The following is a 115,343-nucleotide window of genomic DNA, read 5'->3' as shown; positions in this document are numbered from 1 at the left end:
CAGCGCGCCCGGGTGGGTGATCGCGTCCGCCGTTGGCGCCGCGGTCGTGCTGGTGCTCGGCCTCGTCATCTGGGGGGTGTTCGACCGCGATCCGCCGGATCGCGCCGGGGAGGCACCGGCTGCCGCACCCGCCAACACGGGCACGGACCCCGGCGCCAAGAGAACTGCGGGACCGGCCGGCCCGACGACAGCGGCACCCAGTGGCCCTCGATTCCTTCACTCTGTCGACGGGATCGCCGGTCTCTTCGAGCAGATGCGCGGAAAGTTCGGCGACACCAAGGGCTATGAACTGTCGGTGTACACCGACTACGCGGAACTGATCCGCCTGGATACCGACGACGATCGGTTCGAGGCGCGCTACCGCTATGAAGCCGGCGAATGGGAAGGCCCTGGCACCAGTGCTAATTCCGGAGCCGACACCGTCGACTTGAGCGCTTTCGACGCGGCGGCGGTCCTCGGCGTCATCCGTGGCGTTCCCGAGACCATGGACCTCAAGCCGATGAACATCATCAAGACCTACTTCACCGTCGAGCCCGCCGATGACCCGTCAGCACCTCAGGCGCTGACGGTGCACATCATCGTCTCCACGAGCTTCGGCACAGGATTGATCGACCTCGACGGCGCCGGCAACGTGAAGAAGGTCAAGCAGCCCGTCTGACGGAAGTTTGGACCTACGATCATCGACGTGGCCGCACGGCGTACCCCACGGTTGCGGGCGAGGGATACCGACCGAAACGACACCTGCCAAACCCTCGACAGTGCACTCGCCGAGGGGCAACTCACGATGGAGGAGCACCGGCACCGGATCTCTCTTGCCACCAAGGCGGGCACGCTTGGCGAACTCCAAGGCTTGATCACCGACCTGCAGCCGGCGACCAGGCCGACAACACCGCGACGGACGTCCGGGAGGCGAAAGGGCTGGCTGCTTGTCGCGGCCGGGGTGCTCGCGGTAGTCGCTGTTGCTGTCGTGGTCGTGGTCAACAAGTCGGACCCAGAGCCTCCGAAGCCGAGCGTCGCCGCGCCGGCGGTCCCGGCCGCACCGGCCGTGCCGAGAAAGCCGGTTGAACCAAGTGCCGCGCCCGACGGCGTGGAGCCGACCGTGTTGAACATGCCGAAGCAGTTGCAGACGTTGGGCGGGATGACGGGGCTGCTCGATCAGACGCGCGCGCGTTTCGGCGACACGACGGGCATCGAACTCGCGATCTTTTCCGACCGCGCCATGCTTTTCCGCCCCGATCCCAACGACGAGCAGTCGAAATTGCTCTACATCTTCGAGAGCGGTTGGGGGGATCCGACTCGCAAGCCGAGGGACGCCGAAGACATGCCGGCCGACCTGGGCGCCTTCGACGTGAAGAAGGTCGTCGAGGTCCTCCGTGGCGCGCCGGAGATGGTGGGTATCACGCCGGCCAACGTGTCAGAGGTCGTCTTGGACATCGACCAGGTGCCGGATCCCGCCGGCGTCCCTGCACTGGAGCTGCTGGTGCAGGTGGCTGCCAAGTCCGGCGCCGACGGATACATCTATCTCGACAGCGCGGGCAACACCAAGCGCGTCGAGTACCCCAACTGACCTCTACGATCGTCGTCGTGGCGAACCGGCAGACGGCAGGAACGCGGGCCAAGGACAGCGACCGCAACGACAGCTGCAAGATCCTCGACAGCGCACTGGCCGACGGGCAGCTGTCGATGGAAGAGCACCGGACGCGAGTGGCGCTGGCGACGCAGGCCGAGACGCTCGGCGACCTACAGTCATTGATCTCCGACCTGCAGACCGCCAACGCGCCGGTCCAACTCCCGGACCTCAAGCGGCGACCCAAGATTCGCGCCGGCGCCGGTTGGGGTATCCGCCTGGCCACGGCCGTCGTGCTCGTCGCACTCGGTATCGGTATCGGTTGGGGTCTATACGGCAACACCACCTCGCCGCTCAGCTTCACCTCCGACCCGGGCGCCAAGTCCGACGGCATCCCGGGGAAGGTCCTGACCCCGCCGAAGCAGCTTCAGTCCCTCGGGGGTCTCAACGGCCTGTTTGAGCAGATGCGCCAGCGGTTCGGCGACACCATGGGCTACGACATGGTGATCTATCCGGAGTACGCGGTCCTGTACCGGCCCGACCCCAGCGACGAGCGCCGAAAGCTGAGCTACACGTATCGCGGAGGATTCGACGATCCGACGACGTCGGCCAAAAGCGAGGACGACCGCCTGGTCGACCTGGCCGCCTTCGATGTCAAGACCGCGGTCGGCATTCTGCGTGGCGCCCCCGAGACCGTCGGGCTCAACGCCGCCGACGTGAAGAAGGAAAACACCTACCTGACCATCGACCCGGCCAAGGATCCGACGAGTCCAGGCGAGCTCACGCTGCGCGCGAACGTGTCGTCGACTGACTTCGGCAGCGGTTCTGTCACCTTCGCAGGCGACGGCACGCTGAAGCGCGTCGACAGCGTCCCCTGACCCCAGGCGTTCGTTCTGGGGTCGCCTCCACGTTCGCGCTGGGTCACCCGTTGTTGGCAGCGAATATATCGGCGCGATACTATTGCCAGACGTGTTGCACCGCCGCAACGGCAAGCAATGTTTCGTCAGGGAGGTGATTCGATTGCTGGAGCTCGCCATCCTGGGACTTCTGCTCGAATCGCCCATGCACGGCTACGAGCTGCGCAAACGTCTGACGGGTCTGCTCGGCGCTTTTCGGGCGTTCTCCTACGGCTCCCTGTATCCCGCGCTACGGCGTATGCAGGCCGACGGGCTGATCGTCGAGGACGCCGCACCGGAGGGCGTCCCGAAGATGCGACGGGCACGGCGTGTGTACCGCCTCAGTGAGGCAGGCATCCAGCGCTTCACCGAGCTGGTCGCCGACACCGGACCGCAAAACTTTTCCGACGACGGATTCGGCGTTCACCTTGCCTTCTTCAACCGCACCCCCGCCGAGGCACGGATGCGGATCTTGGAGGGGCGCCGTCGTCAGGTGGAGGAACGCCGGGAGGGCCTGCGCGAAGCAGTGGCGCGGGCCAGCAGCTCGATCGACCGCTACACCCGGCAGCTGCATCAGCTCGGGTTGGAGTCCAGCGAGCGCGAAGTGAAATGGCTCAACGAACTGATTGCGGCAGAACGGACCGCGCAGCAACGGGCTGAACAGCCGTAAGTACTACCGGGTTAGTAGGAGAGGGAGAAAGTCGTTATGACTGGAAATACGGATGTGCGCGTCGCAATTGTCGGCGTGGGTAACTGCGCGTCATCGCTGGTGCAGGGCGTGCAGTACTACAAGGACGCCGACGAGAACGCCACCGTTCCCGGCCTGATGCATGTACGGCTCGGCCCGTATCACGTGCGCGACGTGAAGTTCGTCGCCGCGTTCGACGTCGATGCCAAGAAGGTCGGCTTCGACCTCTCCGAAGCCATCTTCGCGTCGGAGAACAACACCATCAAGATCGCCGACGTGCCGCCCACCAATGTGGTCGTGCAGCGCGGTCCGACCCTCGACGGCATCGGCAAGTACTACGCCGACACCATCGAGGTGTCCGACACCGAGCCGGCCGACGTCGTGAAGATCCTCAAGGACAACGAGGTCGACGTGCTGGTGTCCTACCTGCCCGTCGGCTCGGAAGAGGCCGACAAGTTCTATGCGCAGTGCGCCATCGATGCAGGTGTGGCGTTCGTCAACGCGCTGCCCGTCTTCATCGCCTCCGACCCGGTGTGGGCGAAGAAGTTCGAAGACGCCGGCGTTCCGATCGTCGGCGACGACATCAAGAGCCAGGTCGGCGCGACGATCACCCACCGCGTGATGGCCAAGCTGTTCGAGGACCGCGGCGTACAGCTGGACCGCACGATGCAGCTCAACGTCGGCGGCAACATGGACTTCCTCAACATGCTCGAGCGCGAGCGCCTCGAGTCGAAGAAGATCTCCAAGACCCAGGCCGTCACCTCCAACTTGCAGCGCGAGTTCAAGACGAAGGACGTGCACATCGGCCCGTCCGATCACGTCGGGTGGCTCGACGACCGCAAGTGGGCCTACGTGCGGCTCGAGGGGCGCGCGTTCGGTGACGTGCCGCTGAACCTGGAGTACAAGCTCGAGGTGTGGGACTCGCCGAACTCGGCCGGCGTCATCATCGACGCGGTGCGCGCCGCGAAGATCGCCAAGGACCGCGGCATCGGCGGCCCCGTCGAGGCGGCCTCGGCCTACCTCATGAAGAGCCCCCCGAAGCAGCTGCCCGACGACGTTGCGCGCGCGCAGCTCGAGGATTTCATCGAGGGCTGATTCTTTCCGAACTGGCGGGCAGATCGCAGGTTTACAGACCACGCGCGATCTGTCCGCCTTTTCGTTTTGTAGGGTGCCCTAATGACCGACATCAGCGCTGATGACGAGCTCGCCGCCCTGTCCGAGTTCACGTTCCTGCGGGAGAACGCCAAACAAGCGGGCGCGACGGGTCCGCTGCCGACCGTCGAGCGGATCAACTCGGCGGCTGTCAGCGCGTTGAAGTTCGGCGATGCCCCGCCGCGCGTGGTCTTTCTGCACGGCGGCGGTCAGAACGCCCACACCTTCGACACCGTGATCATCGGGCTCGGCGAGCCCGCCCTGTCGATCGATCTGCCGGGCCACGGACGCTCGGCGTGGCGGGAGGACGGTGACTACGGACCCAAGCTCAACGCCACCGCAATCGAGCCCGTAGTACGCGCGTTCGCTCCGGACGCCGCCCTCGTCGTCGGTATGTCACTCGGCGGGCTGACGGCACTGCGACTCGCGGTGACCGCCCCCGACCTGGTCCGCAAGCTGGTGCTCGTGGACGTGACACCGTCGGCGCCCGAACGGCACACCGAGATGACCAAGGCCCAGATGGGCACCGTGGCGCTGGTTCAAGGCGAGAAGACGTTTCCCAGTTTCGACGCCATGTTGGAGGTCACCGTGGCCGCGGCGCCACACCGTGACCGAGAGTCGTTGCGGCGTGGCGTTTTTCACAACGCCAAGCGCCTCGATGACGGTACTTGGACGTGGCGTTACGACTCGTTCCGCAAGGGCGACGGGTTTGAGGGCCTGTGGGACGACGTCCCCAACCTCACCACACCCACGACGTTGGTGCGGGGCGCGAAGTCGTTCTTCGTCAACGACGACGATGCGGCCGAATTCGCGCGTATCGCACCGGGATTCCAGACGGTCCACGTGGTCGACGACTCCGGACACTCCGTACAGAGCGACCAGCCGCTCAAACTCATTGAGATCCTGCGCGGGGTGCTCGACTAAGCGACCGTCGGGCCCGAACCATCGCCGCCCGCAGCGTAATCGGCTCACCCTGCCTGTCGGCGGTGCGTCGCCGAACGTCGTCGTCGAGGACCGCGATCTCCCAGTCCTTATCGAGCACCGCGACCAGGTCGTCGGTGGTGAAGAACACCGCACCTGGCATCGGGCCACCGACGGCGCCGGCATTCGCCGGATGGTGCCCGACCACCAGCAGCGTGCCGCCCGGCCGCACCGCCGCCGCTAATCGTTCGAATAGCTTGTCCCGCTGCGCGATTCCGTGCAAGTAGTGCGTCGACACCAGGTCGAAACTGCCCGGCGGCGGGGTCCAGTCACTCAGGTCTGCCTGCCGCCAGTCGATGCGGTGAGCCACCTCGGCTCCGACCCGCTCCGCGCGGACCCGCCCGTTCTGTAGCGCGCTGTCCACGAAATCCACGGCGGTGACGTGCCACCCGTGTTCGGCGAGCCAGATTGCGTCGGCCCCTTCACCGCATCCTGCGTCCAGCGCCCGGCCCACCGGCAGCGTCGCCACGCTCTCGATCAGCGTCCGGTTCGGCTGCGCCGCGTGGTCACCCAGGCGGGCCGCCTGCCAGCGCCTCTCCCAGAAGTCCTTGTCGAGCGCGTCCTCGGTCATGATTCCACTGTGCCGCCGACCCGATGGCGTGACAAAGGTTCTTGCTGAACCGGCAACCTGAAGCAGCGTTTGATTTCCGTTCACCTAATGCTTGCCGACTGCTACACCTGTTGTCGTAGGTTTTCGCGCGTCTGGCCACAGCCCCGGCCGGCAGCTCACACCGGAGGAACCGCCATGGCCCTCGTGCCCCTCAATCTGCTGGTCACCCACGACGGCAAGTCCAAGCGTCAGCACATCACCTGCGTCTACAAATGCGGTGACGCGTGTTCCAAGCCCGTCCGCAACACCAGCGACAACGAGTACTTCGGCGATGTCGTCAAGGCGATGTCCCGACGATCGGTGCTGCAGGCCGGCGGGATCGCCGTGCTCGCGGTCGGCGCCGGATCGGCACTGGCAGCCTGCGGAACCGACGAACAGCCCCAGGGAGGTCAAGCCACCCCGACGTCGTCGGCCGCCCCCGCCGAGACCCCGCCCGGCATGAAGTTCACCTCGGTCGCGCCCAACAGCGAGGACGTCGTGGTCATCCCCGACGGATACGAGCAAGGCGTCGTAATCAGCTGGGGCGACCCAGTGCTGCCGAACGCGCCGAAGTTCGACGTCGCCAATCAGAGCGGTGCCGCCCAGCGCGGTCAGTTCGGCTTCAACAACGACTTCGCGGGTCTGCTGCCCATCCCAGGGCAGCAGAATCGCTTCCTGCTCGTGACGAACTTCGAGTACGTCGATCCGATTTTCATGTTCCCCGGCTACGACAAGGAGAACCCGACCCGCGAGCAGTTCGATGTCGAAATCGCCGCCATCGGCATGGGCGTCGTCGAGGTCGAGCGCACACCGCAGGGCCTCAAGCCGGTGATGGGCCGCTACAACCGGCGCATTACCGCGGATACCCCGATGACACTTACCGGCCCCGGCGCGGGCACCGACTTCGTCAAGACCGCCACCGACCCCGAGGGGCGCACCGTCGCGGGCACCTTCGCCAACTGCGCGGGCGGCGTAACCCCCTGGGGCACAGTGCTTTCTGGAGAAGAAAATTTCCAGGACTACTTCGGCGCCGCCGAGGGCTCACCGGCGCCTGCGCCAGTTGATGCCGACCGCCTGGACCGCTACGGCGTCTCCCTCGAGCCGAGTGCCCTGCGGTGGGAGACGTTCGACCCTCGCTTCGATCTCGCCACGACTCCCAACGAGCCGAACCGGTTCGGCTACATCGTCGAGCTCAATCCGTGGGATCCGAACTCGATGCCGGTCAAGCATTCGGCGATGGGGCGGTTCAAGCACGAGGGCGCCAACATCTACGTCACCGGCGACGGCACGGTGGTCGCGTACTCCGGCGACGACGAGCGCTTCGACTACATGTACAAGTTCGTCTCGAGCAAGAAGATGCAGCCCGGCCAGGATCCTGCGGCGATCGCGCACAACATGACGTTGCTCGACGAGGGCACGCTGTACGTCGCCAAGCTGTCCAGCGACATCCCCGCCGACCAGATCGATGGCTCGGGCAAGCTGCCGTCGAAGGGTTCGTTCGCCGGCACCGGCACCTGGCTTCCGCTGCTGCGGTCCGGTCCGAATGGGCAGGCCGAGTCTCTGGTCGACGGGGTCACCGCACAGGAGGCGGCGGTGTTCACCCGGCTGGCCGCCGACAAGGCCGGCGCCACCAAGATGGACCGGCCCGAGGACTTCGAGGCCAACCCCAAGACCGGCAAGGTCTACGTCGCGCTGACCAACAACAACGAGCGTGGCGCACCCGGCGAGGCAGCGCCCGATGCGCCGAACCCGCGCAACGACAACAAGAGCGGACAGGTCCTCGAGATCACCGACAACCACGCGGGCACCGATTTCACCTGGGATCTGCTGCTGGTGTGCGGCGACCCGGCTGCGGCCGACACCTACTTCGGTGGGTTCGACAAGACGAAGGTCAGCCCGATCTCCTGTCCGGACAACCTCGCGTTCGACAGCCACGGCAACCTGTGGATCTCGACCGACGGCAATGCGCTGGACTCCAACGACGGGTTGTTCGCCGTCGCGCTGGAGGGTGCCAACCGCGGCGAGACCAAGCAGTTCCTCACCGTGCCGCTCGGGGCGGAGACGTGCGGCCCGATCATCACCGACGACCTTGTCACGGTGAGCGTGCAGCATCCCGGTGAAAACGACGACAACAGCATCGACAATCCGCTGTCGCGCTGGCCCGAGGGCGGTAACGGCACAGCCCGGCCGTCTGTGGTCGCGGTGTGGCGTAGCGCCGGGAATATCGGAACCTGATCGCGGTTACACCTACACCGTGAGCTCATCAATACGCATCGGCGTTCAACTGCAACCCCAGCACTCCCCGAACTATGGCCACATCCGCGATGCGGTGCGGCGTTGTGAAGACATCGGTATCGACGTCGCGTTCAACTGGGATCACTTCTTCCCGCTGTACGGCGACCCCGATGGTGCGCACTACGAATGCTGGACGATGCTCGGGGCGTGGGCCGAGCAGACGACACGGCTGGAAATCGGTGCGCTGGTTACGTGTAACTCGTATCGCAACCCCGAGCTGCTGGCCGATATGGCCCGCACTGTCGACAACATCAGCGACGGCCGGCTGATTCTGGGTATCGGTTCGGGCTGGAAGCAAAAAGACTACGACGAATACGGCTACGAGTTCGGCACCGCGGGCAGCCGACTCGATGACCTCGCCGAGGCGATGCCGCGGATCAAGGCAAGGCTCGCCAAACTCAATCCCGCACCGACGCGGGACATCCCGATCCTGATCGGCGGAGGCGGCGAAAAGAAGACCCTGCGCTTGGTCGCCCAGTACGGCGACATCTGGCACAGCTTCGCCGACAGCTCCGAATACCCCCGCAAGGCAGAGGTTCTCGACGGTCACTGCGCCGAGGTGGGACGAAATCCGAATGAAGTTGAAAGATCTGCAGGTGTTTCCGGGGACGACGAGGACTCGCTGCTGAAGGAGGCCGACGCGTTGGCCGGCCTCGGAGTGACCCTGCTGACGGTCGGGGTCAACGGGCCCGACTACGATCTGACGCGAGCCAAAGCTTTGTGCCGTTGGCGAGACCGTCGCACCGGCTAATTACTGAAGCTGCATAACGGCTCCGGGTCGGGTGTGTGCCGTGAGAGGCTGGTACTGCCATGCCCAAGAAGTACGGGGTTAAAGAAAAAGACCTCGTGGTCGCCCACGTGGTCAACTTGATTCTGACCGGCAAGCTGCGGTCAGGAGATCGTGTCGACCGCAACGAGATCGCCCACGAGCTTGGGCTCTCGCGGGTACCGATTCAAGAGGCGGTTGTGCAGCTCGAGCACGACGGCATATTGACGACCCAGTACCACCGCGGCGCCTTCGTGGCGAGGTTCGATGAATCGTTCGTCCGCGAGCACCACGAGGTCTACGGGATGGTCAGCGGCATCGCGTCGGCGCGCGCTGCCGAAGTCCGCAATCCGGCACATCTGCACCAACTCGAAACACTGTTGGCCACAATGCGTGCCAACGTCGATTCGCGCGCCTTTCAGGAAGCGGCCTGGCAGTTCCGCCTGCTGATCAACGAGGAGTACTCGGGCCCACGCCTACTCGCCGTGATCCGCGCGTCTCAGTCGTTCTTGCCGCGGGCATTCTGGCCGGCGTTCCAGGACAACCATCGAGATCTGCTGCAGTTCCTCGAGGCGGACTTCGATGCCATCCGCCGCGGCGACACCGCGGCCGCGCGTGCCGCCAACGCGGGGCGGGCCGACGTCATGGCACAGATCGTGCTTGCCGAACTGGTTCGTCGCGGCGTTCTCCCCGCTCCCGGCGGGGCGCGCGTTGAGTTCTGATTGAGCTGAAGGCAGTGTGTCCGCGCGGTAGGTGGATACCTTGCAGGGATGAGGCTTTGTAGGACATTCTCCGCGGCGCTCATCGCATTGCTGGTCGGCTGCCTGGTGATGGCCACCCCTGCCGCGGCTCAAGTCGACCAATGCGCGCCGCCAGGTATCCAGAGCGCCAGCGCGCTGCCGACCAACCTGGCGACCGCGGCCAAAGGTCCCGATGAGGACCGGTATACCACCGCGACCGTGCAACCGCTGGACTCCATCGACGTCAACGCGCTGGGGCTGAGCGTGCCGGGCACACTGACCGTCGGCACGTTGTCGGACGCACCACCGAGCATCTGCATCAACTCCGCGGGTCAGTTCACCGGATTCGACAACGAGCTGCTGCGGGCGATCGCCGAAAAGCTCGGTCTGAAAATCAATTTCGTCGGCACCGAGTTCTCCGGTCTGCTGGCGCAGGTGGCGTCCCGCCGTTTCGACGTCGGTTCGTCGTCGATCACCACGACAGACGCGCGACGCCGAACCGTCGGATTCACCAACGGTTATGACTTCGGCTACTTTTCGCTCATTGTGCCGACGGGGTCGCCGATCACGGGGTTCGACAAGCTTGCGGCCGGCCAGCGAATCGGCGTGGTGCAGGGCACCGTTCAGGAGGCGTACGTCGTCGACACGCTTGGCTTGGATCCCGTGAAGTTCCCGGACTACAACACGGTCTACGCCAGCCTGAAAACGCGGCAGATCGATGCCTGGGTCGCGCCGTCGCAACAGGCGTCGGGCACAGTGCAACCCGGTGATCCCGCCGAGATCATCGAAAACACCTTCAGCTTGGACAATTTCGTCGCGTGGGCCGTCGCGAACGACAACCCGCCGCTCATCGACGCGCTGAACTCCGGACTGGACGCGATCATTGCCGACGGTACGTGGTCGCGGCTGTACACGGACTGGGTACCGCGCGCGCTGCCGCCCGGATGGAAGCCTGGTTCGAAGGCCGCGCCGGTGCCACAGCTGCCCGACTTCGATGCGATCGCGGCCGAAAATCAGTCCACGCCTTCAGGTGCCGCTCCGCCGAAGTCGACCCTGTCGCAGTTGGCTGCCGCGTTCGGCAACTGGGAGTTGTACAAACAAGCCATCCCTGATCTGTTCAAGACGGGCCTTCCGAACACGCTGATTCTGACGATCAGCGCGGCGGTGATCGGTCTGACACTCGGCATGGCGCTGGCGGTGGCGGGCATCTCACGGCATCGCTGGCTGCGTTGGCCCGCGCGGGTCTACACCGACATCTTCCGCGGACTGCCCGAAGTGGTCATCATCCTGCTGATCGGGCTCGGTCTGGGCCCGGTGGTCGGCGGGCTCACCGGGAACAACCCGTATCCGCTCGGGATCGCCGCCCTCGGGTTGATGGCCGCCGCGTACGTGGGCGAGATCTTCCGGTCGGGTATCCAGAGCGTCGAGCCGGGACAGCTGGAAGCGTCGCGCGCGCTGGGCTTCTCGTATCCGTCATCGATGCGGCTCGTGGTGGTCCCGCAGGGTATCCGCAGGGTGTTGCCGGCCTTGATGAACCAATTCATCTCGCTTTTGAAGGCGTCGTCGCTGGTGTACTTCCTCGGGCTGGTCGCCACTCAGCGCGAGCTGTTCCAGGTCGGCCGCGACCTCAACGCGCAGACCGGCAACCTGTCACCGCTGGTTGCCGCCGGCATCTTCTACCTGTTGCTCACGATTCCGTTGACGCACCTGGTCAATTACATCGATGGCCGATTGCGCCGCGGCAACAAACCGACCGAGGAAGACCCGCTTCAGCTCTCGAACTCGCAGGAGATGATCTGATGACCAGTGCCGCTGAGCCGGTCTCGTTGAGCGCCAACGATATTCACTTGTCGTTCGGCCCGAACGCGGTGCTGCGCGGCGTGGACATCGACGTCCCCGCGGGCACCACCACAGCGGTCATCGGACCATCGGGGTCGGGGAAGTCGACGCTGTTGCGGACGCTGAACCGGTTGTACGAACCCGACCGCGGCGACATCCTGCTCGACGGACGCTCGGTGCTGACCGACAATCCGGACCAATTGCGGCAGCGCATCGGCATGGTCTTCCAGCACTTCAACCTGTTCCCGCACCGCAGTGTGCTGGACAACGTCACGCTGGCGCCGCGCAAGCTCAAGCGGCTCGACGCCGATCAGGCACGCGAACTCGGCCTGGCCCAACTGGACCGCGTCGGGCTGCGGCACAAGGCCGCGGTGCGCCCGTCGACATTGTCGGGCGGCCAGCAGCAGCGGGTGGCGATCGCGAGGGCACTGGCCATGGCACCCGAGGTGATGTTCTTCGACGAAGCCACCTCGGCCCTGGACCCCGAACTGGTGAAAGGCGTCCTGGCGCTCATCGCCGAGCTCGGTGCCGACGGGATGACGATGGTTGTCGTCACCCACGAGATGGGCTTCGCCCGGTCAGCCGCCGACGCCGTGGTGTTCATGGACTACGGGAAGGTCGTCGAGTCGGGTTCGCCCGACCAGGTGTTCGGCGCAGCCGAGACGGACCGGCTGAGGCGCTTTCTTTCGCAAGTTCTCTGAGCTTTTACGTGCCCGTCACACAACTTGGCAGGCTCAGACAGGTTAGACTGCCGAAATTATGGTGGAGACCGAACCGCAGGTCGCTGAGCTGGCCGGAGAGCTGCAGCGCGTCCTCTCCCGGGTGTTCTCCGTGCTTCGCCGAAGCGACCCCAGCCGGGATGCGGCGACCGGCGATCTGACCCTCGCCCAGTTGTCGATTCTGCTGACCCTGCTGGAGCAGGGGCCGATCAGGATGACCGAGCTGGCCGCGCACGAGCGGGTGCGCACGCCCACGACGACCGTCGCGATCCGCCGACTGGAAAAGCTCGGGCTGGTGAAGCGCTCCCGCGATCCCTCCGACCTGCGGGCAGTACTGGTCGACATCACGCCCGAGGGCCTGGCCCAGCATCAGGAAGCGCTGGCCAATCGGCGGGCATTCCTGGCCACGCTGCTCGAAAAGCTCGGACCCGAAGACCTCGAGACGCTGAGCAAGGCTCTGGTGCCGCTCGAGCGGATTTCCGAATAGCGTTTCAGCCCAACCAGTCCAGTACCGCCGCGGCGGTCCATGACTGCTGCATGCTGCCCAGTGGTTCACCGGTGAACGGTTCGTAATACTCGGCGAAGGTGCCGTCGCTGACCTGCCGAAGGCCTTCGCGCCGAAGGATCAGCGACCGCTCAGCCCAGCCGCGGCGCGCGAAGCACCACGAGAACAACCACGTCGTCACCGGCCACACCGGGCCGCGCCAGTATTCGCGCGAGCGGAAGTCGCGCGACACCGGCGACGTCGTCGGGATCAACGCGAATTTCAGGTCTGGATGCCCACAGAACCGCGGCCCCTCCAGCAGCCGCAGCAGCGCACGCTCCTTGTCGTGCGGCAGCCCGCCGCACAGCAGAGGCGCGAACTGCGCAACCGTCTCGGTGGCCACCCACTTCTCGGCTCGCACGTCGTAATCCCTTGCAGCGCCGTTGCGTTCGTCGGCGGTCTCGACGACGCCCTGGCGGAATCGCTCGGCCCAGCCGTAAAGGTCCCGTACATCGGCATGCGGACGCTTGTAGTCCTCGCCGATCTCAGCCAGCACGTCGCACGCCACGGCGAGGATCGCCGATACGAACACGTCCTCGACGGCGAAGCTCATCACCTTGGGCAGGAGCTCGTCGTCATAGCGCGCCGACTTCATCTCTTCGAGCAGCCACAGATAGCGGTCGTATTCGATATCCGACGGCCGCTGGCTGGCGTCGGTGACGATCGCGTTGTCCGCACGCTGGTATTCGGGCAACTGGCCGGGAACGACGTTGGCGTACGCGCTGTCCCACCGCGGCGAGTTGTCCATGCCGGACTCCCAGCCGTGGTACAGCGTGACCCGGCCTCGCGTCCTGGGGTCGCGGGCTTCGGCGAGCCAACGGTGCCACCGAACGAGGTCATCCCACCGGCGATCGAGAAACGCCTCGGCGACCGCGCGGGTCGACCGGCCGCGGCTGCGGGCGTGATCGAGGATTCGCTGCACCGCGATCGCGTGCACCGGCGGTTGAGTGATCCCCGACGTGTGCCGGTTGCGCGGGGCGCTGACCGCGAGCGCCGACGTCGCCCACCGCGCGGGCCCCGGGAAGTATCCGTCGACACCGTTGGCGAAGACGATGTGCGGAATCATGCCGTTCGCCCACTGCGCCGACAGCAGGGTGTCTAGCTCGACGACGGCGCGTTCGACACTCAGCGGGGCCAGCCCGATCGCCACAAAGGCGGCGTCCCAGCTCCACATATGCGGATACAGCAGCGGCGCCGCGGTGGTCATTGTGCCCAGGTCGTTGCCACGCAACAGGTACGCAGCGCGGGCCGCGAGTTGCGTCGGGGCGAAGCTGGAATCGTGGGCCATCGCCTCAATGATGCGACGACTGGGCACGAGTTGCAGGTCGGTAGGGTGACTTCGTGTCGAATGTCGCCGCCGAGGCGGCTCGGATGCCGACGGCCATGATCACTGGCGCCTCTCGCGGGCTCGGTGCGGCCATTGCCAGGGCGCTCGCGCCCACCCACACGCTTTTCCTCGCGGGGCGCCCCTCGGCAGAACTCGATGCGGTCGCCACGGAGTTCGGCGCCACCACGTGGCCGGTGGATTTCGGCGATCTCGACGCGATCGAGGTGGCCGTCGAACCGATCGTCGAGCTGGATGTGCTCATCCACAACGCCGGTGTCGCCTATCCGGCCACCGTCCCCGATTCGACCGTCGATGAGTGGCGATCCACCATGACCGTGAATGTCGTTGGCCCGGTGGCGCTTACGCTGCCGCTGCTGCCCGCGCTACGCGCCGCCCGCGGTCACGTCGTCTTCGTGAACTCCGGCGCGGGCATCAACGCCTCGCCCGGCCTGGCGTCCTACACGGCGAGCAAGTTCGCGCTACGCGGTTTCGCCGACTCCCTGCGCAACGACGAGCCGTCGCTGCGGGTGACCTCGGTACACCCGGGCCGGATTGCCACCGAGATGCAGGAGGAGCTCAACGCGTACGAGGGCCGCGAGTACGACTCGTCGAACTACCTGAGCCCCGAGATTGTCGCGAAAGTCATAGCCGACGCGGTCAACGCGCCCCCCGAGGCCCATATCCACGAGGTCATCGTCCGCCCCCGTTGACGGTGATTTGTGGAGCGGCCGCCGCGGTGAGCGCGGCTCAGACTCCACAAATCACTCCTAGGCGACGATGTTGACTAGGCGACCCGCCACCACGATCACCTTCTTCGGCGCGGCTCCGTTGAGGAACTCCTGCACCTTGGCATCGGCCAGCGCCGCGGCCTCCAGCGCATCCGCATCGGCGTCGGCGGGCACCGTGATGCGCCCGCGCACCTTGCCGTTGACCTGTACCGGCAATTCGACGGTGTCCTCGACGAGGTACTGCGGGTCGGCAACCGGGAACGGCCCGTGGGCCAGCGAGGTTTCGTGGCCCAGACGCCGCCACAGCTCCTCGGCCAGGTGCGGCGCCAACGGCGCGACCATCAGCACCAGCGGTTCCAGCGCCGCCCGGGCCGTAACCCCCTGCTTGGTCAGGTGGTTGGTGTACTCGATCAGCTTGGCTGCGGCGGTGTTATTGCGCAGGTTCCGGTAGTCGTCCGTCACCCCGGCGATCGTGCGATGCAAGATACGGAGGGTGTCGTCGTCCAGCGCCTCGTGGGCACCCGACCGCTCCGCGCCGGTCTGCTCGTCGACCACCAACCGCCAGACCCGCTGCAAAAAGCGGTACGCGCCGACGACATCCTTTGTCGCCCAGGGCCGCGAAGCGTCCAGCGGGCCCATCGACATCTCGTAGACCCGCAGCGTGTCCGCGCCGTAGTCGTCGCAGATCTCGTCGGGCGACACCGAGTTCTTCAGGCTCTTGCCGATCTTGCCGAACTCCTGGAACACCTCGATCTCGCCGTCCGGCCCGGACCAGTAGAACTTGCCCTGCCGCTCAACGACTTCCGCGGCCGGCACATAGGCACCGCGGGCGTCGGTATACGCGAACGCCTGGATGTACCCCTGGTTCACCAGGCGGCGGAACGGCTCCCGTGAACTGACGTGGCCGAGGTCGAACAGCACCTTGTGCCAGAACCGCACGTACAGCAGATGCAGCACCGCGTGCTCGACGCCGCCGACATACAGGTCGACGCCTCCGGGGTCGCCTGCGCCGTGCTCGGCAGGCCGCGGCCCCATCCAATAGGCCTCGTTTTCCTTGGCGCACAACTCTTCTTTGTTGTACGGGTCGGTGTAGCGCAGCTCGTACCAGGAGCTGCCCGCCCACTGTGGCATCACGTTGGTGTCGCGGGTATAGGGCTTCAGGCCGTCGCCGAGATCCAGTTCGACGTTCACCCAATCGGTCGCAGTACCCAGTGGCGGCGACGGCTCGCTGTCGGCATCGTCGGGATCGAACTGCACCGGCGCGTAGTTCTCGATATCGGGCAGCTCGACGGGCAGCGCCGATTCGGGCAACGGATGCGCCCGGCCGTCGGCGTCATAGACGATCGGGAACGGCTCACCCCAATACCGCTGCCGTGCGAACAACCAGTCGCGGAGCTTGTACTCGACGCGGGTCTGCCCGCGCCCTTCTGCGACCAGCCGGTTGGTGATCGCTTCCTTCGCCGATACGACCGACAGGCCGTTGAGATAGTCCGAGTTGACCAGTTCACCGTCACCGGAGTACGCCTCCTGCGAAATATCTCCGCCGGCAATCACTTCCGTGATCGGCAGACCGAAGGCGGTGGCGAACTCCCAGTCGCGCTGATCGTGGCCGGGCACCGCCATGATCGCCCCGGTGCCGTATCCCAGCAGCACGTAGTCCGCGATGAACACCGGAATTTGTCGGCCGTTGGCCGGATTCGCCGCATACGCGCCGAGGAACACACCGGTCTTGGTCTTGTTCTCCTGACGTTCGAGATCGGACTTGGCCGCGACGGTGGCGCGGTACGCGGCGACGGCCTCCGCGGGCGTCGCCCCTTCGAAGGTCCAGCGTGGGTCGACGTCATCGGCCCACTGGCCGGCCACCAGCGCGTCGACCAGCTCGTGCTCGGGCGCCAGCACCATGTAGGTCGCGCCGAACAACGTGTCGGGTCTGGTGGTGAACACCTCGATGTCACCGGCCTCGGTGGCGAACTGAACCGCGGCTCCCGTGGACCGACCGATCCAGTTGCGCTGCATGGTCTTGACCTTGTCGGGCCAGTCCAGCGTCTCGAGATCGTCGAGCAGCCGATCGGAGTATGCGGTGATACGCATCATCCACTGCCGCAACCGTTTCCGGAACACCGGGAAGTTGCCCCGATCGCTACGCCCATCGGAGGTGACCTCTTCGTTGGCCAGCACCGTGCCCAAACCCGGGCACCAGTTCACCATCGAGTCGGCCCGGTAGACCAGCCGATAAGAGTCGATGACGTCGGCGCGCTCGTCGGCGCTCAACTCCGACCAACTCCGGCCGTCATCTAACGTCCTACTGCCCGAATCGAACTCGGCGATCAGCTCAGCGACTGGGCGCGCCTTGTCCGCCGTCGGATCGAACCAGGCGTTGTAGATCTGCAGGAAGATCCACTGCGTCCACTTGTAGAAGTCGACATCGGTCGTCGAGAAGCTGCGTCTCGCGTCATGTCCCAACCCCAATCTGCCCAGCTGGCGACGGAAGTTGACGATGTTGGCCTCGGTTCGGGTGCGTGGATGCGTTCCGGTCTGTATCGCGTATTGCTCAGCCGGCAGGCCGAACGCATCGAAACCCAACGCGTGCAACACGTTACGGCCGGCCATCCGGTAGTACCGCGCGTAGACGTCAGTGGCGATGTACCCAAGCGGATGCCCGACATGCAGCCCCTCCCCCGACGGGTACGGAAACATGTCCTGGACGAACATCTTGTCGGCGGGCAACTCGCCGCCGTCGGGCTCCGCCAGCGAGCCGACCGGATTGGGCACGTTGAACGTCCCGGCATCCGCCCACCGTTGCTGCCAGGCACGCTCGATCTGCCCAGCGAGCTCCGCGGTATAGCGGTGCTGCGGGGCGTCAGTGCCGGCGTCGGGCGAGTCAGTCACGTGAACAGGGTATAAGCCCGCCAATCGTGGTCTCGCCGGCCACGGGTTGGTCTCGGTTACATCACCGGTCGGTCAGAGCTTGATTCCAGGTCGATTCCAGCCCTGGTGACCGTCGCTTCGCCCTGGATACAGTCGGCGCCTGACCACATGGCTGACGAGCCCGACAGCGAGAGGACCGACGTCGATGAACGAAAACGCCCGACGCTGGAGGACTCCGGCCACCAGTGTTGCTGCGGCTACCGTCGGCGTCTTCTTCTTCGCGGGCGCGCCCGCGTCGGCGCAGCCACTGCAGCCGGTCGTCCCACAGCCCGGTCCGGCCGTGGTCGCGCAGACCGCCGCGACACCCAACGCCGCGCTCACCCCCGCGGTCCCGAACGCCGCGCTGGCCGTGACACCCAATGCCGCGCTCGCCCCGTCGGCGCAGGCTCCCAGTGCCGCGGCAGCCCCCGCCATGACCAACCCCGCCTTGTCCCCCGCAGCACCCGTCGCGTCGGCCGCTGCCCCGGGTGGCCTCTCGACGCCGCAGCCCGGCGTACCGGCGGCGGTACCGATCACTCCCGCACCGGCGGGCACACTGGCCGACTTCTTCCAGTCCAAGGGTGTGGCGATGGAGCCCCAGGTCAGCCAGGGGTTCCAGGCGCTCAACATCGTGCTGCCGATGCCGAGAGGCTGGGCGCATGTACCCGATCCCAACGTTTCCGACGCCTTCGCCGTGATCGCCGACCGCGTGGGCGGCAACGGTCTGTACTCCTCGAACGCCCAGGTCGTGGTGTACAAGCTGGTCGGCGAGTTCGATCCACGGGAGGCCATCAGTCACGGATTCGTCGACAGCCAGCAGATGCCCGCCTGGCGTTCGACCAACGGATCGATGGCCGAGATCGGCGGTATGCCGACATCGACCATCGAGGGCACGTACCGCGAGAACGCCATGACGCTGGACACCTCGCGCCGGCACATCATCGCGACCGCGGGTCCGGACAAGTACCTCGTGTCACTGTCGGTGACCACCAGCGTGGACCAGGTCGTCGCGGCGGCCGACGCCACCGATGCGATCGTGCGCGGGTTCAAGGTCAGCGTTCCCGGGGCCACCCCGCCCGCCGCACCCGCTGCACCCGCCGCGGCAACACCAGGCCAGCCGACCGCTCCTGCCCCGGTCGCGCCGGCGCCGGCGCCGCCCGCCATTGGACCAACCGGATAAAAGGGCTTGTTCCCCCGGGCGAAGCCTGGCGCCCGGGGGGACGCCCAACAGGACCAAGTAGCGGTCGCCTCAGTATTGTGTGGCCCATGTTCCTCGTCGCGGTGCTGTGCTTCTGTGCCGCGGTCGTGCTCGCGGGCCTCGGCGTATGGCTGCTGGGGGTTCCCGCGGCGGGTGATCCCACGCGCCAAGTTCTTCGTGGGGTAGCCCCCACACAGCTCGCCGCCGCGGCGATGCTCGCGTCCGCGGGCACCGTGGCGCTGTCCAGCCGCCCGGACACCGCGCTCGTCGTGGTCATCGTGTGCGTGATCGGCGCCGTGAGCACCGTGGCGGCCGGCTGCTGGCAGGCGGCAAAAGTTCTCGCGACCCGGCAAGCCGTCGCAGCGGCGTCGAGCGCCGACGGTTGCGCCGGTTCCTGCGCGTCGTGCACGCTGTCCTGCAGCTGAACGCCTGGCGCGCAGCGCCTTTCAGTTGCGGCTGATATCGATCGGGTGAGTCGCAAGCATCGACAGCGGCAGCGGTTGACGGCGAAGCACCCGCGCCCACAGATCCATCTTGGGCTCGGAGAGCACATCAGATGGCAACGCGGACAGCACAATCCAGTCGTCGCGCTCGATCTCGCCTTCGAGCTGGCCGATGGTCCACCCCGAGTAGCCCGCGAAGATCCGCACCCCTTCGACCACCGGCGCAATCGAGTCGGGGTCGGCATCGAGGTCGACCATCGCCATGCGGCCCTGCACATGGCGCAGCCCGGGCAGGCCCGCCGGGTCGATACCGACACGCAGCGTCGCGAGACACAGTGCGGCGTCTCGTTTGACAGGACCCCCGATGAACATGGTCTTCGGTTTGGTGGCCAGCTTCGCCCATTGCGGAAGCACGTTGTAGACCGCGGTCTCGCTGGGGCGGTTCAGCACCACGCCGAGCGTGCCGCCGTCATTGTGCTCGACGATGTAGATGACGCTGCGCCGGAACGTCGGCTCCAGGAGATCGGTGTTGGCGAGCAACAGGGTTCCCGCGCGGACTCGGTGTTTAGCAGGCGCTACGAAGTCCTCCGGGTCCTCTGAGTACGCCATCTCACCATCATCGCATCAGCAACCAGCGAACGTGGCGAACAAAGCCGGTCCGGCGGGATATTTGTACTGTGGGTCGGGGGGTGCCGATCACCGCGTACCGACCGCCCCCGCGAGACAACGGGACAGGACTTTCTGTGGCTGACGCGCGTGCGCTGATCGCCTTGTGGCGCTCGGTCCGCGCCCTTCCCGAATTCCGGCGGCTGCTCGAGCTGCGGCTGGTCAGCCAGTTCGGTGACGGCCTGTTCGCCGCGGGCCTGGCCGGCGGGCTGCTGTTCAGCACCGAACGCGCCGCGACGCCGTGGGAGTTCGCCCTTTCGTTTGCCGTGCTGTACCTGCCGTATTCACTGCTGGGTCCGTTCGCCGGCGCCCTGCTGGACCGCTGGGACCGCCGCCTCGTGCTCGTCGGGGCCAACTTCGGACGTCTGCTGATGGTGCTGGCCGTCGCCACGCTCCTGGTGAACAGCGCGGACAACAGCTGGATCCTGGTCGCCGCGCTGATCGTCAACGGGTTCACGCGTTTCGTCTCCTCGGGTCTGTCGGCGGCACTGCCGCACGTCGTGCCGAGAGACCAGGTCGTGTCGATGAACTCGATCGCCACGGCAGCGGGTGGTGCGGCGGCGTTCCTCGGCGCCATCTTCATGCTCATCCCGCGCTGGCTGTTCGGGGCAAACGACGTCGGCGCCGCGACGATCATCTTGATCGTCGCGATCCCGGTGGCGCTGGCGCTCTGGCTGTCGTGGCGCTTTCCCCCGCACCTGCTCGGTCCCGACGACAGTAAGCGCGCGATCCACGGATCGATCGTCTACGCGGTGGCCACCGGTTGGGTGCACGGCGCCCGCACCGTCTGGGCGGTGCCGACGGTGAGCGCGACGCTGGCCGGTCTCGCCGCGCATCGGATGGTCATCGGAATCAACAGCCTGCTGGTGTTCGTGCTCGTCCGACACACCGATGCGCCTGACGTCACCGGTCTCGGGGCCACCGCGCTGTTCTTCGCAGTTGTCGCCATTGGACAGTTCCTGGCCAATGCGGTGATGCCAGTCGCTGTCGGCCGATGGGGCCGGTACGCCACCGCCAACGGTTCGCTCGCACTGGCGGCCGTCATCCAGCTCGCCGGAATCGGCCTGCAGTTGCCGGTCCTGCTGGTGTGCGGCTTCTGCCTCGGGCTACTGGGCCAGGTGGTCAAGCTGTGTGCCGACAGCGCGATGCAGCTGGACGTCGACGATGCGCTGCGCGGCCACGTGTTCACGGTCCAGGACGCGCTGTTCTGGATCGCGTTCATCATCGCCGTGACGGCCGCAGCCGCGGTGATCCCTCCGGGCGGTCATCAACCAGGCCTGGCGCTCGCCGGTGTCGGCGTCTACCTCCTCGGACTGGCCGCACACGCCGCGCTCGGACGTCGGAGCCGACGCCAGGGCTAAGGTGACCGGCATGGCTGGTGCCGAGCCTATGGTTGCCGATCTGCGCGCCGAGAGCGACGAGCTCGACGCGCTCGTGTCTGACCTTCCCGACGCGCGCTGGGCCGAGTCCACACCCGCGCCGGGGTGGACGATCGCCCATCAGATCGCGCACTTGTTGTGGACCGATCGCGTCGCGCTGACGGCCGTCACCGACGAAGCGGCATTCGCTGCCGTTCTCGAAGAAGCCTCGAAGGACCCGTCGGGGTTCGTCGACGCGGGCGCCGAGGAGCTGGCGTTGACGCCGCCCGCGGAACTGCTCGCTGACTGGCGACGCACCCGCGGCCGTCTGCACGACGAGCTGCTGATGGTCGCCGACGGCCGCAAGCTGCCGTGGTTCGGGCCGCCGATGAGCGCCCCGTCGATGGCCACCGCACGGCTGATGGAGACTTGGGCCCACGGCCTCGACGTCGCCGACGCTCTCGGTGTCGACCGGCCCGCCACCGCGCGGCTGAAGTCGATCGCCCACATCGGGGTGCGCACCCGCGATTTCGCATTCGCCGTCAATAGCCTTGCGCCACCGGCAGATCCGTTCTTCGTAACGTTGCGCGCACCTGATGGGTCGACGTGGTCGTGGGGCCCCGAGGATGCGGCGCAGCGGGTCACCGGCTCGGCGCAGGATTTCTGCATGCTCGTCACGCAGCGCCGGTCACGGTCGGCTCTCGACATCACGGCCACCGGCGAGGACGCCGAGCGCTGGCTCGGCATCGCGCAGGCGTTTGCGGGACCGCCCGGGCCGGGCCGGGCCTGATCAGAGGTCGTCGGCCCCGTCGGCCTTCCCGTCGGCGTCGCCGTCGCTCAGCTTGATGTCCCACCGGCCGTCACCATCGGAGTCGACGTAGGCCTGCTCGGCGCTCACCGCGCGGTCGGCCAACCCATCGCCGTCGGAGTCCAGCAGCTTGTCGTCGACCTGACCGTCCGCATCGACGTCGACCACCACTCCCCCGGTGTGCTCGAGACCGTCGAGCCCGAACCACCGCAACAATCCCGCCCGGTCCAGGCTCACCGCCCAGGTGCCCGTGCCGTCGTCGGTGAAGTACGCGGCCCCAGCGTCTGGGCTGGCCACATGGTCACGCACCAGGTGGTCGGCGACCCCGTCGGCATCCAGGTCCGCCATCGCGTCGTCGAGCAGACCGTCACGGTCGAAGTCCAGACCGACGGCTTCGAACGCACCGTCGCCGTTCAGGTCGATATCGGGCGCAGCGGTCCACATGGTGGCCGATCCGTCGCCGTCGCCGAGGCAGTACTCCATACCGATCAGACGGTGCGGTCGCCTCGCGCGTTCCACCACTTGGTGAGTTCCTCGACGGCTTCCTCGTGCGACAGCGGGCCGCGGTCCAGCCGCAACTCCTTGAGGTACCGCCACGCCTCGCCGACCTGTGGTCCGGCCGGGATGTCGAGTAGCCGCATGATCTCGTTGCCGTCCAGATCGGGCCGCACCCGCGCCAAATCCTCTTTCTCAGCCAGCTCCGCGATGCGCGCCTCGAGATCGTCGTAGGCCGCCTGGAGTCGCGCCGCGCGCCGCTTGTTGCGCGTCGTGCAGTCGGCGCGGACCAGCTTGTGCAGCCGCGGCAGCAGCGGACCGGCATCGGTGACGTAGCGCCGCACGGCCGAATCGCTCCACCGGCCGGTCCCCTGGCCATCGGCGTACCCGTGGAACCGCAGGTGCAGGTACACCAGCTGGGAGACGTCGTCGATCATCTGCTTGGAGTACTTCAGCGCCCGCATCCGCTTGCGCGCCATCTTCGCGCCGACCACCTCGTGGTGGTGGAAGCTCACACCGCCGTCTGGTTCGTGCTTGCGGGTCGACGGCTTGCCGATGTCGTGCAGCAGCGCGGCCCAGCGCAGCACCAGATCCGCGCCGCTGTCTTCCAGGTCGATCGCCTGGCGCAACACCGTCAGCGAATGCCAGTAGACGTCCTTGTGCTGATGGTGTTCGTCGATCGCCATCCGCATGCCGCCGACCTCGGGCAGCACGACGTCGCCGAGACCGGTCTGCACGATCAGGTCGATGCCGGCGACCGGGTCCGCACCGAGCAACAGCTTGTCCAGTTCGGCGGCGACACGTTCGGCGGATATGCGTTGCAATTGGGGCGCCATCTCGATGAGCGCCTCCACCACTCGAGATGCGACGGTGAAGCCCAACTGCGAGACGAACCGTGCCGCGCGCAGCATCCGCAGCGGATCGTCGCCGAATGAGATCTCCGGTGCGGCCGGCGTGTCGAGGGTCTTGGCCCGCACCGCGGCCAATCCCCCCAGCGGATCGTGGAACTCACCCGGGCCGTCGGCGGTGATCCGCACGGCCATCGCGTTCGCGGTGAAATCGCGGCGCACCAGATCGTCCTCGAGCCGGTCGCCGAAGCGCACCTCCGGATTGCGCGACACCTGGTCATAAGTGTCGGCGCGGAACGTGGTGATCTCCAGGCGATCGTCGCCCTTGCCGACGCCGATGGTCCCGAACTCGATGCCGGTGTCCCACAGCGAATCGGCCCACCCGCGCAGCATCGCCTGCATCTGCTCGGGGCGCGCATCGGTGGTGAAGTCGAGGTCGTTGCCCAACCTCCCCAGCAAGGCGTCACGGACACTGCCGCCGACGAGGAACAGTTCGTGACCCGCCTCAGCGAACACGCGGCCCAGATCGCGCAGAACGTCACCGTGCCGGTTCAGCGCAACCTGCGCCCCGGCAAGCAGTTCAGAATCAGCACCCGATCCGGCCACGTTCGGACACCCTAATAGCAACGGCTCCATTACGACCGGTGAGTGTGGCGGGAGCGATACTCACCGGCAGCTACTATCGCTTGGGTGTCGGACGGCGAACGGGCAAGACCACGACGGCGCCGCGGCCGTCGTCGCGGCCGCCGCGCGGCAGGTCCTCCCGAGGCCGGTCCTCAACAAGCCGAACACCACAACAACGCAGCCGTGAACGGCGCGAAAGACCAGGCCAGCGCACAGCCCAAGCCCCAGAAGACCCGTCCACGCCGGCCGCCGGACCGGTTGCGCACCGTGCACGAGACCTCGGCCGGAGGCCTCGTCATCGACGGTATCGACGGCCCGAAGGACACCCAGGTCGCGGCCCTGATCGGGCGCACCGACCGGCGCGGCCGCATGCTCTGGTCGCTGCCGAAGGGCCACATAGAAGTCGGTGAGACGGCCGAACAGACCGCCATCCGCGAGGTCGCCGAGGAGACCGGAATCCAGGGCAGTGTGCTGGCCGCGCTCGGCAGCATCGACTACTGGTTCGTGACCGAGGGGCGCCGGGTGCACAAGACGGTGCACCATTACCTGATGCAATTCCTCGAAGGGGAGCTGTCCGACGAGGACCTCGAGGTCAGCGAGGTGGCCTGGGTGCCACTGAAGGAGCTGCCGTCCCGCCTGGCCTACGCCGACGAACGCAAGCTCGCCGAGGTCGCCGGTGAGCTGATCGACAAACTGCACGCGGATGGGCCCGCCGCGCTGCCGCCGCTGCCACGGACCTCGCCGCGGCGCCGGGCCCAGACGCACTCGCACACCCGCAACCGTCGTCCCGACGAAAAGACCACTCGGCGGACGAACGGCTGCGGCCAAGGGCCGTGACGAACTCGGCGGGGTCGCGCGCGTACCTCGCGGCGCGCCTGCTCCTCGCGATCGGGATGCTGGCATTGTGCGTCGTACCGCTCGCGCTACCCCGCGCCGCCGCCGGCGAGCCGGGCTCAACGCCATTTCTGAAGGTGCGCATCGACCGCGTCACCCCAGAGGTCGTCACCACAACCAGCGAACCGATGGTCACCGTCACCGGCACAGTGCAGAACGTCGGCGACCGTGCCGTGCGCGACGTGATGGTGCGCCTCGAGGATTCCGCGGCTGTCATGTCGTCAGCCGGGCTGCGAACCAACCTGGCGGGCAACGTCGACCAGTTCGAGCCCGTCGCCCAATTCGTCACTCTCTCACCGGAATTGGCGCGCGGTCGCACTGTTCCGTTCACCCTCTCCTATCCGCTGCGCTCGGCGGAGGAACCGTCGCTCGGCATCGAGCAGCCCGGCGTCTACCCGGTGATGGTCAACGTCAACGGCACGCCCGACTACGGCTCGCCCGCACGGCTCGACGACGCACGGTTCCTGCTGCCGGTGCTCGGCGTGCCGCGCGATCCCGCCACCGACGCCGCGGACACGCTGACGGCGGTGGTCCCGCCGGACATTTCCAAGCCCCTTGGCCTGACGCTGCTGTGGCCCATCGCCGACCGGCCACGGCTGGCCGCAGGCGCCCCCGGCGGCACCACCCCGGTCCGGTTCATCGACGACGACCTCGCGACGTCACTGGCCTCCGGAGGACGGCTGGACACCCTGTTGTCGGCCGTCGAGTTCGCCGTCGGCCCGCAGGTCGATCCCGCCGGTAATGTCCGGCTCGCGACATGTCTGGCCGTCGACCCGGACTTGCTCGTCACGGTCAACGCGATGACGGGCGGTTACGTCGTCAACGACGGTCCCGACGCCGGGCCCGGCACCCCGACGCACCCGGGCGCCGGCCAGGACGCCGCCGTGGCCTGGCTCAACCGGCTCCGTGGAATCGCGCAGCGGATGTGCGTCGTTGCGACCACGTACGCACAGGCCGACCTCGACGCGCTGTACCGGGTCCGCGACGCCGGCCTGTCCGCCATCGCTGTGAGATCCGCGGGCGACATCGTCGATCAGATCCTGGGGATCACGTCGGTTCGCGGCGCCAGCCTCATCGGCGACGGGCCGCTGACCGGTCCCGCGGTGCAACTGCTGTCCGACCTGGGCCCACGCCCGGAGGCCGGGGTGGAGCAGACCGTAGCGATCGGCGCGGCCGAGGTCGCGGCTTCGGATTCCGACGGCGCCAGCGGCGCGGAGTCGGAGCCCGCCGACCTGTCGCCGGTGCGGTACACACCCGACCTGGTCGCGGCGCCGTTCGACCCAGCGGTCGGCGCCGCGCTCGCCGCGGCGGGCTCCGAACCGGTGTCGCCGTCGTACCTCGATCCGTCACTGGAGATCCCCCTACACCACGGTTCCGAGGTGGCGCGCAGGCAGGACGCCGTCGGCGCGATGATGTGGCGGGCATTGCAGCCCGGCATCGAACCGCGCACCGAGATCCTGATGCCGCCGATGGTGTGGAGTCCACGGCCGCCGGATGCGCAGGCGATCCTCACCGCGGCGGCCACGATGATCAATGCCGGGATGGCGCGGCCCCGCCCGCTGCCACAGGTGATCGCCGAAAGCAATGCGGTGTCGCCGCAGCGCTTGGAGCCGCTGCCCGACGCCAAGCTCGGGGATCCGCGCGGACGGTTCGACGACGCCGTGGTGTCCGGGATTGCGACGGTGACCGCGCGACTGTGGGGACTGACCGCGGCGTTGACTACCGACGAGCGCACCGGCCTGACCGGCTACGGTTACACCGCACCGCTGCGTGAAGACTCGCTGCGGGCCCTGAGCCAGTCCGTGCCGCCGGCCGCGCGCAATGGCCTTGCGCAGCAACGGCTTACGACCGTGGGCCGGACGGTCGACGACCTGTTCAACGCGGTGACCATCGTCAACCCCGGCGGGTCCTACACGCTGGCGACCGAACGCAGCCCGCTACCGCTCGCACTGCGCAACAACCTCCCCGTTCCGATCCGGGTGCGACTGGACGTCGACGCGCCCCCGGGCATGAGCGTCACTGACATGGGCGAAATCGTGCTGCCGCCCGGCTTCCTGCCGCTCAAGGTGCCGATCGAGGTGCACTTCACCCAGCGGGTCGCCGTCGACGTGGCGTTGCACACCGCGAACGGACTGCCGCTCGGTGAACCGGTGCGGCTGTCGGTGCACTCCAACGCCTATGGTCAAGTGCTCTTCTTCATCACGCTCACCGGCGGGGCGATCCTTGCGCTGCTCGTCGGCAGACGGCTCTGGCATCGGTTCCGCGGTCAGCCCGACCGTGCTGATCTCGACAGGCCCGATCCCCTCGAGGTCGCGATGCGTTTCGACGAGGATTCCACCACCGCGCCAGTCGCCCAGACCGGTGAAAAATGAGTACCGTTCCCGGCTCTTCGAGCGTCGGCCCACGGCGGCACGGCCGCCCCGAAACACCGCCTCCCCAAGTCGACCTCGGCGGCCCTCTGACGCCGCCGCCCCAGCCCGGACCACCCCCGCCGGCCCGTAACCCGGCGACCGGTCCCCCGCCACGCAGGCGAGCAGCCGCGCCGCCGCGGCTGCCTCGCGGACCCGCACCCAGGCGTCGCGCCGGACGCCCCGAACTGTCGGATGCCGCAGTCGTTTCGCGCTCATGGGGCATGGCGTTCGCGACCCTGATCAGCCGGCTCACCGGCTTCGCCCGCATCGTGCTGATCGCGACGATCCTGGGCGCCGCCCTGTCCAGTGCGTTCTCGGTGGCGTATCAGCTCCCCAACCTCATCGCCGCGCTGGTGCTGGAAGCGACATTCACCGCGATCTTCGTGCCCGTGCTCGCACGCGCCGAACGCGACGACCCCGATGGCGGCACGGCGTTCGTGCGCCGACTGGTCACCCTGGCCACAATGCTGCTGCTGCTGACCACCGCGGTGGCCATCGCATCGACCCCGCTGTTGGTGGAGCTGATGCTCGGCGCCGACCCGCAGGTGAACCGCGAGCTCACCAAGGCGTTCGCCTATCTGTTGTTGCCGCAGGTGCTGTTCTACGGTTTGTCGTCGGTGTTCATGGCGATCCTCAACACCCGCAACGTATTCGGGCCGCCCGCCTGGGCGCCGGTCTGCAACAACCTCGTCGCGATCGCCACCCTTGGTTTGTATCTCGTTGTCCCCGGTGAGCTTTCGGTGGATCCCGTCGAGATGGGCAATGCGAAGCTGCTGGTCCTCGGTATCGGTATGACGCTGGGGACGGTGACGCAGGTGGTCGTGCTGCTCGTCGCGCTGCGACGCGAGCGGGTCAGCCTGCGTCCGCTGTGGGGGATCGACGACCGGCTGAAGCAGTTCGGCGCGATGGCGTCGGCGATGGTGCTCTACGTGCTGATCAGTCAGATCGGCTTGATCGTCGGCAACCGAATCGCCGCTGGCGCTGCGGCTTCCGGCCCGGCAATCTACAACTACACCTGGCTTGTGCTGATGCTGCCGTTCGGCATGATCGGCGTGACGGTGTTGACCGTGGTGATGCCGCGGCTGAGCCGCAACGCCGCCGCCAACGACAATCCCGCCGTGTTGGCCGACCTGTCGCTGGCCACCCGCCTGACGATGGTGACGCTCATCCCGATCGTCGCGATGATGACGGTCGGCGGCCCGGCCATCGGCAGCGCGCTGTTCGCGTACGGGAACTTCGGCGACGTCGACGCCGGCTACCTCGGCATGGCGATCACTCTGTCCGCGTTCACGTTGATCCCGTATGCCCTGGTGCTGCTTCAACTCCGGGTGTTCTACGCCCGCGAGCAGCCGTGGACACCGATTGCGTTGATCGTCGTGATCACCGTCGTCAAGATCGCTGCCTCGGTGGCGGCGCCGCACCTCACCGACGATCCGGACCTGGTGGCCGGCTATCTCGGCCTGGCCAACGGTCTGGGCTTCGTCGCCGGCGCGACGGTCGGCTACTACCTGCTGCGCGCGAATCTGAACCCTCCCGGTGGACGGCTGATCGGGCTGCAGGTGGTGCGCACGATCCTCGTCACGATCTGCGCGTCGTTGATCGCGGGGCTGGTCGCTCACGTCGTCGATCAACTTTTCGGCCTGGAATCCTTGACGCGGAACTGGGGCGGCGGCGGATCGTTGCTTCGGCTGCTGGTGCTCGGGTTGATCATGATCCCGACGATCGCCGGTGTGCTTCTCGCGGCACGGGTACCGGAGGCAGAGGCGGCGCTGGCCGCCGTTCGGCGCCGTCTCGGACGCCCCGCGCCTGCCCCCGCGGGACAACAGAGGATGCCCTCACCACCGAGAATGCTTCCCGACCAGCCTCCGCCGGGCACTCCCCTCACGTACGCTCGTCAGAGAAATTCGTCCGCGCGAGGGCGTCGGCCGGGCCCGCCGGTCGTGCGGCGCGGACCCCCGGCGGGGGTTGCCGGGGACGGGATGGGGAAAGGACCAGCGGTGAGCAACGAACCCGCAGGCGGCTCGGCGCCCGGTCCTGACAACACCGCGACCGCAAAGATCCCGGTGCCGCCGTCAGACGACCGCGAATCCGCGGTGTCCGCGGACGACTTCCAACCCGATGTACCGTCGCCCCCCGGTATCCCCAGTGCGCCGTCACCCGCCGATATCAATGCGACGGTGCAGGAACCCGTCGACGTCGGCAGAACCGCGCGCATCTCGACATCGGAACCCAGCGGCACGGCGCCGATGCCGGCGTCCGGTCGCCCGCCCTCGGACTACGGGGGTGACCCGACCCGCGAGTCGCTGCCTTTCGACGTGCCGCGCGAGCCGGCGATCGAGGCGGCGACGTCCGACGAGGACGTCCATCTGATCCCCGGCGCGGTCATCGGCGGCGGTAGGTACCGGCTGCTCGTCTTTCACGGCGGGCCCCCCACGCTTCAGTTCTGGCAGGCCCTCGACACGGCGCTCGATCGTCAGGTGGCGCTCACGTTCGTCGACCCGGACGCCACGCTGTCCGATGAACAACTCCAAAAGATCCTGGCCGCGACCCTCAAGCTGAGCCGGCTGGACATGCCCGGCGTGGCACGCGTGCTCGATGTCGCCAACACCGGTTCCGGTGGGCTGGTGGTGGCCGAGTGGATTCGCGGCGGATCCCTGGCCGAGGTGGCCGAGACGTCGCCCTCCCCCATCGGTGGTGCACGTGCGATTCAGTCATTGGCCGCCGCGGCCGAGGCGGCGCACCGCTCGGGTGTGGCGATGTCGATCGACCACCCCGGCCGGGTGCGGGTGAGCATCGAGGGCGATGTCGCGCTGGCGTTCCCGGCGACACTGCCCGACGCCACCCCGGAAGACGACATCCGCGGCATCGGCGCGGCGTTGTACGCGCTGCTGGTCAACAAGTGGCCGCTGCCCGAGGCGGGTGTGCGCAGCGGATTGGAACCCGCCGAGCTCGACCCCGCTGGACAGCCCGTCGAACCGCGCTCGGTCGACCGTCAAATTCCGTTCCAGATCTCCGCTGCGGCCGCTCGCGCGGTCCAGGAGGGCGGCGGCATCCGCAGTGCGCCGACGCTGCTGAACCTGCTGCAGCAGGCCACCGCGATCGCCGACCGCACCGAACTCATCACCCCTGTCGACGAGCCAGAGCCGCCGCCGGAGTCGCAGCGGTTACGTGAGCGAACCGCCGAGGTTGGTCCCGATGCCGAGGCCCGCCGCCGCAAGGGTCTGATGATCGGCCTCGCGGTCGGCGCCGCGGTCATCATCATCGCGCTGGTGCTGTTGGGCACGGTGCTGAGCAGTATCTTCGGCGACGTCGGCGACGGTCTCGGCGGCGACGAACTTGGTCTCAATGCCCCCGGCACGTCGGAGGCCAGCGACAGTGGTGGCGCGGGGGATACCGTGAAACCCGTTTCGGCGACTGTCTTTTCGCCTGAGGGCGAGGCCGACGCACCCGCCGACGCCAGGCTCGCCATCGACGGCAACCCGACGACAGTGTGGCCGATCGACACGTACACCGATCCGGAGCCGTTCCCGAACTTCAAGAACGGCGTCGGGCTGATCCTGCAGCTGCCCAAGCCCACCAAGATCGGCGAGGTCACCGTCGACCTCAACAGCACGGGCACTGCCGTCGAGATCCGGTCGGCGCAGTCGCAGACCCCGGCGTCGCTGGCGGACACCACGGTGCTGAAGTCGGCTACCCAGATGCAGCCTGGGCAGAACACCATCAAACTCGACAACGCCGAGCCGACGTCCTACCTGCTGGTGTGGGTGTCCACCCTGGGCACCGTCGACGGCGAGAACCGTTCGGACATCGCGGAGATCACCCTCAAGGCCGCCGGATAGCCGAGCTATCCCCAGCCCGGCAAAGATGTGTCGGAGGGGCCCGTGCGCGCCGTTTAGTGTTCGGCTGTGGGGACATTCAGCGATGAGCAGCGCACCGATTCGGAGTTGCTCGCCGCCCACGTTGCCGGCGACCAATATGCGTTCGAGGAGCTGTTCCGCCGTCACCACCGCCAGCTCTACCGGCTCGCGCACCTCACCAGCCGCAACCCCGACGACGCCGCCGATGCGCTACAGGACGCGATGCTGTCTGCCCACCGCACCGCCCCTGCCTTCCGCCACGATGCCGCCGTCAGCAGCTGGCTGTACCGCATTGTGGTCAACGCATGTCTGGATCGGTTGCGCCGCAACAAGATCCGGCCGACCACCACGCTGCTCGACGAAGCGTGCCAAACCGGTGACCCAATGCCTCGGGTGGACACCGCGATCATGGTCGAGCGTGCGCTGATGCGGCTGCCCGTCGAGCAGCGCGCGGCGGTCGTGGCGGTGGACATGCAGGGTTACTCCGTGGTGGAGACGGCCCGCATGCTCGGCGTCGCCGAGGGCACCGTGAAGAGCCGGTGCTCGCGGGCCCGGCGCAAGCTCGCCGAGACGCTGGACTACTTCGCAATGGCCGACGAGGGAACCGCGGCGGCCTCGTCCTCGTCTAATCCTCCGGTGATGGAGACTGGCTGACGTCAGGGCAACCGGCGGGAGCAGGCGATGGACAGTGGCATCCAGGATGGCACCGAGGACGGCCTCGATCCTGCCGTGGTCGAGCGTGTCCGCCGCGATCTTGCCGAGCTCGGCGCCGACGCGGCCTCGGCGCCTGATGTGCCGCCGGAGGTGACGGCGCGAGTCGTCGCCGCTCTGCGGGCTCAGCCCGCCCATACCGTCCGGAGAGCCCCGTTACGACGCCTACAGGTACTCGGGCTGGTCGTCGGTCTCGGTGCCACGGTGGCCGGCGCCATCGTCGGCGTGACGATGTTGGGGCGCCCTGACGCCTCCCGGTTCCCCGCTGGGCCGACGGCCGAGAAGATCACCGTCGACCGGCCGGCCGCTATCCCGCTGCCCGAACCGCAGATCCTCGAACTGCTCGCCCAGGACCCCGACTACGGGCCGCTGGCCGATCCCCAGCGCCGCGGCTCCTGCCTCGGCGGCCTGGGCTACCCGCCTGGTACTGCGGTGCTCGGTGCCCGGCCCATGGACATGCGCGGACAGCCCGCGGTCCTGATGCTGCTTCCTGGCGATACACCCGAAGCCGTGATGGCCGTCGTGGTCGAACCGGGATGCAGTGGTGCTCACACCGGCCTGTTGGCGAAGTCCTTGGTCACTCGGACGTAATCTGTCCCCCAGGCCTGGCGGGAACACCCGCGCTTAGGCTGGTGTTACACCCGTGCCGGTTGCGAATCGGCAGAAAGGCGAAAGGCGCTCATGACCTCCAACCCCACGGTTCATGACCTGATCGTCATTGGATCCGGCCCTGCGGGCTACACCGCGGCGATCTACGCGGCGCGGGCCCAGCTGGCGCCGCTGGTTTTCGAAGGCATCCAGTTCGGCGGCGCACTGATGACCACCACGGAAGTGGAGAACTACCCCGGCTTCCGCGACGGCATCACCGGTCCGGAGTTGATGGACCAGATGCGCGAGCAGGCCCTGCGCTTCGGCGCCGATCTGCGGATGGAGGACGTCGACTCCGTTTCGCTGGAGGGGCCCATCAAGACAGTCACCGTCGGCGACGAGACCTACCGGGCGCGCGCCGTCATCCTCGCGATGGGCGCTGCGGCTCGCCACCTCGGTGTTCCCGGTGAGGAATCCCTGATCGGCATGGGTGTGAGCACCTGTGCCACCTGTGACGGGTTCTTCTTTCGCGACGAGGACATCGTCGTGGTCGGCGGCGGCGACTCCGCGATGGAAGAAGCGACGTTCCTCACTCGATTCGCCCGCAGCGTGACCATCGTCCACCGCCGCGAGGAGTTCCGCGCTTCACGCATCATGCTCGAGCGCGCCCGGGCCAACGAGAAGATCACCTTCCTGACCAACACCCAGGTGACGGCGATCGAGGGTGACCCCAAAGTCAGCGGTGTGCGGCTGCGCAACACCGTCACCGGTGAGGAATCCAAGCTCGACGTGACCGGCGTGTTCGTCGCCGTCGGCCATGACCCTCGCTCGGACCTGGTGCGTGGTCAGGTCGACCTCGACGAAGACGGCTATGTGCAGGTGCAGACACACAGCACCGCCACCTCCGTGGAAGGCGTATTCGCCGCAGGCGATCTCGTCGACCACATCTACCGACAGGCGATCACCGCGGCGGGCACCGGCTGCTCGGCGTCGATCGACGCAGAACGCTGGCTCGCCGAAATCGGCTCTGCCCCAAGCGATGAAGAAACCGCCACCCCCGTACGTTAGGAGTTACCACCATGACTGAGACCTCGGCCGGCAAAGCCACAGTCACCGTTACCGACGACTCGTTCTCCAGCGACGTGCTGTCGAGCAGTACTCCTGTGCTGGTGGACTTCTGGGCCACCTGGTGCGGGCCGTGCAAGATGATCGCTCCCGTTCTCGAGGAGATCGCCGGCGAGAAGGCGGGCGAGCTGACCGTCGCCAAGATCGATGTCGACGCAAATCCTGCGACCGCCCGTGACTTCCAGGTGGTGTCCATCCCCACGTTGATCCTGTTCAAAGACGGTGCGCCGGTGAAGCGGATCGTCGGCGCAAAAGGCAAGGCAGCCTTACTGCGCGAACTCGCTGACGTGGTGTAACGCCCCAATTCGGCCAGGTGGACACCGCCTGGCGTTTTCTCGATTCGCAGATCCGTCTGAGACAATGCCGTCTAGCGTTATTACGTCGTGCCGGCGTTGTGCGACCGCCGGCATCCGTGACCGAAAGGCCGCCTATGTCGAGTCTGCGTCGCGGTGACCGCGGGAGTGCGGTCACCGAGATCCGGGCTGCGTTGACGTCCTTGGGCATGGTCAGCAATCCCGACGACGACCTGACCACCGGCAGGCACGTCGCGCTCGACGCGTTCGATGACGAGCTCGACCATGCGGTGCGCGCATTTCAGCAGTACCGCGGTTTGTTGGTCGACGGAATCGTCGGCGAAGCCACGTACCGCGCGCTGAAAGAAGCCTCCTACCGCCTGGGTGCCCGCACTCTGAACCATCAGTTCGGCGCCCCCATGTTCGGCGACGACGTCGCGACGCTCCAGGCGCGGCTGCAGGATCTCGGCTTCTACACCGACATGGTGGACGGGCACTTCGGACTGCACACCCATAACGCGCTGATGTCCTACCAACGCGAGTACGGGCTGTACCCGGACGGCATCTGTGGCCCAGAAACGTTGCGCTCCTTGTATTTTCTTGGTTCACGTGTCACCGGCGGCTCTCCGCACGCGATCCGTGAAGAGGAACTCGTGCGAACTTCAGGGCCGCGACTGTCGGGCAAGCGGATCATCATCGATCCGGGCCGTGGAGGCGATGACCACGGTCTGATCATGCAGAGCCCCGACGGCCCGATCAGCGAAGCCGACATCCTGTGGGATCTGGCCAGCCGGCTCGAAGGCCGGATGACCGCAATCGGCATGGAAACGTTCCTGTCACGGCCATCCAACCGCGCTCCGATCGACGCCGCGCGTGCCATGACCGCGAACACGGTGGGCGCCGACCTGATGATCAGCCTGCGCTGCGCCACCCAGCCGAGCCCGGCCGCCAACGGCGTCGCATCATTCCACTTCGGCAACTCACACGGTTCGGTGTCCACCATCGGACGCAACCTCGCTGACTTCATTCAGCGAGAAGTTGTGGCGCGCACCGGATTACGAGACTGCCGCACACACGGCCGGACGTGGGATCTGCTGCGGCTCACCCGCATGCCCACGGTGCAGGTCGACGTCGGCTACGTGACCAATCCGCGCGACCGCGGACTGCTGGTCGCCAATCAGACACGGGACTCGATCGCCGAAGGCATCCTGGCCGCGGTCAAGCGCCTGTATCTGCTCGGAAAGAACGATCGGCCAACGGGCACATTCACTTTCGCCGAACTGCTGGAGCACGAACTCTCCGTTGAGCAGGCCGGGCGCGTCAGCCCGAGCTAGTTCTCACGCGGTCCCCTAACAGGGGCTGGCGCCCGCACCCACCGGCTGTTGCAGCTGCGCGGATTCCAGCAGTCGCTCCAACGCCGCCTCGACGTCCGCCTTCCAGCCCAACCCCTGCTCCAACTCGAGGCGCAGCCGCGGGAAATACGGGTGCGGCGAGACGACCACGAAGCCGGCGTCCTGCAGCACCTCGACGTCCAGCACACACTGGTCGACCGAACAGTCCCCCAACACCTCGATGATCGGGCGCAGGATGGGCGAAACCGCCTGCGGGTCCGTCAGATCGGATACGTCGGCGGTATGGCCAAACGCCTCGAGTGCGCGAACGCCGCGGCGCACGAGGTCGCCGACGACCGCGGCAATCAGACTGCGGGGTAAGAGATCTGCACCGTCCCCGGGCTCAACTCCGAGAGTGGTGAGCAAGACCGCGTCCGCACTGACCGGTCCCGACGGGAAGTGTCGGGCCCGCGGCACCGCGCGCGGCGGGGCATAGAAGGCGTAGCCGAGGCACGCCTCGTCGCCGGTCGGCACCGCGTCGTCTCCCATCGAGTCGGGACACTGCACCGCGATCTGTCCGCACGCACCCCACTCGAGCATGACCATCGAGAGCCACGCTTCCTTTTCGAACTCGGGGTCCCACAGCTGATCACCGCCCGCGTGCGAACCTTGCAGGGTCGACGGATCGACCTCCCAGAACACGCACCGTCGAGCGTGCTTGGGCAGCTGCTCGAACGCTTCGAGCCGCATGGGCGTGATACGTGGCGGCACTAGCCTCTCCGGGTTTCGCACGGTCCTGATGTGCACGGCTGCCACTCCAGGATAGAAGGACGCGGCGCAGATGGCCCTAAATCTCCGCTGTGAACTGCGCGCAGCGGCGTTATTGGCGAAAGCTGTTGATGCACAATCATTTTGCGTTCAGAGCCGACATCGACGGGCGCTCTCCCCAGGGTATGTGTCACAGTGACGTAATTACCGCGGGTAGGCGGTCAGCGGTCTGACGCGCTCATTAGTTCGACTATGCGTTGCAGATCCTCAACCGACCCGAACTCGACCACGATCTTGCCCTTACGTTTGCCGAGAGCGACGGTGACGCGTGTGTCGAAGGCCGTCGACAACCGCTCAGCAACGTCTTGCAGCCCCGGCATGTGAATCGGCTTGCGGCGCGGGGCCGTGGGAGCAGCGGGGCCAGCACTGTTGGCGAGCGTGACGGCCTCCTCCGTCGCACGCACCGAGAGTCCCTCCGCGACGATGCGCGCGGCGAGCTCCTCCTGCTTTTCCGCGCCGCCCTCGAGCGAGAGCAGAGCGCGGGCGTGCCCGGCGGACAGCACGCCGGCCGCCACCCGCCGCTGCACCGCGATCGGTAGCCGCAGGAGCCGGATCATGTTGGTGATGAGCGGACGCGACCGTCCGATCCGCGCGGCAAGTTCATCGTGGGTGACACCGAACTCATCGAGTAGCTGTTGGTAGGCGGCGGCCTCTTCCAACGGATTCAGCTGGACGCGGTGAATGTTCTCCAGCAAGGCGTCGCGGAGCATGTTGTCGTCGCCGGTCTCGCGAACGATGGCCGGGATCGTGGCGAGCCCCGCCTCCTGGGCGGCTCGCCACCGCCGCTCCCCCATGACAAGTTGGTACCGCGGCGTGGACTCGCCGGGGACCGCACGCACGACGATCGGCTGCATGAGCCCGAACTCGCGGATCGAGTGCACCAGCTCCGCGAGCGCCTCTTCGTCGAAGACAGAGCGCGGCTGTTTTGGGTTCGGTTCGATCGCAGACGGATCGATTTCGCGGTAGACCGCCCCGGTGGTGTTGACCGGACCGCCGATCACCACATCGGCGGCGGCATCACCCATCCGCAGCGAAGGGGCTTCACCGTCAGCCGGTCCGGTAGGGATGAGCGACGCCAGCCCGCGGCCCAGACCGCTGCGCTTGCCTTTGGGTTGAGTCATTCGTATCTCCTCATCGGCGGTTGTCGCTCTTCGCGCAAGGGCTCATCGGACCGTTGCTCTTCGCGCATGCGCTCATCGGCGCTCCGCGATTTCGCGGCTGGCATCCAGATAGCTCATCGCTCCCCGTGAACCGGGGTCGTAGTCGAGGATCGTCATGCCGTACCCCGGCGCCTCGGACACCTTGACGCTGCGCGGAATGACGGTCCGCAACACCTTGTTTCCGAAGTGCGCGCGGACATCATCGGCGACCTGATCGGCCAGCCGCGTGCGACCGTCGTACATCGTCAGGATCACGGTGGTGACGTTGAGCTCCGGATTGAGGTGCGCTTTCACCATCTCGATATTGCGCAACAGCTGACCCACACCTTCGAGGGCGTAGTACTCACACTGGATGGGAATCAGGACCTCCGGCGCGGCCACGAGTGCGTTGATCGTGAGCAGCCCCAGCGACGGCGGGCAATCGATGAAGACGTAGTCGAAGTTGTGATTCTTGAGGCTGGCGAGTGCGCCGCGGAGCCGCCCTTCGCGCGCCACCATGCTGACCAACTCGATCTCAGCGCCGGCCAGGTCGATGGTTGCGGGCAAGCAGTAGAGCCGCTCGCTGTGGGGACTGCGCTGGAGTGCGGCCTCCAGGGGGATCTCTCCGATCAGCACTTCGTATGAGGAGGGCGTGCCTTCCCGGTGCTCCACTCCAAGCGCAGTGCTGGCATTGCCCTGGGGGTCGAGATCGATCACCAGAACCTGGAGCCCCTGCAGGGCGAGCGCGGCCGCGATGTTCACCGCGGTGGTCGTCTTGCCCACGCCGCCCTTCTGGTTGGCGATCGTGAACACGCGCTGCCGCTGCGGCCGCGGGAGTCCACTCTTGGCGGCGGCATGCAGCAGACGCACGGCGCGCTCGGCCTCAGCCCCGATCGGCGTATCCACCGCGGGCGGTTCCGGCCATGGGTCGGTCTGCGCCGGTGCTCCGTCCCATGTTTCACGTGAAACATCCGCCGGCGTTGTTTCACGTGAAACATCGCCCTGTGGCGACGCTGCACCCGGCCGAGCACCCTTTGAGACTGGACTCATTCCCGCCTCCCGTCCGCCTGCCGAGGGTCGCCCGGACTCCGTCGGCGCGCTACGACGACGGTCGCGGGAGGATCCAAGACGTCCGCGCAGCATTTCATCACCCTCACATCGATCGCTCCGAGAGACGCCAGCGCACGCCGGTGTTCTCGAGCCTCCTCTTCGGCACGTTCTCCTTTGATGGCCAACATCTCGCCACCCGGACGCAGCAGTGGCATGCTCCACTTCGCGACCTTGTCCAGTGACGCCACCGCCCTGGAGGCCACCGCGTCCACCTCCCCCACCTCTTCTCGTACGGCCCGCTCCTCCGCCCTGCCGCGCACCACCGTCACGTCGATCTCGAGTTCCTCGATGACCTCGCGAAGGAAATCGCTGCGTCGCAGCAGGGGTTCGATCAGCGTCACCCGAAGATCGGGGCGAGCCAACGCCAACGGTATCCCGGGCAGGCCCGCGCCACTACCGATGTCGGCAACCCGAGCATTCTCGGGGAGCAATTCGGCAACGGCGGCGCTGTTCAAGAGGTGGCGATCCCACAGTCGGTCGACCTCCCGGGGACCAATCAATCCGCGTTCCACACCGGCGCCCGCCAATACCTCGGCGTACCGCCGCGCCCGCCCCAGCCCGGGTCCGAACAAGGTGTCGGCGGCCTGCGGCGCTGCCGACACCTCGTCATGTTTCACGTGAAACATCCTCCGGATCATCGCGGCCGACGGGCCCGTCTGGACGAACTACACAGATGTAACTCTGTCAGTCGACGAGAACGACGACGCGGCGCGACGGCTCCACACCCTCGCTCTCGCTGTGCACACCGTCCACCGCAGCGACCGCGTCGTGCACGATCTTGCGCTCGAACGGAGTCATCGGGGAGAGCTCCTCGCGCTCACCGGACTCCAGCACCCGGCGCGCAACCTTGTCGCCCAGGGCCGCCAACTCGTCGCGGCGACGCCGGCGCCAGCGGGCGATGTCGAGCATCAACCGGCTGCGCTCGCCCGTCTTCTGATGCACCGCCAACCGCGTCAACTCCTGCAGCGCATCAAGCGCCTCGCCCTTCCGCCCGACGAGCTTGTTGAGGTCGCTGCCGCCGTCGATGCTGACGATCGCGCGGTCCCCCTCGACGTCGAGATCGATGTCGCCATCGAAGTCCAGCAGATCCAACAACTCCTCGAGGTAGTCGCCGGCGATCTCGCCTTCGGCGACCAACCGCTCCTCGAGATCCTCCGAACCCGACGTGGTGCGCTCCTCGCCGGATTCCACGGCGACCGCTTCGTCGTTGCGCTCGGTCGTATCAGCGTCAGTCATATGTGTGTCTCTCCCTCATCTCCGGTTCGCACCGGTCGTCTTCGGGTTGGCCCACGGCCACCGGCCACAGGTCCCCCAGCGCTCTTACCGTGGGCCGGTCAGCGCTTACGTTTCTTGGGCCGTGAACCCGGTCGCGGGGTGGCACCCGGCCGTGGGGTTCGGTTGCCGCTTCCTGAAGCGGTCTTGCCCGGGCTCGACCCGGTCGCCTTGCCGTCCGACGAACCGTTCTCCGTCGCCTTGCCGTCGATCTCCACACCGTCAGACGCCGTGATCTCGGTGGGCTCGGCCGCAGCCTTCGACGGCTTCTTCGGCTTGGCGCCAGGCGCCGGTGCGTTCTGTGCGCGCCGTTCCTTGGCCTCGAGCTTCTTCGCCTCTTCCTCTTTCTCGATCATTCCGAACACATAGTGCTGCTGCCCGAACGTCCAGATGTTGTTGGCGAGCCAGTACATGATGATCGCCAGCGGCAGGAACGGGCCACCGGCGACGACACCCAACGGGAACACGTAGAGCGCCAGCTTGTTCATCATGGCGGTCTGCGGATTGGCGGCGGCCTCGGGACTTTGGCGAGCGACCGACGCGCGGCTGTTGAAGTAGGTCGCGATGCCGGCCAGGATCATCATCGGCACACCGACTCCGATGACCGCCCACCGGTTGAATTCGGTGAACGCCTCGAGGCCGTGCTGCTGGATCATCGTCGCGCCCAGCGGTGCACCCAACAGGTTCGCATCCAAGAAGTGCCGCACGTCCTCGGCGCTGAAGAAGTAGTTGCCCAGTTGCGCGTTCTCCTCCACCGACAGCCCCAACCGGCCGATGCCGGTCTGGGTCCGGTTGAAGGACATCAGCACGTGATAGAGCCCGAGGAACACGGGCAGCTGCGCCAGCATGGGCAGACAGCCGAGGATCGGATTGAAGCCGTGCTCGCGCTGGAGCTTCTGCATCTCCATCGCCATCCGCTGGCGGTCCTTGCCGTACTTCTTCTGCAGCGCCTTGATCTGGGGCTGCAACTCCTGCATCTGCCGGGTGGTCCGGATCTGCTTGACGAACGGCTTGTAGAGAATCGCGCGCAAGGTGAACACCAGGAACATCACCGACAGTCCCCAGGCGAAGAAGTTCGTCGGCCCGAGGATGAAGGCGAACGCCTTGTACCAGACCCACATGATCATCGACACCGGGTAGTAGATGATGTCGAGGCTGAACCAATTAAACACGCGTCTCGCTCTCTGCTCGCGATGTCTGGGTGCCCCACACATCGTCGGCTGCATACGGCTCTATCCGGTGGCCGTCCGCGTCGTCGCACGAGTCATGCGCGTCGCCGCCACGTTCCGGTATCGGGTCCCATCCTCCCCTATGCCACGGTCCGCATTTCAGCAACCGCACCACGGCCAGCCATCCACCCTTCACCGCGCCGTACTCCGTCAACGCATCGACCGCGTATTGACTACACGTCGGCATGAAACGACAGGACGCCGGCCGCAGCGGAGAGACCATGTGCCGGTAGAGCTGGATGACGTAGATGAGTCCCCGCGCAATCGATCGCGTCATCGCGGCGCTCCACTCTTCGGGAGCGCGCGGCTCAACGCGGTGCGCAGTTCTTGTTCGAGGCGAGCCGAGATCGCATACCGACTGCCGGGCAACGCCCGGATCACGACGCGGTCGGTCGTCTCGAGGTCGTCGATGATCGTCCGGGCCACGTGACGCAGCCGACGAGAGACGCGGTGGCGTTGCACCGCATTACCGACAGACTTCGAAACGACGAGACCGATGCGGGGACCTTCATCGCCTGCGTCATGGCGCAAGGTGTGCACCACGAGATCGGGCTGCACTGCCCGCACCCCTTGACTGACCGTGGCACCGAACTCGGACGAACGCGTCATCCGGTACCGCGCCGGAAGCACAGCGCTAGACCCTCGACGGATTCACCGGAGCGTCACGCAGTCAGCTTGCGGCGACCCTTGGTACGCCGACTCGACACAATCGCACGGCCGGCACGGGTCCGCATCCGCAGCCGGAATCCATGCACACGCGCGCGACGGCGGTTGTTCGGCTGAAAAGTCCGCTTGCCCTTGGCCACGGCTGTCTCTCCTCGTTTTCATCTGGCGCCCTACGTCTACACCGGTACTGAAAGTCATGCCGGTGGGACGCGGTTGCCCGTTGTAAGCTCGTCCGTCTTGCTTAGCCGGCGCGGTCTCCACAAATTCTGGGTCGCAGCCGTGCCGCCACGTGCGGGCGACTGTTCGAGGGTACTGACGAGATTTCCCTAGGTCAAACCGCACTCTCCCCCACCGCCGCGGGTGCGAAAATCTTCACAAATGCCCCAGCCGTCACGGCGTCCCAGCGCCACCAAAGTAACCCGAACGCAATGTTGCAGAACGGTTGGCACCCGCCAAGAAAACTGTTAGCTTCTGCCAATGTCGTTTTGATAACGAAACGACGACAGACAACGAAGCGGGGATGCCCACCAAGTCGCGAGCCCACAGACCGCACCATTGCTGTGACGAGCCCCGGCCAGCGGCGTTCCTGCCCGTAGACAACAGAACGAGGACGACTGTTCCTATTCCACAGCCTGTGGATAACTATGTGGACAGTTCGTCATCGTTCCTTTGGCCTTCCCTGAAATGGCCGCGAGGGGGTACGCGTCATTGACTGCTGACCCCGATCCACCATTCGTCGCCGTGTGGAACACGGTGGTAGCCGAACTCAACGGCGACATCGAAGCGGTCGGAGTGGCGAACGGTGATGCCGGCCCGGTCCTCACGCCCCAGCAAAGAGCGTGGCTGAAACTCGTCAAACCTCTCGTCATCACCGAGGGCTTTGCCCTGCTGTCGGTTCCGACGCCGTTCGTTCAGAACGAGATCGAACGTCATCTCCGCGAGCCGATCATCAGTGCCCTGAGCCGGCAGCTCGGACAGCGTGTGGAACTCGGCGTCCGCATCGCCGCTCCCGAGCACGACGAAACCGATGACTCCCACAACGGGTTGGCGGGCGCGGTCTCCGATCTCGACGACGACGTCGACGAAGATCAAGAGGCGCTGGCCAGTGCCGAGGAAAGTTGGCCCAGCTACTTCTCACGAGGCTCCCAGACCGCCGCGGTCGATGACGCCACCGCGGTCAACCTGAATCGTCGCTACACCTTCGACACTTTCGTCATCGGCGCGTCGAACAGGTTTGCTCACGCCGCGTCGCTCGCCATCGCCGAAGCCCCGGCCCGCGCCTACAACCCTCTCTTCATCTGGGGTGAGTCCGGCCTCGGCAAGACGCATCTTCTACATGCCGCCGGAAACTACGCCCAGCGCCTCTTTCCTGGAATGCGGGTCAAGTACGTCTCGACCGAGGAATTCACCAACGACTTCATCAACTCGTTGCGTGACGACCGCAAGGCGTCGTTCAAGCGCAGTTACCGCGATATCGACGTGCTGCTGGTGGATGACATCCAGTTCATCGAGGGCAAGGAAGGTATCCAGGAGGAGTTCTTCCATACCTTCAACACCCTGCACAACGCGAACAAGCAGATCGTCATCTCCTCGGACCGGCCGCCCAAGCAGTTGGCAACCCTCGAAGATCGGCTGCGCACCCGGTTCGAGTGGGGTCTGATCACCGACGTTCAGCCACCTGAACTCGAAACCCGCATAGCGATTCTGCGCAAGAAGGCTCAGATGGATCGTCTCGATGTTCCCGGCGATGTCCTCGAGCTCATCGCCAGCAGCATCGAGCGCAACATCCGCGAACTCGAAGGCGCCCTCATTCGTGTCACCGCATTCGCATCGCTGAACAAGACGTCGATCGATAAGTCGCTGGCCGAGATCGTGCTGCGGGATCTCATCTCCGACGCGAGCACCATGCAGATCAGCACCGCCGCGATCATGGCCGCGACCGCCGAGTACTTCGAGACCACCGTCGAGGAACTACGCGGGCCCGGTAAGACCCGTGCTCTCGCGCAGTCCCGGCAGATTGCCATGTATCTGTGCCGAGAACTCACCGACCTGTCCCTACCCAAGATCGGCCAGGCGTTCGGGCGTGACCACACGACTGTCATGTACGCCGAGAAGAAGATTCGCGGCGAGATGGCCGAACGCCGCGAGGTCTTCGATCATGTCAAGGAACTCACGACGCGGATCCGTCAGCGCTCCAAGCGCTGAATCCCGTTCGACTCCCCTCGTCTCAACCGTTGCAGAGGCTGGAATCCGCGTGATTCTCGTCGAACCACACGTGCGCGCCCAAAATTTCCGAAAAAACTTCCGCACCGTCGGCATCACTTGTCACACGCCGGCGATGTGCACACCGGTGTGGACAACTTGGGATGAACCGTCGAATGACACGCTGCTTGCTTCACAACCGCAGCCATTTCCACAGCCACCGAACAACAACCTCACATTGATCCACAGGTACCCCACAACACCGCACCGGCGGCACTCAGCGCAGATACCGGTTCATCCCCAGCGTCCACAGGCCCTAATACTGTTGCTTGTATATCTACCTAGAAAGTTCTTCGAAGAAGCCTGCTGGGGAACACGTGAAATCCTGTTTGTCAGAGCGGTTCGAAGAACCCCATGTCGGCGCGATCGATTAGCTTTCAAGTTGGGGCCGAAAGCTCTACCGTGTTCAGCGACAGCCGTTACGGTCGTCCCTACGCATCGGTTCGAGGCGTGTTGAGACACCAGGAAATCGCTGCTTAACGCTTGTTGTGTTTTTGATCGAAGGGACTGTATGGACGTGGCGACCACAACCGTTGGTGTCACCGATTTGAAGTTCCGTCTGGTGCGTGAAGACTTCGCCGATGCGGTGGCCTGGGTAGCTCGCAATCTGCCGAACCGGCCGACGGTCCCCGTCTTGGCGGGTGTGCTGCTCACCGGTTCTGACGAGGGTTTGACGATCTCGGGATTCGACTACGAGGTATCGGCCGAAGTGCAGGTTGCAGCCGAAATCGCCTCGCCCGGAAGCGTTTTGGTGTCCGGGCGGCTGTTGTCCGATATCACGCGGGCGTTGCCGGCCAAACCCGTCGACGTCAGCGTCGAAGGCACGCGCGTGTCATTGACCTGCGGTAGCGCCAGGTTCTCGCTGCCCACGATGGCTGTCGAGGATTACCCGACGTTGCCCACGCTGCCCGACGACACCGGGGTGGTTTCGGCCGATCTCTTCGCCGAGGCGATCGGTCAGGTGGCTGTCGCGGCCGGCCGCGACGACACGTTGCCGATGCTCACCGGCATTCGCGTCGAGATTTCCGGCGAGAACGTCATTTTGGCAGCGACCGATCGCTTCCGCCTCGCGGTTCGCGAGCTGACGTGGTCAACCGAATCGGCCGACATGGAGGCCGCGGTGCTGATTCCGGCCAAGACGTTAGCCGAGGCCGCCAAGGCCGGCGCCGACGGTTCCGATGTGCATCTGTCGCTGGGTGCCGGCGCCGAGGTCGGCAAGGAAGGTCTGCTGGGTATTCGCAGCAATGGCAAGCGCAGCACCACGCGCCTGCTCGATGCGGAATTCCCGAAGTTCCGTCAGTTGCTGCCGACGGAGCACACCGCAATCGCGACTATCGGTGTTGCTGAGCTCACCGAAGCGATCAAACGTGTCGCGCTGGTCGCCGACCGCGGCGCGCAGGTCCGGATGGAGTTCGCCGAAGACGTGCTCCGGTTGTCGGCCGGCGCGGACGACGTGGGACGCGCGGAAGAAGATCTGCCCGTCACCTTCGCGGGTGAGCCGCTGACCATTGCTTTCAATCCGACGTACCTCACCGATGGGCTGAGTTCGTTGCATTCCGAACGCGTGACATTCGGTTTCACGACACCCAGCCGTCCCGCAGTGTTGCGTCCGGCGGGTGACGATGACGGCAGCGTCGGCGACACGGGGCCATTCCCCGCTGCGCAGACCGATTACGTCTACCTTCTGATGCCGGTTCGGCTTCCTGGCTGATCGGCCCGACGCCACGACGGGGGCGCACATGCAATTGGGTCTGATCGGCCTGGGCAAAATGGGCTTCAACATGCGGGAACGCCTACGCGAAGGCGGGCACGAGGTCATTGGCTTCGATCCCCGCCCGGAGGTCACCGACGTTCCGACGTTAGCGGCGCTCGCGGAAGCGCTCGAGACGCCGCGCGTGGTCTGGGTGATGGTGCCGTCTGGGAGCATCACCGACGAGACCATCACGTCGCTGGCTGACGCCTTGAGTCCCGGCGATTTGGTGATCGACGGAGGCAACTCGCGGTACACCGAAGACGGACCCCACGAGAAGCTGTTGGGCGACAAGGGAATTGCGTTCATCGACGCCGGTGTGTCCGGTGGCGTCTGGGGCCTGACCGAGGGTTACGGCCTCATGGTCGGCGGCAGCAAAGAGGACGTCGCCCGTGTGATGCCGATCTTCGAAACACTGCGTCCTCCTGGCGAGGTGGGCGACGGTTTCGTCCACGCCGGGCCTGTCGGCGCGGGTCATTACGCCAAGATGGTGCACAACGGCATCGAATACGGGTTGATGATGGCGTACGCCGAAGGCTACGAGCTGTTGGCGGCCGAGGAATTGATCGAGGACACCCAGGCGGTCATCCAGGCGTGGACCAACGGCACGGTGGTGCGTTCCTGGTTGCAGCAACTGCTGGCGAAGGCGCTTAAGGAAGATCCGAAATTCACGGACATCACCGGCTATACCGAGGATTCGGGCGAAGGCCGGTGGACGGTCGAGGAAGCGATCAGCCACCGCGTCCCGATGCCGGTGATCGCGGCGTCGTTGTTCGCCCGGTTCGCCTCGCGCCAGGAGGACTCGCCCACCATGAAGGCAGTGTCGGCGCTGCGTAACCAGTTCGGCGGCCACGCCGTGCAGAGGATCAGCGAGTCTGGGTAGTTGTACGTCAGAAACCTTGCGCTTACCGACTTCCGGTCGTGGGCCCGGATCGAGATCGATCTCGATCCCGGACGCACAGTATTCGTGGGCTCAAATGGTTTCGGCAAGACGAATCTGATTGAGGCACTGTGGTATTCGTCGACGCTGGGTTCGCATCGGGTCGGCACGGACGCGCCGCTGATCCGGGCGGGTGCGCAGCGCGCGGTGGTCTCGACGATCGTCGTGAACGAAGGTCGCGAGCTCGCCGTCGACCTGGAGATCAACCCGGGGCGCGCCAACAAGGCGCGGCTCAACCGCTCCCCCGTGCGCAGCGCGCGCGAAATTCTCGGCGCCCTGCGGGCGGTGCTGTTCGCCCCCGAGGATCTCGCGCTGGTGCGCGGCGATCCGGGCGAACGGCGAAAGTATCTCGACGAGTTGGCCACCACCCGGCGCCCGCGAGTAGCGGGCATCCGCGCCGATTACGACAAAGTGCTCAAACAGCGGACGGCGTTGTTGAAATCCGCGGCCGGCGCGCGGTACCGCGGTGACCGCAGCGTGCTCGACACCCTCGATGTGTGGGACGGACACCTCGCCGCCCACGGCGCGCAGCTCATCGCCGCGCGCGTCGATCTCGTCAACCAGTTGGCTCCCGAGGTCGAGAAGGCCTATCAATTGTTGGCGCCCGCGTCACGACCCGCAGCCATCCGCTACCGCAGCGGGGTCGAAGTCGTCGAAGGCGAAGCCGCCGCCGGTACCGGAAGTGTTGAACTCTTCGAGGCCGCCCTGCTCGACGCCTTGGCGCGACGCCGCGACGCCGAACTCGAACGTGGCGTCTGTCTGGTGGGCCCACATCGGGATGACCTGGAGTTGCGTCTCGGCGACCAGCTCGCGAAAGGCTTTGCAAGCCATGGTGAGTCGTGGTCGATGGCGTTGGCGCTGCGGTTGGCGGCCTATGAATTGTTGCGCGCGGAGGGCAGCGACCCGGTGCTGCTGCTCGACGATGTGTTCGCCGAACTCGACACCGCGCGCCGGCAGGCGCTGGCCAACGTCGCGGCATCCGCCGAGCAGGTGTTGGTCACCGCGGCTGTCCATGAGGACATCCCGAAGGACTGGGACGCGACGAAAATCGAGATCGTCATGACCGACAACGACACCGGCCGAATTTCAGAGGTCAGAACGGGTGGGGGCGGAGATGACTGAAGGAAATGCGGAACCGCCGGAGCACCTGGCGCATCTCAAGGGAATGGATCTCGTCAGGCGCACACTCGAAGAGGCGCGAGGGGCGGCGCGCAGCCAAGGAAAAGATGTCGGCCGCGGCCGCGCCGCACAGCCGCGCAAGAAAGTCGCGGGCTCGAGTCGGCGCCGGTGGTCGGGGCCGGGCCCAGATTCCCGTGACCCGCAGTTGATGGGTTCGGTCACCCGCGACCTGGCCCGTAACCGCGGCTGGTCGGATCGGGTGGCCGAGGGCACGGTGTTCGGCCGCTGGCCGGCAGTGGTCGGCGAACAGATTGCGACCCATGCCACACCGACTTCGCTGAACGAGGGTGTGCTCACCGTTTCCGCGGAGTCGACGGCCTGGGCCACCCAACTGAGAATGGTGCAGGCGCAACTCCTCGCCAAGATCGCCGCCGAGGTCGGCGACGGCGTGGTGAAATCGATGAAGATCGTCGGACCCGTGGCCCCATCGTGGCGCAAAGGCCGATATCACATCGCCGGGCGAGGACCCCGCGACACGTACGGATGACGTCGATCTTTCTGTTGTCTGAGAGCCGCCAGAAGACAGGAAGCAACGTTCTCAAGCGTCATGACGCACCTCGGAGCGAGAAATTCCGCAGACGGCGCAAATAGGTGTGTGAAAACGCCGCCTCAGAATCGGTCCCGACGGTAGTTGACGGTAGACTGGTCACGGATCCGCGAGAGTCGTCATCTCTCGCTATGCAAACCCCAAGGAGACGCGTCCAACGTGGCTGCCCAGAAGAAGAGTGCACCGAAAGAATACGGTGCCGATTCGATCAAGGTTCTCGAAGGCTTGGAGGCGGTCCGCAAACGCCCCGGCATGTACATCGGTTCCACGGGTGAGCGCGGTCTGCACCACCTCGTGTGGGAGGTGGTGGACAACGCCGTCGACGAGGCGATGGCCGGGTTCGCGACGAAGGTCGATGTGCGATTGCTCGAGAACGGCGGTGTCCAGGTCACCGACGACGGCCGAGGCATCCCCGTCGAGATGCACGCGACGGGCATTCCCACCGTCGACGTCGTGATGACGGTTCTGCACGCGGGAGGCAAGTTCGAGGAGGGCGCCTATCAGGTGTCCGGCGGTCTGCACGGCGTGGGCGTCTCCGTGGTGAATGCGCTGTCGACCCGTCTCGAGGCCGACATCTTGAAGGACGGTTACGAGTGGTTCCAGACCTACGACCGCTCGGTTCCCGGAAGCCTCAAGCAGGGCGAGAAGACGAAGAAGTCCGGCACGACCATCCGATTCTGGGCCGATCCCGACATCTTCGAGACCACGAACTATGACTTCGAGACGATCGCGCGGCGCCTGCAGGAAATGGCATTCCTGAACAAGGGCCTCACCATCGAGTTGACCGATGAGCGGGTGACGGCCGACGAGATTGTCGACGAGGTCGTCAGCGATCAGGCCGAAGCCCCCAAGTCGGCTGAGGAGAAGGCCGCTGAAGCTGCCGCTCCCCACAAGGTCAAGCACCGCACGTTCCACTACCCCGGCGGTCTGGTCGATTTCGTCAAGCACATCAACCGGACGAAGTCGCCGATCCAGCAGAGCGTCATCGATTTCGACGGCAAGGGTGAGGGCCACGAAGTCGAAATCGCGATGCAGTGGAACGCCGGCTACTCCGAGTCGGTGCACACGTTCGCGAACACCATCAACACCCACGAGGGCGGTACGCACGAAGAAGGTTTCCGTGCGGCTCTGACGTCGGTGGTGAACAAGTACGCGAAAGACAAGAAGCTGCTCAAGGACAAGGATCCCAACCTGACCGGCGACGACATCCGCGAAGGTCTCGCGGCCGTCATCTCGGTGAAGGTGGGCCAGCCCCAGTTCGAGGGTCAGACGAAGACCAAGCTCGGCAACACCGAGGTCAAGTCGTTCGTGCAGAAGATCTGCAACGAGGAACTGCAGCACTGGTTCGACGCCAACCCGGCGGAAGCCAAAACAGTTGTGAACAAGGCGGTCTCGTCGGCGCAGGCGCGGATCGCAGCACGCAAGGCGCGCGAGCTGGTCCGTCGCAAGAGCGCGACCGACATCGGCGGCCTGCCGGGCAAGCTGGCCGACTGCCGGTCCACCGACCCGAGGCGGTCGGAACTGTATGTGGTGGAGGGTGATTCGGCCGGCGGCTCGGCCAAGAGCGGTCGCGACTCGATGTTCCAGGCGATCCTTCCGCTGCGCGGCAAGATCATCAACGTCGAGAAGGCGCGTATCGACCGTGTCCTGAAAAACACTGAAGTTCAAGCGATCATCACCGCGCTCGGCACCGGTATCCACGACGAGTTCGACATCGCCAAGCTGCGGTACCACAAGATCGTGCTGATGGCCGACGCCGACGTCGACGGTCAGCACATCTCGACGCTGCTGCTGACGCTGCTGTTCCGGTTCATGAAGCCGCTGGTCGAAAACGGCCACATCTTCCTGGCTCAGCCGCCGCTGTACAAGCTGAAATGGCAACGCACCGAACCGGAATTCGCCTATTCCGACCGTGAACGCGACGGGTTGCTCGAGGCCGGCAAGAAGGCGGGCAAGAAGATCAACGTCGACGACGGTATCCAGCGCTACAAGGGCCTCGGCGAGATGGACGCCAAGGAGCTGTGGGAAACCACGATGGATCCGTCGGTGCGGGTACTGCGCCAGGTGACCCTGGACGACGCGGCCGCAGCCGACGAACTGTTTTCGATTCTCATGGGCGAGGACGTCGAGGCGCGCCGCAGCTTCATCACGCGGAACGCCAAAGACGTTCGCTTCCTGGATGTTTAGTCCACGAAACACATAAGGCTGAAAACACATGACTGATACCACGTTGCCCCCAGGCGGCGACGCCGATCGCATCGAGCCGGTCGACATCCAGCACGAGATGCAGCGCAGCTACATCGACTACGCGATGAGCGTCATCGTCGGGCGCGCGCTACCCGAGGTGCGCGACGGCCTCAAGCCAGTGCACCGCCGCGTGCTCTACGCGATGTTCGACTCGGGCTTCCGGCCCGACCGCGGACACGCGAAATCCGCACGCTCCGTTGCCGAGACGATGGGTAACTACCACCCGCACGGCGACTCGTCGATCTACGACACGTTGGTCCGCATGGCCCAGCCGTGGTCACTGCGCTATCCGTTGGTCGACGGACAGGGTAACTTCGGCTCGCCGGGTAACGATCCCCCGGCCGCCATGCGCTACTGCGTTACCGGGGACGCGTTGGTGCGCTTGCCCTTTGGACAGTCGGTTCGTATCTCCGACATCGTCCCCGGCGCTCGGCCTAACTCAGACAACGTCGTGGAAGCCAAGGTGCTAGACCGCCATGGCAATCCGGTCATAGCTGACCGGCTGTTCCATTCCGGTGACCATCAGACTTACACCGTCCGCACCGCGGAAGGTTATGAGGTAACGGGGACTGCGAACCACCCGCTGCTGTGTCTTGTGGACGTCGCAGGCGTACCCACGTTGCTGTGGAAGCTGATTGAGGAGATCCGTCCTGACGATCGCGTGGTGATTCAACGCACCCCACCAATGGAAATCGGCGGCGCCGACTGGTACGACACGCTGGAAGCGCTTCTCCTGGGCGCGTTCATCAGCGAGGGATTCGTTTCAGAACGACGCGCGGGATTCAACAATCTTGACCGCGACTACTTCAACGTGGTTATTGCAGCGTACGACGCGGTCCTTGGCGGACCGCGTTACGTCTCGGAGCGGACCATCGCCTCAGGGTCGAGGCTGTTGGAGCTGGACATCCACAACTTAACCGCGTTACGTACCAGTCGTCTGGCGTGTTTGGTCGGTCAGCGCTCGGCGGACAAGGCCGTGCCCGACTGGCTCTGGAACTCTCCGGCAGCAGTGAAGCGGGCGTTCTTGCAATCGTTGTACGAGGGCGACGGATCGTGTTCTGCGCTCCCCCGCAACACGATTCAGATTTCGTATTCGACTCGAAGTGGCAGGCTGGCGAAGGACGTTCAACAGATGTTGTTGGAGTTCGGCGTGATCGCACGCCGCTACCTTCATGCCACGGGCGAGCACAAGGTCGTCATCACCAACCGCGGTCATGCTCAGATGTTCTCGACACAGGTTGGCTTCGGCGGCGCCAAGCAGGCGAAGCTATCTGCGCTGTTGGCTGCGCTGCCTGAAAAGGCCGCAGGGCTGGATACGGACCACGTGCCAGGGCTCGCAGCGTTTGTTCGCGCCCACAGCGGTGGACGTTGGGTTGATAAGGAGTGGCTGCAGAAGCACAACATCGACCGACTGTCGCGGTGGCAGCGCGGCGGTGCAGAGATCCTCAGCCGCATCAGGGACGAAGACGTCCGTTGTATCGCGACCGATCTAACTGACGGCCGGTTCTACTATGCGCGAGTCGCGTCGGTCACCGAGGCCGGCGTACAGCCGGTCTACAGCCTGCGAGTGGACACCGACGACCACGCATTCATCACCAACGGTTTCGTCAGCCATAACACGGAAGCACGTCTCACGCCTCTGGCGATGGAGATGCTGCGCGAAATCGACGAGGAGACAGTCGATTTCATTCCGAACTACGACGGCCGCGTGCAGGAACCGACGGTTCTGCCGAGCCGCTTCCCGAACCTGCTCGCCAACGGTTCAGGCGGTATCGCCGTCGGCATGGCCACCAACATGCCCCCGCACAATCTGCGTGAGCTCGGCGAGGCCGTGTACTGGTGCCTGGAGAATCACGAGGCCGACGAAGAGGCGACGCTGGCAGCGGTCACCGAACGGGTCAAGGGCCCGGACTTCCCGACCCACGGCCTCATCGTCGGCTCGCAGGGCATCAACGACACGTACACCACCGGGCGCGGATCGATCCGGATGCGCGGCGTGTGCGAGATCGAAGAGGACAATCGCGGCCGCACCGGGATCGTCATCACCGAACTCCCCTATCAGGTCAACCACGACAACTTCATCACGTCGATCGCCGAGCAGGTGCGCGACGGCAAGCTCGTCGGCATCTCCAACATCGAAGACCAGTCCAGCGACCGTGTCGGACTGCGAATTGTGGTGGAGCTCAAGCGAGATGCCGTCGCGAAGGTCGTGCTGAACAACCTCTACAAGCACACGCAGCTGCAGACCAGCTTCGGCGCCAACATGCTGGCGATCGTCGACGGGGTGCCACGCACGCTGCGGCTCGACCAGCTGATCCGCCATTACGTCAATCACCAACTCGATGTCATCGTGCGGCGCACCACGTACCGGTTGCGCAAAGCCAACGAGCGTGCCCACATCTTGCGCGGTTTGGTCAAAGCGCTCGATGCGCTCGACGAAGTGATCGCATTGATCCGGGCGTCGGAGACCGTCGACGTCGCGAGGGCCGGCCTGATCGAGCTGCTCGACATCGACGACATCCAGGCGCAGGCGATCCTGGATATGCAGCTGCGCCGGCTCGCCGCCCTGGAACGTCAGAAGATCGTCGACGACCTCGCCAAGATCGAGGCCGAGATCGCCGACCTCGAGGACATCCTGGCCAAGCCCGAGCGTCAGCGTGCGATCGTGCGCGACGAGCTCACGGAGCTCGTCGAGAAGTACGGTGACGACCGCCGGACCCGGATCATCGCCGCGGACGGAGACGTCAACGACGAGGACCTGATCGCCCGCGAGGACGTCGTCGTCACGATCACCGAGACCGGTTACGCCAAGCGGACCAAGACCGACCTGTATCGCAGCCAGAAGCGCGGCGGTAAGGGCGTGCAGGGCGCTGGGCTGAAGCAGGATGACATCGTCAACCACTTCTTCGTCTGCTCCACGCACGACTGGATCCTGTTCTTCACCACGCAGGGCCGGGTCTATCGCGCGAAGGCGTACGACCTACCGGAGGCGTCGCGCACGGCGCGCGGTCAACACGTCGCCAACCTGCTGGCCTTCCAGCCGGAGGAGCGCATCGCGCAGGTCATCCAGATCAAGACGTACGAGGATGCGCCGTATCTGGTGCTGGCCACCCGTAACGGTCTGGTGAAGAAGTCGAAGCTCACCGACTTCGACTCGAACCGCACCGGCGGCATCGTGGCGGTCAATCTCCGCGACGGCGACGAGCTTGTCGGCGCGGTACTGTGCTCGGCCGAGGAGGACCTGCTGCTGGTGTCCGCCAAGGGCCAGTCGATTCGCTTCTCAGCAACGGACGAGGCGCTGCGCCCGATGGGCCGCGCGACCTCTGGTGTGCAGGGCATGCGGTTCAACACCGACGACGAGTTGCTCTCGCTGAACGTCGTGCGCGACGACACGTATCTGCTGGTCGCGACCGCCGGTGGGTACGCCAAGCGCACCGCGATCGAGGAGTATCCGGTCCAGGGCCGCGGTGGCAAAGGGGTGTTGACGATTCAGTTCGACAAGCGACGTGGCAGTCTGGTCGGAGCGTTGATCGTCGATGACGACACAGAGTTGTACGCCATCACCTCGGGTGGAGGTGTCATCCGGACGGCGGCTCGCCAGGTGCGCAAGGCCGGGCGGCAGACCAAGGGCGTTCGGTTGATGAACCTCGGTGAGGGCACGACACTGATAGCCATCGCGCGCAATGCGGAGGAAGGCGACAGCACCGACGAGGTCAACACCGACGTCGGCGAATAGCCCAGAGTCGGACCAGTAAGGAGCCGTAGGTGACTTCACCGAACGAGCCCGGGTACCCCCGCGCGACTGAGGGGAGCGGGAACGGCTCCGGCTCGGGTCCCGACGGCGGCCCGGGATCGCGGGGTCCGCTGACCAGCGGCTCCGGGCCGGAAAGAATTGCGGACCCGAACGACGTGCCTCCTTGGCAGCGCGGGCGGGCGTCTCGACCGGACGCCCCTGTTCGACCGGATGCCCCGCGCCGCGGCGGCGGCACGACGGGCCAAACCTCCGGTATCGACGAGCGGTTGAACCGGTTCATGGCCGGCGGCACGGCTTCGACACCGCAGCAGGAGTCCGACGCGTCGGGGTGGGGAGATCCACCCGAGCCGCCTGCGCGTCCGGAGCCGACGCCGCGTCCGGAGCCGACACCGCGTCCGGAGCCGACCGCACGACCGGAGCCGACGCCGCGTCCGGAGCCGACACCGCGCGCGGAGCCGACCGCACGTCCGGAGCCGACGCCGCGTCCCGAGCCGACGCCGCGTCCCGAGCAGTACGCGAGTGAGATTCCCGACCTCTCCGGAGGGGCGCCGCGGTCAGGCCCGCGGAAGCCGGGTCCAGAGCGTGCCGGGCAGGAGCCGACGAGCCGTTCCGCTCGCCCGGCCGGCCGGGCGCCGGTGGCCAGCCGCCATCAGGGCCCGGTTCGCGCCAGCATGCAGATTCGCCGGGTGGACCCGTGGAGTGTGTTGAAGGTCTCCGCGGTGCTGTCGGTCGCGCTGTTCTTCGTGTGGATGATCGCCGTCGCGTTCCTGTACTTGGTCCTCGGCGGCATGGGCGTGTGGAGCAAGCTGAACAGCAACGTCGGCGACCTGCTGACCAGTGCGAGCGGTAGTTCCGGCGGCGAGCTGGTGTCCAGCGGAACGATATTCGGCGGCGCGGCCCTGATCGGTCTGGTCAACATCGTGCTGCTGACGGCGATGGCGACTATCGGAGCATTCATCTACAACCTCACCACCGACATCGTGGGTGGTGTGGAAGTCACCCTGGCCGACAGGGACTGAACTCCCGCGGTTTGGGCGCGGGCTTACGATTGCGGTAGTCTCGCTCCTCGGCCGTACCGGCATAACGGGGCTATAGCTCAGGCGGTTAGAGCGCTTCGCTGATAACGAAGAGGTCGGAGGTTCGAGTCCTCCTAGCCCCACGGAAAGGTTCACGCCATGAGGGTTGTGGTGCTGCTCACGACAGCGGTCGCCGCGGCTGTCGCCGTGACGATCTGGCGTTCTCGCCACGGCGTGGAGGTGTGGCACGCGGCGGCCGACGTGCCCGCCTGAATCTTCCCGTAACGGGGCCTTAGCTCAGTTGGTAGAGCGCTGCCTTTGCAAGGCAGATGTCAGGAGTTCGAATCTCCTAGGCTCCACTCACACTCTCGATACCCCACGCGCGCAACCCAGTCAGGGCCGAGGCGTGACCGGCACACTCGGCTGCAGCGTCGGCGGCTCCTCCGTCGGCGGCCGCCGCAGGATCGAGAACGCCACCGCTCCCCCAGCCACCACCGCCACTGCGAGCCCCGCCAGTAACAGCGGGCGTCTGCGACGACGGGTGCGCGCCTTCTGCAAGGCCTGAGGCAGGTTCGCCACCACCTCCTGTGCGGCGGCGAGTTCCGTTGCGATCGTGTCCTGCGCGGCAGCCAGTTCCTTGCCCAGTTGATCTTTCAGCCGACTGCGGCGGTAGACGTCGCCGATCCACGCGGCCGACGATTGCGCCCCGTCCACACTGAGACCCAACGCTCCCCGGGTCACGTCGACCGGACCGACCGCCGAATATTTGAGGCCGCGGGACAACCGCTGCCCAGGGGTCAAGCGGATATCGGTCTTCGGCATAGTGCACCTCTCTTGCGGCCTCAAGCGGATTCGATACCAGACTGCCACGCACCGCAACGCAGCGGTGCCCGTTGAGCGCCGAAGGCGGCGTGGCACACTGACATCCCGTGACGAGCCCCATACAGACAGCGACCGCGACGCTGCACACCAACCGTGGTGACATCAAAATCGCGCTGTTCGGAAATCACGCGCCCAAGACCGTCGCCAACTTCGTGGGACTGGCTCAGGGCACCAAGGACTACAGCACCGGTAACGCGTCGGGCGGATCGTCGGGTCCGTTCTACGACGGCATGGTCTTCCACCGGGTCATCGACGGGTTCATGATCCAGGGCGGCGACCCGGAGGGAAGCGGCCGCGGCGGCCCGGGCTACGAGTTCGCCGACGAGTTCCACCCCGAGTTGCAGTTCGACAAGCCGTACCTGCTCGCCATGGCGAACCGTGGGCCAGGGACCAACGGCTCGCAGTTCTTCATCACGGTGGGTAAGACGCCGCACCTGAACCGCAAGCACACCATTTTCGGTGAGGTCGTGGATCCGGAGTCGCAGAAGGTGGTCGACGCGATCGCGACGACGGCTACCGATCAGCGCGACCGGCCGACTGATCCGGTGGTCGTCGAGTCCATCACCATCGCCTGACTTCAGGAGCCGGCGAAGCCGGCAGCTGTCAGCGCGTCCAGTACGTGCAGCGGGTCTGTGCCCAGATCCCACCGGGTGAAGACAAGTAGCCGGTCATCGACCGTGTCGATCTCCAAGAGCCGCGTCTTGCGGCCGATGCGGCGGAATTCGGTGATGCGGATGAGCTTGATATCGGCCTGCCGCAGCACGGTTTCACCCACCAGACCGCGTGTAACGATGGCGTCACTTTTGATTGCCAGCTTGGGCCGGGCTCGCCACGACAAGCTTGCAAACACAATCAAGCCGACCGCGGCAATGCCTACTAGGACACGTCCCGGCGGGTCTGTGATCAGCGTCACAGCGCCTACAGCCAAGATAAGACCGCCTACGCCGAGCGCTGCGATGCCAAGAGTGGGTGGGCTCCAACTAGTTTGCTGCATGGTGTCTTAACACCCTTTTACCGTGGCTAATGAAGTTATCCACAAGTGCTATCCCCAATGGGGATGAATAACAACCGTGTGATCTGGTGACCGAAAGGTTGCTAAACGGGTAACGCGCAGAAGCGTAGATGAATTCATACTGCTCGTTGTGTCAGTCAGCGCCAGCGCATCGTGAGCAACAACCCACTGATCATGAAAGCAAACGCAATCGCGTAATTCCACGGACCAAGATCTGCCAGGAAGGGGATCGCGGAGGACGCCAGCTGGAACACCAGCAGCCACGCCAGGCCGATCAGCATCAGGCCGATGAAGAACACCACGAACCAGGTGCTCGACGGCCCGGCCTTGACCTTGACCGGGGTGCGGCTGACCGGGCTGATCGTGAAGTCGTTCTTCTTGCGAACCTTGGACTTGGGCATGCGTACCTTCGGGACAGACGGCGTCACACGGTGCGACGATGTACCTAGCGTATCGCAGGCACCACCTCCAGGAGACACGCCAATGGCGCCCACGGCCAAGTCCGCATGGCGGCTCGGCGTGCCCGTCGTGTGCCTTTTGGCCGGGCTGCTGCTGGCTGCGACGCACAACGTGTCCGACGGCGGAGAGATCAGACGCAGCGACGCTCCCCGGCTGGTCGACCTGGTGCGCGAGGCGCAGCAGTCGGTGGACCGGCTGACCGCAGAGCGCGACTCGCTGGCGAACACTCTCGACAGCCACCACGGTGGCTCGCCGGGCGCGGACGCGGCGCTCGCCGCCATCACCAACCGTTCCGCGCACTTGGCCGTCGAGGCGGGCCTTGAACCGATGCGCGGACCTGGCCTGGTGGTGACGCTCAACGACGCTCAGCGCGACGCTGAGGGCCGTTTCCCCCGCGACGCCTCCCCCGACGACCTCGTGGTGCACCAGCAGGACATCGACGCCGTGCTGAACGCGCTGTGGAGCGCGGGCGCGGAAGGCATCCAGATGCAGGACCAGCGGATCATCGGCACGTCGGCGCCACGCTGTGTCGGCAACACGCTGCTGCTGAACGGACGGACCTACAGCCCGCCATACGTCATCACCGCGATCGGTGACGCGCAAGCCATGCAGGCCGCGCTGGCCGCGGCACCATTGGTCACGCTGTACCGGCAGTACGTGGTGCGGTTCGGGTTGGGCTACACCGAGGAACCTCGTGCACAGGTCGATCTGGCGGGCTACACCGAACCGGTCCGGATGAAGTTCGCCAAGCCCGCGGGACCCGTCGGCTACTGACCCCGGGAAAGACCAGTAACCTGGGCTGATGCGTGTCCTCGTCGTCGACAATTACGACAGCTTCGTGTTCAACCTCGTCCAGTATCTGGGCCAGCTCGGGGTGAACGCCGAAGTCTGGCGTAACGACGACGAGCGCCTGGCCTCCGAGGACGACATCGCGAACGCCGCTGCGACGTTCGACGGGGTGCTGCTCTCCCCCGGCCCAGGCACTCCCGAGCGCGCGGGCGCCTCGATCCCCCTCGTGCGGGCTTGCGCCGCGGCCGAGACGCCACTGCTGGGCGTATGCCTTGGCCATCAAGCCATCGGTGTCGCGTTCGGTGGCATCGTCGACCGTGCGCCCGAGCTATTGCACGGCAAGACCAGCACCGTTCACCACTCCAATAGTGGTGTCCTGCAAGGTCTTCCGGATCCCTTCACCGCCACGCGCTATCACTCGCTGACCATCCTGCCCGAGACGATGCCGGCCGAACTCGAAGTGATCGCCCGCACGGCGGGGGGCGTCGTCATGGGCGTGCGGCACGTCGAACTACCCATTCACGGTGTGCAATTCCATCCCGAGTCGATCCTCACCCAGGGCGGACACCGGATGCTGGCCAACTGGCTGGGTTACTGCGGCGCCGCACCAGCCGAGACACTCGTCAGTCGCCTTGAGGACGAGGTCGCGACCGCGGTCGCCGCGGCTACGACGCGAAGCTCAGCGTGATCCGGCCGTCGTAGTTGACGCCGGTGCCCGCTGACGGGCTCTGGGTGACGACGGCGTTGGTGCGTTGCCCGCTGTTCTGCACATCCCCACCACGGTCCAGCACGCCCGTCCAGCCGAGGGCACGTAGTCGCGGTTCGGCATCGCTCCAGAACTGGCCCCGCAGGTCCGGCATGAGGAACTGGTTGCCGCGCGACACCTGCAGCTGAATCACCGTGTCCACCGGAACTGTTTGTCCGGCAGGGGGATTGGTGCCGATCACCTGTCCGGCCGGCAGGGTACTGTCCACCTCGACCGGCACGGTCTTGGTGAAACCCGACGCCGTCAGGATCTGCACCGAGCTGTCCTGTGCCTGTCCCTTCACATCGGGGACCGGACGGGTCTCGGGGCCCGCGCCCAGCACGATGGTGATCTCGTTGGTGATTGCCGACGTCTGGTTCACCGGCGGATTGGTGCCGAGCACCTTGTCCTTCATCTCCGGTGTCGACGGCGACGACGACGGCCTGAAGTTCTCGAAGCCGGCATCGGTGAGCTTCTCGACGGCGTCGTCGTAGCTCAGGTTCCTGACATCGGGGATCTCCCGTTGCTCGGGACCGGTGGACACGCTGATGGTGATCTCGTCGCCGGCGTCGACCGACGAATTGGCGGCCGGGTCGGTGGCGATCACATGATCGGGCGGAACGTTGGAGTCCGGCTTCTGCTGCGTGCGGGTCCTGAAGCCACGGTTTTGCAGCTCGGCGATCGCGTCAGCCGAGACCTTGCCGCTCACGTCAGGCACCTGCACGTCCCGCGTGCCGCCGCCCATCATGTTGATCGCCAGCGTCACCACCACGGTCAGCACGGCCAGCACGGCGACGGCGATGAGCCAGCGGCCGACCGAGCCGCTTCGCTCCCGCTCGATGTACTGCGGCTGGGCCCGTCCGACGGCGTCAATGGGCTCGGTCCGGTGATCGCCCGGCTGAGCCGACATCAGCGAGCTGCGCTCGGCGTCGGTGAACACCTTCGGCGCATCGGGTTGCTCGCCGCTGTGCACCTTCACCAGGTCGGAGCGCATCTCGGCGGCCGTTTGGTAGCGGTTGTCGGGGTTCTTCGCCAGCGCCTTGAGCACGACCGCGTCCAATTCCGGGGAGATGCCCTCGTGGCGCTGCGACGGGGGTATCGGATCTTCGCGGACGTGTTGATAGGCGACTGCGACGGGTGAATCGCCGACGAATGGTGGTTCGCCGGTGAGCATTTCGTACAGCACGCAACCCAGCGAGTACACGTCGGAACGGGCGTCGACCTTCTCGCCGCGAGCCTGTTCGGGCGACAGGTACTGCGCGGTGCCGATCACGGCCGCGGTCTGGGTGACCTTGTTGGCGTCCGCGAGCGCACGTGCGATGCCGAAGTCCATGACCTTCACCGCGCCGGTGTTGCTGATCATGATGTTCGCGGGTTTGACGTCGCGGTGGATGATCCCGTGCTGATGGCTGAAGTTCAGCGCCTGGCACGCGTCGGCGATGACCTCGATGGCCCGCTTCGGCTCCATCGGACCGTCGGTGTGCACGATGTCGCGCAGCGTCACGCCCTCGACGTACTCCATCACGATGTAGGGCAACGGTCCGTTGGGCGTCTCCGCCTCACCGGTGTCGTACACGGCGACGATGGCAGGGTGGTTCAGCGCGGCGGCGTTCTGCGCCTCCCGTCGGAACCTCAGATAGAAGCTCGGATCGCGGGCCAGATCCGCGCGCAGCACCTTGACGGCGACGTCGCGGTGTAGCCGCTGATCGCGCGCCAAATGGACCTCGGACATGCCGCCGAAGCCCAGGATGTCACCGAGTTCGTACCGGTCGGACAGGTGTTGCGGGGTTGTCATTGCAATGTCTGTTCTGGAGTTGAGGGCCATCTGCCCTCCGGCTCCGTGGGCGGCGGTGTCACCTGCACCGTTGCCGGGGACGCCATCGCATTGAGTCGGGTTACCCCAAATTCTGCCCCACCATCACGGATGGCTCCGTCTCCGGGCCGATCGGGCATCGCTGTGGGCGAGAACGGGGTGGTCTCGGTGATCGTGTTGGTGATCGTCGGCTGCGGCGTCTGCTCCTGGTCCTTGCGGTCCTGGGCGTTGAGCACGATGAGAATCGCGATGACGATCGCGAGGGCGCCAAGCACGCCGGCCGCCCACAGCAGCGCGCGCTGCCCCGAGGAGAACGTCCCGCGCGACGGTGCCGGAGGAGGGCGATGACTTCCGGTGGCCGGGCGGGGTCGTGCGGCGGTGGCGGGGGCTCGCGAGGTCAGATCAGCGGCGGCGCGCGCCTGGGCGGCCGAAGGCACCGACGCGGGCGTGGCCCGGCCGAGTGTCGGCGCCTGGTTCGGCCGTGGCGGACGGCGACCCGAGCGGACCGCGGCCACCGCGTCGGCGAACAGGCCACCCGAGCGGTACCGCATACCCGGATTTTTGACCAGGGTGATCTCGATCAGCTCGCGCACGTTGGGTGGCAGGTCGGCGGGCAGCGGCGGCGGTGTCTCCTTGATGTGCTTCATCGCGACGGTCAGAGCACCGTCACCGGTGAAGGGCCGCTTACCCGAAACAGACTCGTAGCCAACCACTCCCAGCGAATACACGTCGCTGGCCGCGGTGGCGTCATGGCCGAGCGCCTGCTCGGGGGCGATGTACTGGGCGGTGCCCATCACCATGCCGGTCTGGGTCACCGGGGCCGCGTCGACGGCCTTCGCGATGCCGAAGTCGGTGAGTTTCACCTGACCGGTCGGCGTGATCAGGATGTTGCCCGGCTTGACGTCGCGGTGCACCAGGCCCGCGGTGTGCGCGACCTGGAGCGCGCGGCCGGTCTGCTCGAGCATGTCCAGCGCGTGGCGCAGCGAGAGCCGGCCCGTGCGTTTGAGCACCGAGTTCAGCGGCTCACCGTTGACGAGTTCCATCACCAGGTACGCGGTGCGGCCCTCGCCTTCCATGTCGGTCTCGCCGTAGTCGTAGACGCTGGCGATGCCGGGGTGGTTGAGCATCGCGACGGTGCGCGCCTCAGCGCGGAACCGTTCGACGAACTCGGTGTCCTCGGAGTACTCGGCCTTGAGCACCTTGACCGCGACGCGGCGACCCAGGCGAGAGTCGATACCTTCCCAGACCTGGCCCATACCGCCAGTGGCGATGAGCCGCTGCAGCCGGTAGCGGCCCGAGAGCGTCACTCCAACTCTGGGGCTCATTTCTCGCCTCCGTCGAGGTGACTCATGAACCCTCCCGCAGAGCTGCGGCAATAGTGGCCCGACCGATCGGCGCGGCGAGCGCCCCTCCAGTGGCGGACAAGCGGTCGCCGCCGTCCTCGACCAGCACGGCGACGGCGACCTTGGGTGCCTGCGCCGGGGCGAATGCGATGTACCAGGCATGCGGTGGAGTGTTGCGCGGATCTGTGCCGTGCTCCGCTGTGCCGGTCTTCGAAGCGATCTGCACGCCGGCGATGGCTCCCTTCTGCTGCGTGACCTGCTCAGCGGCGACCATCAGGTCCGTCAGTGTATCGGCGACGTCATGCGACACCGCTCGCCGCTCTTCCTGCGGCGCCGCTGTACCGATATTGGCAAGGTCGGGTCCCTTAAGGCTATCGACCAAATACGGACGCATGGTCACCCCGTCGTTGGCGATGGTCGCGGCCACCGACGCGTTCTGCAGCGGGGTCACGGCGACGTCTTTCTGGCCGATGCTCGACATGCCCAATGCGGCGTCGTCGGTGATGGGTCCGACGGTCGACTCGACGACCTGCAGCGGAATTCCCGAAGGAGGAGTGTCCAGTCCGAACGACTGGGCCGTGGACCGCAAGGCATCCCTTCCCGTGTCGAGGCCGAGTTCGACGAAGGCCGTGTTGCACGACTTCGCGAATGCCTGTCGTAGCGTGGTCGTCGGACCGGAGCCGCATGTGGAGCCGTCGAAGTTCTCCAGGGTTGCGGTGCTGTCCGGCAATGGGATTCGCGCCGCGGACGTCAACGGGGTGTTCTCGTTGGCACCGTGCTGAAGCGCCGCCGCGGTGGTGATGACCTTGAATGTTGAACCGGGCGGGTAGGTTTCGGAGATCGCGCGGTTCAGTAGCGGCGAATCGGGATTGTCGCGCAGCTTCTGCCAGGTGGCCGACTGCTCGTCCAAATTGTGCGTGGCGAGCAGGTTGGGATCGTATGACGGCGACGACACCATCGCGAGGATCTTGCCGGTGGACGGCTCGAGTGCCACCACCGAGCCCTTGCACGGGCCGCCGCAACCGTCCTTCATCGCATCCCAGGCCGCTTGCTGCACTTGGGGTTTGATGGTCGTATCGACGTTGCCGCCGCGCGGGTCGCGGCCTGTGAAGAAGTCGGCGAGTCGCCGCCCGAACAGGCGTTGGTCCGAGCCGTTGAGTACCGAGTCCTCGGCGCGCTCCAGTCCGGTGCTTGAGTATTGCAGCGAGTAGAAACCGGTGACGGGCGCATATGCGTAGGGGTTGGGGTACACCCGAAGGAAGCGGAATCGTCCGTTCGTCGAGACCGAGTACGCGAGGAGCTGGCCGCCCGCCGAGATCTGGCCGCGCTGACGTGAGTACTCGTCGAGCAGCACGCGCTGGTTGCGGGGATCCGACCGCAGGCCATCCGCGGTGAACACCTGGGTGAGCGTGGCATTGGCCAGCAGCAACACAACCAGGACCATGACCGCGATGGAGATCCGACGTAGCGAGGTGTTCATACCTTCTCGATCACCTCGGTGCTCACCGCCGCGATCGGCGTCGCGGCTTGTGGGGTGGTGACGAGCGGGCGCCGGGCGGAATGAGAGATCCGGACCAGGATCGCCAGCAGCAGGTAGTTGGCCAGCAGCGACGACCCACCGTAGGACATCCACGGCGTGGTGAGGCCGGTCAGCGGGATCAGCTTGGTCACGCCGCCGACCACGATGAACAGTTGGATCGCCAGCGTCGAGGCCAGCCCGGCGGCCAGCAGCTTGCCGAAGCTATCGCGGACCGCCAGGGCCGTGCGAAGGCCGCGGATGATCAGGATCGTGTACAGCATGAGGACGGCGGCCAGCCCGACGAGGCCCAGCTCCTCACCGATGGCCGCGATGATGAAGTCGGTCGATGCGGCAGGCACGGTGCCGGGCTGCCCGTTGCCGAGTCCGGTGCCGAAGATCCCACCCGTGGCGAAGCTGAACATCGACTGCACCATTTGGTACCCGGCGCCCTCAGGGTCGGCGAACGGGTCCAGCCAGTTCTGCACGCGAACCTGGACGTGGCCGAAAAGGTGATACGCCGCAACGCTTCCCGCGGCGAACAATCCCAGGCCGATGACTACCCAACTCAGCCGGTCGGTTGCGATGTAGACCATGACCAGAAAGGACGCGTACAGCAGCAGCGAGGTGCCGAGGTCCTTCTCGAAGATCATCACGCCGATCGACGCGATCCACGCTGCCAGCAGGGGAGCGAGGTCACGGGGCCGTGGCAGGTCCATGCCCAGGAAGTGCTTGCCCGCGCTGGTGAACACGCTGCGCTTGGACACCAGCACCGAGGCGAAGAAGACGAGCAGCAGGATCTTCGAGAACTCGGCAGGCTGAATCGAGAAGCCCGGCAACCTAATCCAGATTTTCGCGCCGTTCTGCTCGGACATCGAGCTGGGGAGGATCGCCGGAATGATCAGCAGGATCAGGCCAGTGAGCCCACACACATAGCCGTAGCGCGCGAGGATGCGATGGTCGCGCAGGAAGATCACGATGAGCGAGAACCCGACGACGCCGACGAGGGTCCACAGCATCTGCTGGTCGGCGGTGCCGCCGAGGCCACGCTGGATGAGCACGCCCTCGGCGAGGTCCAGGCGGTGGATCATCACCAGCCCGAGCCCGTTGAGCAGTGCGACGACCGGAAGCAGCAGCGGATCGGCGTACGGCGCGAACCGTCGCACCGCGAGATGCGCGCCGGCGAACAGTGCCAGATACGCAACGGCGTACTGGGCCAGATCCCAACGTAGGCCCTGCTCCTGGTTTGCCTCGACGAGCAGCAGGGCGACCGTGGTGATGAGCGCGGCGAAGCCGAGCAGGAACAGCTCGGCGTTGCGCCTGTTCGGAAGTGGGGGAGTGACGGCCACCGGTGATTGCGGCTGGGTCGTCATGCCGTGACTCCCGCTCGTCCCGTGCCTCCCCTGCCCATCGGGCGTGTCACCGTCATGACAGTTCCCGGCAATTCGTCCCGGGTTCCTGCGGCGGTGGGGGTAGCGCGGTGAGGGTCTGCGACGGCGTCGGCGGAGGCGCGGGTGTCGCCGACGGTGCTGGTGACGACGCGCCCGGCGTCTCTGGTGTGTCGGACCCGGGAGCGGGCGCCGGCGGCCTCGTGACCGTTCGCGGGGTCTCCGGCGCCGGTGTCGTCGAGCCTGCGGTCGGCTGGCCCGTCGTCGTGCTGTCGGATGGATTGTTCGGTACCCCAGGCGAATTCGACGGATCCGGCGAATGCGGCACGGTGGTGGTCCGCGGCGGCGACGACGGAGCTTTCGGCGGCGGCAGGCAGACCGGCAGCACCGAACCTTGGGCGAGCTTGTTGATCTGGCCGATGGCATCGTCCTCGGAACCGGTCGGCAGGCCCGCTTCCACTTGTGCCCTGTCGTTCTCCTTCAGATCCGTGACACGAAAAAGCTGGCAGCCGGTCGGCGCTTGTCCGGGAGCGATCAGGTTGAGGTCGTTGCGGTCGGTCAGGCAACCATGTCGGTATGTCTCCTGCATCGACACCCCGAGGATGGATCCGGGCACGCCGCGCATGATCGACACGGTGCCGTCGTGCGCGGCGACGTAGTAGTTGCTGCGCACGATCTCGCGGCCGATGACGAGACCGGCGACTACCACCAAAATCAAAAGCGCGGCGGCGATGAACATTCGCCGCCGCGATCTCGGTGCTCGAACCGGTTCCTGTGGAGGCGGTTCAACACGTTTCGCCACATTGCGTCGGGGATTGAACGCCGAGGCTCGGCCCGCCGCGGTGTTGGGGGGTGCGGTCTGATCGTCGTCGCCGGACACCGCGCCGGCCAGAATCGGTTGGGTCTGGCCGTAGTCGTAGTCGACGACGTCGGCCACCACGACGGTCACGTTGTCGGGTCCGCCGCCGCGCAACGCCAATTCGATTAGGCGGTCCGCACTTTCAGCCGTGTCGGCGATCTGCAGCGCCTCGAGGATGGTGTCGTGGCTGACCGGGTCGGACAGGCCGTCGGAGCACAGTAGGTAACGGTCCCCGGCGCGAGCTTCGCGCATGATCAGGGTCGGTTCCACCTCATGGCCGGTGAGCGCACGCATGATCAGTGACCGCTGCGGATGGCTGTGCGCCTCCTCGAGCGTGATGCGGCCCTCGTCGACCAGGGTCTGGACGAAGGTGTCGTCCTTGGTGATCTGGGTGAGTTCGCCGTCGCGCAGGAGGTAGCCGCGCGAGTCGCCGATATGGACGAGCCCAAGACGATTGCCCGCGAACAGGATCGCGGTCAACGTGGTCCCCATGCCTTCGAGCTCGGGGTCGGCCTCGACTTGCGCGGCGATCGCGGAGTTGCCCTCCCGCACCGCGGTGTCGAGCTTGCTCAGCAGGTCGCCACCGGGCTCGTCGTCGTCGAGGTGGGCCAGCGCTGCGATCACGAGCTGGGAGGCGACCTCACCGGCCGCATGACCGCCCATGCCGTCGGCGAGCGCGAGCAAGCGCGCGCCCGCGTACACGGAGTCCTCGTTGTTAGCGCGGACCAGGCCGCGGTCGCTGCGCGCGGCATATCGAAGCACCAGTGTCACGGGCGCAGCTCAATTACCGTCTTGCCGATTCGAACCGGCGTCCCCATCGAAACGCGTACCGCAGTCGTCACCTTGGCCCTGTCGAGGTATGTGCCGTTGGTCGATCCTAGGTCTTCTACGTACCACTCCGAACCTCGAGGGGACAGCCTTGCGTGCCGTGTCGAGGCGTAATCGTCGGTGAGTACGAGAGTCGAGTCGTCCGCACGGCCGATCAGCACGGGCTGACTGCCCAATGTGATGCGGGTGCCCGCCAGTGCACCCTCGGTGACGACGAGCTGACGCGCCACGTTTCGGCGGCCGTTCTTGGGCAGCAGAGAGCCCCGCAGCGGCAGTCCCCGTCGCACCATGACTGCTCCGGTCGGCGCGTAGATGTCGGTCTTCAGGATCCGCAGCACCGACCAGATGAACAACCACAGAAGCAACAGGAAGCCGACGCGTGTCAGTTGCAGTACCAACCCCTGCATCTGACGTCCTCTCCGTCCCCATTCGTTCCGTCGCATCGACAAAATCGAAGTCGCCACCATCGGCAACGTCACGATACTTGGACGGCCAGCTGCATGGGGAGAAGCCGACAGCTTCCTCCCAGCCGAGGCCGGCCAGAGATCGGCCCCGAGCCTCAGTGCACGCGGACGACGATCTCCGAATGGCCCAGCCGGATCACGTCGCCGTCGGCCAGCTGCCACTCCTGAACCGGTGCGTTGTTGACCGTCGTGCCGTTCGTCGAATTGAGGTCGGCGAGCAGCGCCACCTGGCCATCCCAGCGGATCTCCAGGTGCCGGCGGGAGACGCCGGTGTCGGGCAGACGGAACTGAGCGTCCTGTCCACGACCGATCACGTTGGCGCCTTCACGCAGCTGGTAGGTACGGCCGCTGCCGTCGTCGAGCTGCAGCGTGACGGTGGCGCCGGCCGGCGGGTAGTCGTTCTGACCGTAGCCATAGCCACCGCCTGCCTGCTGGCCGTAGTCGTATCCGCCCTGGGGTTCGCCGTATCCCTGGTCGGCGTATCCGGCACCGGCGTCGCCGCCGTAGCGCCCGTAGTCCTGCTGGCCGCCGTAGCCCTGGTCCTGGCGACCGTAGGCCTGTCCGCCGTAGCCACCCTGATCCTGATAGCTGCCTTGGTCGGGATAGGAGGGCCGGCCGTAGCCGCCCTCGTCGGGACGTCCGGGCGGACGGCCGTAGTCGTAGTCACTCGCGGGAGCCTGGTAGCCCTGCTGGCCGCCTTGAGGTGGGCCGTAGCCGCCGGGCGCCTGGCGGTAGCCCTGGTCCTGATATCCGCCGCCGCCCTGGGGCGGGCCGTAGCCTGCGGGCGGGCGCTGCTCGTAGGACTGCGGCGGGTAGCCGCCCTGGTCCGGGTAGCCCTGCTGGCCGCCCTGATCCGGGTAGCCGCCCTGGTCGGGATAGCCACCTTGGTCGGGGTAGCCGCCCTGGCGCGGCGGGTAGCCCGCGTCACGCTGTGGTGGGTAGCCGCCCTGGTCCTGGGGTGGGTAGGGGCCGCGCGGGTCTTGCCCGCGGTCATCGGGCCGACCGTATCGGTCGTCGTAGTACTCGTCGCCGGGCCGCCCCTGAGCCTGGCCGCCGTATTGCGTCGGGTTGTCGCTCATCGGTACTCCTGATTCTGCGTTGGACGAGAGTTCTCGGGGTGGTGCGGCGGCATCGCCACTGGTGGAGTCAGGATTGACCGCCCCACGCGCGCGAAACTGTCCGGTGTGCAGGCTGGATGATTGTTCGAACCTGACGACCACATCACCATACGTTTGCCATCCCTGCTCATGGATGTATCCCTCCAAGTGCTTGGCAAAAGTCGTTGACGTGAGGTCCGGGTCGGCACTCACCTTCTGATAGTCAGGCACACTGAGGGTAATGACGTAGTCGTTTGGCGCCAAAACTCGCCCGGCGGCCAATTCGCGCGCACCGGTCTCCGCTTCGCGGCGAAGCATCGCCTCGACCTCCTGCGGAACGATCGATCCGCCGAAAACTCGCGCGAATGCGTCGCCAACGGTCGACTCGAGCTTTCGCTCGAAACGGTCGACCAGACCCATGTCACCGCCTGCCTTGTTGTCCTAGGTCGCCAGCATGTGCAACCCGCTGTTCATCAGCGTGTCGCCTGGCCACCACCCTTGCCTGCATGGTATCGGCCCAGCACGTCACCGCGTGACCAATGGGATTCTGAGAATCCGATTGCGCCAGGTCAGCAGTGTCTGCACGGTTGGCTTCCGGTCGGCCAGCACGGTTGGGGAGCACGGTGTTGTGCGTGATAGTCTTCCCCGGTTGTTGGGGCGAGTGGCGGAATGGCAGACGCGCTGGCTTCAGGTGCCAGTGTCCTTCGGGACGTGGGGGTTCAAGTCCCCCTTCGCCCACAATTTTGATCAGGCGAACTCCAACGGCGTGCGCGGGAATGCGCGCAGTTCCATTCGGCGGAAGCCGATCTCAGCTGAGCACCCCGCGCAGGACCAGCTCGCTGAGTGCCGTGGCCGCGGCGTCGACATCTTTGACGTGACGCACACAGACCGCATACCAGGCGCCGCCGGCGATCACGTCCATGACGGTGTCGGCGTCGATCCCGCGGCGGGCGATGCCGTCGTCGGCCGCCGAGTCGATCCGGCCCGCCAGTTGACTGCGCGCCGCGGCCTCCAAGCGGTCACTGAGCAGTCGGCGCATCCGGCCTTCCGACCGTAGGTCGTTGAGCAGACCTGGAAGCGCCTCACGCACGGCCGGGTCGCCGTACATTGCCACGGCCCCGCGGCACAACCGGTTGATCTCGGCGACGAAGTCGTCCGCGGGCGGCTCCGGACCGAGGTCGGGGAAGAGGGCCTCGTGCACCAGCTGGGCCTTGGAACTCCATCGGCGGTACACCGCTGGACGGCTCACCTGCGCCGTGGTGGCGATCAGATCGATGGTCGTCGCCGCGTAGCCGCGATCGATGAGTAGGCGCCGGGTCGCGGCGAGCACGGCCGCGTCGATGGACGGGTCGCGGCGCGAACCCTGACGCCGATGACGGCGTTCGGCGGTCTCCATGATTCGTACCCTCCCCTCACCAATTTGTCGTTACAGTGTGTCACAACAAAGGACGAGTGGAGGCAGCAATGACCATTGGACAGAATCTGCTCGCCGGCGTCGGCGAGGACGGCCGCCACCTGTACACCTGCCCGCTCTGTGAAGCCATGTGTGGCTTGGAGATTCAGGTCGAAGACGGGCAGGTGGCCGGCATCCGCGGCAACCGTGACGACACCTGGAGCCGCGGCCACATCTGCCCCAAGGGGGCCAGCCTGGGCGTCGTCCACCACGACCCCGACCGGATCCGCCAGCCGATGATCAAGGTCGACGGGGAATGGAAAGAGGTCAGCTGGGATGCCGCGTTCCGGCGCTGCACCGAGCTGCTGGCACCGGTGATCGAGAAGCACGGCATCGGCGCGGTGACCTGCTACACGGGCAACCCCCTCGCGCACTCCTTCTCACTGGGCCGCTACACCGGCGTGTTGCTGGGCATGTCGGGCATTCCGCTGTCCTACTCACCCGGAACCGTCGACCAGTGGCCGAAGAACCTCTCGTCACACCTCATGTATGGCGGATGGTGGACGTTCCCGGTACCCGACATCGAGCGCACCGACTTGCTGGTCGTGATGGGCGCGAACCCGGCCGCATCCCAGGGCTCCCTACTGGCCGCACCCGATGTCATGGGCATCATCGATGGAATCCGCAAGCGCGGCAAGGTGATTGTGATCGATCCCGTGCAGACCCTGACAGCGACCCGGGCCAGCGAGTGGCTGCCGATCACGCCCGGCACGGACGCGGCGTTGCTGATGGGCGTCACCCACACGCTGTTCGACGAAGACCTCGTCGCACTCGGGGATCTCGCACCGCACGTGGACGGACTCGACGAGTTGCGCGACGCTGCCGCCGGCTGGTCCCCGGAGCGGGTCGCCGGCGTCACCGGCATCGATGCGCAGCGCATCCGCGAACTCGCGCGTGAGCTCGTCAGCACCGAACGCGCCGTCGTGTACGGCCGAATCGGTACGTGCAATCAGGAATTCGGCAGCCTGGCCAGCTGGCTCGTCGACGTCGTCAACATCCTCACCGGGCACTTCGACAACGCCGGCGGTTCCATGTTCCCGCGCGCCACGGCGTGGTCGGTGACCGTGCAGCCGATCCCGGGCCTCGAGGACGGCGCCGCCGAATTCGGCCGCTTCCGCACACGTGTGCGCGGTGCCAAGGAGGTGTTGGGGCAGGTACCGGTGTCGTGCCTGGCCGAGGAGATTGCGACGCCGGGCGAGGGCCAGATCAAGGCGCTCATCACCGTCGCGGGCAACCCGGTGCTCTCGACGCCGGCCGGTCACACGCTCGACGAGGTACTGCCGCAACTGGACGCGATGATCTCGGTCGACCTGTGGCTGAACGAGACGACCCGGCACGCCGACGTGATCCTGCCCGGCCTGTCGCCGTTGGAGCAGCCGCACCACGACGACCTGATCCTGAACTTCGCGGTCAACAGCATCGCCAACTACTCGGCGCCGGTGTTCGAGCCCGACGAACCCGACCGCCCCCGCGAATGGGAGATCCTCGTCCGGCTGACCGGGCTGTGCACGGGTATGCCCGCCGAGGACGTCGACGTCGCCGCGATCGACGACGGCTTCTTCGACTACATGGCCTTCACGCAGGGACTCGACGGCGCCGAGATTCGCAAGCACTACGAGCACGGCGGGCCCGAACGCATCCTGGACCTCACGCTGCGCACCGGCCCCTTCGGCGACCGGTACGGCGAGAACCCCGACGGCCTCACGCTGGAGAAGCTGAAGGCCGAACCCAACGGCATCAACTTCGGGCCGATGGTGCCCCAGGTCCCCGAGATCCTGGGGACCGCCGACAAGAAGATCCGATTGGCGCCGCAGTATCTACTCGACGACCTGCCCCGCCTCGCGCAGCGCCTCGACCGCGCACCCGACGAACTGGTGCTGGTGAGCCGACGGCATCTGCGGTCCAACAACTCCTGGCTACACAATGTCGGCCCATTGATGAAGGGCAAGGACCGCTGCACGTTGCTGATGCACACCGACGATGCGGTCAAACATGGTGTGGTGACCGGTGACGTCGTGACGGTCACGTCGGAGGGCGGCAGCATAGAGGTGCCCGTCGAGGTGACCGCGGCGATCATGCCGGGCGTGGTGTCGATGCCGCACGGCTGGGGTCACGGCAAGCCCGGCACGCGGATGTCCGTCGCCAACGATTCCCCGGGCGTGAACACCAATGTCTTGTCGCCACCGAACTTCATCGACGAGCCGTCGGGCAACGGGGCACTGAACGGCATCCCGGTGACGGTCAGCGCAACGACGACCTGAAAGTATTCACGCGTGGGCAAGAACGAACGTTCAAAAATCGTCATGAGCGATGACGAGATCGCCGAGTTCATCGAGCGCAGCCGCACCGCAACGATGGCTACCGTGCTCGCCGACGGACGGCCGCACCTGGTGGCGATGTGGTACGCCGTGCTCGATGGCGAGATCTGGTTCGAGACGAAGGCCAAGTCGCAGAAGGCGGTCAACCTGCGCCGGGACCCGACGATCACCGTCATGATCGAGGACGGGCAGAGTTACACCACGCTGCGCGGGGTGTCGATCGACGGCACCGCCGAGATCATCGACGATCCGGAGACCAACCTGCGCGTCGGCATCAGCGTGTGGGAGCGCTACACCGGCCCATATACCGACGAGATGCGCCCGTTCGTCGATCAGATGATGAACAACCGGATCTGCGTGCGAGTGGTACCCGGCCGGATGCGCAGTTGGGATCACCGCAAGCTCGGCATGGGCGACATGCCCATCGGCGGCACCACCGCCGAGTACCTGTAGGGGAGAGATGGACCCGAACAAGAAACCGGCACAACTGAATTCGCCGTTCGTAACGAAGGTGATGAAGTACGCCGGCAAGGCTCACGTGTGGGTATACCGAAAGTCCGGCGGCAAGATCGGTGCCAACTGGCGCGTCGGCGCAGGGCTGAAGAAGCCGGTCCCCACGCTGTTGCTCGAGCACACCGGCCGCAAATCGGGCAAGACGTTCGTCTCTCCGCTGGTGTTCATCAACGATGGTCAGGACGTAATTGTTGTTGCGTCCCAAGGTGGTCGAGACACTCACCCGCAGTGGTACCGCAACCTGGTGGCCACTCCCGAGGCATACATCGAGATCGGCACCGATCGGCGCGCCGTTCGCGCCGAGGTGGCGTCCCCGGAGGAGAAGGCGCGGCTGTGGCCCAAGCTGGTCGAGGCCTATGCGGACTTCGACACCTATCAGAGCTGGGCTGACCGCGAAATCCCAGTGATCGTGCTCAAACCGCGCTGATAGCGCGCTGCGATCTATCTCACAGTCCTGAATGTTGGCCCTCCGGCGTGTCCGGGTAGCCAACTGTCAGGTGCACCCCAGCGCCGACCGATTCCGATCTACGCATAAGGGGCGAAACACATGACTGACACCACCACCAAGACAGCTGAACTCACGCTGATCAATCAGCTGCGCACCGTACTTGACCTGACGCACACCGAGATTCAGGTCGCCGAGACCCGAGTTACGCAGGCGCGCACTGACGCGGTCCGGGACGAGCTCACCAAGAATGCCAACAACGGACGGATCCGCGCGGAAGCGATCGAGAAAGCGATCCGCGACCTCGGCGGATTTCCTGACACCATCGGGCCGTTCCTCGGCCGCGCCGCCGCTGCGGTGAAGGCGCTGACCGAGCAGGCCCAGCCGTTCGACGAGGCATTGCTTGGGGACCTCGCGCTCGAGGATCAGCTGCTGGATCGCTCGCGCTACATCAAGGCGCTCGCGGTCGCTGCGAAGAACACCGACGTGCAGGACCTCGCCGATCGGTTGATCACCGCGCATTCGGCGACGGTCACTTGGCTGACCACGGTCCTGGCTGAGGATGCTCTCGGCGGTCCCGCGGCGCTGCGGCGCACCCCGTTGCAGGCTGCCGCGGGTACCGCGGTGAAGATTGTCGGACTGCCCGGCCAGTGGTCGGCGCAATCGGCTGAGCGCGTTGCCGAACTGCTCCGCTCTGCCGGTCCGGCCGTCGACGACCTGGTGCGCCGCGCACAGCACGCCGGTGAGGTCGCGCTCAAGGCGCTCGGCGCATCGCGTGACGCCGCGCTGCAGAGTGCCGAGGCTGTAGTTCGCGAAGAAGGCGCAGACGACGCCGCGGACGCGCTGCACAGCGCGCGTGCCGCTACCGGCGTCCTGGACGTCGACGAACTGCCGATCGCCGAGTACGACGAGCTGAACCTCAACGACGCCGTCGCCGCGGTCAAGGAACTCGAGGCGCCGTCCGATATCCGGACGATCATCGCCTACGAGGAGGCGAACAAGAACCGGCAGAAGCTGGTGTCCGCCGCGCAGACGCGTGTCGCCGAGATCGCTCAGGAGGTCGTCGGCCTGAGCTGACACTGCTGACAGTTCGACCCGGACACCCCGCGACTTACAGAGTCGCGGGGTGTTCGCGCTGCGCAGCACGGCATGCTAGGACAGACGAGATCCAGATAAGGGGGCAGCGTGACGTTGAGTCCGGGCATGACGGTGGCCGGCTACACGATCGAGGCGGTGCTGGGCGCCGGCGGAATGGGCACGGTTTACAAGGCCCGCAACCCCGCCCTACCGCGCAGCGACGCGTTGAAGGTGCTCTCCGAAGGCCTGTCCCAAGACGACCATTTCCGCGCCCGGTTCCTGCGCGAGGCCGATTTGGCGGCGACTTTGGATCACCCCAACATCGTCACCGTGTACACCCGGGGGGAGACCGAGGACGGTCAACTCTGGATCGCGATGCAGTATGTCGACGGCAGCGACGCCGAGAAGGAGACACGGGCACGCCGGATGACGCCGGAGCGAGCCGTCCACATCATCGGTGAGGTCGCCAAGGCACTCGACTACGCGCATCGACGTCAGCTGCTGCACCGCGACGTCAAACCGGCCAACTTCCTGCTATCTGCCGACGACGAGCGAGTCTTCTTGGCGGACTTCGGAATTGCCCGCGCGCTCAACGACGCGACCAGCCTGACTGCGACGGGAATGGTGGTGGCCACCATTGCCTACGCCGCACCGGAAAGTCTGTCGGGTTACACCGTCGACGGCCGCGCCGACATCTACTCACTCGGCTGCGCGCTGTTCGACATGCTGACCCAGCGTTCACCGTTCGGTAATTCCGGGGGCATGGCGGCGACGATGGCCGCGCACTTGAACGACCCACCGCCGCGTGCCACCGATCTGGTGCCCGCACTGCCGGCGGCCATCGACCAGGTGATCGCCCGGGCCATGGCCAAGAATCCCAACGACCGTTATCAGACGGCGCGTGACTTTGCCGCCGCCGCGGAACGAGCGATCGACGAGCAGACAGTCGCGCTGCGTCCGGCGGCGACAACGCCGCCGCCTCGGTGGCCGGACCCGCCACGACCGGCCCCGTCGACAGGCCCGCGGCCCTACACCCCTCCCCGTGCCCAGCCCGCCGGGCCGAGTTTTCCCGGCGGCCAGCCGGCGTACCGGCCGCAGCCGAGCGCTCCTCCGCCGGTCGTGCCGCAGGGCCGCAGTCCCGACAGGTTCGGAGGCAAGGGCCGCATGCTGGGCATCGGTGCCGCGGCTGCGGCGGCCATCGCGGTGATCGTGATACTCGTCGTATCCCTTTCTGGCGGCGACGATTCCGGCTCTACGGCATCCTCCTCGGACACGACGGCCAGTTCGACGCGGACCACCACATCGGCGCGTGCTCCGTCGACGTCCGAACCCGGCAACATTCCCGACGACGCGCTGCCCGGACTCCTGCTGTCGGCCAACGACATCAGCGGACGAATGAACAAACCCGGGATGACCGCCGTGCCAGCCGAATACGCACCGCTCGCGGGCTCGGTCACACCACCCAACTGCACAGGGGCGTGGGGCCCCGCCTACCAAGCCACCTATGACGGGTCCGGCTTCACGGCCATGGTGGTCCAGGGCGTGTTCTCGGATCCGACCCACAAACTGGTGCAGGCAGTCACGGCCTTCCCAGATGCCAACGCCGCCAAGGTGTTCTACGACCGGCAGGCCGCTGACTGGAATGCGTGCAAGTCCTCGCACATCAGGTTTGAGTACCAGGGCGCGTCGACCGAGGCCGACCTCGGGGTGCCGTCGACGACTGCAGGCGTCATGACAATGAAACTCAATCCGACGAACTCGGAAACCACGGGTCAGCAGTGCGAACGGAATATGGCGTTGCGCGCCAACGTCATCGTCGATGTCCGCGCCTGCTCGCCGACGGTCGGCAGCTCGGGGTTGTCGATCGCCAGCGCCATCGCCGACAAAATCGAGTAGCCGCTACGGATGCGGCGGATTGAAGCCGGGGTTGGAGAGTGCGGTGGCCGCCGCGCTGCCGATCGGACCTAATTCGTCGACGAGGGTGGCAACGCCGGTCGCGACCCCGGCGTGGCTGTAGTGGGTCAGCGCGGCCAGGCCGAGGTAGGGACCCTCGGGTAGCCGACTGAGCGTCAGCGTGTAGTCGGCGTTAATGAACTGCAAACCCTGTGGGCCGTAATGGGTTAGCGAGCTGGCCATGTCGCCCGCCATCGACGCGCGGGTGAATGCGGTGAGCGGTTCGCCTGCGACAAGCGGGCGGATGTCGCGTACCCAGATGTACTTCGGGCCCGCGTGTTCCCACGCGCTGAGGCCAAAGCCGGGCCCGGGTGTGTGATCTTCCTTGCCGTAGGTCCACACCAGCGTGGTCAGCCCGCGGGGGATGGGATCTGGTGTCGGCGGAATCGGCGGCATGGACACCGGCGACGTCCAGATCTCGTCGGCCGGCTGTTCGCCCCGGCGCAGGAACAATCCGGTGGCGCGGGCAACGACGGTGTCCCCCTGAATGACGACGGCGTCGACCAGCTTGAGGCGCCGCCCCTGCCGGGCGACGTTCGTGTCGACGCGGACGGGTGCGAGTGCCGCGGGCCGGAACAGGTCGACGGTCAGGCGTGCCGGTTGGAGGTCGGGTTCGCCCGCGTCGCGTTCGAGGACGTGGCCGAGTAGCCCGCCGAGGTAGTTGCCGCTGATCGTCTGACCCCACGGGCCGCGGGCGATCGACGCGGGGACGAACTGGTCACCGTCAGGGGTGAAGAACGCCGTTGGGCTGCCGCCGCGCTGCGCCGTGTCGGCAGCACTGTCCTGAGTCGTCATCGAACCTGACGATATCGGCCCAGGTGGACTACCCGTCGGCGGCGTCGACCACGTCGTCGAATTCGGGGTGTTTCTTGATGTATCCCGCGACCATCGAACACACCGGCACGATCCGCAGCCCTTCGGCCTTGGTCTGCTCGAGCGCCTCGCCGATCAGGATCGACGCCAGGCCCCGCCCTTGGAACGCGTCGTCCACTTCGGTGTGGGGAAACGTTCGGCGGTCGTCGCTGTCGGAGATCTCGGTGAATCCGGCGACGGTGCCGTCCACCGAAATGGTGAAGCGGTCGGCCTCCTTGGTGACGGTGGTGGTCGCGCCGGTCTTGTCGGTTGCCATGCCTCCCTCTATACCCGGCAAGCGCAAGATGGAGTCATGTGTGATGACGGCGGCACAGCCGCAGAGGCGTTGGCGTCCACCCCGCGGCGGGCCGAGGGCGCAGCGGTCGATCCGATCGCGCTAGAACCTGTCGACGAGATCACCGTCACGACCCTGGTGGACAACAGTTACGACGCCTTGATGGGTGACGTCGGTCCGGCCCGCCGCAGAGGTATGGGGACGGTGGCCCCCGTCGCGGCCCCGCAGTTCGAGGGCGGCAAGGCCTCACCGGGATTGATCGCCGAGCACGGCTTCTCCGCGTTGGTCACCACTCGTCGCGGGAACCGGACGCACACAGTGCTTTTCGACACCGGTATCTCCCCGGACGGGATGGCGACCAACTTCGAACGCATGGAGCTGGATGCGTCGGCGATCGAAGCCGTCGTGCTCAGCCACGGCCACGCCGATCATGACGGTGGCTTTCCCGGGTTGGCCCGGCTTCGCGGCCGAAGCGGGCTGCCGCTGGCTGTGCACCCGCTGGTTTTCAGCAGGCGACGCTTCGCGCTGCCGAACGCACCGGCGATGGAGCTGCCCACGCTCAGCCGCTCGGCGCTGGAGTCCGAGGGTTTCGAGGTGATCGAGCGGCGTCAGCCGTCGCTGTTATTGGACGGGTCGGTGTTGATCACCGGCGAGGTCGACCGCACAACGGAGTTCGAGCGCGGCCTGCCCAACCACGAGGCGTGGCGTGATGGCCGCTGGGAGCCCGATCCGCTACTGCTGGACGAGCAAGCGCTGGTGGTGAATGTCCGAGGCAGGGGGCTGGTCGTACTCACGGGCTGCGGACATGCGGGCGCGGTGAACATCGCGCGGCACGCCATGCGGTTGACGGGGGTGGATCGGCTGCACGGCCTGCTCGGTGGGTTCCATCTCACGGGAAAGGTCTTCGAGCCGATCATCGAACCGACGGTCGACGCGTTCCTTGAGTTGAGGCCCGACGTTTTGGTGCCCGCACACTGCACGGGGTGGAAGGCCCAGCACCGGTTTGCGGCCGCACTGTCCGACGCGTTCGTGCCCAACGCGGTGGGCACGTCATTCACATTCGAGGCGGCCTAGGGCGCTGGGTTCGGTCGCGGCCGCAGTGTCGCGTGGGGTAGGGGAGGAGCCGGCAATCGGGTGGTCGCGCCGTTGTAGCCGGCGACGGATCCGAAGCGGTCGTCGTGGTCCTGCCATTGTTGGCGGTAAGCCGCGATGTCGTCGTGACTGCGGCCGACGAAATTCCACCACATGACGAGCTGCTCGGGAAACGGTGTGCCGCCGAGCAATAGGAGTCGGGCAGGACCGTCGCCGCGGTTGACGATGCTCAGCTGTTCGCAGCCTGCAGCCTGGAACGCGAGGTCTGCGACGTCGAGTGTGGCTCCTGCGACGTCGACGCTGCCTTGGTCGAGCAGAACGCCGTGCTCGAAGCCGCGATCGACATCCAGCGCGAGGTCGGCCCCGGGGTTCAGGTCGAGTTGGGCACCGAGCAGAGGTGTGAACGTGTGCACCGGAGAGCGGGCGTCGGCGAGCTCGCCGAGGAAGACGCGAAGGGTGGCGTCGCCGACGAAGCGCGGCGGCGGGGCGTAGTGCGCGAAGTCGCGGTCGGTGTTGCGATCGGGGTCCGGCAGCGCAACCCACAGTTGGGCGCCGTGCAGGACGGTCGTCGCAGACGTGGAGACCTCAGAGTGGCAGATGCCCGCGCCGGCGGTCATCAGGTTCAGTTCGCCAGGTCGCACCATCGCGTGGACGCCCGCGCTGTCGCGGTGTTCGATTTCCCCGCTGAACAGCCAGCTGACGGTCTGCAGCCCGGTGTGCGGATGGGGCGGGACGTCCATGCCAGGACCGGTGCGGAGGTCGTGTGGGCCGTAGTGGTCAGCGAAGCACCATGCGCCAATGAGTGAGCGTTCCCGCTGCGGCAGTGTGCGTCGGACACGGATGGCGCGCGGCCCGCCGAGCGGCACGTCGCGCGGATGCAGGACGCCGGTGAATGACGATGGCGCACAAGCAACTTCGACGGGCTCCGGGTCGGAATTGCTCACCAGCCCAGGCTAGGCCCTAATGAGAGAATGTGCTGGTGGGCCCCCTTTTTAGGCCGCAGGATTGGCCTGCGCCACACCTGGAACAGCACCCTGAAAGGCGCGATACGCCTGGACTGCGGGGTCTAGCTGGCTGCACGCCGCACACAGGTTCCTGCTTGGGTATCCACACGCTGGGCAAATCGATGTGTGGCTGCTCTCTGAATTGAAAATTGTCCCCACCGTCATTCCTTCCGCTGCTGCAGGTATGCCCGCAACGTGGTCCGCTCAAGCGCCTGATCTTGGGTTATTTCTTGTGAGCTCGGATTCCGAGTTCGGCCCGCCACCACGCAGGGTGGCGGGCCGATTCAGAGCCAGAAGGGCTAGGCGCGCGGAGCGTTGCCGAAGCCGGTCGTTCCGGGTGCAGCAGCGGTGGTGGCGACGTGGTCGTTACGCCGCTTCAGGCCGAGCAGTCCGAGCAGACCGAGGAGGCCGGCGAGACCCCACAGGCCGGTGTTGTCTCCGTCGTCCTCGTGTTCCGCCTGAGCAAACGTCGTGGTCGTCTCCGTCGCGGGACCGGCGTAAGTGGTGGCGTGCGCGAGGCCTGCCCCACCGAATGTCAGCGCGCCGGTCATACCGAGGATTGCGAGTGCTTTACGCATGGTGCATTTCTCCATCTTTGAGTTCGGTTCGTATGCAAACCGAATACAGACAGGGACCAGTGGGCTGTAGCCCCCCTATTGCGCGACAAGTGAAATCGTCCCCCGACGCCGTCCCCCGGTCGCGGAGCAGTCTGTACCCGAGCCAGACGTCACCAAACCGACATATTGGTATTGGAACGGAGTTCGACCATCTTCGAGTAGCAAGACCGAGACGAACGGCCAGCTCAGACGCAGCCCGAAGAGTCTTTAATTTTCAGCAAACTCTTTTCGGAAAATCTGGGTAGCCATCCGCGCGCGGCGGTGTGATGCCGTGGGGATCGGGTAAGCGGCCGCTTTACGAACGGCCGCCGTCGACGTACGGCGTGTGAACCGCAGGGCAAGGAGGCGAAGTCGTGGGATTCCCGAAACAGCAGCAAGAAGTTCCCGGCGCGCAATCGGCGATGAATCCTGTCCCGGACTGTGGCGAGACCACTTACCGTGGGACGGGCCGGCTCACCGGTAAGCGCGCCGTGATCACTGGCGGCGATAGCGGTATCGGTCGCGCCGTAGCGATCGCGTACGCCCGGGAGGGTGCTGACGTGCTGATCTCTTACCTCGACGAGGACGACGACGCCGCTGAGGTGGCCCGGCTCGTAGAGGACGCCGGACGAAAGTGCGTATTGATGCGTGGAGATCTGGCCGAGCCGGCACAGTGTCGAGCGGTGGTCGACCGCGCAGCCGAGGAGTTCGGCGGGATCGATGTGATCGTGAGCAACGCAGCGTTCCAAATGAGCCACGACACGCTGGAGGAGATCGGCGACGAGGAGTGGGACTACACGTTTCGGCTCAACGTGGGCGCCTACTTCCATTTGGTCAAGGCGGCGTTGCCCCATATGAGCCCCGGAGCGTCTGTCATCGGCAGTTCTTCGGTCAACTCCGACATGCCGTCGCCGACGCTGGCGCCCTACGCCGCCACCAAGGCCGCCATCGCCAACTTCTCGGCGAGCCTGGCTCAACTGTTGGGCGAGAAGGGCATTCGCGTGAACAGTGTGGCACCAGGACCTATCTGGACGCCGCTTATCCCCGCAACGATGCCGGAAGAGAAGGTCGCCAACTTCGGCGATGACACCCCGCTGGGCAGAGCAGGCCAGCCAGCCGAACTCGCGTCGGTGTACGTGCTGCTGGCGTCCGACGAAGGCAGCTACATATCCGGTGCGCGGGTGGCTGTCACGGGCGGTCGGCCAATCCTCTGAGTCGTCGCGTGCAGGCGGAGTCGAGCACTTATTCGGCGCCGGCTGCGATGCGGGCGTCAGTCGCTGCAGCGCCTAGAGACGTCACCCTGGGGCGGTCATGGCCGAACGCAGCACCTCGAAATCATGGTCGTCGATCGTGAACACTCCCGCGCGGAACTTATAGCCCCACCGCGTCGTGTCTTCGATGAAGTTGAGGTTCGGCAGCAGCGGTCGGATCGGCGTCTCGGCACATTCGAGGAAGTCGACGTTACGGCGCCATGGCTGGAAGTCGGGCGTCACCTCGGTCTGATAGGGCTCGTCGTCGACGATTTGCCCGATTGCGGTGAAGGCTTGCAACGGATCGCCGTCCGGATAGTCCGTCTTCGGCGAGTAGAAGATGATCCAGTCGCCGCGCTCCATTTTGCGCAACATGTGCGGTCTGCCGTGATTGGCCTGCGTGAAGCGCCCGCGCACCCCGCGCTCGACGTGGCCACGGCTAACCGTGTTTATCCAGTTCGTCATGTCATGCACGCTAAGCGCGGGTGCTGACAGATCTGCGCTCGTTTTGCGCTGCCTGTGGATAACTGCGGTGACAAACTGTGCCGGTGACGACCAATAGCGACATCTACGAGCGCCTCGGAGTCCTCGAGCAGCTCGTCAGGCACCTGTACGAGCAGACCGGCGTGCCCATGCCCAACCCTGCGGCGATCGCCCGTAACGAAGCGCCGGCTCGCGTGCGAGAACTGGTCGCGGCCGGCAACAAGATCGGCGCCATCAAGGCCTACCGCGAAGAAATGAACGTCGACCTTGCCACGGCTACGGCCGCCGTCGAGGCGCTGTACTCCTAGAACCAGTCGCGCTGGAGCGGCGAGCCCCGGCGGCGCTGTGTTTTCAACGTCAAGGCTGCGATGCCGAGGGGTCGCCTCGCGAGGCTCGGCGCCATAGCAGCCCCTTGCCGAGCGCCCGCTACTGCGACGCTTACCCGAACTCACGGTTCCCTCAACCCGCGCCGTGCGATGCAAAAGCGATGCAACGCAGCAAGTTTCGCGATCCGGATAGGCGCGTTCCGGCCGAACGCGCCTGATGGTCGGCTAGAAGGGGCTGCTGTTGGATTGCCAGCGCGCCTCTTCCGGGCGCGGGCCGTATTTGCGGGCGTAGGCCTCGTGCATGGCGGCGTCCCTCTTGCGCTTGATCTGGTCGACGAGGTTGGGGTCCAGATCGTGTTGCGCGAGGCGGTGCCTGCGCCACACCTTGTTCAGCGCCAGCGCCATCAGGATCGCCCAGATGTAGATCGGCGCCGTCATCTCCAGGTGCACATACAGCGACGCCGGCAGCAGCCAAAGCGGAGCGAGGACCAGCAGTGGTGGAATCGCCATGCGGATCATGTGCCGACGGACCGCGCCGTTATCGGCCAGGTCGTGGGCCACCCACTCTTGCATCGAGTCCGGCAGTCGCTTCCCGTACACATACGCGATGAATTGCAATGGTCCAGGCTTGTTCATCGGGATTCCTTCTCTTCATCGAGCGCGCCCGCGGCCAGCGCCGCAGCGTTGACCCGGGTGAGTACGTCATGCAGCCGTTCGAGCTCGTCGAGGCCGACACCGAGCCGCTCCACCACTGCCGGCGGGATCTTCAACGCTCGCCGGCGTAGCTGAACACCCGACCTGGTCAGGCTTACGTCAGTCGCCCGCTCATCGACGACGCTGCGCGTACGTGTGATCAACCCGAGCGCTTCGAGCCGCTTGAGCATCGGAGACAGCGTCGCCGAATCCAATTGCAGTGCAGCGGCAATCGCCTTGACCGACAGCGGCCGATCGGCGTTGGACTTGTGGTTGTCCCACAGCGCGAGCATCACGAGATACTGCGGATGGGTGAGGCCCAGCGGTTCGAGCAGCGGACGGTACACCGCCAGCACGGCGCGGTTGGTCACCGCGAGCGCGAAGCACACCTGCCGTTCGAGAGCCAGGGGATCGATGTCTGCGTCGACGACCGTCATGCCACCAGCCTACGCCGATTAGATAGGGCACTAACTAATAGCGTGCTAGATATCACACCCTTGTTAGCATCACCACGCCATGTCTGATGAGCCGATCCGCGCCGACCATGCGGAGCTGTTGCAGCGCCGCGCCCTGACCGAGGACGCTGCCCGGCCCGACGCCGTCGAACGCAGGCGCAGCCGCAACGGTCGCACCGCGCGGGAGAACATCGCCGACCTCGTCGACCCGGATTCGTTCGTCGAATACGGACGCTTCGCGATTGCCGCCCAGCGCCACCGTCGCGACCTTGCCGACCTGATCGCCCGCACACCGGGCGACGGCCTGGTGGCGGGCACGGCCCGTATCAACAGCGAGCTCTTCGGCGAGGCGAATGCCGCCTGCGCCGTGCTGTCCTATGACTACACGGTGCTCGCGGGTACCCAGGGTGCGCTCGGCCACCGCAAAAAGGACCGGCTCTTCGAGCTGATCGAACGCATGCGTCTGCCGACCGTCTTCTTCGCCGAAGGTGGTGGCGGCCGTCCCGGCGACACCGACTACCCCACGGTCTCCGCGCTCGACGCTCGTGCGTTCAAGCTCTGGGCGGCGTTGTCGGGTCTGGTGCCGCGCATCGCGGTCGTCAAGGGCCGCTGCTTCGCAGGCAACGCCGTCATAGCAGGCAGTTCGGACCTGATCGTCGCCACCGAGGACACCTCGCTCGGGATGGGCGGGCCAGCGATGATTGCGGGCGGTGGGCTCGGTGACGTCCACCCCGACGAGGTCGGTCCAATCCGCATGCAGGAACCCAACGGCGTGGTGGACGTCGTCGTCGCCGACGAGGCCGAAGCGGTAGCCGTGACCAAACGCCTGCTCTCCTATTTCCAGGGCACGACGGCACCGGGAACCGCAGGCGACCAAACACCCTTGCGCACAATGGTTCCCGAGCGGGCGCGGCGGGCCTTCCCGGTGGCGCCGATCATCGAGACGCTGGCCGACGAGGGATCGGTGACCTTCCTGCGCCCGCGCTTCGCCGCCGAGATGGTGACGGCGCTGGCCAGAATCGACGGCCGACCCGTCGGTGTCGTCGCGAACAACAGCATGGTGATGGCCGGGGCGATCACGGCGGCGGCATCCGACAAGGCGGCGCGCTTCCTGCAACTGTGCGAAGCATTCGGGCTGCCCGTCGTATCTCTGATCGACTGCCCGGGCTACATGGTGGGGCCGGCGGCCGAAGCCGAAGCGCTGGTGCGCCGCGCGTCGCGGATGCTGGTGGCCGGGGCCGCGCTGAGCGTGCCGCTCGTGGCCGTCGTGCTGCGTCGCGGCTATGGACTGGGCGCCCAGGCGATGCTGGGCGGCAGCCTGCACGAACCCGTGCTCACATTGGCTTGGGCGGGAGCACATCTCGGTCCGATGGGCCTCGAAGGTGCGGTGCGATTGGGACTCCGCAAGGAACTCGAGGCGATCGCCGACGACGACGAACGAGAAGAGCGGGTGCGCCAGGCCACCGCGGCAGCGCAGGAGAATGCCAAGGCGCTCAACGCCGCTCAGCTCTTCGAGATCGACGACGTGATCGACCCGGCCGACACCCGCCGGCTCATCGTCGACACCCTGAACGCCGCCACCATGCATGAACCACGCCGGACCGATCGGCGCTTCGTCGATACCTGGTAACCGCCCGACGCCGACCCCTCGATGCGGCGGCGGGCGATTCAGCGGTCAGGCGATGTCCGCGTAGTAGTAGCGGCGCGGCCGCACCACCTCACCGTTGCGCTCGGCGAGTGATTTCAACTGCCGCAGGGCAAACGTCCGGCCGCGACCGCTTTCGGGGATGACGATGCCCGCCCACAGGCCCTCGGCCCGCGGAAGTTCGCACGCGTCGCGGGCGCAGAGCCAGCGCCGTGGGCACGCCCTGCAGATCGCCTTGGCCTCTTCGTCGGCTGACGTTGTCCACCGCTCGGGGTCACGCGTGCAGGCACCGATCGGCGTCTCGTCCCAATGTGTTGTGTTCATCCGAACCGCTCCCTTATCCGCTCTGCGGCAGGTGCGCCGCGTTGTCGTCAAGCTAGCGCACAAACCGTAGCGATGCAACAGTTAGCGCTACGACTAGGACCGCGGAGTGATGGTGTCGAGGCTTTAAGACCTTCGCCCCGATCGCCCAAAATCCGATCTGAACAGCGCTGAATATAGATACAATGGCATTTCCCGACGGCCGAGAAACCGTAGCGCTCGGACGTAGCTGGACCTCAGAAAGACATAGCTTTGCCACAGATCTACCGGCACCACGCGGCCCCAAGTCGTAGCGGTAGACCCAGCGGCCGATAGGATTGCGTCGCCGCTCCGCCCCGCGAGTTTCTCGAGGAATGCCCGTTGATGACCGACCCGGAGTCGATCGATGTGCTTGACGAAGGGATGCGGCGTGCCGGTGCGGCCGCGGCGGCCCGCCGTCGCGAACTCGACATCAGCCAGCGCAGCCTGGCGACCGACGGAATCATCAACGCGGGCGCACTCATCGCCTTCGAGAAAGGCCGCAGCTGGCCGCGCGAGCGCACCCGAGCAAAGCTCGAAGAGGTGCTGCGTTGGCCGCCGGGAACGATCGCGCGGCTGCGGCGGGGAGAGCCGGTCACCGTTGAGCAGCCCGCCGAATCTGCTGCCGACAGGGACGACGACGTCCCGCTGATCGCCCAGGCGGTCGTCACCGCGGTCAATACGTTCGGCACCGCGGTCGAGGCGCTGCCATCCGTCGACGACCCGGAATTCACGCCGCGCGCAACGAAGATCCTTGCGGACCTACGTCAGCTCGAGGCCGTCGCGGCGCGGGCCGCCCGGATCAGCAAGGTGTCACCGGCGTTGATCAAGGCTTTGAGCGCGGTGCGTACGCGCTACGACGAACTCATGCTGCGGGCCGCCCGCGCACCGCAGGCCACGGTGGGGCAGCGACTGTACGCCGCGCGGCGCGGCGCGAACCTCACGATCCTCGAAACTGCCCAAGCCGCAGGTGTTTCCGAGGAGGATGTGATCGCCGCCGAGGCCGAACAGCCCCTGTCGGCCGCGGCGGTCGGGGACATCGAATCACTGATCGAGCAGCTGAACTGAAACCGCGTCAGTAGCGTTCGCGGCTGCGGTCATCGAGGGTCGGGAAGTAGTCGGCGAGCGCCGCCGCGATCTCGATGAAGCGCCGCCGCGCCGCCGGTGACATCTCACCGATGCCGTCGATGACACCGCCCGGCCGTAGATGCCCGTCGAAGGGCACCTCGACGACTTTCTGGCCCTGGCTCGAGAACTGTTGCGCCAGAATCGAACGCGTCCGCTTGTCGGCGTGTCCGTCGGAATCGTTGAGCACGATCACTGTCCGCTGCAGCAGAGCATTGAGTCCGCGGGCCGCCAGCCAGTCCAGCGTCTGACCGGCGGCAGCCGCCCCGTCAACCCACGGCGAGGAGACCACCACCAACGCGTCGAGGTCGCGCAGCACCTCTTGGGTGACCGGGGTGTCCATGGTGGAGCTGCAATCGACGATCGAAATCGTGAAATACCGGTCGAGCCGCGATGCCGCCTCCCGGTAGATCGCGGGATCGAGCACCCGCCGACGCGCAGGAGTTCCCTCACCGGCGAGAACGAACAGCCCGGCCGAGTTGTTGCCCACCCGGCTGCGGACATCGGCGAAGGTTTCGAGGTGCTGATCGGCGGCCAGTTCCCAATAGGAGCCCTGCGCCCTCGGGTCTACGCGGCTGCCGAGCTTGCCGAATGCGGTATCGGCATCGATGGCCACCACCCGGTCGTCCTGGCGCAGTTCGGCGAAGACCGATCCGATGCTGGCCGACACTGTGGTCTTTCCGACACCGCCCTTGCCCATCACGCCGACCTTGAAATGACCGCGCAGTCCGGACTTGACCTTCGCTTCGAGCTGGGCTTGCAGGATCTCCTCGGGTCCCTGGCCCAGGTTCACCAGACCGAATGTGGCCTTGAACAGAGCGAGACGCCATCCGCTGCCCGGCGGGGTGCGACGCTGCGGCACCAACTCGTCGGCGCGGATCCGCTCCGCGTACGAGCCGCCGGGTGCTTGCGCGATCGTGCTTTCCAGGCCGTAGCCCGGGGCCCACTGCTGGGGTTGCGGGGCTGGGCCGCCAGGGGCCGGCGGTCGTGGCGCGCGCGGGGGCTGACGATCTGGCTGCGGCGGCGGCGCGGTCCACGGTGCGGTGTCGCCGCGGGTGGGCGGCAGCGGTCCGGTCTCGCGAGGCGTACCCGGCGGCGGGCCGTAACGGGGGTTGGGTTGACGGAAATTGCCGGCTGCTCGATCAGGCTCCCTGAACGGAGGAGGCGCACCGGGCTCCGGCGGCGGCGCAATCGGCGGCCGGCTCACCTCTGTTGTCGTGCCAGGCTCCGCGTTGGCGTCCGGTGTCGACGGAGGGACCGAGGGGGGGACCGAGGGGGGGACGTAGTCGACGGGCGGGCGTGGGAAAGCCGCTTGCCGTGTCGGCGGCGTCGGTTCCGGGTCGGCTGACGGCTCGAAATCGGTTTCTTCGGGACCGGTCCATCCGAGCTTTCTCCGCAATTCATCATCGCGGTCGGTCACTGCGTGTCTCCTCGGAATGTCGTGTGATGCGCGGGTCGGCCCCTTTCCAGTATCAACCAAACTGCCGTTTGCAGCGCAGACGCGCCGCCCGCGGTGGTGGCAGCCGGGGCTAGCAAACACAGCTATCCGTCCAGCGAGCCGCCGGCCGCGTGCCGTCACGACACCGCTGAGCGCGTATACCCGCGATCCTCGAAGCGCCCATCCATTTTCGGGTGTTAGGTTTGGCCGACCTAGATCTGGCGCTGTCAGACGGTTCGCCAGAAGTAGTCGACAAGGTCTGGAAGTGGTCCTAGAGTCAGCCTGAGCGTTGCTGAGCACGTGCACGATCCGACGGACTGCGACCGTGGTCAGCGCCGAAATTGGTGACATGGGGGCGGCCGGACCGCTGGTACGCTTTCACGCAGCGAAGGGGATTGCGAGAAGGGATCGAAGGACATGCGTGAGGTTCGTGGCAAAGCACCGGCGGTCGGTGCGCAGTGACACGACCCCGGACGTCCGATGACACGCCAGACGCGGCGCAGCACCTCCTGGACTTCGGCCAGCAGATCATCGCCGGCATGAAGAGGACGACGGGCGTCGGCGAGCCCGACCCCGGCGCGCAGTTCGACGAGGGACGCCGAGAATTCAGCATAACCGGCCAGACGTTGCTGTCGGCGGCTGCCGACGAACGCTGGGACGGCGCCGGAGCCCGCGCCTATGCCGATCAGAACACCCGCCAACAAGTGCGAACAGAGTCGATGGCCGACGCCGATCACGCCGTCTTCTCCGTGCTCGACCGCGAGGCCCGCCAAATCAAGCTGCGCCGCGAAACCCTCGACGATCAGTCGGAGATCCTCGCCAGGACCAATTGCGCGACCTTGCCGCTGCAGTTCATCCCGCGCTACGGGGATGCCGCAAAGCTGGCCATCGAATCCTCGGCGCTCTCGGGTGCACTCCTCGGCAGTGCCCAGGCGCTCCACGACTTGCACGACGACGTCTCCGCCAATGCCGCAGAGCTTTCGCAGGTAGTCGGCCGATACGCGCAGGTCGCCGACGGCGCCGATGTATCCGACGGCGATGTAAGACCAGCGGAACCGGAGCAGGTTGGGCGGCCGACACCGTTGCCCGATAGCGTGCATCCGGAGACCTCACCCGGACCGACCGCCGGGCAGGCGACGAACGTGGGAGAAGGGGTCCATGTCGGGGGATGACTTGCGCGTAACGACCGCGCACCTTGACGAACTCACCGTCAAACAGGTGCGCGCCGCCGCATCGACCAGATCCGCAACGCTTCTTGCCGAGGGCGTCGACGCCACTGTCAGGTCCACGCACGGCGTCATCGCGTCGGCCACCGCAGCGGCTGTCAGCGCCATCGTCGAGGCGCGTCGGGGTGCCGGTATGAAGATCGCCGCGATTTCTGACGACCTGGGCCACAAATTGCACGACGCCGCACGGCGCTACGACCAGACGGACGAGGTCATGGGCCGTGCGCTGGATGGAGAGGTGCAGCCACGGTGAGCGGCGTGCGTCAGGACGTCACCCACATCGACGACGTCGTCGGCGTGGAGGTCACGATCGACGGGATGCTCGTCATCGCCGACCGCATGGGGCAGTCGGAGTTCCCAACGGCGCTGGGTATCCGGCTCAACATTCCCCAGCCCGAGCTGCGCGACATCGTGTGGGAACAGGTGGCGCGTGACCTGACCGCGCAGGGTGTGCTCGACGTGTTCGGTCGACCGCACCCCGAGGTCGCCGCGATGGTCGACACGCTCAGCCGGTCCGATCGCACCCTGGAAGGGCGCTGGTGGCGGCGCGACGTCGGCGGCAAGATGATCCGTTTCGTGGTGTGCCGCAAGGGAGATAGACACATCGTCGCCGCGCGCGACGGCGACATGTTGGTCTTACAGCGCGTTGCCCCTCAGGTCGGTCTGGCGGGCATGGTGAACACCGTCCTCGGCACCGCCAACCCCGCCGACGTGGAACCGTTGACGGGCGTCGCGAGTCAACTAGGGGAGTGTCGGGACGCGAACCAACTATTGAAGTACGGCATCGCACCCACCTCGGCACGTGCCTACGCCGACATCATCGCGAACCCGGAAAGCTGGGTGGAGATAACGGCGGTCGAACGCCATCCCGGGGGCACATTCACCCAAGCCGATGTCGCGGCAGGCGTACTCGATTCACGCCAGGGCCGCATCGTGTCGATACCGCGTCGCGTGAACGGCGAACTGTACGGCAGCTTTCTGCCGGGCACCACGGAGAACCTTCAGCGCGCACTCGACGGCTTGATCGGATTCCTGCCGTCGGGCAAGTGGTTCGACCAGAAAGAAGCCGAGGCGCAGTGAGGAAAGCACTACATGGCGGCTGAGCATCAGCCATACGACCCCGACGAGCGCGACGATCTGGCCGCGCTCGATTTTTCGCGTCCGGATCCGCACCCGGACGATGCAATACCGGTGCCTACGTTCACCGTGACCAATCCGCCGCGCACCGTGACCGTCACCACCTTCATGGACGGCCGCGTCAAGCAGATCGAATTGTCTTCGAGGACCTCAGATATGACCGAACCCGAGCTCGCCGACGAGATCGTCGTCATCGCGGGCCTGGCCACGCAGGAAGCGAAGTCAGCGCAGTACTCGTTGATGCTCGAGGGCATGCGCGAGCAGGGCCACGACGACGCGGCCACCCGCGACTTCCTCACGCGCGACCTGGATCTGCCGTCGCCGGAAGACACCAGGGCGGCACGGTCGCAGGTCTTCGCGACACGGTACGGGGGCGACGACGATGAATGACCACCTCGCGAACCTCTTCAGCAGCGCGGTGGGGATGTTGCCCAGCTCTCCGGCGCGATCGTTCGAGATCTTCTCCGAGATCACGGCAATGGACGAAACCGCTTGCGACGCATGGGTGGGACGAATCCGGTGCGGTGACACCGACCGCGTGACGCTGTTCCGGGCCTGGTACTCACGTGCGAACTTCGGACAGCTGGCCGGGCACGCCGAGATTTCGATGAACAGCGTCAACGCGCGGGTGCCGATCGGTGGCCAGTTCGGCGACATCACCTATCCGATCAATTCGCCGTTGGCCATCACGATGGGCTTCGCCGTCCATGAGGCCGCGGTCGGCAACTATGCCGATGCCATGGAGGCGCTGGAGGACGTTCCGTCAATCGGTGCAGAGCATTTGGTGTCGTGGGTGAAGGCGGTGATCTATGGCGCGGCCGAGCGCTGGACCGATGTCATCGACGAGGTCAAGGGCGCCGGCGCTTGGCCGGACAAGTTCCTCGCGGCCGCCGCAGGTGTCGCGCACGGCGTGGCCGCGGCGAGCTTGGGGCTATTCACCGAGGCCGAACGACGGTTGACCGAGTCGAACTCGTCGCCGGCCGGTGAGGCATGCGCGCCCGCCATCGCGTGGTATCTCGCGATGACGCGCCGCGGGCAAGGCAACGAAGAATCGGCCGTGGGGCTGCTGGAGTGGCTGCAGGCCACCCACCCCGAGCCCAAGGTCGCTGCGGCGCTGAAGGATCCGAACTATCGAATGGTGACCACCACTGCCGAGAAGATCGCCGCGCGAAAGGATCCGTGGGACGCGGCAAGCGTCGAGGCGGACAACACGGGCCGCGAAAAGCTGCTCGCCGAAGCAGAGGCCGAACTGGATCGTCAGATCGGGCTCACCCGCGTCAAGGAGCAGATCGAGGCGTATCGCGCCGCGACGCAGATGGCGAAGATCCGCGCGGCGCGCGGTATGAAGGTCGCCCAGGCGTCCAAGCACATGATTTTCGCGGGCCCGCCGGGTACGGGCAAGACGACGATCGCCCGCGTGGTGGCCAACATCCTGGCTGGGCTCGGCGTCATCGGCGAACCGAAGCTGGTCGAATCCTCGCGCAAGGATTTCGTCGCCGAGTACGAAGGTCAGTCCGCGGTGAAAACCAGCCGCACCATCGATCGTGCCATCGGCGGCGTGCTGTTCATCGACGAGGCATACACCTTGGTGCAGGAGCGCGACGGCCGTGCCGACCCGTTCGGTACCGAAGCGCTGGACACGCTGCTGGCCCGGATGGAGAACGATCGCGACCGGCTGGTTGTGATCATCGCGGGCTACAGCAACGACATCGATCGGCTGCTCGAGTCCAACGACGGTCTGCGCTCGCGTTTCGCGACCCGCATCGAGTTCGATTCCTATCTGCCGAGCGAGATCGTCGACATCGCCAAAGTGATTGCGCAGAACAATGATTCGTCACTCGATGACGAGGCAGCGAAGCGGGTGCTCGAAGCCGCGACACTGCTGAGCCAGCGTGCGCTCAACGGTAAGCCGGCACTGGACATCGCAGGCAACGGCCGGTACGCGCGTCAGCTGGTGGAGGCCGGTGAGCAGAACCGCGATATGCGGCTGGCCCGGTCGTTGGACTTCGAGAGTCTTGGCGTCGACGAGCTGAGCCAGATCAATGGTGACGACATGGCCGCCGCAATTTCCGGTGTGCACGCGCGACTGAGCGTCGGCGAGTAGGCATGGCGAGTTTCCGGCTTACCACCAAGGTGCAGGTCAGCGGCTGGCGCTTCTTGCTGCGCAGGGTCGAGCACGCGATAGTCCGACGGGACACCCGCATGTTCGATGACCCGCTGCAGTTCTACAGCCGTGCGGTGTCGGCGGGCATCGTGATCGCCGTGCTGATCTGTCTGGGTGCGGCGCTGCTGGCGTACTTCAAACCGCTCGGAAAGCGCGGCAGCGACACACTTCTCGTCGACCGCACCACCAACCAGCTCTACGTCGTGATTCCCGGCAGCGATCAGCTACGGCCCGTCTACAACCTGACGTCGGCGCGCCTGGTGCTGGGTAACGCCGGCACTCCGGTCGCCGTGAAGTCAGACGAGCTGGACCGGATGCACAAAGGGCAGCCGATTGGCATTCCCGGTGCGCCGTATGCCACCCCCGTCGGCGGCGCCAACTCGATGTGGACGCTGTGCGATACCGTGACCAAGCCCGAGAGCGTGGCGCCGGAGATCGAGACATCGGTTGTGGTGCAACCGCTTTACCTCGACTCGTCGGTCGGCCCCATGCGCCCCGACGAGGGCCTGCTGGTGAGTTACGAGAAGGACAACTGGCTTGTCACCGAAACCGGACGGCACGCCATCGACCTGTCGGACCGCGCGGTCACATCGGCGGTGGGTGTCCCCGTGACGTCCAAGCCGACGCCGGTCTCGGAGGGCGTCTTCAACGCCCTGCCAAACGCTGGGCCGCTGCGGCTGCCCGCCATCGCCCGGTTCGGTGAACCGAATACCGTTGGGTTGCCGCCGAATCTGGTGATCGGCTCGGTGTTCATGGCACTGACCGAAGACGGCGAACAACACTTTGTGGTGCTGCCCGACGGTGTGGCGCGGATCAATGGCACCACGGCGGCGGCCCTACGAGCCACCAATTCCTTCGGGCTGGTGACGCCGCCGTCCGTCGAGGCCAGCACGGTCGCGAAGATCGCCGAGCAGGTGTACGGCTCACCGCTACCGGATGAGCCACTCGAGATTCTGCTGCGTGAGGACGCGCCGACGCTGTGCTGGTCGTGGCAGCGTGAACCGGGCGATCAGGCCCCGAAGACGACCGTGATCGCGGGCCGTCACCTGCCGATCGCCCCGTCCGCGATGAGTACTGGGATCGACCAGATCGGCGGCGACGCAAGGGTTTACCTCGACGGCGGTAAGTACATCCGGCTGCAGTCGCCGGATCCGCGTTACGGCGAGAGCCTGTACTACATCGATCCGCAGGGGGTGCGCTACGGGCTGCCCGACGAGGAGACGGGCAGCACGATCGGCCTGAGTGCACCAGTGACCGCCCCGTGGCAGGTGGTCAGCCTGCTGGTCGACGGTCCGGTGCTGTCCAAACAGGCGGCGCTGATCGAGCACGACACCTTGCCGCCGAACCCCAACCCGCGCAAGGTCGGTGACGGCACCAGCGCCGGCGCTCAACCCGTCACCGCGAACACCGGAGGTGGCCGATGACCACCAAGAAGTTCACGCCGATCATCAAGCGCGGACCGCGGCTGACGCCCGGCGAGATCAACGTGACGCCACCGGATGACCTCGGTGTCGAGATCCCGCCGTCGGGCATCCAGAAGGCGCTGCCGTGGGTCATGGGCGGCGGCATGCTCGGCATGATCGCGATCATGATCTTCACCGGCATCCGTCAGCTGTCGCCGTACATGTTGATGATGCCGCTGATGATGATCATGGCGACAGTCGGATTCATGGCCGGTGGCGGTCCCGGCGGCAAAAAGGTGCCCGAGATCAACGCCGACCGCAAGGAATACCTGCGGTACCTAGCGGGGTTGCGCACCCGGGTGACGTCGTCGGCCGCTGCCCAGGTGACGTTCTTCAACTACCACGCACCGCATCCCGACGATCTCCTCTCGATCATCGGGACCAACCGGCAATGGTCGCGTCCCACCAACGCCGACTTCTTCTCGGCCGTGCGCATCGGCCTCGGCGCCGAGCCTGCGGTCGACCGCCTGCTCAAGCCTGCCGTCGGCGGCGAGCTGGCCGGTCCGCAAGGTGCTCCAGCACCGCACCTCGAACCTGTCAGCCATATGTGGGTCACCAAGTTCCTCCGCACCCACGGCCTGATTCACGACTGCCCGAAACTGGTTCAGCTACGGACTTTTCCGACCATCGCGGTCGGCGGCGACCCCGACGGGGCGGCGGGCTTGCTCACGGCGATGATCTGCCACCTTGCTGTGTTCCATCCGCCGGACCTGTTGCAGATCCGGGTGCTCACGGACAATCCGGAAGACCCGAGCTGGGCCTGGCTCAAGTGGCTGCCGCACGTGCAACACCAGACCGACACGGACGCCGCGGGTGCGACGCGACTGGTGTTCACCCGCCCCGACGGGCTGAGTGACCTGACCGCGCGCGGCCCGCACACGCCCGACGCGACACCGAGCGGACCGTACGTCGTGGTCGTCGATCTCTCCGGCGGTAGGGCCGGTTTCCCGGTCGACGGCCGGGCCGGCGTCACCGTTCTCACGCTCGGGAACCACCGCGGCTCGGCGTACCGGATTCGCGTCGACGCCGACGGCACGGCCGACGACCGGCTGCCGAACCAGACTTTCCGGTTGATCACCTCGGCGACCGACCGGATGACTCCCGAACACGCGAACCGCATCGCGCGCAAGCTCGCCGGATGGTCGATCACCGGCACGATCATCGACAAGAGCGTGCGGGTGCAGAAGAAGGTCGCCACCGAATGGCACCAACTCGTCGGCGCGCACACGATCGAAGACGTGACGCCCAACAGGTGGCGGATGTTCACCGACACCGACCGGGACCGGCTGCGCATCCCGTTCGGCCATGAACTGAAGACCGGCGACATCATGTATCTCGACATCAAGGAGGGTGCGGAGTTCGGCGCCGGCCCACACGGGATGCTCATCGGCACAACAGGTTCCGGTAAGTCGGAGTTCCTGCGTACGCTGATCCTGTCACTGGCGGCCACCCACCATCCGGACCAGATCAACCTGCTGCTCACCGACTTCAAGGGTGGTTCGACGTTCCTGGGCATGGAGCGGTTGCCGCATACCGCCGCAGTGGTGACCAACATGGAGGAGGAAGCCGAACTCGTCAGCCGCATGGGTGAGGTCCTCACCGGTGAGCTGGACCGCAGGCAGTCGATCCTGCGGCAGGCAGGCATCCAAGTAGGCGCAGCGGGGGCGCTGTCGGGAGTCGCGGAGTACGAGAAGCACCGTGAGCGCGGCGCCGATCTGCCGCCGTTGCCAACGCTTTTCGTCGTCGTCGACGAGTTCGCCGAATTGCTGCAGAACCATCCGGACTTCATCGGGTTGTTCGACCGCATATGCCGCGTCGGCCGGTCGCTGCGCGTGCATCTGCTGCTCGCGACGCAGTCGCTGAACACCGGCGGTGTGCGTATCGACAAGCTCGAGCCAAACCTCACCTACCGCATCGCACTGCGCACCACGAGCTCGGCAGAGTCCAAGGCGGTGATCGGAACCCCTGAGGCTCAATACATCACGAACAAGGAAAGCGGCGTCGGATTCCTGCGGGTCGGCATGGAGGACCCCGTCAAGTTCCACAGCGTGTACACCGGCGTCAACTATGTCCCGACGACAACGGTGCAGGACGACGGGGAAGTCAAGCCGCGGGCTCAGAGTCCGGACCGGATCCGCATTCGCCATTTCACGGCAGCGCCGATCTTCGACGCGGCGGGAGCTCAGTCGTGACAGTCCAACCGGAACAGCGGGTGCTGCGCGAGGTCATCATCGATCAGCTCGACACCGGCGAAACCCGCGCCTATCGAATGTGGTTGCCGCCGTTGGCCGATCCGACTCCGGTGAACGAGCTCATCGAACGCGATCATCAACGGCAGCCGCTGCGGTTCGGGCTGGGAATCATGGACGAACCGCGACGGCACCGCCAAGAGGTGTGGGGTGTCGACGTGTCGTCGGCGGGCGGCAACATCGCTGTCGGTGGCGCACCGCAGACGGGCAAGTCGACGTTCCTGCAGACGCTCGTGCTCTCGGCCGCGGCGACGCATAGCCCGCGACAGGTCCAGTTTTATTGCATCGACCTCGGCGGCGGCGGCCTGATCTACCTCGAGGATCTTCCGCACGTCGGTGGTGTGGCCACCCGCTCCGAACCGGACAAGGTGAACCGCGTCGTCGCCGAGATGAAAGCCGTTCTGCGCCAGCGTGAAGCGCTGTTCAAGCAGCTACGCGTCGGCTCGATGGCGGCGTACCGGCAGATGCGTGAAGATCCGAACCACCCCGCCGCCGTCGACCCGTTCGGCGACGTGTTCATGGTCATCGACGGCTGGCCCGCATTCGTCGCCGAGTTCCCCGACCTGGAGCCGGTGGTCCAAGACCTCGCCGGACAGGGCCTGCAGTTCGGGGTGCACACGGTGATCTCCACGCCGCGGTGGACCGAGCTGAAGTCACGTATTCGTGACTACCTCGGCACCAAGATCGAGTTCCGTCTCGGCGACGTGAACGAAACCCAGATCGACCGCATCACCCGCGAGATCCCGCAGAACCGACCCGGGCGCGCGATCTCGGAGGAGAAGCACCACTTGATGATTGGCGTCCCCCGGCTCGACGGTGTGCACAGCGCCGACGACATCGTCACAGCGATGTCCAACGCGGTGGAGACCATCAGCGCGCAGAACACCGACCAGGCGCCGAAGGTCCGGGTGCTACCGGAGCGCATCTACCTGCACGAGTTGGACCCGAACCCACCCGGACCCGATAGCGACTACCGCACACGGTGGACGGTTCCGCTCGGCGTGCGCGAGTCGGACCTCTCGGTGGCGTACAACGCCATGCACCTCACGCCGCACCTGCTGATCTTCGGAGCGCCGAAGTCGGGCAAGACCCGGATCGCGCACGCGGTGGCGCAGGCCATCTGCAAGCGCAACGATCCGTCGCAGGTGCGGTTCATGCTGGCCGACTTCCGGTCTGGGCTGCTCGACGCGGTGCCGGACAGCCATCTGCTGAATGCCGGGGCGGTGAACCGCAACCAGTCCACGCTGGAAGTGTCGATCCAGGCCCTCGCCGGCAACCTGCAGAAGCGGATGCCCCCACCAGACTTGACCACCTCCCAGCTGCGGTCGCGGTCATGGTGGCAGGGCCCCGACGTGGTGCTGCTGGTTGACGACTGGCACATGATCGTCGCAGCCAGCGGGATGGTTTCCCCGATGGCGCCGTTGTTCCCGTTGTTGCCTGCCGCTGCCGATATCGGCCTGCACATCATCGTGACGTGCCAGATGAGCCAGGCGCATCGCGCCACCCTGGACAAGTTCGTAGGTGCCGCCTATGGCGCCGGTACACCTACATTGTTTCTGTCCGGGGAGAAGGTGGACTTCCCCTCACGTGAGATCAAGGTGCTGCGCCGGCCTCCTGGCCAGGCGTTTCTCGTGTCACCGGATGCCAAAGAGGTCATCCAGGCGGCGTATGTGGATCCACCGGAAGAAGAAGTGTTCTGACCACCCCTCAGACGCGGTTAGTATAAATCGGAGACGTCCTAGCAAACATGGTTTCAGGTGCGAGCGGCGGGGTCGGGGGAAGATTCCAGACTCACTGGCTATGTAGGCTAGGTCCTTCATAAATGAATAACCAGGCAATTCATCTATGTACGAGGAGATAGCGCAAATGCAACCCTTGGAGCACAACCCGGCGGCCGTCGGCGTGGGCGCGCAGGTAGTCGCAAACGGTGTTCGCGGATTGGCCGCTGGTACCGTCGCCACCGCCGCGGTGACTGCACTGGTGCCCGCCGGTGCCGACGAGGTGTCCGCTCAGGCGGCTGCAGTGTTCGCCAAGGAGGGCATCGAGGCCCTTGCGCTGAACACCTTTGCCCAGGAGGAACTTTCCCGGGCCGGCGCGGCGTACATGGAGAGCGCGGCGACCTACGCAGCGGTCGACGCCGCCAACGCCGCGACTCTCTGAGATCTCGCTGACCATAAGCGAGGAATCAACAAGCGATGGAATGGCATGGAATGCCGCCGGAGGTGAACACTGCGCGGCTGATGTTGGGTGCTGGTCCGGCACCCATGCTTCAGGCCGCGATGGGGTGGGAAGCTCTGGCGATATCCCTCGAGACTCAGGCCGACGAATTGGTCGCGAGTCTGACTGCCCTGACATCGGCGTGGAGTGGTTCAGCAAGTGAGAGGGCCGTTGCCTCGACGATGCCCATGGTCGTCTGGCTGCGGACGGTTTCCGCCCAGGCGATGAAGCGGGCACTGCAAGCGACGGCGCAGGCCAACGCCTACACCGCCGCGATGGCGACCACACCGCCGCTGGTGGAGATCGAGCAGAACCACATCACGCACGCGGTGCTCGAGGCCACCAACTTCTTCTGGGTCAACACCATCCCGATCGCGCTGAATGAGATCGACTACTTCATCCGCATGTGGAATCAGGCTGCGGGGGCGATGGACGTCTACCAAACCGAAACGCTGCTGAACCTGATGTTCGAGCTGATCGCACCGCCGAAGCCGATCGTGATGCCCGGCGTCGGAGAGAGTGGTGCGGCCGCAGCGCTCGCGTCGGCGGCGGCCATGGCGCCCGCTGCCGCGGTGCGCAATGCGGCCATCGCACAGGTCAGCACGCAGTCGAAGATGGAATCGGTACTGCTGACCGCGGGTAACGCGGCTGCTCAGAGCAACATGGCCGCTCAGCGTGCCGAAGGTCAGGTGCAGAAGGCCGAAAATGCCGCACCGCAGGCTCAGCAGATGCAACAGGGCATGCAGATTGGCATGCAGACGGCGTCGCAGATCGGATCGGTGGTTGGCCAGATTCCGCAGCAGGCCAGCCAGATGATCATGCAGCCGATGCAGCAGCTGACGCAGCCACTGCAGCAGGTGTCGGCGCTGTTCAGCAGCCTGGGCGGCGCTGACAAGGCTCAAGTGGGCCTCATCGGTGCCAGTCCGCTGTCCAATCATCCATTGGCCGGCGGCTCGGGTGCTGGCTCGGGCGCCGGGCTGGTGCGCGCGGCGTCGTTGCCGGGTGCAGGAGGCTCCGCGCCGCGAACCCCGTTGTTGGCCAACCTGATCGGCGAGACCAAGCCCCTGGTGCCGGTCGGTGCCGCCGCCGGCGCGGGCGGTATGGGTCTGGCGCCGGTCGGTGCGGGCGGTGGGGGTGGGCCGATGCACGGAATGGGCCAGCGCGGTAAGAGCGGTGGCGCCAAGACAGGTCTGACGGCGCCCTCCGTGCTGCCCCAAGACCTCGGAGAAGACGAAGAAGACGACTGGTAATCACAGACTTCCCGGTCCCGTGACCGGAAAGACTCGCCATCGAGTGGTGAGGACACAGGAAAAGGAATAGGAAGCACACAATGTCAGCAGGAATGGAAACTGATGCTGCTGTCCTCGCCAAAGAGGCCGGCAACTTCGAACGAATCTCGGGTGAGCTCCAAGCCATCATGCATCAGGTCGACGCCACCGCGGCCGGGCTCAAGGCAAGGTGGCTAGGCGACTCAGGTGACGCCGCTCAGTTGGCAGTCACCCGCTACCAAGAGGCCGCGCAGACCCAACGCACATTGCTGGACGAAATCAGCACGAATATCCATGGTTCGGGCACGGACTATACGGCCACTGACACCGATCAAGCTTCGGTGGTGCAGGCCGCGATGAAAAACATGGGCATCTGACCCAGATCAATCGAAACGGAAGGACAGAGTATGAGCTCTACCAATGGACCGCAGTTATGGGACTTCGGCGCAATTGAGGGCGGGGCCGGCGAGGTCGGAGGCGTCGTCGCTCGAGTGCACGGGCTACTCGATGAGGGTGCGGCGTCGCTGGCGACGCTTCAGTCGGTCTGGGGCGGCAGCGGCTCCGAGGCTTACCTTGCCGTGCAGACGCGCTGGGACAACGCTTCTCTTGAGTTGAACACCGCGCTCCAACAGCTGGGCCATGCCATCAGTCAGGCTGGCGAGACCATGGCCCAAACCGAAGCGGCCGTCACCACGAGGTTCGTCTAGCACGACGTCGCGCCTAGGTGGGCGGGACAGCTCACGCTGACCTGCCCACCGCGCGTCTCGAACTTCTAGCAATGAGAGGTACTCATGTCGGCAGATTATGACCGGCTTTTCCACTCTTCCGGGGACGCCGTGAAGACAGCCGACGACGCGGATCGCGACGTCACCGCCACAGGTCCGGCGCCCGCCAGCGGCCCCGGCCTTAGCGAAGTGAAGCCGCCGGCGATGCCCGTCGATCCCCACCAGACCCAGGCCGCCGCCGCGCCGCCACCGCGTCAGACCGAGGTCACGACGCAGATGCCGGCTACGCGCTCGATGGCGCCGCAGCGACAGCAGCCGAACGGGATGATGCGGACACCGAAGGCCACCGGCCCGGTAGGCGCCCGTTTTGAGCAGCAGCGGCCGGCACCGGCACCGGCTCCACGGCCCGCACCGGCACCCGCGCCTTCGCAACACTTCGCCGAGGGGCAATCCGAGATCGATGTGATGCGCCGGGCGGGCCAGCCCGCGCAGACGTCGGCGGCGACGATCGGCAACCATCGCGCCATCGATGCGCTGTCGCACGTCGGCGTGAAGTCCGCCGTCAAGATGCCCTCCCAGCGCGGTTGGCGGCACCTGCTGTATTTGTTGACGCGCATCAATCTGGGGCCGTCGCCCGACGAGCTCTATGAGATGGATCTGCATACCCGGATCCGCCGAAATGCCCGGGATTCGTACCAGATTGGGGTCTTCGGGCTGAAGGGTGGCGTGGGAAAGACCGCCATCACTGTCTCGCTCGGTTCCGCGCTGAGCAAGGTGCGTGGTGACCGGATCCTGGCCATCGACGCGGACCCAGACGGCGGCAACCTCGCCGATCGTGCGGGACGTCAGTCGGCAGCGACGATCGCAGACTTGCTCTCGGACAAGGAACTTGCGCGGTATAACGACATTCGTGCGTACACGAGCATGAACGGCTCGAACCTCGAGGTGCTGTCGTCCGACGAGTACAGCGGTGCGCGTCGCGAGTTCAACGACGAGGACTGGAAAGGCGCGACGGGTATCGTGTCGCGCTACTACAACCTGGTGCTGGCCGATTGCGGTGCCGGGCTTTTCCAACCCGCCGCACGCGGTGTGCTGTCCACGGTTTCGGGTCTGGTCATCGTGGCGAGCGCGTCGATCGACGGTGCTCGTCAGGCCGCGATCACCATGGACTGGTTGCGCCAGAACGGGTACCAGGATCTGCTGGGCCGCTCGTGCGTGGTGATCAATCACGTCGTGCCGGGCAAGCCGAACATCGATATCGAGGATCTGGTGCAGCAGTTCGAGCGCCATGTCCCGCCGGGCCGCGTAGTTGTGCTGCCGTACGACAAGCACATCGCAGCAGGCACGGAGATCCAGTTGGACCTCCTGGGTAAGGACTTCCGACGCCGGATCGTCGAGCTGGCCGCAGGGTTGTCCGACGACTTCGACAGGCTCGAACGCCGTTGACCTCCACCGCCGCTGCGGCACCCGCGTCGGGAGTGACGCCCGGCAGGCCATCGACCACACGTGTGACGATCCTGACCGGGCGACGGATGACCGACCTGGTGCTGCCAGCATCGGCACCGATCGAAACATATATCGATGAGACGGTGTCGGTGCTGGCCGAGCTCCTCGAGGACACCCCGAAGGACGTCCTCGCCGGGTTCGACTTCTCGGCGCAAGGCGTGTGGGCGTTCGCGCGCCCTGGCGCACCACCGCTGAGGTTCAACGAATCGTTGGACGACGCCGGTGTGGTCGACGGCTCCCTGCTGACGCTGGTCTCGGTCAGCCGGACCGAACGTTATCGGCCGCTGGTCGAGGACGTGATCGACGCGATCGCGGTGCTCGACGAGTCGCCTGAGTTCGACCGCACCGCATTGAATCGGTTTGTTGGCCTGGCGATTCCGTTCACCGCGCTGGCGGTGACGGTGATGTCGTTGGTGTCGTGGTCACGCAGCGGGCACACCTGGTGGTGGGCTGTGGCGCTGGCCGTTCTCGGCCTGGGACTGTTGGGCGGCAGCATGTTGGCGACCAACCGCTACCAGAACATCGACATGTCGGAGAGCATGCTCGTCGCGGCGATACCCGCGCTGGCCGGTGCGGCGGCGCTCGCTGTACCGCTGCCGAATGGCGTAGGCGGGTTAGGTGCGCCGCAGGCCGCCGGTGCGGCCGCGGTCGTGTTGTTGTTGACGCTCGCCACGCGGGGGGGACCGCGCAAAAGAGCTGAGCTGGCTTCGTTTTTCGCGGTCGCGTCGATCGCGGGTACCGCGGCGGCCGTCGCGTTCGGCTATGGATGGCAGTACTGGGTGCCCGCAGGCGCGATCGCGTTCGGTCTGATCATCGTGACCAACGCGGCCAAGCTGACGGTGGCCGTCGCGCGAATTGCGTTGCCGCCGATTCCAGCGCCCGGCGAAACCGTCGGAAGCGAGGAACTTCTCGATCCGGTCGCCACGCCCGTCGGCGATGAATCACCGACCTGGCAGGCGATCATCGAGTCGGTGCCGGACTCCGCCGCGCGGCTGCACGAACGTAGCCAGTTGGCGACGCGACTGCTGATCGGTTTCGTGACCGCGGGCGCGTTGATTCTGGCGATCGGCGCGATCACCGTTGTGGTGCAAGGACATTTCTTCGTCCACAGCATGATCGTTGCGGGGCTTGCCATGTCGATCTGTGGATTCCGCTCTCGGCTCTACGCCGAGCGGTGGTGTGCCTGGGCGTTGTTGGCCGCGGTAGTCGTGATTCCGACCGGGTTGATGGTGAAGCTGTCGCTGTGGAATCCCGACCGTGCGTGGCTTGTGCTCAGCCTGTACGTAGCGCTGGGGATCGTGACCTTGATCGTGGTGGGAGCGGCCAGCAGTGTGCAGCGGGTGTCGCCGGTGACCAAGCGGATTCTCGAATTGCTTGACGGCGCGGCCATTGCGGCGATGATCCCGCTGCTGTTGTGGATCGCCAGCGTGTACGACCTGCTGCGGAACCTGCGGTTCTGATCGCGATGAGTGGCGAGGTTCCGAAGTTCGATCCCGAGGCGCTGCACAGTGCGACAGCGGCTTTCGGTGATGCGGCCGAGACTCTGAGCCGTTTTCAGGCCGACGAGCCCGTTGGCGACGCCGCCTCCTCGGTGGGGGATCTGCTCACTGCCGAGTCATGTCGCAAGGCGCAAGAGGGCATCAACATGGCGGTTTCCGCAGCCGTCGAGAGTGTGCGCGAGTACAGCGAAAGCCTGGACGCGGCATCTCGCGGGTATTCCGCTTCGGAGCAAGCTACGGCCGCCGACATCGCCGGCGTCGACATCCCGAACTGAGGTCACCCGAGCGGCACTCCCGAACTGTCCTTGAACGCTGCGAAGAACGCGTTGTGGCCGTCTTCGAATCCCTTTGTGCCGATGTAGTTCTGGAGATCGAGATAGTACGTACGCATGGCGGTGCTGGAGAACTGCTTCTCGACCTCTGTGGGCGACATCAGCCGGCCGTCCTGCACGTACTTGCTGACGATCGCGGGATTGGGATCGGCCGGCACCAGGATTGCAGCAATCCGTACGGCCATCTCGCTGGTCGCTTGGCCGCTGGACGGTGTCGGGATGTCGCTGTTCGCGAGTTCGACCGCGCCATAGGCGGCGCCCAATAGTGAACCCGCTGCTTTGAGGGCGGCGACTGACTCGTCGCTGTCCGGTGGGTCTGCCGCGGCAGCTTCTTCGTACTGCTCGGCTGAGGCGTGTGTCGCTTCGACGGCGGTCCGGCCGGCTTCGGGGTCGGCGACGAAGACCGACAGCAGGTTGCGCAGCGCCAGCGGATCGTCGGCAACCTGCGCGCGAAGGGAGTCGAAGGCGCTCTGCCGCCCACCGACGAGCTCACCGAGGTGGGGAGCCAGTGCGGTGGCGTAGCTGCGGACCAGCTGGGGATTGAGTTGTGCGGCTGACACTTTCGTGAGGCCAAGGAATCCGGAGTCCAACGCTGCCAACTTGGTGTGGTTGGACATGAGGAAGTTTGCGAGTGCCGCGGCCGCTTGGTTCGCGTCGTTGTCCTGCTGACTTATCCAGGTGAAGCGTGCGCCGGCAGCCGTGCCACCGTCGTCCCATCCGTACGTTGTCACGTTCGTGAGGAGGTCGTCGCGGCCGGTGAGCATGCTGAGCATCTCTGACGGGGAATCGGGGGGAAGCTCGGGAGCTGAAGTGCTGCAGGCAGACACCGTGATCAGAGCTGTCGCGAGGACAACGAGAAATCTGAGGGGGCTGATCATCCGCCTGGCTCGAAGACGGGAAACCTGCCAGCAGTCTCATCGTCGATGACGGCGTAGGTCGTGAGAAGTTTCTGCATCATCAGCGTGTACGCCTGCGGGACGCTGCGGAAAGCCTCGGACAGGTTCGGCGGAGGTGTCGCGACCCCGTCATCGGAGATTTCCCAGCCCTGGCTGCGCAAGCCACTGACCATGTCCAGGAGCGCCGTGCGCGCCGAGTTCAGCTGTCCTCCGCCGGAGGACAGCACGTCGTGAAGGGTTTGCAGTTTGCCGCGCAGCGTTTCCTGGACGGCAAGGTTCTGTTCCCCGCGAGCGATGGCGGCGTCGGCCGCTTCTCCCGTCCACCCGTTGCGCAGTTCAGCGAGAGTGCCGCGCTGCGTGTCGATCAGGCTCTCGAGCCGCGATGCCATGGCGCCCACTTCGGCGGCCGCATCCACCAGGCGCGCTGGCTGGGAAGCCTCGACGGCGGAGATGGAAGTAGCCACGAGTCGATTATCCCGGGTCCACGAGGCGCTATTTGCAGTTCTTCGAATGCGGGCTCAATTGGTCGAAGAGACCCGTCGACATTCTGCGTAATGTGATTGCGGTGTTGCTGTCGGTACTCCAGGTCGCGCTGCTCGTGTTCGTCGCGGGCGGTGTGCTGACCGTTGCGACCGTGTACGTCGTGCGCAGGCGCAAGGTGAACTATCGGCACAAGATCGATCCGACCCTTGGCACGCTGGGGCAGATGGGCATGGTGCCGCCGACGCCGCTGCCGGAATGGGCGCATTGGGAATCGGATGATCCCGACAAAAGGCCGGCTTCGCGCTAGACGGTTGCTTCGGTGACGATAGCGTCGGACATCAACACGCTGAGGTGCTGCCAGTAGATCCAATCGGCAATTGCGGCGCGCTGGTCGGCGGGTTCAACGGCGGTGTGTGCGCGGTGCAGAGCCAACTCCTGCGCGTGGTCGGCGTACGCCACGAATGCCTCGATCTGCACGACAGCGCGGTCGGGAACATTGCTCAGGAGCGGGCGGAAGACCTCGAACCACAGCTGCGCACGCTTGTCTTCGGGTGGATTGGCGTCGGCCTGAGCCGGTGGCAAGAGTTCGGATAGACCGGTGCTGGCTATTGCAGCCAGCGTGACCGCGGCGTCGGGAGCGATCACTTGGAGGCGGTGCCGGCCTTCCATGGTGCCGTTCTCCGGGATGTCGTCGGGGCGCAGAACGATCTTGGGTGCGCCGGGGTCGAATCCTTTGAACTGGTCCTCGGTGGCGATGACCGCGCGAAGTTCGGTGTTGTGGTGTTGAGCCCAACCATGAAGGGCGAGTATCGGATACGTCGTCCAGGTGCCGCGGACGGCGGCGGCGATGCTCTCGTCTGCAGTGGCCATGGTGACCTGTTCGGGGAGATTGACGCCGTCGGGGATGTAGCCGAGGCCGTAATTGTTGGCGACGATGATCGAGCCGTCTTTGGCCAGGCCGGTGAGCCAGACGAAGCCGACGTCGGTGGTGCTGGCGTTTAGGGCGGCGGCGATGCGTTGGGCGAAAATGGCGGGATCGTTGCCCGGGGAGCGACGGCGCAGGGCACCGGCGGTGGCGGCCGCAGCGACGGCTTCGCGGTGGGCGCGAGCGGCCGAAACTGGAACGGGCGCAGGGGCTCCCACGGTGCTGGCGCCGGCGGCCGCGGCTGCCGGTGGGATGGCTGGCGCGGCGGGGGCAGCGGGTGCGACGGGTGCAGCGGGTGGAGGTGTGGCGGGCTGGCCCAGGGGTACGGGTGGTGCGGCCGGGGCACCAGGACCCGGCGCAGGCGCGACGGGCGCTGCGGTGCCGCCCGTTGGGCCAGGTGCGGAAGGGCTCGGTGGTGGAGGGGTCGCAGCCGTGGGAGCGTCGGGGAGTGCGGGGGTAGCGAGAGGCTGTGAGATGGGGGCGGGGCCCATCGAAGGTGAGGCGGGCTGCGTTGGCGGGAGGGGTGTTTGGGCCGCCTTCGACGCGGCCTCGGCCATGGATCGCTGAAATTCGGTGAGCTGCTGGACCGGCGTGGTGGGTACGGCGTTGGCGGTACTGGGCGAGGTGGGCACGGACGGCGCGGACGGCGCCGACGGGCTCGACAGCGGACTTGATGGCGACCCGAGGCTCGGCGTCGATGGTGCGCTGGGAGAGCCTGGGGCGCCGGGCATTCCAGGAAGGCCTGGCATGCCGGGGACTCCCGGACCAGCCGCAGCCGGAGGCGCCTCGACGGGAGGCGCGGCGGGTGCCGGAGGCGCCGGCGGCGCTTTGTCGATTGGTGGGGTTACGTCAGGGTTCTCTGCTTCTACCGGTGGGAGTTCGGGTGCCGGGGGTGGCGCGACGTCGGGCTTGTCCGTGGATTGGGTTCCATCGTCGTTCGATTTCGGAAGCGCCGGCGGACGCTGCGGTTGGTTAGGGCCGAACCATTGCGGACCATCTCCATCATCAACTTGAGGGGCTTCCGGCGGCGCCTTATCACCGGAAAACTTCAATGCCTCGGCGTCGACAGCATCTTGGCTGTCGTTGCGCGCCTTATCGATAATGTCTTGAATCTGCCCCGGCTTGTCTTCCCCAGGTGTATCGGTACTGTTCATGACGTCATTAATGTCTTCGGTTGCGGTTCTGACGATTTCGCGTATCTGTTCTTTGGAGGTCACGACGGCATCGTGACTATTCTGGAAGAGGGTCGCAGAAGTCAGGAGGTTATTCTTGACAGTCTCAAGTTCGGCCAGCTTCTCCAGATGCTTCTTCGAAGCGGCGCTAGCTCCGCCCCCGCTCCAGAGGCCTGTTCCACCGAACATCGTAGAGTGCTCGCCTTTTGCGGCTTCCCATTGAGCCTCGACGGTAGCTGATGCCGACTTGAAAGCGTTGGCGCACTTCTGAAGGCGTGTTTCGTCAATATCGGGCCAAGCCGGTGGGTCCGTAATTCCATACGGATCAGGAGGACGGCCGATAGCCACTTTAAGCCCCCACGGCATCACATGCCGACGAGATCAAAGACGTTGCGCGCGCTGCGACACGCGAGAGGTAGAAATCAGCAGCGGCGTAGGTAGGTAACGCTGCCACATATGCGCGGCGGTACTGAGCCGAAAAGACCGCGAAGTCCTGGATCTGTGGGTTGGAGCTTTTTCGCCCAAGCTCCTCAACCGCGTCCGCGTTCTCTTCCATCACCGGAGTGACTCGATCGATGACGGCGCGCTGGCTAGGAGTCCAGTCTTTGGCAGGAATGTTCGGATTCAGATCGATCCAGTCTTGTGTGTCCGCGGAGAACTGGTCGATAAGCGTCTTCCACTTGGGACATGTCGGATCAAGGTCCGTCATCATCCGCTGGGGATTCCCAGGACTCGAAAGCGGAGCAATCTCCGATGGTGGTTGGGACGGGGGTACGAATGGTGCGCGAGATTGCGCTGATTTCCATTCGATCGACGAGCACACGTCGGAAAGAACTGTCGAAGTAGAGAGTACGACTTTTGCCAGCTTGTCGTCGCTTGCTTGGTAGGAAGGAACAGCGTCGCTATAGGCTCGGGCGTATGCGATGAACTGCTCGTAAAGTTCGCGCATAACCCGATGAGGCGTGACGCGCGCCAGTTGCACAGCTTGATCGGCGTTGGTCCGCAGTGTTCTGCCGACTCCCTCGTACGCGTCTCTCAGTTCGGGTGTCCAGTCGGTAGCCGGTATTTGCGTGTCGCGACCGTTCCATCCCTTGTTAGCCGCGTCCGAAAAGTTGCGATCGATTGGAAGCCACGCCGCGCAGCTTGGATCTTCCGTGATGATGTTTGCAGGGCCTTTGTCATCGGCACTCGCCAAACCGAACGTCTCACCCGTCGGCGATGGATCACCATTAGCGCCGTCGCTACCGTCCTTCATGACCGAAATCGTCACTGCGGCAGTAACTCCGATGACAACCAGTAACGCGAGCGCGCCGAGTCCCCACTTCCAGCCATTGCCGCGCTTCTTCGGCGGGGAACCACCTGCCCATTGCTGCTGCGGCCACGGCTGTTGGAGACCCGGATAGCCCTGCGGCGGATAGGGATTCCCGGATCCGGGCGGCGGACCACCAGGCGGCGGCGGAGGTGGTGGACCGCCGGGGGGTTGAAAACTCACAATGCGATCTCCGGTCCAGCTTCAGCCGGACGCGTCGGTGCGGGCTTTGGTGCAGCGGGTGCCGCCGGCGCGGGCTCTTGTGGATTAGCGTCCGGCACCCGCTCGCCACCTGAACTACCCGGCGCAGCTTCGGATTCCGGCTCCACCTTCTCCTCGGTCCGCTCCTCGCGCGCCTCTTCCGGGTTCAGCGGCTCGTCCTCGGGAAGCTTCTCTTCACCCTCGCCTGACTGCGCCATCTGACTGGCCTGCTGCACCGCACTCTGAACGCCCTGCATCATCGCCTGCGGAATCGCGGCGGCCAACCCCGCCAATTGCATCGGGATCTGTGCGGCCTGCTGAGCCAACTGCATCGGCATCTGCATCAGCTGGCCCATCTGATCCGTCTGGCCTGCCCCCGCTGCAGGTGAGCCCGCCCCAGCCGATGCCGGCGCACCAGACGCGGCGCCAGCTGCCGGGCTACGACCTCCAGGACCGGCCGCGTCCTCAAGAATCCCCAACCGCTTGAGAATCTCCTCAGCGATCTGACGATCGGTGGCGTCGTAACTGTCCGCCGCTTCCATGACGTTCTGAGCAAATCGGGTCAACTCGTCTTTGGCGAACGGCATCTGAGCGAGCACCGGATCAACCACCTCGGACACCCGCCCGGCGATCGCCGTCGAAAGGGCATCGGCACCTGCGGGGCTGAACGAGGCGGGCGGCTCCGGAATCAATCCCGCAATGGTCTCCAACTTGCCGCCGGACTGACGGACAAGCGTGGTGTCGACCCGCAAGTCCTCAGTCACTGTCACTCTCCATGGCAATCGGCTCCGTGCTGAATGCCTGGCAAGCCCCCTCAGCCGTCACGACGAAAATGCTACCGGAACTGCGATATCGCCATATGCACCAAATCCGCCTAGCCGACGTCGGCGAATGGGCCTTGCGGCACCACTATCTACCAGGTACTTCACCGACATAAGAGTCACCGGCTCCGTCGCGAAGAAAAAGCGACGAGGACAGGACAAAGAAGCGCCCAGATATCGCCGAGCAAATTGCCGAACGGCGCCGAGCGTGGAGTTATGTCACGCGAAACTCGTCCAGAGCGTGCGGGTAACCCACGTTCGGCGCAGAGACTAACCGCCGAGTGCGGCGATCAGATCCTTGATCCGCGAGGTCTCTTCCTCGGTCGCGGGCTCCTCCACCTCGACGGCCTCGATCAGGTCCCTGCGCAGACCCACACCGTTCGCCGCCTCCTTGGTGGAGAGCTTCGCCCGCCCGCGCGCCACATACAGCCGCTGGCCCAGCGTCGCGCTCGGCCCGTTGGCCGCCGTCTCCATCAAGTCGTCGTAGCGCCTGCGCACACCGCTCAACGCGACGACCACGGACGGCGTTGCGCGGCCACGCCCTGCCGCATCCGTCAGCGAGCCGGTGAGCTTGCGCAGCCCCGCCAGAATCACCCCGGCGCGATCCGCGAACTCCGGATCATGTGCATCCGGCAGCGCGTCGATGGCCACGTCATACATGTGCATCGCCGCGTCGGACATGCCGACAATTACTGGAGCTTCGCCGTCATTCGGTGCTGAATCAGCCACAGCCACTCGCTTCTTTCACGGATCGAGACGGACGAAACCGTAGCCCGTCTAGACCGTCAGTACAACCGCTAGAAAACCAGCAAACAACATGCCGGCGAACGCCAGATTCTGGGCGATTCATTTCCGTCGGACATGGGTAGGTTTGAAGCTTGTATGGAACTCACCGACCATGACCCAACGGAAGGCAGCCACGTCGAGAACGGCGTGGTCGAGCATCCGACGGCGGAAGACTTCGAACACGCCCGCGCGTTGCCCGAGGACCGCACCTGGTTCAAGCACGCCGTGTTCTACGAAGTCCTCGTCCGCGCGTTCCACGACTCCAACGCCGACGGGGCGGGTGACCTTCGCGGGCTGACCGAACGCCTGGACTATCTGAAATGGCTTGGCGTCGACTGCCTTTGGCTCCCGCCCTTCTACGACTCCCCGCTGCGCGACGGCGGCTACGACATCCGCGACTTCTACAAAGTGCTGCCCGAATTCGGCACCGTCGAGGACTTCGTCGAACTCCTCGATGCGGCACACCGCCGAGGCATCCGCGTCATCACCGACCTGGTCATGAACCACACCTCGGATTCGCACGAGTGGTTCCAGGAATCGCGTCGCAACCCCGACGGGCCCTACGGCGACTACTACGTCTGGAGCGACACCAGCGAGAAGTACCAGGACGCCCGCATCATCTTCGTAGACACCGAAGAGTCCAACTGGACCTACGACCCGGTGCGACGACAGTTTTACTGGCACCGCTTCTTCTCACACCAACCCGATCTGAATTACGACAACCCGGCCGTGCAGGAAGCCATGATCGACGTCCTGCGGTTCTGGCTGGACCTCGGCATCGACGGCTTCCGACTCGACGCCGTGCCCTACCTCTTCGAGCGCGAGGGCACCAACTGCGAGAACCTGCCTGAGACGCACGGCTTTTTGCGGCACTGCCGCAAGGTCATCGACGACGAGTTCCCCGGCCGTGTCCTGCTGGCGGAGGCCAACCAGTGGCCCGCCGACGTCGTCGAGTATTTCGGCGATCCGAAGACCGGGGGCGACGAATGCCATATGGCGTTCCATTTCCCGCTGATGCCAAGGATTTTCATGGCGGTGCGACGCGAGTCGCGCTTCCCCATCTCCGAGATCATGGCGCAGACACCTGACATTCCCGACATGGCGCAGTGGGGCATCTTCCTGCGTAACCACGACGAGTTGACGCTCGAGATGGTCACCGACGAAGAGCGCGATTACATGTACTCCGAGTACGCCAAAGACCCCCGGATGAAAGCCAACGTCGGCATCCGGCGCAGGCTCGCACCGCTGCTCGAGAACGACCGCAACCAGATGCAGTTGTTCACCGCGCTGCTGTTGTCACTGCCTGGATCGCCGGTCCTGTACTACGGCGACGAGATCGGAATGGGCGACATCATCTGGCTCGGTGACCGCGATGGCGTGCGCACGCCGATGCAGTGGACGCCCGACCGCAACGCGGGGTTCTCCACCGCCAATCCCGGTCGGCTGTATCTGCCGCCTAACCAGGATCCGATCTACGGCTATCAATCGGTGAATGTCGAAGCGCAGCGCGACAGTTCGACGTCGCTGCTGAACTGGACCCGCACCATGCTGGCGGTGCGACGACGCCACGACGCATTCGCCGTCGGCGCGTTCCGCGAGCTTGGCGGCTCGAATCCATCGGTGCTGACGTACGTTCGCGAGATGGAAGACGAGGAAAAGGGCGGCACCGTGCTGTGTGTCAACAACCTGTCGCGCTTCCCGCAGCCCATCGAGCTGAACCTGCAGCACTGGAACGGGTATATGCCCGTCGAGATGACCGGTCACGTCGAGTTCCCGCGCATCGGCCAGTTGCCCTACCTGCTCACCCTGCCCGGCCATGGGTTCTATTGGTTCGCACTGCGCGAACCTGAACCGGAACCGGGAGGCGCGCCGTGACTCTTTCGTTCAACGAGTGGCTGCCGCAGCAACGCTGGTACGCCGGCCGCAGCCGCGAACTCGCGTCGGCCGAACCGTCTGTCAGCGTCTCGTTGCGCGACGACCTGGACCTCGTGCTGGTCGACGCGTCGTACACCGATGGCAGTTCCGAGCGCTATCAGGTCATCGTGCAGTGGAACGTCGAGCCGATCGAAGAGTTTGCCGACGCGGCGACCATCGGCACTGACGGCGATCGCACCGCCTACGACGCCCTCTACGATCCCGAGCCCGGCCAGTATCTGCTGTCGCTGATCGACACGTCGAGGACCGTTGGCCCGTCCGATGCGCCGGTGCGCTTCCTCAAGGAGCCTGACGCCACGCTGCCGCTCGACATCGCACCGCGGCTGATGGGCGTCGAGCAGAGCAATACCAGCGTTGTGTTCGAGCAGGAAGCCGTCCTCAAGATCTTCCGCCGCATCACCCCCGGCATCAACCCGGACATCGAGCTCAACCGAGTGTTGGCGCGGGCGGGCAACCCACACGTGGCGCGGCTGCTGGGGTCTTTCGAGACGACGTGGGATGGCGAACCTTGTGCGCTCGGCATGGTTACCGAGTTCGCGGCCAACTCCGCGGAGGGCTGGGACATGGCGCTCGCCAGCACCCGAGACCTGTTCGCCGAGGGCGACCTGTACGCCGACGAGGTCGGCGGCGACTTCGCCGGCGAGTCCTACCGCCTCGGTGAAGCCGTTGCCTCGGTGCACGCCACCCTGGCCGAGAAGCTGGAGACCGAGTCGGCTCTGTTCCCGACCGACACCATGATCGAGCGCTTGAAGGCGGTCGCCGGTGCGGTGCCGGAGCTCGCGGAGTACGTGGAGCTGATCGAAGAGCGCTATCGCAAGCTCGCCGAGGAGCGGATTGTCGTGCAGCGCGTGCACGGTGACCTGCACCTGGGCCAAGTGCTGCGCACCCCGGAGAGCTGGCTGGTCATCGACTTCGAGGGTGAGCCGGGACAACCGCTCGACGAGCGCCGACGCCCGGATTCGCCGCTCCGCGACGTGGCCGGGATGCTGCGGTCCTACGAGTACGCGGCCTACCAGCGGCTGATGGACCAGTCGAGCGACTCCCGCGACGGGGATCTGGACCGCCAGCTCGCCGCGCGAGCCCGTGAGTGGGTGGACCGCAACGCCGGATCGTTCTGCGAGGGCTACGCGGAGGTGTCCGGCGCCGATCCGCGTGACGCCGGGCCGCTGCTGCTGGCCTACGAACTCGACAAGGCGGTGTACGAGGCGGGTTACGAAGCCCGGCACCGACCCAGTTGGCTGCCTATTCCGCTGAAGTCGATCGCTCGACTTGTCGGATGAAAGACATTGCGCTGCTGAGTGTTTGAGTTACCGAGGGGAGTGCCACCATGGCGAAGCACTCGCTCAACGACGACGCGGTGGCCAAGGCGCGGGCACTGATCGACGCCCGCCAGTACGTGCTCGACAGCGACTGGGGCGACGTGCAGCCCCGCGCCGACGACCAGAACTCCTACCTCGAATCGCATTCTTGGGAGGACTACGCCCAGTGGCATCTCGGGCTGACCGAGGGCGCCACGGACGGCACGAAGGCGCGCTACGCATTCGTTTACGGCGACCTACGTCGGCTGCACCGCACGGGGCTGATCGCGTGCGTCTACCGCGCAGCTGAATGGCGGCACAAGGATGTCGAGCTCGCCGCGCATCAGCTGTTGCAATACTTGGACGACAAAACCGGGCTGAAGCCCACCCGAACTGTCGACGGGGCAGAGACTGGCGAGCCGTAGCATTCGAGGCTGTCCGCTGCGGCTGAACATCCGAGGAGACGAACATAATGCGGCCTATCCACGCTGGCGCGGTGGTATGTGCGGTGATGATGCTGGCCGGGTGCGGATCGGATACCGAGGAGGGAGCGGGGCCGTCCACGGGCGTCGAGACGACGACGCAATCCGCGCCACCACCAGTCACCACCACGGCCGCGCCAGCGACGCCGACGCTGGTGCCCGCGGCCGCCGGCGCGGACTTATTGCTCAAACGCAGCGAACTCGGCGAAATCATCGGTGACACCGACCTCGTCGAACTCGGCACCTTGACTAAGTGGGAGCGGCAGGACGTCAACATCGAGCCCTGGCCTTGCCGAGCCCGCGCACTGGCGGGCGAGGAGGGCTTGTCGGGAGACACGATCACCCTGGCGGGCAATGTCAACCGCGGCGCCCGCAAGCAGTCGGTCGACCAGGTGGTTGCCATCTTCGAAAAGCCAACCGAGATCACCGCTAGCACCGGAGTGATGTGGATTATCGAGGAACAATGGCGCGACTGTCCCGACGGCGACATCTTCTTCATCGAAGTCGAAGGCAAGGACCAGCGCTGGGTGCCCTATCCGATCACCACCGGACCTGACCGCATCGGGACGACATTCCAACGCGACGGGCTACCCCGCAACTGCCACCATGTCGTCGCGCACCGGGCCAACGTGCTCGCAGATGTCATCGTTTGCGGCGATGGCGACAACACTGCGCCGGCCAACACGGTCGCCGACCGCATTCTGGCCAAAGTGCCCGAATAGCCGCCGCGGCGGACGGCTAATGTACCGGCATATGGGGTTCTTTCGGCACAGTAGGTTGACCGGCGCAACGGGCGCCAGCCAGACGGTGGGTCCGACCCATTGGCCACGACCCGTCCCTACTGGCGCGGCCGCGCTGGCGGCGGCGCTGATCGCCACGGCATGCACCACCGTGACTGACGGAGCAGCGCACCGGTCATCGGGGGGGCCGCCACCGGGAACTGTCGATGTGAGCCTGCTTGACACCGGCAACTACCCCACGCGGCCAGCGCCACCTCTCGGAGCTGCCGGGACCCCGGAGAAGGGGCGGTTGGTAGAAGGCGCGCGGATGGCCGAGCATGTCGTGGGGCCGTGGGAAGTCGACGCCGCCTTCACCCACGGGGTGAGGCCGACCAACGTGTTGGCGGACGCTACCGTGCTCCGACAGCTTCTGCCTAAGAAACTGGCTGCGGTGGCGAGCAAATACAACTATGTCACCGGGTTCTCCTCAGCCCGACGTACCGAGCCCGACGACAAGAGCCTGGTCAACGCGGTGCTGCGATTCCCCGATCCGCAATCGGCGGCGGCCGCAGCCACTGAACTCAGCGACCTGTCGCTGCAGCCCGACCTCGACGAGAACCTGCCCCCGGCGCAGCCCGTCAACGTGCCAAACCATC

General features: G+C 66.0%; 108 protein-coding genes, 3 tRNA genes and 1 pseudogene (2 of these 112 running past the window's edge). 70 read left to right on the top strand and 42 right to left on the bottom strand.

The features are described from left to right. The 6 genes from ACIA48_RS01675 to ACIA48_RS01650 form a co-directional block, all read left to right on the top strand. On the top strand, positions 1–658 hold the 3' portion of the coding sequence (locus ACIA48_RS01675; protein WP_396727024.1) for a DUF1707 domain-containing protein. The gene continues 218 nt to the left of window position 1, outside the view; the window shows 658 of its 876 coding nt (coding positions 219–876); its start codon lies off the left edge, out of view; the stop codon is at positions 656–658. A 27-nt stretch (positions 659–685) separates the two neighbouring features. Further along, positions 686–1,567 (top strand): DUF1707 domain-containing protein, encoded by an 882-nt coding sequence (locus ACIA48_RS01670; RefSeq protein ID WP_396727022.1) that lies wholly within the window; start codon positions 686–688, stop codon positions 1,565–1,567. Positions 1,568–1,584: 17 nt separating this feature from the next. Then, positions 1,585–2,445, top strand: a complete 861-nt coding sequence (locus tag ACIA48_RS01665) for a DUF1707 domain-containing protein (protein WP_396727020.1) — start codon at positions 1,585–1,587, stop codon at positions 2,443–2,445. Positions 2,446–2,587: 142 nt separating this feature from the next. Next, complete coding sequence (locus ACIA48_RS01660) at positions 2,588–3,133, top strand: PadR family transcriptional regulator (protein ID WP_396728441.1); 546 nt, start codon at positions 2,588–2,590, stop codon at positions 3,131–3,133. 36 nt (positions 3,134–3,169) lie between these two features. After that, a complete protein-coding gene (locus ACIA48_RS01655) occupies positions 3,170–4,246 on the top strand; it encodes an inositol-3-phosphate synthase (RefSeq protein ID WP_396727018.1) in 1,077 nt (358 codons plus the stop codon). Positions 4,247–4,327: 81 nt separating this feature from the next. Then, complete coding sequence (locus ACIA48_RS01650) at positions 4,328–5,227, top strand: alpha/beta fold hydrolase (protein ID WP_396727016.1); 900 nt, start codon at positions 4,328–4,330, stop codon at positions 5,225–5,227. Here the strand turns inward: ACIA48_RS01650 and ACIA48_RS01645 are convergent. Continuing rightward, positions 5,196–5,855, bottom strand: coding sequence for a class I SAM-dependent methyltransferase (locus ACIA48_RS01645; RefSeq protein ID WP_396727014.1), 660 nt, complete (start codon positions 5,853–5,855; stop codon positions 5,196–5,198). The genes ACIA48_RS01650 and ACIA48_RS01645 overlap by 32 nt on opposite strands. A 174-nt stretch (positions 5,856–6,029) precedes the next feature. Here ACIA48_RS01645 and ACIA48_RS01640 point away from each other — a divergent pair, with 174 nt between their 5' ends. From ACIA48_RS01640 to ACIA48_RS01615, 6 genes are read left to right on the top strand one after another with little or no spacing between them, the layout of a single operon-like run. After that, positions 6,030–8,108, top strand: coding sequence for a PhoX family protein (locus ACIA48_RS01640; protein ID WP_396727012.1), 2,079 nt, complete (start codon positions 6,030–6,032; stop codon positions 8,106–8,108). A 19-nt stretch (positions 8,109–8,127) separates the two neighbouring features. Continuing rightward, on the top strand, positions 8,128–8,919 hold the full coding sequence (locus ACIA48_RS01635; RefSeq protein ID WP_396727010.1) for an LLM class F420-dependent oxidoreductase: 792 nt from the start codon (positions 8,128–8,130) through the stop codon (positions 8,917–8,919). A gap of 59 nt (positions 8,920–8,978) precedes the next feature. Then, positions 8,979–9,656 carry a GntR family transcriptional regulator gene (locus tag ACIA48_RS01630; protein ID WP_396727008.1) on the top strand — a complete coding sequence of 226 codons (678 nt, stop codon included), beginning with the start codon at positions 8,979–8,981 and terminating at the stop codon, positions 9,654–9,656. Between the two features lie 48 nt (positions 9,657–9,704). Further along, complete coding sequence (locus ACIA48_RS01625) at positions 9,705–11,474, top strand: ABC transporter substrate-binding protein/permease (RefSeq protein WP_396727006.1); 1,770 nt, start codon at positions 9,705–9,707, stop codon at positions 11,472–11,474. Continuing rightward, complete coding sequence (locus ACIA48_RS01620; protein WP_396727004.1) at positions 11,474–12,214, top strand: amino acid ABC transporter ATP-binding protein; 741 nt, start codon at positions 11,474–11,476, stop codon at positions 12,212–12,214. The genes ACIA48_RS01625 and ACIA48_RS01620 overlap by 1 nt, the downstream gene beginning before the upstream one ends. 58 nt (positions 12,215–12,272) lie before the next feature. Continuing rightward, complete coding sequence (locus tag ACIA48_RS01615) at positions 12,273–12,719, top strand: MarR family winged helix-turn-helix transcriptional regulator (protein WP_396727002.1); 447 nt, start codon at positions 12,273–12,275, stop codon at positions 12,717–12,719. A gap of 4 nt (positions 12,720–12,723) precedes the next feature. On the opposite strand, the gene ACIA48_RS01610 is transcribed toward ACIA48_RS01615, so the two are convergent. Next, positions 12,724–14,064: an amylo-alpha-1,6-glucosidase gene (locus ACIA48_RS01610; RefSeq protein ID WP_396727000.1), complete on the bottom strand. Its 1,341-nt coding sequence runs from the start codon at positions 14,062–14,064 to the stop codon at positions 12,724–12,726. A gap of 83 nt (positions 14,065–14,147) precedes the next feature. Here ACIA48_RS01610 and ACIA48_RS01605 point away from each other — a divergent pair, with 83 nt between their 5' ends. Continuing rightward, a complete protein-coding gene (locus ACIA48_RS01605) occupies positions 14,148–14,813 on the top strand; it encodes an SDR family oxidoreductase (RefSeq protein ID WP_396728440.1) in 666 nt (221 codons plus the stop codon). 57 nt (positions 14,814–14,870) lie between these two features. On the opposite strand, the gene leuS is transcribed toward ACIA48_RS01605, so the two are convergent. Beyond that, on the bottom strand, positions 14,871–17,744 hold the full coding sequence (gene leuS, locus ACIA48_RS01600; RefSeq protein ID WP_396726998.1) for a leucine--tRNA ligase: 2,874 nt from the start codon (positions 17,742–17,744) through the stop codon (positions 14,871–14,873). A gap of 160 nt (positions 17,745–17,904) precedes the next feature. Here leuS and ACIA48_RS01595 point away from each other — a divergent pair, with 160 nt between their 5' ends. Beyond that, positions 17,905–18,918: an LpqN/LpqT family lipoprotein gene (locus ACIA48_RS01595; RefSeq protein WP_396726996.1), complete on the top strand. Its 1,014-nt coding sequence runs from the start codon at positions 17,905–17,907 to the stop codon at positions 18,916–18,918. Positions 18,919–19,004: 86 nt separating this feature from the next. Further along, positions 19,005–19,361 (top strand): hypothetical protein, encoded by a 357-nt coding sequence (locus ACIA48_RS01590; RefSeq protein ID WP_396726994.1) that lies wholly within the window; start codon positions 19,005–19,007, stop codon positions 19,359–19,361. 21 nt (positions 19,362–19,382) lie between these two features. Here the strand turns inward: ACIA48_RS01590 and ACIA48_RS01585 are convergent, their stop codons facing one another. After that, positions 19,383–19,988 carry a YqgE/AlgH family protein gene (locus ACIA48_RS01585; protein ID WP_396726992.1) on the bottom strand — a complete coding sequence of 202 codons (606 nt, stop codon included), beginning with the start codon at positions 19,986–19,988 and terminating at the stop codon, positions 19,383–19,385. A 134-nt stretch (positions 19,989–20,122) separates the two neighbouring features. Between ACIA48_RS01585 and ACIA48_RS01580 the strand changes: the two genes are divergently transcribed. After that, on the top strand, positions 20,123–21,406 hold the full coding sequence (locus tag ACIA48_RS01580; protein WP_396726990.1) for an MFS transporter: 1,284 nt from the start codon (positions 20,123–20,125) through the stop codon (positions 21,404–21,406). 10 nt (positions 21,407–21,416) lie between these two features. After that, positions 21,417–22,193 carry a TIGR03084 family metal-binding protein gene (locus ACIA48_RS01575; RefSeq protein ID WP_396726988.1) on the top strand — a complete coding sequence of 259 codons (777 nt, stop codon included), beginning with the start codon at positions 21,417–21,419 and terminating at the stop codon, positions 22,191–22,193. Here the strand turns inward: ACIA48_RS01575 and ACIA48_RS01570 are convergent, their stop codons facing one another. Beyond that, the gene (locus tag ACIA48_RS01570; RefSeq protein WP_396728438.1) at positions 22,194–22,694 is read right to left on the bottom strand and encodes a pullulanase; all 501 of its coding nucleotides are present in this window, start codon (positions 22,692–22,694) and stop codon (positions 22,194–22,196) included. Positions 22,695–22,699: 5 nt separating this feature from the next. Continuing rightward, positions 22,700–24,190: a CCA tRNA nucleotidyltransferase gene (locus ACIA48_RS01565; RefSeq protein WP_396726986.1), complete on the bottom strand. Its 1,491-nt coding sequence runs from the start codon at positions 24,188–24,190 to the stop codon at positions 22,700–22,702. A 54-nt stretch (positions 24,191–24,244) separates the two neighbouring features. Between ACIA48_RS01565 and ACIA48_RS01560 the strand changes: the two genes are divergently transcribed. The 8 genes from ACIA48_RS01560 to ACIA48_RS01525 all read left to right on the top strand — a co-directional run bounded on the left by ACIA48_RS01560 (position 24,245) and on the right by ACIA48_RS01525 (position 35,391). Next, positions 24,245–25,015 carry an NUDIX hydrolase gene (locus ACIA48_RS01560; RefSeq protein WP_396726984.1) on the top strand — a complete coding sequence of 257 codons (771 nt, stop codon included), beginning with the start codon at positions 24,245–24,247 and terminating at the stop codon, positions 25,013–25,015. A gap of 56 nt (positions 25,016–25,071) precedes the next feature. Continuing rightward, positions 25,072–27,444 carry a DUF6049 family protein gene (locus tag ACIA48_RS01555; protein WP_396728436.1) on the top strand — a complete coding sequence of 791 codons (2,373 nt, stop codon included), beginning with the start codon at positions 25,072–25,074 and terminating at the stop codon, positions 27,442–27,444. Then, positions 27,441–31,322, top strand: a complete 3,882-nt coding sequence (murJ, locus tag ACIA48_RS01550) for a murein biosynthesis integral membrane protein MurJ (protein ID WP_396726982.1) — start codon at positions 27,441–27,443, stop codon at positions 31,320–31,322. The genes ACIA48_RS01555 and murJ overlap by 4 nt, the downstream gene beginning before the upstream one ends. A gap of 66 nt (positions 31,323–31,388) precedes the next feature. Continuing rightward, positions 31,389–31,994 (top strand): RNA polymerase sigma factor SigM, encoded by a 606-nt coding sequence (gene sigM / locus ACIA48_RS01545; protein ID WP_396726980.1) that lies wholly within the window; start codon positions 31,389–31,391, stop codon positions 31,992–31,994. Positions 31,995–32,021: 27 nt separating this feature from the next. Beyond that, positions 32,022–32,642, top strand: a complete 621-nt coding sequence (locus ACIA48_RS01540) for a hypothetical protein (protein ID WP_396726979.1) — start codon at positions 32,022–32,024, stop codon at positions 32,640–32,642. Between the two features lie 90 nt (positions 32,643–32,732). Next, complete coding sequence (gene trxB, locus ACIA48_RS01535) at positions 32,733–33,707, top strand: thioredoxin-disulfide reductase (RefSeq protein ID WP_396726977.1); 975 nt, start codon at positions 32,733–32,735, stop codon at positions 33,705–33,707. Between the two features lie 11 nt (positions 33,708–33,718). Next, positions 33,719–34,060 carry a thioredoxin gene (trxA, locus tag ACIA48_RS01530; protein WP_396726975.1) on the top strand — a complete coding sequence of 114 codons (342 nt, stop codon included), beginning with the start codon at positions 33,719–33,721 and terminating at the stop codon, positions 34,058–34,060. A 134-nt stretch (positions 34,061–34,194) separates the two neighbouring features. Beyond that, a complete protein-coding gene (locus ACIA48_RS01525; RefSeq protein WP_396726973.1) occupies positions 34,195–35,391 on the top strand; it encodes an N-acetylmuramoyl-L-alanine amidase in 1,197 nt (398 codons plus the stop codon). 15 nt (positions 35,392–35,406) lie between these two features. Here the strand turns inward: ACIA48_RS01525 and ACIA48_RS01520 are convergent, their stop codons facing one another. The 9 genes from ACIA48_RS01520 to rpmH all read right to left on the bottom strand — a co-directional run bounded on the left by ACIA48_RS01520 (position 35,407) and on the right by rpmH (position 41,772). Further along, a complete protein-coding gene (locus ACIA48_RS01520; RefSeq protein WP_396726972.1) occupies positions 35,407–36,159 on the bottom strand; it encodes an acetyltransferase in 753 nt (250 codons plus the stop codon). A gap of 218 nt (positions 36,160–36,377) precedes the next feature. Further along, complete coding sequence (locus ACIA48_RS01515; protein ID WP_396726971.1) at positions 36,378–37,337, bottom strand: ParB/RepB/Spo0J family partition protein; 960 nt, start codon at positions 37,335–37,337, stop codon at positions 36,378–36,380. A gap of 72 nt (positions 37,338–37,409) precedes the next feature. Next, positions 37,410–38,405 (bottom strand): AAA family ATPase, encoded by a 996-nt coding sequence (locus ACIA48_RS01510; RefSeq protein WP_396726969.1) that lies wholly within the window; start codon positions 38,403–38,405, stop codon positions 37,410–37,412. Beyond that, a complete protein-coding gene (gene rsmG, locus ACIA48_RS01505; RefSeq protein ID WP_396726967.1) occupies positions 38,402–39,082 on the bottom strand; it encodes a 16S rRNA (guanine(527)-N(7))-methyltransferase RsmG in 681 nt (226 codons plus the stop codon). The genes ACIA48_RS01510 and rsmG overlap by 4 nt, the downstream gene beginning before the upstream one ends. 67 nt (positions 39,083–39,149) lie before the next feature. Further along, positions 39,150–39,701 (bottom strand): protein jag, encoded by a 552-nt coding sequence (locus ACIA48_RS01500; RefSeq protein ID WP_396726965.1) that lies wholly within the window; start codon positions 39,699–39,701, stop codon positions 39,150–39,152. 98 nt (positions 39,702–39,799) lie between these two features. Continuing rightward, positions 39,800–40,951 (bottom strand): membrane protein insertase YidC, encoded by a 1,152-nt coding sequence (gene yidC / locus ACIA48_RS01495; protein ID WP_396726963.1) that lies wholly within the window; start codon positions 40,949–40,951, stop codon positions 39,800–39,802. After that, positions 40,902–41,243, bottom strand: coding sequence for a membrane protein insertion efficiency factor YidD (gene yidD, locus ACIA48_RS01490; protein ID WP_396726961.1), 342 nt, complete (start codon positions 41,241–41,243; stop codon positions 40,902–40,904). The genes yidC and yidD overlap by 50 nt, the downstream gene beginning before the upstream one ends. Then, a complete protein-coding gene (rnpA, locus tag ACIA48_RS01485) occupies positions 41,240–41,596 on the bottom strand; it encodes a ribonuclease P protein component (protein ID WP_396726959.1) in 357 nt (118 codons plus the stop codon). Before rnpA ends, yidD begins: the two co-directional genes overlap by 4 nt. 32 nt (positions 41,597–41,628) lie before the next feature. Continuing rightward, the gene (gene rpmH, locus ACIA48_RS01480; protein WP_014210243.1) at positions 41,629–41,772 is read right to left on the bottom strand and encodes a 50S ribosomal protein L34; all 144 of its coding nucleotides are present in this window, start codon (positions 41,770–41,772) and stop codon (positions 41,629–41,631) included. A gap of 568 nt (positions 41,773–42,340) precedes the next feature. Here rpmH and dnaA point away from each other — a divergent pair. The 10 genes from dnaA to ACIA48_RS01430 all read left to right on the top strand — a co-directional run bounded on the left by dnaA (position 42,341) and on the right by ACIA48_RS01430 (position 55,686). Beyond that, complete coding sequence (gene dnaA / locus ACIA48_RS01475; protein ID WP_396728434.1) at positions 42,341–43,837, top strand: chromosomal replication initiator protein DnaA; 1,497 nt, start codon at positions 42,341–42,343, stop codon at positions 43,835–43,837. A gap of 568 nt (positions 43,838–44,405) precedes the next feature. After that, entirely contained in the window at positions 44,406–45,605 is a 1,200-nt protein-coding gene (gene dnaN / locus ACIA48_RS01470) for a DNA polymerase III subunit beta (RefSeq protein ID WP_396726957.1), read from the top strand. A 28-nt stretch (positions 45,606–45,633) separates the two neighbouring features. Continuing rightward, positions 45,634–46,527, top strand: a complete 894-nt coding sequence (gene gnd / locus ACIA48_RS01465) for a phosphogluconate dehydrogenase (NAD(+)-dependent, decarboxylating) (RefSeq protein ID WP_396726955.1) — start codon at positions 45,634–45,636, stop codon at positions 46,525–46,527. Further along, positions 46,528–47,706, top strand: a complete 1,179-nt coding sequence (recF, locus tag ACIA48_RS01460) for a DNA replication/repair protein RecF (protein WP_396726953.1) — start codon at positions 46,528–46,530, stop codon at positions 47,704–47,706. Beyond that, positions 47,699–48,250 carry a DUF721 family protein gene (locus ACIA48_RS01455; protein WP_396726952.1) on the top strand — a complete coding sequence of 184 codons (552 nt, stop codon included), beginning with the start codon at positions 47,699–47,701 and terminating at the stop codon, positions 48,248–48,250. Before recF ends, ACIA48_RS01455 begins: the two co-directional genes overlap by 8 nt. Before the next feature lie 219 nt (positions 48,251–48,469). Further along, positions 48,470–50,497, top strand: coding sequence for a DNA topoisomerase (ATP-hydrolyzing) subunit B (gene gyrB / locus ACIA48_RS01450; RefSeq protein ID WP_396726950.1), 2,028 nt, complete (start codon positions 48,470–48,472; stop codon positions 50,495–50,497). A 28-nt stretch (positions 50,498–50,525) separates the two neighbouring features. Further along, complete coding sequence (gene gyrA, locus ACIA48_RS01445; protein WP_396726948.1) at positions 50,526–54,293, top strand: intein-containing DNA gyrase subunit A; 3,768 nt, start codon at positions 50,526–50,528, stop codon at positions 54,291–54,293. Between the two features lie 29 nt (positions 54,294–54,322). After that, a complete protein-coding gene (locus tag ACIA48_RS01440) occupies positions 54,323–55,330 on the top strand; it encodes a DUF3566 domain-containing protein (RefSeq protein WP_396726946.1) in 1,008 nt (335 codons plus the stop codon). A 66-nt stretch (positions 55,331–55,396) separates the two neighbouring features. After that, positions 55,397–55,470: transfer RNA gene (locus ACIA48_RS01435), tRNA-Ile, on the top strand. 143 nt (positions 55,471–55,613) lie between these two features. Next, positions 55,614–55,686: transfer RNA gene (locus tag ACIA48_RS01430), tRNA-Ala, on the top strand. Positions 55,687–55,720: 34 nt separating this feature from the next. Here ACIA48_RS01430 and cwsA read toward each other — a convergent pair. Next, complete coding sequence (gene cwsA / locus ACIA48_RS01425; RefSeq protein ID WP_396726944.1) at positions 55,721–56,149, bottom strand: cell wall synthesis protein CwsA; 429 nt, start codon at positions 56,147–56,149, stop codon at positions 55,721–55,723. A gap of 107 nt (positions 56,150–56,256) precedes the next feature. Between cwsA and ACIA48_RS01420 the strand changes: the two genes are divergently transcribed. Beyond that, positions 56,257–56,784, top strand: coding sequence for a peptidylprolyl isomerase (locus ACIA48_RS01420; RefSeq protein ID WP_163688787.1), 528 nt, complete (start codon positions 56,257–56,259; stop codon positions 56,782–56,784). Between the two features lie 2 nt (positions 56,785–56,786). On the opposite strand, the gene ACIA48_RS01415 is transcribed toward ACIA48_RS01420, so the two are convergent. Then, on the bottom strand, positions 56,787–57,203 hold the full coding sequence (locus ACIA48_RS01415; protein ID WP_396726941.1) for a PH domain-containing protein: 417 nt from the start codon (positions 57,201–57,203) through the stop codon (positions 56,787–56,789). Between the two features lie 155 nt (positions 57,204–57,358). Beyond that, positions 57,359–57,622, bottom strand: a complete 264-nt coding sequence (crgA, locus tag ACIA48_RS01410) for a cell division protein CrgA (protein WP_396728432.1) — start codon at positions 57,620–57,622, stop codon at positions 57,359–57,361. Between the two features lie 82 nt (positions 57,623–57,704). Between crgA and ACIA48_RS01405 the strand changes: the two genes are divergently transcribed. Both ACIA48_RS01405 and ACIA48_RS01400 read left to right on the top strand, forming a co-directional pair. Further along, positions 57,705–58,454, top strand: a complete 750-nt coding sequence (locus tag ACIA48_RS01405; RefSeq protein ID WP_396726939.1) for a DUF881 domain-containing protein — start codon at positions 57,705–57,707, stop codon at positions 58,452–58,454. Between the two features lie 28 nt (positions 58,455–58,482). Then, entirely contained in the window at positions 58,483–59,157 is a 675-nt protein-coding gene (locus ACIA48_RS01400) for an aminodeoxychorismate/anthranilate synthase component II (protein WP_396726937.1), read from the top strand. On the opposite strand, the gene pknB is transcribed toward ACIA48_RS01400, so the two are convergent. The 7 genes from pknB to ACIA48_RS01365 form a co-directional block, all read right to left on the bottom strand. Further along, positions 59,135–61,009 carry a Stk1 family PASTA domain-containing Ser/Thr kinase gene (gene pknB, locus ACIA48_RS01395; RefSeq protein WP_396726935.1) on the bottom strand — a complete coding sequence of 625 codons (1,875 nt, stop codon included), beginning with the start codon at positions 61,007–61,009 and terminating at the stop codon, positions 59,135–59,137. The genes ACIA48_RS01400 and pknB overlap by 23 nt on opposite strands. After that, a complete protein-coding gene (locus ACIA48_RS01390) occupies positions 61,006–62,352 on the bottom strand; it encodes a protein kinase (RefSeq protein WP_396726933.1) in 1,347 nt (448 codons plus the stop codon). The genes pknB and ACIA48_RS01390 overlap by 4 nt, the downstream gene beginning before the upstream one ends. Before the next feature lie 22 nt (positions 62,353–62,374). Then, a complete protein-coding gene (gene pbpA / locus ACIA48_RS01385; protein ID WP_396726931.1) occupies positions 62,375–63,850 on the bottom strand; it encodes a D,D-transpeptidase PbpA in 1,476 nt (491 codons plus the stop codon). Further along, positions 63,847–65,259, bottom strand: coding sequence for an FtsW/RodA/SpoVE family cell cycle protein (locus tag ACIA48_RS01380; protein WP_396726929.1), 1,413 nt, complete (start codon positions 65,257–65,259; stop codon positions 63,847–63,849). Before ACIA48_RS01380 ends, pbpA begins: the two co-directional genes overlap by 4 nt. A 52-nt stretch (positions 65,260–65,311) precedes the next feature. Then, positions 65,312–66,904, bottom strand: a complete 1,593-nt coding sequence (locus ACIA48_RS01375; protein ID WP_396726927.1) for a protein phosphatase 2C domain-containing protein — start codon at positions 66,902–66,904, stop codon at positions 65,312–65,314. Next, positions 66,901–67,368 (bottom strand): FHA domain-containing protein, encoded by a 468-nt coding sequence (locus ACIA48_RS01370; protein WP_396726925.1) that lies wholly within the window; start codon positions 67,366–67,368, stop codon positions 66,901–66,903. Before ACIA48_RS01370 ends, ACIA48_RS01375 begins: the two co-directional genes overlap by 4 nt. A 152-nt stretch (positions 67,369–67,520) precedes the next feature. Further along, positions 67,521–68,942 carry an FhaA domain-containing protein gene (locus ACIA48_RS01365; RefSeq protein ID WP_396726923.1) on the bottom strand — a complete coding sequence of 474 codons (1,422 nt, stop codon included), beginning with the start codon at positions 68,940–68,942 and terminating at the stop codon, positions 67,521–67,523. A 235-nt stretch (positions 68,943–69,177) separates the two neighbouring features. Between ACIA48_RS01365 and ACIA48_RS01360 the strand changes: the two genes are divergently transcribed. Beyond that, positions 69,178–69,260: transfer RNA gene (locus tag ACIA48_RS01360), tRNA-Leu, on the top strand. 70 nt (positions 69,261–69,330) lie between these two features. Here ACIA48_RS01360 and ACIA48_RS01355 read toward each other — a convergent pair. After that, entirely contained in the window at positions 69,331–69,918 is a 588-nt protein-coding gene (locus ACIA48_RS01355) for a helix-turn-helix domain-containing protein (protein ID WP_396726921.1), read from the bottom strand. Between the two features lie 68 nt (positions 69,919–69,986). Here ACIA48_RS01355 and ACIA48_RS01350 point away from each other — a divergent pair, with 68 nt between their 5' ends. From ACIA48_RS01350 to ACIA48_RS01330, 5 genes are all read left to right on the top strand, one after another. Further along, on the top strand, positions 69,987–72,236 hold the full coding sequence (locus ACIA48_RS01350) for a molybdopterin-dependent oxidoreductase (protein ID WP_396726919.1): 2,250 nt from the start codon (positions 69,987–69,989) through the stop codon (positions 72,234–72,236). Positions 72,237–72,248: 12 nt separating this feature from the next. Further along, the gene (locus tag ACIA48_RS01345) at positions 72,249–72,746 is read left to right on the top strand and encodes a pyridoxamine 5'-phosphate oxidase family protein (protein ID WP_396726917.1); all 498 of its coding nucleotides are present in this window, start codon (positions 72,249–72,251) and stop codon (positions 72,744–72,746) included. Positions 72,747–72,753: 7 nt separating this feature from the next. Beyond that, entirely contained in the window at positions 72,754–73,233 is a 480-nt protein-coding gene (locus tag ACIA48_RS01340; protein WP_396726915.1) for a nitroreductase family deazaflavin-dependent oxidoreductase, read from the top strand. Positions 73,234–73,353: 120 nt separating this feature from the next. Further along, positions 73,354–74,328: a ferritin-like domain-containing protein gene (locus tag ACIA48_RS01335; protein ID WP_396726913.1), complete on the top strand. Its 975-nt coding sequence runs from the start codon at positions 73,354–73,356 to the stop codon at positions 74,326–74,328. Positions 74,329–74,436: 108 nt separating this feature from the next. Then, positions 74,437–76,224, top strand: coding sequence for a sensor domain-containing protein (locus tag ACIA48_RS01330; RefSeq protein ID WP_396726911.1), 1,788 nt, complete (start codon positions 74,437–74,439; stop codon positions 76,222–76,224). A 3-nt stretch (positions 76,225–76,227) separates the two neighbouring features. Here the strand turns inward: ACIA48_RS01330 and ACIA48_RS01325 are convergent, their stop codons facing one another. Together ACIA48_RS01325 and ACIA48_RS01320 are read right to left on the bottom strand one after the other, a co-directional pair. Continuing rightward, a complete protein-coding gene (locus ACIA48_RS01325; RefSeq protein ID WP_396726909.1) occupies positions 76,228–77,076 on the bottom strand; it encodes an acyl-CoA thioesterase domain-containing protein in 849 nt (282 codons plus the stop codon). 28 nt (positions 77,077–77,104) lie between these two features. Further along, positions 77,105–77,410, bottom strand: coding sequence for a GNAT family N-acetyltransferase (locus ACIA48_RS01320; protein ID WP_396726907.1), 306 nt, complete (start codon positions 77,408–77,410; stop codon positions 77,105–77,107). A gap of 36 nt (positions 77,411–77,446) precedes the next feature. Here ACIA48_RS01320 and ACIA48_RS01315 point away from each other — a divergent pair, with 36 nt between their 5' ends. Beyond that, positions 77,447–78,502, top strand: coding sequence for an MBL fold metallo-hydrolase (locus ACIA48_RS01315; RefSeq protein WP_396726905.1), 1,056 nt, complete (start codon positions 77,447–77,449; stop codon positions 78,500–78,502). Here ACIA48_RS01315 and ACIA48_RS01310 read toward each other — a convergent pair. After that, complete coding sequence (locus ACIA48_RS01310; RefSeq protein ID WP_396726903.1) at positions 78,499–79,464, bottom strand: pirin family protein; 966 nt, start codon at positions 79,462–79,464, stop codon at positions 78,499–78,501. The genes ACIA48_RS01315 and ACIA48_RS01310 overlap by 4 nt on opposite strands. A 359-nt stretch (positions 79,465–79,823) precedes the next feature. Next, positions 79,824–80,102 carry a WGxxGxxG family protein gene (locus ACIA48_RS01305; RefSeq protein WP_396726902.1) on the bottom strand — a complete coding sequence of 93 codons (279 nt, stop codon included), beginning with the start codon at positions 80,100–80,102 and terminating at the stop codon, positions 79,824–79,826. Between the two features lie 392 nt (positions 80,103–80,494). Between ACIA48_RS01305 and ACIA48_RS01300 the strand changes: the two genes are divergently transcribed. Continuing rightward, positions 80,495–81,334, top strand: coding sequence for an SDR family oxidoreductase (locus ACIA48_RS01300; protein ID WP_396726900.1), 840 nt, complete (start codon positions 80,495–80,497; stop codon positions 81,332–81,334). Positions 81,335–81,415: 81 nt separating this feature from the next. On the opposite strand, the gene ACIA48_RS01295 is transcribed toward ACIA48_RS01300, so the two are convergent. Further along, on the bottom strand, positions 81,416–81,835 hold the full coding sequence (locus ACIA48_RS01295) for an EVE domain-containing protein (protein ID WP_396726898.1): 420 nt from the start codon (positions 81,833–81,835) through the stop codon (positions 81,416–81,418). Positions 81,836–81,918: 83 nt separating this feature from the next. Between ACIA48_RS01295 and ACIA48_RS01290 the strand changes: the two genes are divergently transcribed. Continuing rightward, complete coding sequence (locus tag ACIA48_RS01290) at positions 81,919–82,161, top strand: hypothetical protein (RefSeq protein ID WP_396726896.1); 243 nt, start codon at positions 81,919–81,921, stop codon at positions 82,159–82,161. Positions 82,162–82,404: 243 nt separating this feature from the next. On the opposite strand, the gene ACIA48_RS01285 is transcribed toward ACIA48_RS01290, so the two are convergent. Further along, the gene (locus ACIA48_RS01285) at positions 82,405–82,815 is read right to left on the bottom strand and encodes a DUF5313 domain-containing protein (protein ID WP_396726895.1); all 411 of its coding nucleotides are present in this window, start codon (positions 82,813–82,815) and stop codon (positions 82,405–82,407) included. Then, positions 82,812–83,309, bottom strand: a complete 498-nt coding sequence (locus tag ACIA48_RS01280; protein WP_396726893.1) for a MarR family winged helix-turn-helix transcriptional regulator — start codon at positions 83,307–83,309, stop codon at positions 82,812–82,814. The genes ACIA48_RS01285 and ACIA48_RS01280 overlap by 4 nt, the downstream gene beginning before the upstream one ends. 79 nt (positions 83,310–83,388) lie before the next feature. Here ACIA48_RS01280 and ACIA48_RS01275 point away from each other — a divergent pair, with 79 nt between their 5' ends. Then, on the top strand, positions 83,389–84,957 hold the full coding sequence (locus tag ACIA48_RS01275) for an acyl-CoA carboxylase subunit beta (RefSeq protein ID WP_396726891.1): 1,569 nt from the start codon (positions 83,389–83,391) through the stop codon (positions 84,955–84,957). Positions 84,958–85,002: 45 nt separating this feature from the next. Here the strand turns inward: ACIA48_RS01275 and ACIA48_RS01270 are convergent, their stop codons facing one another. Then, positions 85,003–85,296 (bottom strand): WhiB family transcriptional regulator, encoded by a 294-nt coding sequence (locus ACIA48_RS01270; protein WP_396726889.1) that lies wholly within the window; start codon positions 85,294–85,296, stop codon positions 85,003–85,005. Positions 85,297–85,656: 360 nt separating this feature from the next. On the opposite strand from ACIA48_RS01270, the gene ACIA48_RS01265 reads away from it, so the two are divergent. Beyond that, positions 85,657–86,379, top strand: a complete 723-nt coding sequence (locus ACIA48_RS01265) for a transcriptional regulator (protein ID WP_396726887.1) — start codon at positions 85,657–85,659, stop codon at positions 86,377–86,379. Between the two features lie 7 nt (positions 86,380–86,386). Here ACIA48_RS01265 and ACIA48_RS01260 read toward each other — a convergent pair whose 3' ends face one another. Next, a complete protein-coding gene (locus ACIA48_RS01260; RefSeq protein WP_396726886.1) occupies positions 86,387–87,856 on the bottom strand; it encodes a MinD/ParA family protein in 1,470 nt (489 codons plus the stop codon). A gap of 476 nt (positions 87,857–88,332) precedes the next feature. Here ACIA48_RS01260 and ACIA48_RS01255 point away from each other — a divergent pair, with 476 nt between their 5' ends. From ACIA48_RS01255 to ACIA48_RS01185, 15 genes are all read left to right on the top strand, one after another. Beyond that, the gene (locus tag ACIA48_RS01255) at positions 88,333–89,046 is read left to right on the top strand and encodes an EspA/EspE family type VII secretion system effector (protein WP_396726883.1); all 714 of its coding nucleotides are present in this window, start codon (positions 88,333–88,335) and stop codon (positions 89,044–89,046) included. Then, on the top strand, positions 89,033–89,353 hold the full coding sequence (locus ACIA48_RS01250; protein WP_396726880.1) for a type VII secretion target: 321 nt from the start codon (positions 89,033–89,035) through the stop codon (positions 89,351–89,353). Before ACIA48_RS01255 ends, ACIA48_RS01250 begins: the two co-directional genes overlap by 14 nt. 65 nt (positions 89,354–89,418) lie before the next feature. Continuing rightward, positions 89,419–90,180 (top strand): ESX secretion-associated protein EspG, encoded by a 762-nt coding sequence (locus ACIA48_RS01245; RefSeq protein ID WP_396728430.1) that lies wholly within the window; start codon positions 89,419–89,421, stop codon positions 90,178–90,180. 12 nt (positions 90,181–90,192) lie between these two features. After that, positions 90,193–90,627: a YbaB/EbfC family DNA-binding protein gene (locus tag ACIA48_RS01240; protein WP_396726877.1), complete on the top strand. Its 435-nt coding sequence runs from the start codon at positions 90,193–90,195 to the stop codon at positions 90,625–90,627. Next, positions 90,620–92,341 carry a type VII secretion AAA-ATPase EccA gene (eccA, locus tag ACIA48_RS01235; RefSeq protein WP_396726874.1) on the top strand — a complete coding sequence of 574 codons (1,722 nt, stop codon included), beginning with the start codon at positions 90,620–90,622 and terminating at the stop codon, positions 92,339–92,341. Before ACIA48_RS01240 ends, eccA begins: the two co-directional genes overlap by 8 nt. Positions 92,342–92,343: 2 nt before the next feature. Further along, the gene (gene eccB, locus ACIA48_RS01230) at positions 92,344–93,825 is read left to right on the top strand and encodes a type VII secretion protein EccB (protein ID WP_396726871.1); all 1,482 of its coding nucleotides are present in this window, start codon (positions 92,344–92,346) and stop codon (positions 93,823–93,825) included. After that, positions 93,822–96,056: a type VII secretion protein EccCa gene (eccCa, locus tag ACIA48_RS01225; protein ID WP_396726868.1), complete on the top strand. Its 2,235-nt coding sequence runs from the start codon at positions 93,822–93,824 to the stop codon at positions 96,054–96,056. Before eccB ends, eccCa begins: the two co-directional genes overlap by 4 nt. Continuing rightward, positions 96,053–97,813 (top strand): type VII secretion protein EccCb, encoded by a 1,761-nt coding sequence (eccCb, locus tag ACIA48_RS01220; protein ID WP_396726865.1) that lies wholly within the window; start codon positions 96,053–96,055, stop codon positions 97,811–97,813. Before eccCa ends, eccCb begins: the two co-directional genes overlap by 4 nt. Positions 97,814–97,979: 166 nt before the next feature. Continuing rightward, positions 97,980–98,273, top strand: a complete 294-nt coding sequence (locus ACIA48_RS01215; protein WP_396726862.1) for a PE domain-containing protein — start codon at positions 97,980–97,982, stop codon at positions 98,271–98,273. A gap of 35 nt (positions 98,274–98,308) precedes the next feature. Continuing rightward, positions 98,309–99,580 (top strand): PPE family protein, encoded by a 1,272-nt coding sequence (locus tag ACIA48_RS01210; RefSeq protein WP_396726860.1) that lies wholly within the window; start codon positions 98,309–98,311, stop codon positions 99,578–99,580. A 92-nt stretch (positions 99,581–99,672) separates the two neighbouring features. Beyond that, positions 99,673–99,975, top strand: coding sequence for a WXG100 family type VII secretion target (locus ACIA48_RS01205; RefSeq protein ID WP_396726857.1), 303 nt, complete (start codon positions 99,673–99,675; stop codon positions 99,973–99,975). A 30-nt stretch (positions 99,976–100,005) separates the two neighbouring features. Beyond that, positions 100,006–100,305, top strand: a complete 300-nt coding sequence (locus tag ACIA48_RS01200) for a WXG100 family type VII secretion target (protein ID WP_396726854.1) — start codon at positions 100,006–100,008, stop codon at positions 100,303–100,305. Positions 100,306–100,389: 84 nt separating this feature from the next. Beyond that, on the top strand, positions 100,390–101,769 hold the full coding sequence (locus ACIA48_RS01195; RefSeq protein WP_396726851.1) for an AAA family ATPase: 1,380 nt from the start codon (positions 100,390–100,392) through the stop codon (positions 101,767–101,769). Further along, positions 101,766–103,289 carry a type VII secretion integral membrane protein EccD gene (gene eccD / locus ACIA48_RS01190; RefSeq protein WP_396726850.1) on the top strand — a complete coding sequence of 508 codons (1,524 nt, stop codon included), beginning with the start codon at positions 101,766–101,768 and terminating at the stop codon, positions 103,287–103,289. The genes ACIA48_RS01195 and eccD overlap by 4 nt, the downstream gene beginning before the upstream one ends. A 5-nt stretch (positions 103,290–103,294) precedes the next feature. Continuing rightward, positions 103,295–103,603, top strand: a complete 309-nt coding sequence (locus tag ACIA48_RS01185) for a hypothetical protein (RefSeq protein ID WP_396726847.1) — start codon at positions 103,295–103,297, stop codon at positions 103,601–103,603. A 2-nt stretch (positions 103,604–103,605) separates the two neighbouring features. Here the strand turns inward: ACIA48_RS01185 and ACIA48_RS01180 are convergent, their stop codons facing one another. Beyond that, on the bottom strand, positions 103,606–104,424 hold the full coding sequence (locus ACIA48_RS01180) for a hypothetical protein (protein ID WP_396726844.1): 819 nt from the start codon (positions 104,422–104,424) through the stop codon (positions 103,606–103,608). A 110-nt stretch (positions 104,425–104,534) separates the two neighbouring features. Continuing rightward, on the bottom strand, positions 104,535–105,020 hold the full coding sequence (locus ACIA48_RS01175; RefSeq protein WP_396726841.1) for a WXG100 family type VII secretion target: 486 nt from the start codon (positions 105,018–105,020) through the stop codon (positions 104,535–104,537). A 92-nt stretch (positions 105,021–105,112) separates the two neighbouring features. Here ACIA48_RS01175 and ACIA48_RS01170 point away from each other — a divergent pair, with 92 nt between their 5' ends. Beyond that, positions 105,113–105,346, top strand: coding sequence for a hypothetical protein (locus tag ACIA48_RS01170; RefSeq protein WP_396726838.1), 234 nt, complete (start codon positions 105,113–105,115; stop codon positions 105,344–105,346). Here ACIA48_RS01170 and ACIA48_RS01165 read toward each other — a convergent pair. The 5 genes and pseudogenes from ACIA48_RS01165 to ACIA48_RS01145 all read right to left on the bottom strand — a co-directional run bounded on the left by ACIA48_RS01165 (position 105,343) and on the right by ACIA48_RS01145 (position 110,127). Further along, positions 105,343–106,596: a secretion protein EccK gene (locus ACIA48_RS01165; RefSeq protein WP_396728548.1), complete on the bottom strand. Its 1,254-nt coding sequence runs from the start codon at positions 106,594–106,596 to the stop codon at positions 105,343–105,345. The genes ACIA48_RS01170 and ACIA48_RS01165 overlap by 4 nt on opposite strands. A gap of 66 nt (positions 106,597–106,662) precedes the next feature. Then, positions 106,663–106,788, bottom strand: a pseudogene (locus ACIA48_RS01160) (hypothetical protein); the annotation flags it as partial. Between the two features lie 697 nt (positions 106,789–107,485). Beyond that, positions 107,486–108,391, bottom strand: a complete 906-nt coding sequence (locus ACIA48_RS01155; RefSeq protein WP_396726836.1) for a hypothetical protein — start codon at positions 108,389–108,391, stop codon at positions 107,486–107,488. A gap of 233 nt (positions 108,392–108,624) precedes the next feature. Continuing rightward, the gene (locus ACIA48_RS01150; protein WP_396726833.1) at positions 108,625–109,410 is read right to left on the bottom strand and encodes a PE domain-containing protein; all 786 of its coding nucleotides are present in this window, start codon (positions 109,408–109,410) and stop codon (positions 108,625–108,627) included. Positions 109,411–109,737: 327 nt separating this feature from the next. Continuing rightward, the gene (locus ACIA48_RS01145; RefSeq protein WP_396728428.1) at positions 109,738–110,127 is read right to left on the bottom strand and encodes a hypothetical protein; all 390 of its coding nucleotides are present in this window, start codon (positions 110,125–110,127) and stop codon (positions 109,738–109,740) included. 222 nt (positions 110,128–110,349) lie between these two features. On the opposite strand from ACIA48_RS01145, the gene treS reads away from it, so the two are divergent. The 5 genes from treS to ACIA48_RS01120 all read left to right on the top strand — a co-directional run. Continuing rightward, positions 110,350–112,128 carry a maltose alpha-D-glucosyltransferase gene (gene treS / locus ACIA48_RS01140; protein ID WP_396726831.1) on the top strand — a complete coding sequence of 593 codons (1,779 nt, stop codon included), beginning with the start codon at positions 110,350–110,352 and terminating at the stop codon, positions 112,126–112,128. Next, on the top strand, positions 112,125–113,468 hold the full coding sequence (locus ACIA48_RS01135) for a maltokinase (protein WP_396726828.1): 1,344 nt from the start codon (positions 112,125–112,127) through the stop codon (positions 113,466–113,468). Before treS ends, ACIA48_RS01135 begins: the two co-directional genes overlap by 4 nt. Before the next feature lie 47 nt (positions 113,469–113,515). Then, positions 113,516–113,911, top strand: coding sequence for a hypothetical protein (locus tag ACIA48_RS01130; protein WP_396726825.1), 396 nt, complete (start codon positions 113,516–113,518; stop codon positions 113,909–113,911). 47 nt (positions 113,912–113,958) lie between these two features. After that, positions 113,959–114,690 carry a sensor domain-containing protein gene (locus ACIA48_RS01125; RefSeq protein WP_396726822.1) on the top strand — a complete coding sequence of 244 codons (732 nt, stop codon included), beginning with the start codon at positions 113,959–113,961 and terminating at the stop codon, positions 114,688–114,690. A 325-nt stretch (positions 114,691–115,015) separates the two neighbouring features. Then, positions 115,016–115,343 carry the start of a hypothetical protein gene (locus ACIA48_RS01120; RefSeq protein WP_396726819.1) on the top strand. 665 nt of this gene lie beyond the right edge of the window, so only the first 328 of its 993 coding nucleotides appear in the window; it begins with the start codon at positions 115,016–115,018; its stop codon lies off the right edge, out of view.

The sequence above is a fragment of the Mycobacterium sp. NPDC051804 genome (genome assembly GCF_044452905.1).
In the GTDB taxonomy this organism is placed as follows: Bacteria; Actinomycetota; Actinomycetes; order Mycobacteriales; family Mycobacteriaceae; genus Mycobacterium.
The sequence above is the reverse complement of the archived record's forward strand: the minus strand, read 5'-3'. Positions and strand labels throughout refer to the sequence as shown.

Bases quoted from the DNA above. Each gene is read 5' to 3' on its own strand.
- ACIA48_RS01620 (WP_396727004.1), top strand. From the start codon at position 11,474: ATGACCAGTGCCGCTGAGCCGGTCTCGTTGAGCGCCAACGATATTCAC.
- ACIA48_RS01405 (WP_396726939.1), top strand. From the start codon at position 57,705: ATGGCGCCCACGGCCAAGTCCGCATGGCGGCTCGGCGTGCCCGTCGTG.
- treS (WP_396726831.1), top strand. From the start codon at position 110,350: ATGGAACTCACCGACCATGACCCAACGGAAGGCAGCCACGTCGAGAAC.
- ACIA48_RS01595 (WP_396726996.1), top strand. From the start codon at position 17,905: ATGAACGAAAACGCCCGACGCTGGAGGACTCCGGCCACCAGTGTTGCT.
- ACIA48_RS01355 (WP_396726921.1), bottom strand. From the start codon at position 69,918: ATGGAGACCGCCGAACGCCGTCATCGGCGTCAGGGTTCGCGCCGCGAC.
- eccA (WP_396726874.1), top strand. From the start codon at position 90,620: ATGAATGACCACCTCGCGAACCTCTTCAGCAGCGCGGTGGGGATGTTG.
- ACIA48_RS01610 (WP_396727000.1), bottom strand. From the start codon at position 14,064: ATGGCCCACGATTCCAGCTTCGCCCCGACGCAACTCGCGGCCCGCGCT.
- ACIA48_RS01240 (WP_396726877.1), top strand. From the start codon at position 90,193: ATGGCGGCTGAGCATCAGCCATACGACCCCGACGAGCGCGACGATCTG.
- eccCa (WP_396726868.1), top strand. From the start codon at position 93,822: ATGACCACCAAGAAGTTCACGCCGATCATCAAGCGCGGACCGCGGCTG.
- ACIA48_RS01305 (WP_396726902.1), bottom strand. From the start codon at position 80,102: ATGCGTAAAGCACTCGCAATCCTCGGTATGACCGGCGCGCTGACATTC.
- ACIA48_RS01570 (WP_396728438.1), bottom strand. From the start codon at position 22,694: ATGGAGTACTGCCTCGGCGACGGCGACGGATCGGCCACCATGTGGACC.
- pknB (WP_396726935.1), bottom strand. From the start codon at position 61,009: ATGACAACCCCGCAACACCTGTCCGACCGGTACGAACTCGGTGACATC.
- ACIA48_RS01525 (WP_396726973.1), top strand. From the start codon at position 34,195: ATGTCGAGTCTGCGTCGCGGTGACCGCGGGAGTGCGGTCACCGAGATC.
- ACIA48_RS01615 (WP_396727002.1), top strand. From the start codon at position 12,273: ATGGTGGAGACCGAACCGCAGGTCGCTGAGCTGGCCGGAGAGCTGCAG.
- ACIA48_RS01380 (WP_396726929.1), bottom strand. From the start codon at position 65,259: ATGACGACCCAGCCGCAATCACCGGTGGCCGTCACTCCCCCACTTCCG.
- ACIA48_RS01265 (WP_396726887.1), top strand. From the start codon at position 85,657: ATGACCGACCCGGAGTCGATCGATGTGCTTGACGAAGGGATGCGGCGT.
- ACIA48_RS01315 (WP_396726905.1), top strand. From the start codon at position 77,447: ATGTGTGATGACGGCGGCACAGCCGCAGAGGCGTTGGCGTCCACCCCG.
- ACIA48_RS01275 (WP_396726891.1), top strand. From the start codon at position 83,389: ATGTCTGATGAGCCGATCCGCGCCGACCATGCGGAGCTGTTGCAGCGC.
- ACIA48_RS01645 (WP_396727014.1), bottom strand. From the start codon at position 5,855: ATGACCGAGGACGCGCTCGACAAGGACTTCTGGGAGAGGCGCTGGCAG.
- gnd (WP_396726955.1), top strand. From the start codon at position 45,634: ATGCAATTGGGTCTGATCGGCCTGGGCAAAATGGGCTTCAACATGCGG.
- ACIA48_RS01565 (WP_396726986.1), bottom strand. From the start codon at position 24,190: ATGGAGCCGTTGCTATTAGGGTGTCCGAACGTGGCCGGATCGGGTGCT.
- ACIA48_RS01585 (WP_396726992.1), bottom strand. From the start codon at position 19,988: ATGGCGTACTCAGAGGACCCGGAGGACTTCGTAGCGCCTGCTAAACAC.
- ACIA48_RS01320 (WP_396726907.1), bottom strand. From the start codon at position 77,410: ATGGCAACCGACAAGACCGGCGCGACCACCACCGTCACCAAGGAGGCC.
- ACIA48_RS01195 (WP_396726851.1), top strand. From the start codon at position 100,390: ATGTCGGCAGATTATGACCGGCTTTTCCACTCTTCCGGGGACGCCGTG.
- ACIA48_RS01390 (WP_396726933.1), bottom strand. From the start codon at position 62,352: ATGAGCCCCAGAGTTGGAGTGACGCTCTCGGGCCGCTACCGGCTGCAG.
- ACIA48_RS01205 (WP_396726857.1), top strand. From the start codon at position 99,673: ATGGAAACTGATGCTGCTGTCCTCGCCAAAGAGGCCGGCAACTTCGAA.
- ACIA48_RS01455 (WP_396726952.1), top strand. From the start codon at position 47,699: ATGACTGAAGGAAATGCGGAACCGCCGGAGCACCTGGCGCATCTCAAG.
- ACIA48_RS01130 (WP_396726825.1), top strand. From the start codon at position 113,516: ATGGCGAAGCACTCGCTCAACGACGACGCGGTGGCCAAGGCGCGGGCA.
- yidC (WP_396726963.1), bottom strand. From the start codon at position 40,951: ATGTGTGGGGCACCCAGACATCGCGAGCAGAGAGCGAGACGCGTGTTT.
- ACIA48_RS01500 (WP_396726965.1), bottom strand. From the start codon at position 39,701: ATGACTGACGCTGATACGACCGAGCGCAACGACGAAGCGGTCGCCGTG.
- ACIA48_RS01325 (WP_396726909.1), bottom strand. From the start codon at position 77,076: ATGACGACTCAGGACAGTGCTGCCGACACGGCGCAGCGCGGCGGCAGC.
- gyrA (WP_396726948.1), top strand. From the start codon at position 50,526: ATGACTGATACCACGTTGCCCCCAGGCGGCGACGCCGATCGCATCGAG.
- cwsA (WP_396726944.1), bottom strand. From the start codon at position 56,149: ATGCCGAAGACCGATATCCGCTTGACCCCTGGGCAGCGGTTGTCCCGC.
- ACIA48_RS01155 (WP_396726836.1), bottom strand. From the start codon at position 108,391: ATGAAGGACGGTAGCGACGGCGCTAATGGTGATCCATCGCCGACGGGT.
- ACIA48_RS01590 (WP_396726994.1), top strand. From the start codon at position 19,005: ATGTTCCTCGTCGCGGTGCTGTGCTTCTGTGCCGCGGTCGTGCTCGCG.
- ACIA48_RS01510 (WP_396726969.1), bottom strand. From the start codon at position 38,405: ATGAGTCCAGTCTCAAAGGGTGCTCGGCCGGGTGCAGCGTCGCCACAG.
- ACIA48_RS01650 (WP_396727016.1), top strand. From the start codon at position 4,328: ATGACCGACATCAGCGCTGATGACGAGCTCGCCGCCCTGTCCGAGTTC.
- trxB (WP_396726977.1), top strand. From the start codon at position 32,733: ATGACCTCCAACCCCACGGTTCATGACCTGATCGTCATTGGATCCGGC.
- ACIA48_RS01215 (WP_396726862.1), top strand. From the start codon at position 97,980: ATGCAACCCTTGGAGCACAACCCGGCGGCCGTCGGCGTGGGCGCGCAG.
- ACIA48_RS01575 (WP_396726988.1), top strand. From the start codon at position 21,417: ATGGCTGGTGCCGAGCCTATGGTTGCCGATCTGCGCGCCGAGAGCGAC.
- ACIA48_RS01145 (WP_396728428.1), bottom strand. From the start codon at position 110,127: ATGTATGACGTGGCCATCGACGCGCTGCCGGATGCACATGATCCGGAG.
- ACIA48_RS01630 (WP_396727008.1), top strand. From the start codon at position 8,979: ATGCCCAAGAAGTACGGGGTTAAAGAAAAAGACCTCGTGGTCGCCCAC.
- ACIA48_RS01335 (WP_396726913.1), top strand. From the start codon at position 73,354: ATGACTGACACCACCACCAAGACAGCTGAACTCACGCTGATCAATCAG.
- ACIA48_RS01125 (WP_396726822.1), top strand. From the start codon at position 113,959: ATGCGGCCTATCCACGCTGGCGCGGTGGTATGTGCGGTGATGATGCTG.
- ACIA48_RS01540 (WP_396726979.1), top strand. From the start codon at position 32,022: ATGGACAGTGGCATCCAGGATGGCACCGAGGACGGCCTCGATCCTGCC.
- ACIA48_RS01285 (WP_396726895.1), bottom strand. From the start codon at position 82,815: ATGAACAAGCCTGGACCATTGCAATTCATCGCGTATGTGTACGGGAAG.
- ACIA48_RS01605 (WP_396728440.1), top strand. From the start codon at position 14,148: ATGCCGACGGCCATGATCACTGGCGCCTCTCGCGGGCTCGGTGCGGCC.
- ACIA48_RS01655 (WP_396727018.1), top strand. From the start codon at position 3,170: ATGACTGGAAATACGGATGTGCGCGTCGCAATTGTCGGCGTGGGTAAC.
- ACIA48_RS01295 (WP_396726898.1), bottom strand. From the start codon at position 81,835: ATGACGAACTGGATAAACACGGTTAGCCGTGGCCACGTCGAGCGCGGG.
- trxA (WP_396726975.1), top strand. From the start codon at position 33,719: ATGACTGAGACCTCGGCCGGCAAAGCCACAGTCACCGTTACCGACGAC.
- ACIA48_RS01180 (WP_396726844.1), bottom strand. From the start codon at position 104,424: ATGCTCACCGGCCGCGACGACCTCCTCACGAACGTGACAACGTACGGA.
- crgA (WP_396728432.1), bottom strand. From the start codon at position 57,622: ATGCCCAAGTCCAAGGTTCGCAAGAAGAACGACTTCACGATCAGCCCG.
- ACIA48_RS01340 (WP_396726915.1), top strand. From the start codon at position 72,754: ATGGACCCGAACAAGAAACCGGCACAACTGAATTCGCCGTTCGTAACG.
- ACIA48_RS01555 (WP_396728436.1), top strand. From the start codon at position 25,072: ATGCTGGCATTGTGCGTCGTACCGCTCGCGCTACCCCGCGCCGCCGCC.
- ACIA48_RS01250 (WP_396726880.1), top strand. From the start codon at position 89,033: ATGTCGGGGGATGACTTGCGCGTAACGACCGCGCACCTTGACGAACTC.
- ACIA48_RS01370 (WP_396726925.1), bottom strand. From the start codon at position 67,368: ATGCAGGGGTTGGTACTGCAACTGACACGCGTCGGCTTCCTGTTGCTT.
- ACIA48_RS01515 (WP_396726971.1), bottom strand. From the start codon at position 37,337: ATGACTCAACCCAAAGGCAAGCGCAGCGGTCTGGGCCGCGGGCTGGCG.
- ACIA48_RS01640 (WP_396727012.1), top strand. From the start codon at position 6,030: ATGGCCCTCGTGCCCCTCAATCTGCTGGTCACCCACGACGGCAAGTCC.
- ACIA48_RS01245 (WP_396728430.1), top strand. From the start codon at position 89,419: ATGCTCGTCATCGCCGACCGCATGGGGCAGTCGGAGTTCCCAACGGCG.
- yidD (WP_396726961.1), bottom strand. From the start codon at position 41,243: ATGACGCGATCGATTGCGCGGGGACTCATCTACGTCATCCAGCTCTAC.
- pbpA (WP_396726931.1), bottom strand. From the start codon at position 63,850: ATGAACACCTCGCTACGTCGGATCTCCATCGCGGTCATGGTCCTGGTT.
- ACIA48_RS01350 (WP_396726919.1), top strand. From the start codon at position 69,987: ATGACCATTGGACAGAATCTGCTCGCCGGCGTCGGCGAGGACGGCCGC.
- ACIA48_RS01270 (WP_396726889.1), bottom strand. From the start codon at position 85,296: ATGAACACAACACATTGGGACGAGACGCCGATCGGTGCCTGCACGCGT.
- ACIA48_RS01210 (WP_396726860.1), top strand. From the start codon at position 98,309: ATGGAATGGCATGGAATGCCGCCGGAGGTGAACACTGCGCGGCTGATG.
- dnaN (WP_396726957.1), top strand. From the start codon at position 44,406: ATGGACGTGGCGACCACAACCGTTGGTGTCACCGATTTGAAGTTCCGT.
- ACIA48_RS01200 (WP_396726854.1), top strand. From the start codon at position 100,006: ATGAGCTCTACCAATGGACCGCAGTTATGGGACTTCGGCGCAATTGAG.
- ACIA48_RS01400 (WP_396726937.1), top strand. From the start codon at position 58,483: ATGCGTGTCCTCGTCGTCGACAATTACGACAGCTTCGTGTTCAACCTC.
- ACIA48_RS01365 (WP_396726923.1), bottom strand. From the start codon at position 68,942: ATGGGTCTGGTCGACCGTTTCGAGCGAAAGCTCGAGTCGACCGTTGGC.
- ACIA48_RS01415 (WP_396726941.1), bottom strand. From the start codon at position 57,203: ATGCAGCAAACTAGTTGGAGCCCACCCACTCTTGGCATCGCAGCGCTC.
- ACIA48_RS01280 (WP_396726893.1), bottom strand. From the start codon at position 83,309: ATGACGGTCGTCGACGCAGACATCGATCCCCTGGCTCTCGAACGGCAG.
- ACIA48_RS01185 (WP_396726847.1), top strand. From the start codon at position 103,295: ATGAGTGGCGAGGTTCCGAAGTTCGATCCCGAGGCGCTGCACAGTGCG.
- ACIA48_RS01625 (WP_396727006.1), top strand. From the start codon at position 9,705: ATGAGGCTTTGTAGGACATTCTCCGCGGCGCTCATCGCATTGCTGGTC.
- eccB (WP_396726871.1), top strand. From the start codon at position 92,344: ATGGCGAGTTTCCGGCTTACCACCAAGGTGCAGGTCAGCGGCTGGCGC.
- murJ (WP_396726982.1), top strand. From the start codon at position 27,441: ATGAGTACCGTTCCCGGCTCTTCGAGCGTCGGCCCACGGCGGCACGGC.